Here is a 115,343-nt window from a genome sequence, read left to right as displayed (position 1 = left end):
GCAAGGCGACCGTCGTTGCAGTGACTATGGGCGCAGGTTTTCGTGGAAAAAATGCCAAACATCAGATACTCATATCGGCATTACCGATGCATCCACACGCGGGAGGTTCCAGGTGATTCAGCTGCACGATGTCGATTTGAAGTTGCTCAGGGTGTTTGCCACGATTGTTCGTTGCGGCGGTTTCTCCGCAGCGCAGGCGGCGTTGAATGCCGGCCAGTCGACCATCAGCGAACAGATGTCGCACCTGGAAACCCGCCTCGGCGTAAAGCTCTGTCAGCGCGGGCGCGGCGGTTTTCGCCTGACCGAGCAAGGCGTGGCCATTCATGAAGCGACCCAGCGCCTGTTGTCGGCAGTGGAGAATTTCTGCATGGACGCTGACGTGCTCAAGCAGCACATCAGCGGCAAGCTCAACCTCGGCATCATCGACACCACCATCACCGACCCCGACTCGCCGCTGCCACGTACGACTCAGCGTTTCGTTTCTCGCGGCCATGACGTGCATCTCAATGTGTACGTCGGCACCCCCGCCGAACTCGAAGAACGCGTGCTCGACGGCAGACTGCATTTGGCCATCGGCCATTTCCCGATCCATGTGCCGGGCCTGCTGCACACGCCGCTGTATCAGGAAGCGCTGGGCTTGTATTGCGGGCGCCGCCATCCGCTGTATGGCAGCCAGGCCGAAGGTGCTGAACTGCTCGAGGCGATTACCGAGAGTCGCATTGTCGTGCGCGGTTACATGCAGCAATACGATCTTGAGCATCTCGGCGTGAGCAAAGCGGCGGCCACGGTGGATAACATCGAGGCGCTGGCGATCCTGCTGATCTCCGGTGCCTACCTGGGCTTCCTGCCGGCACATTTCGCCCGACAATGGGTCAAGACCGGCGAGATGCACCAATTGGCCCCGGACAGCCTGCAACTGGTCTCGCCGTTCGACGTGATCACCCGGCGCGGCATCGCGCCGCCGCCCATTCTCGAAGCGTTTCTGGAAGACCTGGCGGCCTGTTCGCACCACGCCGTCGGCGCTTTGCAATGAGTGTCAGGCGCAGGCATGGCCCCGTGCCTGCGCCCTCGCCCGGCACTATTGAGGTATCATCGACCCGCGTCACACCATGCACCCGGTTCTGTTGGAATTCATGCGCAAACTTCTGTACCTGACATTTTCCATGGCCCTCGTGGCCGTCCTTGCTTCCTACGCCATGTGGGCGGCAGACCGCCCGGCGGGACATTACCTGTCGGATCTGCGAATCAAACTCGCGGTCGATCAAGGCACACCCGCCGACCGTGGCAATCTCTTGGGCATCCAGCCCGAACTCTACCCCACCGACTATCAAAGCCCCGAGCGCCTGCACCGCAAGCTCGCGGCGTATCTGCAGCAAGCGCAGGATCAAGGCTTGTTGAATGACAAGACAATCGTCGTATTGCCCGAGCACGTCGGCACCTGGCTGATGATCAGCGGCGAAAAAGACGAGCTGTATCAGGCGCCCACGCTCACCGAAGCGATGAACTGGCTGGCGGCGAGCAATCCGTTGTTGTTTGCTCGTGCGTGGCTGACGGCCAAGGGCAGCAACCGACTGAATGACGCGCATCTGCGCATGAAGTCCAAGTCGATGGCCAAGGATTACCAGGCGCTGTTCGGCGGTCTGGCCAAGGAATTTCATGTGACGCTGGTGGCCGGTTCCATCGTGCTGCCCGAGCCGAGTATTCGTGACGGTCAACTCAAACCCGGTAGCGGCGCGCTGTTCAACAGCAGCGTGGTGTTTGGTCGTGACGGCGTGCCGCTCGGCCAGCCACAACGGCAGATGCACCCGATCTTCGATCAACGTGATGTGCTTGAAGGCGAAGATCAACACGCCATCAACGTCGTCGACACCCCGGCCGGGCGCCTCGGCATCCTGATCGGCAGCGACAGCTGGTATCCGGACAACTACCGCAAGCTCGACGCCCAAGGTGCGCAACTGGTGGCGGTGCCGGCGTTTGTCGTCGGGCACAACGTGTGGGATCAACCGTGGGGCGGCTACAAGGGTTCGAGTACACCGAGTTCGGTCAGCCTCAAACCCGGTGAAGTCAGCGAAGGTCAGGCCTGGCATCGCCTGACCCTAACCGCGCAACCGCCCGCCAACAACGCGCTGGCCGGCATGAGCGTGTTCCTGCGCGGGCAGTTCTGGGACAAGTTGAGTTCGGGGCAGAGCTTCCTCAGCAGCAACGGCCAACAGTTCGCCGATGGCGAGGCCCGTGGCGCACGTTTGCTGAACGTCTGGTTGTAAGCCATGAAACCGCAGCCGATGCGTCTGGGCGATTTATCGGTGGGTTTCGTGCACAGCCTCGCCGATGCCGTGCGCAGTCATGGCGCCGATCCGCTGCCGCTGCTGGAGCAATACGGTCTGGATGCCGCGCGACTGGCCGAAGCTGGCGCGCGGTTATCGATTCCGCGCTACATGCGTTTGGGCCATGCGGCGATTCAACTGACCGGTGATGCGGCGTTGGGTTTGCGTATGGGCCAGCTCAGTCGCTTGAGTCAGGCCGGATTGGCTGGCGTCACCGCCGCACAAGCGCCGACCGTGCGTGAAGCGGCGCGTTGCCTGATTCGTTTCGAACCGCTGTACGGCTCCAACTACCGTGGCCAATCGAGTTTTCACGAAGACGCGAATGGCGCGTGGCTGCGTTTCTATTCGATCAGCCCGTACAACGCCTACAACCGTTTTGTGGTGGATTCGATTATCGCTGGATGGCTACATCAGCTCGCCAGTGTCAGCCGTGAACCGCTGCGCGCCGAGCGTATCGAGATCGAGTTCGACGCGCCGGATTACCGCGACGCTTACAGCGTGCTGGGTGAATGCCCGATCCAGTTCGGTGCCGAGCGCAATCAATTGCGCCTGAGCCTGACCAGCCTCGCCCAACGTAACCCCGAACACTGCCCGAGCACCTGGCGGCACTTGTTGCAATTGTGTGAGCGAGAACTGGAACAACTGACCCGCACCCGCAGCCTGCGTGAACGCATCACGCAGTTATTGGGGCCGTTGTTGAATGGTGGCCGGGAACCCGACCTGGAAGAAGTGGCGGCGCGCTTGAAGCTGCCGACCTGGACGTTGCGGCGCAAACTGACCGAGGAAGGCACACAGTTTCGCGCGATCCTCAATGACACTCGCCGTGATCTGGCAATGACCTACATCCGCGACACGGAACTGGCGTTCGGTGAAATCGCCTACCTGCTGGGGTTTGCCTCAGCCGAGGCTTTTCAGCGTGCATTCAAACGCTGGAGCGGCCAGACCCCGGGCGAATTTCGGCGTAGTCACCGTAAAACCGCGTGACGCTTACAGCTCGGTAGCGTCTTCAGCAGGTTCAGGCTGATCCAGTTCGTAGGCGTGAAATTCGAGCAGCTCTTCTTGATAGTCATCCATTGCGTAATCCCCCTACTGCTCTCTGAAAAATGGCCTGATCAATCGACCCATGCCCCGAGCATAAAGTGCCCGTGTGAAGGAAAAATGAAACGCGCCCTTCATGGATAAAACGTAGCAGCAGGTCAGGAATTTATCGCGGGATTATTGTCAGCGGAATGTAACGAAATCTTATGCCTACAGCAAAAACCACTGTGGGAGCGGGCTTGCTCGCGAAGGGGCCGTGTCAGCTAATAAATATATCGACTGATACGCCGCTTTCGCGAGCAAGCCCGCTCCCACAGAGGATATGGCTCGGCTTTGGATTACTGGCCGGAGGCGGCGTCGCCGGGATTGGTTCGGATGCCGGCAGTTAGCAGGATGTCACGAATTCTTTGGCCACACCAAAAACCCCTGTGGGAGCGGGCTTGCTCGCGAAGGGGCCGTGTCAGTTGATAAAGACATCGAATGATACGCCGCCTTCGCGAGCAAGCCCGCTCCCACAGGGGGAGTAATTCGGTTCTGGATTACTGGCCGGAGGCTGGCATCGCCGGGATTGGTTCGGACGGTGGCGGGATGTCTGTTGGATTGGCCGGGGGGGCGATCACTTCCGGTGTCGGTGCAGGTTCTGCGACGGGTGCCGGGGTGATCGGAGCGGACTCCGCAGGTGGGGCAACAGGTTCAGAGCTGACCGGGGCAACTTCGGCTGGTGCTGGTGCTGGCTCGGTGGCAGGTGCTGGCGTCGGCTTCGGCGTCGGCGCAGGCGCGGTTTCTGCCGCCGGCACTGGCGCCAATGGCGCAGCAACTGGCTTGGGCTCAGGTACGCCCAGATCAGCCTTCGGCTTCTCTTCGATGTGCGCCGCTTTCTTCGCATCCGCCGGCAGGAACTGCTCGACCAACGTGAAGAAGCGCTCATAGAACTTCTGCGAAATCACTGTCTCGCTGGCGACTTTCACCATCGAGTCGTCCGACGAGCCGATCGGCATCGACACCGAGCCCAACACGCCAACACCGAGGCTGGCCGAGTTGTTGGTCTTCTTCAGCGCATAGCGATCCTGCAGGGCGTTGGCGAACATTGTCGCGTGATGCTTGCCGCTGCTGTCTTCGGCGCAGACCACGTTGAAGCTGATTTCCAGGTGCGTATCGCCGGTCTGCTGGAAGCTCTTGTGGCCACTGACCAGTTTCGGGTCGCTGCTGGTGATGATGTAACCCTGGCTGAGCAACGCACGCCGCGCGGCTTCGCAACTGGCGGTGTCGGCGACCGGGTAATTACGCGAAAACATGCCGGAATCGTCGAAATTCTCATGCTCATACATCGGCTTGTCTTTCGAACAGCCGGCGACAGCAGCCACCAACAACGCCAAACCGACAACACGCAAGGGAGTGGAAATCAACATTAAACATCCTGGGGGAAAACAGTCCGGGGCGTATTGTGCAACAGATCGCTGACCCGCGCCGTATGGATTAGTGTCTTGAAACAGTTACAACTCTATCCGACCTTCATTTACCGGAAAAAGTCGCAACGCCAAATGATCGATGAAAACCCGCAACTTCGCGGTGGCGTGGCGACTCGACGGCCACAACACCCAGAACTGCCCGACATGTTGCAGATGCGTATCCAGCACCCGATGCAGCAATCCTTGTGATTCCGCGTCGCGGGTCATGAAATCCGGCAGGCAGGCAATGCCCATCCCCGCCAGCGCCGCGTGGCTCACCGCCTCAATGGACGTACTCACCAGCCGGGTCGGCAATTTCGGCTCATCCGCACCCTCCTCACGCCGTAGCGGCCACGGCTCGAGTTTGCCAGTGGCGTGAAAGATGTGACGCAAACAGGCGTGATCGGCCAGATCGGCAGGCCGTTGCGGCGTACCCCGCTGCTGCAGATAAGCGGGACTGGCAACTAGTACCATCCGAAATTCGCCCAACGGCCGCGCCATCAACCGCGAATCGCGCGGTTTGCCGGTTCGAATCACCGCGTCGAAACCCTCTTCAACCACGTCGACCATGCGATCGGTCAAATCCAGATCCAGTTCAATCTGCGGGTACAGCGTCATGAACTCAGTCATCACCGGCATCACCAGACCCAACACCTGCGGCACGCTGATGCGCAATTTTCCCTGCGGTTGTGCGGCGGCATCACACAGTTCGAACTCTGCGGCCTCAACCTCCGCGAGAATTTTACGGCAACGCTGTAGGAACAATGCTCCCTCGCTGGTCAGCGTGATACTGCGCGTGGTGCGATGAAACAAGCGCACCCCCAGCCGCGCCTCCAGACGCGCAATGCTTTTACCAACCGCCGACGAAGACACACCCGTCAACCGCCCCGCCTCAGTAAAACTGCGCGTCTCCGCGACCTGAATAAACACCGCAATATTGCCAAGGCGATCCATACACCCTCCCGATTCAAGACATCCGTGTCCGATATGTTCGGAACCTTAACCTGTTTTTCACCAGGGCGCAGCGCCCTACCCTGTGCACTCGTTGACCTTTGCCCACGGATGAATGCTCATGAACGACGCACAACTCACCTGCCGCACACTTGAGGCTTCGCTCCAACAACGCGAACGCTTACCCCTCGGCGCCCTGCTGGCCCTGGCCACCGCCGGGTTCATCACCGTTATGACCGAAGCCCTGCCCGCCGGCCTGCTGCCACAAATGAGCAGCGGCTTGAACGTCTCCCAGGCACTGATCGGACAACTGGTGACGATGTACGCCATCGGCTCAATACTCGCCGCCATTCCACTAACCCTCGCCACCCGCAGCTGGCGCCGACGCCCCCTGCTGCTCTCCGCCATCGGCGGCTTCGCCATCGCCAACAGCATCACCGCCCTTTCGGAGTTGTACTGGCTAACCCTGATCGCACGCCTGATCGCCGGTATATTCGCCGGCCTGCTCTGGGCACTACTCGCCGGCTACGCCAGCCGCATGGTCGCCCCCCATCTGCAAGGCCGCGCCATCACCGTCGCCATGCTCGGCGCCCCCATTGCGCTTTCACTGGGCATCCCGGCCGGCACCCTGCTCGGCACCTTGATCGGCTGGCGCCTGAGCTTCGCCATCATGACCGCCCTGACCGTGCTGCTAGTGATCTGGGTACGCTGGCAAGTCCCCGACTTCGCCGGAGAACCCGAAGGAAAACGTCTGCCACTGCGTAAGGTATTTACCCTCCCAGGCGTACGACCAGTGCTGTTCGTGACCTTGACCTACGTCGTCGCACACAACCTGCTCTACACCTACATCGCCCCGTTCCTACAACCGTCCGGACTCGATACCTCAGTTGACCGCGTGCTGCTGGTGTTCGGCCTGGCGTCGGTGCTGAGCTTGTGGATCGTCGGTAGCCTGATTGATCGCTGGCTACGCGAATTGGTACTGATCAGCGCAGCACTGTTCATGCTGTCGGCGATTGCGTTGGGTTTGTGGCGCGAGTCTGCTGGCGTGATCTACATCGCTACGGCAGTTTGGGGCCTCGCATTTGGTGCGATGCCTTCGCTGCTGCAAACAGCCTCGGCGAAAACGGCGAAGGATGCTGCGGATACTGCGCAATCGATGTTGGTGACATTGTGGAATGTCGGGATTGCGGGGGGTGGATTGGCGGGAGGGTTGTTGCTGGATAATTTGGGGGTTGGGGCGTTTCCATGGATTGTGATCGCGTTGTTGCTGATGAGTCTGTGTGCGACGGTGACAGCGAGAACCCATGGGTTTCCGCGAACCAGATAAGAGTGAACACAGGCATTTAGACTTTGGCTGACAGGTTGCCTTCGCTAGCAGGCCAGCTCCCCACAGGGATTGAGTACAAGGCCGCCTTCGCGAGCAAGCTCTGCTCCTACACAAGCAAGATCAAAAGATCGCAGCCTTCGGCAGCTCCTACATGAAATCGCGGCGAACCCAAGCCAACCATTAGGCCGAGTGTCAGCTCGCCTGCTTTTGATCTTAGAGCCCGTCGGGAGGCTGAGTGGAGGGATTCATACGGGGAAAGCATCGAGAGGAGGTGCAGCGAAGCAAACCGTAGGCGATGCCCCCGGATGAACCCGGAGCGAAGGAACCCGAGCCTTAGCGAGGGCCGGACGTCAGGGCACAGCGTTTTGGTTACTTTTGGGCGTCTGCAAAAGTGACCCGCCGTAAGGGCGGAACCAATAGCAGCCATCACCCAAAAAACGGATATCCCCCAAAACCCCAAGTCCAAAAAAAAGCCCCGACGTACGCCGGGGCTTTCTCCACTACTCAGTCAACGATCAAAACCGCTTGATTTCAGCCTGAGCTTCCAACTGCTTACGATACGCCGCAAAGTCCTGCTGACCTTCACGCGACGCCAGGAAGCGACGGTACTGCGCCTTCTCTTCATCCGTCGGTGCAGCCGCTTCATTCACGCCATTCAGACGCACAATCATCAAACTACCGTCCGGCAACGTCACGCTGCTAAACGTAGGCTTGTCCTTGGCAGCCGGCTTCGGCATACGGAACAACGCCTGCAGAACCGCCGGATCAACACCTTCCTGCGCACGAGTAGCCGCTTCGGTGACTTTCCAGTTCTGCGCATCAACCGCTTTGCCTTCACGCAGATCAGCAATCAGCTTCTCGGCCTGAGTCTTGGCAGCCGCGCTGGCGTGCTCTTTGGTCAACTGAGCGCGGATAGCCACGTTCACGCTTTCCAGAGGCAATTGCGCAGGCTTCAGGTGTTCCTTGGCACGCAACACAACCACGGTATCCGGATCCAGCTCGATGGCGGTGCTGTTGGCGCCTTCATCAATCACTTCGGTGCTGAACGCGGCGGTGACGACGGCACGGTTGGCCGCCAGACCTTCGCCACCTTCACGGCCAAACGGCTTGGAGGTGTGCACGGTCAGTTTCAGATCCGCCGCTGGCTGGGCCAGGTCGGAAGCTTCGAACGCGGAGTCTTCCAGTTGCTTGGTCGCCTCGACGAAACGCTGCTCAACCTGCGCAGCTTTCAGATCGCGGGTCAGCTTGTCTTTCAGGCTGGCCAGGGTTGGCACTTCTGGCGCTTCAACACCCAGCAGCTTGATCAGGTGGTAACCGAAATCGGTACGAACCGGCTCGGACACTTGATCCTTGTTCAGCGAGTACAGGGCTTTTTCGAAGGCCGGGTCGTAGACGCCAGGGCCTGCGAAACCGAGGTCACCGCCATTGTTGGCCGAACCCGGATCCTGCGAGAACTCCTTGGCCAGCGCTTCGAATTTCTCGCCCTTGGCCAAACGCGCCTGGACGTCTTCGATCTTCGCTTTAGCCTGAGCTTCAGTAGTCTTGTCGTTCACTTCGATCAGGATGTGCGCGGCACGACGCTGTTCCGACAGGTTGGCGATATCTTTCTGATACGCCGCCTGCAGGTCTTCATCTTTCACGGTGACCTGGTCGAAGAACGAAGCCTTCTTCAGCTCAACGTAATCGACAATCACCTGATCCGGAGTCATGAACTCTTTGGCGTGTTCGTCGTAGTAAGCCTTGACCTCATCGTCGGTCAGCTTGACCGAGGCTGGGTCGGCTTTAACGCTCAGGGTGGCGAAATCGCGGGTCTGTTTTTCCAGACGGGCAAAGGCCAACACCTCAGCGTCGGTGACGAAACCGCTGCCGCCGATACCGGCACGCAGTTGGCCGATCAGCATTTCCTGAGCCAGCATCTGGCGGAATTGCATACGGCTATAGCCCAGTTGACGGATCACCTGGTCGAAACGATCGGAGCTGAACTTGCCGTCCACCTGGAATTCAGGGGTTAGCAGGATCACCTGATCCAGAGCGCCTTCGGAGAAAGCGAACTTCGATTGTTCTGCGCCTTGCAGCAGCAGCTTGCGATCGATCAAACCCTTGAGGGCCGATTCGCGCAGCATTTTTTCATCGAGCAGCGAAGCGTCGAAATCTTTGCCCAGCTGTTGCATCAGCTGACGGCGTTGCATATCAACCGCCTGGCTTAGCTCGTTCTGGCTGATCTCTTCACCATTGACCTGGGCCGCCTCGTTCTTGTGAGTCGTGGCCTGGAAAATGGCGTCGAAACCGGTCAAAGCCATCAGCAAAATGATGGCCCCGATAATGGTCTTGGCAATCCAGCCCTGTGAATTGTCCCTGATATTCTGCAGCATGCGTCCCCCAGAAACGGTTGAACTTCAAATTAGGCAACCGTGGAGCGTGGGTAGAATCCGGATAGAAGAAAGGCGCATCCGAGGATGCGCCTTCTCGTAACTGGCGGAGCGGACAGGGCTCGAACCCTCGATCCCGGCGTTACAGGCGCCTGTTTCAGCGACCTGCTCTACCGCTCCGCTGCCAAGTCAGGGATGACCCCGACCCGGATGGGTAAAAACTTGTAACGAACTTAGTTAACCGCTTCTTTCAGTGCTTTACCGGCTTTGAAGCCTGGTTTTTTAGCAGCAGCGATTTGCAGCGTCTTGCCGGTCTGTGGGTTACGACCAACGCGAGCTGGACGATCAGTCACGGAGAACGTACCGAAACCAACCAGAACAACGGAGTCGCCAGCCTTGAGAGCGCCAGTGACGGATTCGATTACAGCGTCCAGCGCACGGCCAGCAGCAGCTTTCGGGATATCAGCGGATGCAGCGATAGCATCAATCAGTTCCGACTTGTTCACTCTAAGTCCCCTTATATCTATTTTGAGATGATTCTAAGTTTTTTGGTGAAAGCAAAAACGAGTGCTGAATGGCCTACAGACACTTAAGAGCCGCTTTATAACAAGGGCTCTAAAAAGCTGTCAAGGAAGCCACCCAGGCAAAAGCATACTAATGCGTGCTAATTCTTTCCTTAGCATCAGACTCACGTTTTTCATCCTTGGCAACTATCTCCGGAGCCACATCCGGCAAGGGCTCCGGCGCGTATTGCAGCGCAATTTGCAGGACCTCGTCAATCCATTTAACCGGTTTAATCTGCAGATCCTGCTTGATGTTGTCCGGAATCTCCTTGAGATCACGTACGTTTTCTTCAGGAATAATCACAACCTTGATTCCACCGCGGTGTGCCGCGAGCAGTTTTTCCTTCAGACCACCAATTGCCAGCACTTGACCGCGCAAGGTGATTTCACCGGTCATGGCGACATCAGCGCGTACCGGAATGCCGGTCAATGCCGACACCAGGGCCGTGCACATGCCTACACCGGCGCTAGGACCGTCTTTCGGGGTCGCGCCTTCCGGCATGTGGATATGCGTGTCGCGCTTCTCGTGGAAGTCCACAGGAATGCCCAGGCTCTTGGCACGGCTGCGCACGACGGTCAGGGCTGCGGTGATCGATTCGACCATCACATCACCCAGCGAACCGGTCTTGATCAGTTGACCTTTACCCGGCACGACAGCGGCTTCGATGGTCAGCAATTCGCCGCCAACCTGAGTCCAGGCAAGGCCGGTCACTTGACCGATCTGATCCTGTTGCTCAGCCAGACCGTAACGGAATTTACGTACGCCGAGGAAGTGTTCCAGCAAATCAGCTGTCACTTTTACCGAGAAGCGTTTTTCCAGCGCGTGCTCTTTGACAGCCTTGCGGCAGACCTTGGCGATCTGGCGTTCGAGGCCACGCACACCGGCTTCGCGGGTGTAGTAACGGATGATGTCGCGGATCGCTTCTTCATCAAATTCAATCTCGCCCTTCTTCAGACCGTTAGCGGTGATCTGTTTTGGCGAGAGATATTTGACGGCAATGTTTATCTTCTCGTCTTCGGTGTAGCCCGGCAGACGGATGACTTCCATGCGGTCGAGCAGCGCCGGCGGGATGTTCATCGAGTTCGAGGTGCACAAGAACATCACATCGGACAGGTCGTAATCGACTTCCAGATAGTGATCGTTGAAGTTGTGGTTTTGCTCTGGATCGAGCACTTCCAGCAACGCCGACGCCGGATCGCCACGCATGTCGCTGCCCATTTTGTCGATTTCATCGAGCAGGAACAGCGGGTTGCGAACGCCCACTTTTGTCATCTTTTGAATCAATCTTCCCGGCATCGAACCGATGTAAGTCCGGCGGTGACCACGAATTTCCGCTTCATCCCGCACACCACCGAGGGCCATACGCACGAATTTACGGTTGGTGGCATGAGCGATCGACTCGGCCAGCGAGGTTTTACCCACGCCCGGACGAACCGACCAGGCACAACACCGGGCCACGAATTTTTTTCACACGTTTTTGCACGGCGAGGTATTCAAGGATGCGTTCCTTGACCTCTTCGAGGCCGTAGTGGTCGGCGTCGAGAATATCTTCAGCGCGCGCCAGATCAAGGCGTACCTTGCTCTGTGCCTTCCACGGCACCTGCACCAGCCAGTCGATGTAGGAGCGCACCACGGTGGCCTCAGCGGACATCGGCGACATTTGCTTGAGCTTGTTCAGCTCGGCCGTGGCTTTGGCCAACGCGTCTTTCGGCAGACCGGCAGCGTCGATACGCTTTTTCAGGTCTTCTATTTCGTTGTGGCCTTCGTCGCTGTCGCCGAGTTCTTTCTGAATGGCCTTCATCTGCTCATTCAGGTAGTACTCGCGCTGACTGCGCTCCATTTGCTTTTTGACGCGGCCACGAATGCGTTTTTCGACTTGCAGCAGATCGATCTCGGCATCCAGCAGCGCCAAAACGTGCTCGACCCGGGCCGACAAATCGATGATTTCGAGGATTTCCTGCTTCTGCTCGATTTTCAGCGCCATGTGCGCGGCCATGGTGTCGACCAGACGACCCGGCTCATCGATGCTGTTGAGCGACGACAGGACTTCAGCCGGGACTTTTTTGCCCAACTGCACATATTGTTCGAACTGCGACAGCAGTGTGCGCACGAACACTTCGGATTCGCGCTCGGCGGCGTCGACTTCTTCGATCAGCGAGACTTCAGCGCGGCAGTGGCCGTCAACTTCGCTGAAACGCTCGACAGTACCGCGCTGCTCACCCTCGACCAGCACTTTGACAGTGCCATCAGGCAGCTTGAGCAGTTGCAGAACGGTAGCGATGGTACCTACGCGATAGAGAGCGTCTTCACCGGGATCGTCGTCGGCCGGGTTTCTCTGGGCCAGCAGCAGGATCTGCTTGTCGCCCGTCATCGCGGCCTCGAGGGCTTCGATGGATTTCTCGCGCCCCACGAACAGTGGGATAACCATGTGCGGATAAACCACGACATCACGCAATGGCAGGAGAGGCAATTCGATGGTTGTCTTCATGATTTCGCCTCTACGGCGGCCATATGGCCGTAATCAGATGGAATTGAGCTTGAAACCAAGATGGGGGCTGCCTTGAAAAAAAACAAGCGCAAAGCGGATGTAAAAAATGCCATAAAAAAAAAGAGGCCCGAAGGCCCCTTCTTTGTTGCGGCAGGGTGGACGCTTACGCGTCCGGTGCTGCCTTGGCTGCCGGCTCACTGTTTTCGTAGATATACAGTGGCTTGGACTTGCCTTCGATCACGCTTTCATCGATCACGACTTTGCTCACCTCAGACTGCGAGGGGATTTCATACATCGTGTCGAGCAATACACCTTCGAGAATCGAGCGCAGGCCACGAGCACCGGTCTTGCGTTCCAGGGCACGTTTGGCGACGGATTTCAGCGCGTCAGCACGGAATTCCAGATCGACGCCTTCCATCTCGAACAGCTTGGCATACTGTTTGGTCAGAGCATTTTTCGGCTCGGTGAGGATCTGCATCAGCGCAGCCTCGTCGAGCTCGTCCAGCGTCGCAAGTACCGGCAGACGACCGACGAATTCCGGGATCAGACCGAACTTGACCAGATCGTCAGGCTCGACTTCACGCAGGGATTCACCGACTTTCTTGCCTTCTTCCTTGCTGCGCACTTCTGCGTTGAAACCGATGCCGCCTTTGGTGGAACGGTTTTGAATAACCTTTTCCAGACCCGAGAACGCACCACCGCAGATGAACAGGATGTTACGGGTGTCGACCTGCAGGAATTCCTGCTGCGGATGCTTGCGGCCACCTTGCGGCGGTACGGAAGCGACCGTGCCTTCGATCAACTTGAGCAAGGCCTGCTGCACGCCTTCACCGGAAACGTCCCGGGTGATCGACGGGTTGTCGGACTTGCGCGAAATCTTGTCGATTTCATCGATATAGACAATACCCATCTGGGCTTTCTCTACGTCGTAATCGCACTTCTGCAACAGCTTCTGAATGATGTTCTCGACGTCTTCACCTACATAACCCGCCTCGGTGAGGGTGGTTGCGTCGGCGATGGTGAACGGAACGTTCAGCAAGCGGGCCAGTGTTTCGGCCAGCAGGGTTTTACCGGAGCCTGTCGGGCCGATCAGCAGGATGTTGCTCTTGCCGAGCTCGACGTCGTCAGCCTTTTTGTCACGCTGGTTAAGGCGCTTGTAGTGGTTGTACACCGCTACGGCCAGAACCTTTTTCGCACGCTCCTGACCAATGACGTATTGATCAAGGATGCCGCTGATTTCTTTAGGCGAAGGCAATTTATGCGCGCTGCTCTCGGCCTGTGCTTCCTGCACCTCCTCGCGGATGATGTCATTGCACAGGTCGACGCACTCGTCGCAGATAAAGACCGAGGGGCCGGCAATCAATTTGCGCACTTCATGCTGGCTTTTGCCACAGAAGGAGCAATAGAGCAGCTTGCCGTTGTCCTCGCCGTTGCGGGTGTCAGTCATTCGTTCGATCCAAATCCGATAGGCTTGCAACACAAGATGAAGGCTATTGCGGGCTTTTTCAAGCCCGCTGGCGAACAGACTCGCCGACCAAGCCTATTTTGAGTTGCTTATTTTAAGCTGGGCGCTGGTTGATCACTTCATCGATCAAGCCGTATTCCTTCGCAGCTTCTGCACTCATGAAGTTATCGCGGTTGGTATCACGCTCGATTTCTTCAAGGGTACGCCCACTGTGCTTGGCCATCAGCGTGTTCAGGCGCTCGCGAATGAAGAGGATTTCCTTGGCATGGATTTCGATATCCGACGCCTGGCCCTGGAAACCGCCCAGTGGCTGGTGAATCATCACACGCGAGTTCGGCAGGCAGAAACGCTTGCCAGGTGCACCGGCGGTCAACAAGAACGCGCCCATGCTGCAGGCCTGACCGATGCAGGTGGTCGACACATTGGGTTTGATGAACTGCATGGTGTCGTAGATCGACATGCCAGCCGTTACCGAACCGCCCGGGGAGTTGATATAGAGATGGATGTCCTTGTCCGGGTTTTCCGCTTCAAGGAACAGCAGTTGCGCACAGATCAGGTTGGCCATGTAGTCCTCTACCGGCCCAACCAGAAAGATCACTCGCTCCTTGAGAAGGCGCGAATAGATGTCGTAGGCGCGTTCGCCACGAGCGGACTGCTCGACAACCATCGGAACCAGGCCGCCTGCGGCCTGGATATCAGAGTTCTGCTGAATATACGAATTACGGAACATGCTCTGCAGTCACTCCCAAATAGTTATGTCTTGAATACGCATAAGCCAGCTCGAAAGCTGGCTTATGTGTGTATTTCTTAACGCAAAAACAATCAGTCGGCTTGTGGAGCTTCTACCGGCTTGACTGCTTCTTCGTAAGAGACCGACTTGTCGGTCACACTAGCTTTCTGCAGAACAGTATCCACAACTTGTTCTTCCAGCACAACCGAACGCACTTCGTTCAGTTGCTGCTCGTTCTTGTAGTACCACGACACAACCTGCTCAGGCTCCTGGTAAGCGGAAGCCATTTCCTGAATCATTTCGCGAACGCGAGCTTCGTCAGGCTTCAGGTCGAATTGCTTGACCACTTCAGCAACGATCAGACCCAGCACAACGCGGCGCTTGGCTTGCTCTTCGAACAGCTCGGCCGGCAGTTGATCAGGCTTGATGTTGCCGCCGAACTGCTGAACAGCCTGCACGCGCAGACGGTCAACTTCGTTGGCCAGCAGAGCCTTAGGCACTTCGATCGGGTTGGTGGCCAGCAGACCGTCCATTACCTGATTCTTGACCTTGGATTTGATCGCCTGACGCAGTTCACGCTCCATGTTCTTGCGAACTTCGGTGCGGAAACCGTCGATGCCGCTTTCCTTGATGCCGAATTGAGCGAAGAACTCTTCGTTCAGCTCAGGCAGCTTAGGCTCGGACACAGTGTTGACGGTCACGGTGAACTCGGCGGTTTTGCCAGCCAGGTCCAGGTTCTGATAGTCCTCTGGGAAGGTCAGGTTCAGAACGCGTTCTTCGCCAGCCTTAGCGCCTACCAGACCTTCTTCGAAGCCCGGGATCATGCGGCCGGAACCCAGCACCAGTTGGGTGCCTTTGGCGGAGCCGCCAGCGAATACTTCGCCGTCAACCTTGCCAACGAAATCGATGTTCAGCTGGTCTTCGTTCTGGGCAGCGCGATCGGCCACTTCAAAACGGGTGTTCTGCTTGCGCAGGATGTCGAGCATTTTGTCCAGATCAGCGTCAGCCACGTCAGCGCTCAGGCGCTCAACGGTGATGCCGTCGAAGCCGGCAACGGTGAACTCCGGGAACACTTCGAACACTGCAACGTATTCCAGATCCTTGCCCGCTTCGAGCGACTTAGGCTCGATCGACGGCGAACCGGCCGGGTTCAGCTTCTGCTCAACCACAGCTTCGTAGAAGGAGGACTGGATCACGTCGCCGACAGCTTCCTGACGAGCATCAGCACCGAAACGGCGCTTGATTTCGCTCATTGGCACTTTGCCTGGACGGAAGCCAGCAATCTTGGCCTTTTGGGCAGTCTGCTGCAGACGCTTGTTGACCTGGCTCTCAATGCGCTCAGCCGGCACGGTGACGCTCATGCGGCGCTCAAGAGCAGTAGTATTTTCAACAGAAACTTGCATGGATATTCCTCGTTGCACAGACGTTAGCCGGCCGTTTCCGACCCCAGAATCAAGGGCATGCATTCTAGTGGGTCAAACTCAAGAAGTCACCCTACTGAAAACGGGTAAAAAAACAGCAGGCAATTTATCGGTGCGAATACACGAATGCATCGCGCACCACAGGCGAATACAACCAATCACGCCAAGGCTCTGCGGCAACCTCTTCTATATATAGAAGGGATGCCGATCATTCCCTGACGGCCGACCCTGCAAGCAAGACCGGCGGGCAGCGCGGCATCATCCAGAAACATCAATACGACGAAACGCCCTGCCCTGCGACCCGGAAACCGCGGTCGCCGATTTCTCAAACCGCTAAAACAAAAAAGGCGCCAGACTGTTAAATCTGGCGCCTTTCGAAATATGGGGTGGACGATGGGGATCGAACCCACGACAACGGGAGTCACAATCCCGTGCTCTACCAACTGAGCTACGCCCACCATATTGCGTAACAAAAAAGCCGTTTAACTTCTTTGTTGAACCTCATCAAGCCAACGGCATGAATGAAGCTTGTTTGGTGCGGATGAAGAGACTCGAACTCTTACGCCTCGCGGCGCTGGAACCTAAATCCAGTGTGTCTACCAATTCCACCACATCCGCGGATGAAGCTTTTAAAGCAAAGGCGCCAGACTGTTACATCTGGCGCCTTTCGAAATATGGGGTGGACGATGGGGATCGAACCCACGACAACGGGAGTCACAATCCCGTGCTCTACCAACTGAGCTACGCCCACCATATCGCGTTACTTGTGCCAAAGCTGCCTAATGGCGCACCCGGCAGGACTCGAACCTGCGACCATCCGCTTAGAAGGCGGATGCTCTATCCAGCTGAGCTACGGGCGCCTTATTAATCTGTACTCTAAAAGAACTACAAACTAAGTGCTTTCCAGTCTTCGCAAAACCGTAATCCTGCTCGACCCTCTTAACCAGTGCTAGGCTGTGCCCGACAAGTGCGACGAATAGTATAGAGCGCTCCGAAGGTCGTCAAATCCTTTTTGAAAAAAATTCATTTAATTAAAGGAGTTAGGGGAATTTGCTGACCAAGCGCCTTTGCCCTCACCGCCCGACATGCGAGAATGCGTTCTCTTTTTTTCCCCTCTCGATGGTTAATCACGCGCAATGACTGCACAACTAATCGACGGCAAATCGATCGCCGCCAGCCTGCGCCAGCAGATCGCCAAACGAGTTGCCGAGCGTCGCCAGCAAGGCCTGCGCACTCCCGGCCTCGCGGTGATCCTGGTCGGCAGCGATCCTGCCTCTCAGGTTTATGTCTCGCACAAGCGTAAAGACTGTGAAGAGGTCGGCTTCCTCTCTCAAGCCTACGACCTGCCCTCTGAAACCACGCAACAAGCGTTGACCGATCTGATCGATCGCCTCAACGACGACCCTGCGATCGACGGCATCCTCCTGCAACTGCCGCTGCCTGAGCACCTGGACGCCTCCAAATTGCTGGAGCGCATCCGCCCGGACAAAGACGTCGACGGTTTCCATCCTTATAACGTCGGCCGTCTGGCCCAGCGCATCCCGCTGCTGCGTCCGTGCACGCCTAAAGGCATCATGACCCTGCTGGAAAGCACCGGTGTTGATCTTTATGGTCTGGACGCCGTGGTCGTTGGCGCTTCCAACATCGTCGGCCGCCCGATGGCAATGGAACTGTTGCTGGCCGGTTGCACCGTGACCGTGACCCACCGCTTCACCAAGGATCTGGCCGGCCACGTCGGTCGTGCTGATCTGGTGGTCGTGGCCGCCGGCAAGCCGGGCCTGGTCAAGGGCGAATGGATCAAGGAAGGCGCGATCGTCGTTGACGTCGGCATCAACCGTCAGGACGACGGCAAACTGGTCGGCGATGTTGTTTACGAAACCGCCCTGCCCCGCGCTGGCTGGATCACGCCAGTCCCGGGCGGTGTTGGCCCGATGACCCGTGCCTGCCTGCTGGAAAACACCCTCTACGCAGCAGAAACCCTGCACGCTTAAGTCGGTTATTTCGCAGCATCAAAACCCCGCCCCGTGCGGGGTTTTTCGTATTCGAGAAAAAACTATAACCGTTCGCCGGAAACCCCTCTTTTTACAGGCCTTTTCACGAGATTTTCAGGTCGATCAAACAACCATCGACAGTTCTTCAGCCATACTCCTAAAATGCGACGCTTTTAAGAAATAACCCGTTACAAACTAACGGAATATCCAACCTTTATGAGTTCGCCCGCGTGAAAATTCGTCTTTCGATTCTGAGCCTGTTTTTTGCTTTTACAGGCACATTCATCACGCCAACGATCAACGCTGCGGAAACCACCGCTGCCCCGCGTGACGCTTCGACACTGAAGATCGCTTCCGGCAGCGCCCTGCTCATGGATATGCAGACCAACAAAGTCATTTATTCCAGCAACCCTGACGTGATCGTGCCGATCGCTTCCGTCAGCAAGCTGATGACTGGCCTGGTGGTGGTTGAAGCCAAACAGAACATGGACGAATGGATCGATGTCGACATCAAAAACACGCCAGAGATGAAGGGCGTGTTCTCCCGAGTCAAACTGAAAAGTGAACTGCCGCGCCGCGAGATGCTGCTGATCGCTTTGATGTCCTCGGAAAACCGCGCCGCCGCCAGCCTCGCGCATCATTATCCGGGCGGTTATGCAGCCTTTATCGCGGCGATGAACGCCAAGGCCAAGGCGCTGGGCATGACCAACACTCACTACGTCGAGCCGACCGGTTTGTCCGAGCGCAACGTTTCCACGGCGCGCGATTTGAGCAAGTTGTTGGTCGCAGCGAGCAAGCACCCAATCCTCACTGAGTTGACGACCACCAAGGAAAAGACCGTGTCGTTCCGTAAACCTAATTACACGTTGGGTTTCCGTAACACCGATCATTTGGTGAACAAGGCTGACTGGGACATCAAGATCACTAAAACCGGCTTCACCAATCCTGCTGGTCACTGCCTGGTATTGGTGACGCGCATGGGCAATCGCCCGGTGGCGCTGGTGATTTTGGATGCGTTCGGCAAGTACACGCATTTTGCCGATGCCAGCCGGATTCGTAGTTGGGTTGAGACTGGGCGCAGCGCTAACGTTCCGGCGGTGGCTCAGCAGTACAAGGCCGACAAGAACCTGAAAAATCGCCAGAGTGGCGTGGTTGAGGCTTCGAAGTAGGACACTGGATTTACGCTACGTGTGGTGAGGGGATTTATCTGTGGCGAGGGGATTTATCCCCGATGGACTGCGCAGCAGGCCCTTCTTTTAAATCAAAAGCGGGGGCCGCTTCGCGACCCATCGGGGATAAATCCCCTCGCCACAGATAAACCTCTCACCACAGATAAATCCCCTCGCCACATTTAGATCTCACTAAATCTGAGAGAGCTGATAGATCTCACTAATCTGCGAGACCTCAATCATTCGGCAACGGCATCTGATTATCATCAGGTATGCCATCCCCCTTGCTCGGATCCCGCTCCAGATCCGGCGTCAGCACATTCGGCCGGGCCAGCGGATCGCGCAGCGGGCTGTCCGGATCCAGCACCGGATCAACTTCAGGCTCAGGCGTCGTCGGTACGCTGTCAGGTTTTTGATCATCGAAGCTTGAATCGGTACTCATACGCACCTCGCATCAAGGTTTCAGATTGGCTAACGGGTCGTAGGGTTTGGCCGGTTTTTTGTCGTCGTCGCCGGGCTTCACGTCTTTCGGCGCTTTGGCCGGGCCGACGGGATCGACTTGCGGGTCGTCGAGATCCGGCGAATCGGGATCGAAACCCAGGTCATTACCCGAGGAATGCTCGGATGAATGCGGGCCTTTTGGGGATGTGGACTCTGCCATGCTTGCCTCCTGATTCACCCGCGAAATCGGGTTATAGAGGTAAGAGGCTTGCCGGACACAGACGTGCCCGGCAGATGACGAACGGAGAACTAGTGCGCCGCCAAGGCCTTTTTCGCCTGCGCCGCTTCGTTTTCCTGACCGGCCTGCGCCAGTTCATCGGCCGCTTTGAGCCAACGCGCACGATCCACCGCAGCGGGAATCTGCGTCGGTTTTTGAATCAGAATCGCCCAGCCGCCGGATTTTTCGAAAGCTGATTCAAAGGAGGCAAAGTCCATCAACTCGCGACGGTTCATGCCGGCACGCAGCAGGACTTTCTGTTTATTGCGGTCGTAGCCGGAAAGGATCGCGTAACGCGGTTCCGCCCAGAACGCCGAGCCTTCGCTGAAACGCACCATCACCGGGTAACCGGCCGCCACCTGAGTCAGCAGCGCGGGCAGATTGCTGTCCAGCGGATAGACCACCATGCCGTATTCACGAGCAAGGTTCTGAATGTTCTGCTGCAACTTGTCTTCAGCGCCCGGAACATGCAGCGGTTTTTCCAGCAAACCCGGGGTGATCACCACGCCCTGCTGCGACAGCAGACTAGCCAATACCTGCGGCCCGCTCTGGAAGGCCTGCCCCCGATAGAACCTGCCACTGAGTTCGACACGCTCCGGCAAACGCTTGACCTCCGGCGCCACACTGCCCGCACACCCCGTCAATGCAGCCACGCAGCCAGCCACCAACAGCGCCGCACACACTCGAGAAAATACCTGCACCATCGTCGCTCTCTGTTCAGACGCCGGTCATCGTGTTCCGGCAAGGTCACCGATCATAGGGCGGCAAACCGCTGCGGTATAGCCTTAAACCGCAGGGGCTGCGATTGCATAGAGCAAACTGATTGGTCATCACCGACCTTTGGTCAATAGCGTGTAACACCCGGGCAACTAGACTGTCAGTGAAACAGAGCGAATTGAAAAAGAGTGAGCCCGACGCAGGGCAAAGAGGAGGCACTGATGAGCCTGACCATGACCATTGTGATGTTGATTGCCGGTTGGCTGGCCGTGGCGGCGGCCATGCTGTGGGGGGTGTTGCGGATTTCGCGGCGGCACCATCATCCGGTTGAGCCTGCGAAGGTTGAGAAAGCCGAGAAACAACCCACCCGTCACGCGACCGCGCACTGACCCAAGGGATTTTTCGGAAAGAAAACGCAATTGGACTTTGTAGGAGCTGCCGAAGGCTGCGATCCTTTGACGTTGAAGATCAAAGATCGCAGCCTTCGGCAGCTCCTACAGGATGCAAAAGGCCGCCTGAACTTATGCAGTTCAGGCGGCCTTTTGCATGGTCAGCGGTTAAGCCTGCGCAGCAAGTTTCTTCTGCTTGGCACGACGCGACAACATGTTCAGCACCTCGATACCCGCCGAGAACGCCATGGCCGCGTACACATAACCTTTCGGTACGTGGGCGCCGAAGCCTTCGGCGATCAGGGTCATACCGATCATGATCAGGAAGCCCAAGGCCAACATCACCACAGTCGGGTTGTCGTTGATGAACTTGGCCAGCGGATCAGCCGCCAGCAACATCACCAGCACCGACACCACCACCGCGATAATCATGATCGGCAAGTGCTCGGTCATGCCGACCGCAGTAATGATGCTGTCGATCGAGAACACCATGTCGAGCAACAGGATCTGACCAATCGCAGCCGCGAAGCCCAGCGTCACGGTCGACGTGGCCGACTTTGGATCTTCCGGTGCCGGATCCATGCTGTGGTGGATCTCGGTTGTGGCTTTCCAGACCAGGAACAGACCACCGGCGATCAGGATCATGTCCTTCCAGGAGAAGGCCTGGCCGAGGATGTCGATCACCGGTTCCGTCAACTGCACGATAAACGCGATGGTGCTCAACAGCGCCAGACGCAGGATCAACGCCATGCCGATACCGATACGGCGGGCCTTCTGCTGGTACTGCTTAGGCAACTTGTTGGTCAGGATCGAAATAAAGATCAGGTTATCGATGCCGAGCACGATTTCCATCACCACCAGTGTGGCCAAAGCAACCCAGGCGGTAGGGCTGGCGGCGAGTTCTAACAAATATTCCATGGGTCAGTCCTGACTCTTTGTGTGACTAAATTAGATGGTCTTGGAGGAAGATTCGGATTCGTCCGAGTCTTTTTCCGGGGTTGGTTTTTTCTCGATCAGCCCGCCGGTGGCGTCGCTGAGCGCTTGCTCGGCAGCCTTATGGGTGTCGTCGATCGCCTGTTTGGCGCTTTCGGCGGCTTTGCCCATCAGTTGCTGAGCGCTTTTTTCGGCTTGATCGCAACCGGCCAGAACCAGTAAAGACGCAATCAACAGTGCAGTGCTTTTGAATTTCATGAGGCTTCCTTCGAATGAACAGACAGGCTCACAGACCGGCCGTCGATGGCTGGGCATTCTAGGGAGGTGAACACTTCAGGAAAATTCGTATTTTTAGCGGCTATACTTCGGTTTTTACGAACTCACACACTATTCAATGTAGGAGCTGCCGCAGGCTGCGATCTTTTGATGTTGTTTTTAAAAGCAAGATCAGAAGATCGCAGCCTTCGGCAGCTCCTACACAGGGGCGCGGCGGATGCTCAATTACCGACAACTGCATTACTTCTGGGTCGTGGCCAAGACCGGCAGCATCGTGCGTGCGTGCGAGCAGCTGAACCTGACGCCGCAGACCATCAGCGGGCAGATTTCCCTGCTCGAACAAACCTACGGCATAGAGTTGTTTCGGCGCGTAGGTCGTCAACTGGAGTTGACCGAAGCCGGGCGCCAGGCCCTGCCCTACGCCGAGCAGATGTTTCAACTCGGCGGCGAACTGGAGCTGATGCTGCGCGCGCAGCCCAACGAACAGCAGATTCTGTTCCGCGTCGGCGTCGCAGACGTGGTGCCGAAATCCATCGTTTATCGCCTGATCGCGCCGACCATGGAGCTCAGCGAACCGCTGCGCATCACCTGCCGCGAAGACAAACTCGAACGTTTGCTCGCCGATCTGGCGATCCAGCGTCTGGATCTGGTGATTTCCGACAGCCCGATGCCCTCGCACCTCGACATCAAAGGCTACAGCCAAAAGCTTGGGGAATGCGGGATCAGTTTCTTCGCCACCGCCGAACTGGCGGCGAAGTACGGTCAGGATTTCCCACGCAGCCTGCACGGTGCGCCGCTATTGATTCCCGGCGCCGAAACCGTGGTGCGCAGCCGTTTGCAGCGCTGGTTTGCCGAGCAGCAGATTCAGCCGCAAATCGTTGGGGAGTTTGATGACAGTGCCCTGATGCAGGCCTTCGGCCAATCCGGCAGCGGGATTTTTATTGGCCCGAGCGTGATTGCCGATGAAGTGAAGCGCCAATACGGCGTCGAGTTGATTGGCCAGACCGACGCGGTGACCGAGTCGTTCTACGCCATTTCGGTGGAGCGCAAGGTCAAGCACCCCGGCATCGTTGCGATTACCGAAGGTGCCCGACGCGAGCTGTTTACCGCGTTATGACGCTTCGGCGCAGACTTCGCGCGGCTTCAGCGTCATCAACACCATGGCCAGAAACACCGACAACAAAATGAAACCGGCGGCGGCAAAACCGAGAAAGCCCAGACCTGCACCGTCGATAACCCGGCCACCGACCATGGCGCCCAGGCCAATCCCCAGATTAGCCCCGGCAATGTTCAACGAGGCAGCAAAGGCCGGTGCTTCTGGTGCGGCTTTCATCAGGCGCACATGGCTGACCAGAAACAACGCTGCCTGGGTAATCCCCCAAATACCCATCGCCACCGCCAGGCCCACTGGCGAATGAATGTTCGGCACCAGCGAGACCATGCCGGCAATCATGAATGCGCAGAACAACACCGAGGCGCCCAGCGGATGCTTATCCACTGCGCGACCGCCCAGCGAGTTGCCGATCAGCCCGACCGCGCCGAAGCCCATCAAGCACCAACCGACCACAGTGCCGTTGAAACCGGCGAGGCGCTCAAGGATGTCGGCCAGATAGGTGTAGGCGGTAAACATGCCGCTGAACACCAGAATCGACAGGACGATATGGCCGATCATCAGCGGGCTGCGCAGGATCTTGAATTGCGACGCGAAGCTGACCTGATGCTGGTGCAGGCTGGTTTTCGGCAGGTACACAAACAGCAGCAAGGCCTTGGCAAAGGCGATCACCGCCAGAATGCCGAAGGCACTGCGCCAGCCGAACGCATCGGAAATCAGCGTGCCGACCGGAATGCCGAATACCGTGGCGCAGACGATGCCGAAACCGATCTTGGCAATCGCGCGACCGGCGAAATCCGGGCCGACGATGTCCACCGCAGTCTCACTGGCCAAAGCCCAGAACACCGGCAAACCAAGGGCCGGGATCAATCGTGCAAACGCCATCACCCAGATATTCGGCGCCAATGCTGCCACGGTGTTGGCGATGCCGAACATGATCAGGATGCTGATGAACAACTTGCGCCGTTCAAATCGGGCGAAATACGCGGTGAGGAATGGCCCGAACAGCGCCACCGTGAAGGCGAACAACGTCACCAGCAGCCCGGCCTGCGGGATGCTGACCTCAAGGTCGCGAGCGATCGCCGGCAGCAAACCGACGATGACGAATTCCGTGGTCAGCACCGTAAAACCGGCGGCAGACAACAGAAGGATGGGTAACAGCATGGGTAACTCCAGCAAAACGACGACACCAGCGTTGACCCGGAGGCCCGCTGGCAGAACTTTAAAATTAGGATGCGCAATCTTAACAGAGTGTGTCCGCAGTAACTTGCACAAACCTGCCGACTTTGCCCGCCAATCGGGCGGCAGATCGTCACACGCCTGAAGGATAAAGCCTACGCTGTGATAAAGTCCGCGCCCTGAAAAACGTACACCCCTGATCAACCGCCCGTTTAACGGCGTTGATATCGCCTCACCCTTTCGGTTCGTGACGCTGGTCTGCCCCCGAATTTGCCAGCGCGTTCACTCAACCTTGCGCCTATAAAAAATCAGAGATGCCGTTATGACTGCTTCCTCCCCTTCTCTATTGCAACGCCTGAAGAACCTGAGCCTCGTCGCGCAGATCCTCATCGGCCTGATCGCCGGTATCGCTTTGGCGCTGTTCGCCCCGGAAGTCGCGAAAGACACAGCGTTCATCGGCAAAGTGTTTGTCTCGGCGTTGAAAGCCGTCGCACCGATTCTGGTGTTCGTGCTGGTGATGGCCTCGATTGCCAACCACAAACACGGTCAGGAAACCCATATTCGCCCGATTCTGTTCCTGTACTTGCTGGGCACCTTCGCCGCTGCCGTAGTGGCCGTGGTCGCGAGCATGGCGTTTCCGTCGCATCTGGTGCTGTCCACCGAAAACGTTGCGGTGACGGCGCCGGGCGGCATCGGTGAAGTGTTGCAGAGCCTGCTGCTGAGCGTGGTCGATAACCCGGTCAATGCGCTGATCAACGCCAACTTCATCGGCATCCTGGCCTGGGCGATCGGCATGGGCGTAGCGATTCGTCATGCCGGCGACACCACTCGTGAAGTGCTCGGTGACTTGTCCAACGGCGTGACCTTGATCGTGCGCGTGGTGATTCGCTTCGCACCGCTGGGTATTTTCGGTCTGGTGGCGTCGACGCTGGCGACCTCGGGTTTCGGCGCGCTGATCGGTTATGCGCACCTGCTGGCCGTGCTACTCGGTTGCATGCTGTTTGTGGCGCTGGTGATGAACCCGCTGATCGTGTTCTGGAAATTGCGTCGCAACCCGTACCCGCTGACCCTGATGTGCCTGCGCGAAAGCGGTATTACCGCATTCTTCACCCGCAGCTCGGCGGCGAACATTCCGGTCAACCTGGAATTGAGCAAGCGTCTGGGCCTGCATGAAGACACGTATTCGGTGTCGATCCCGCTCGGCGCGACCATCAACATGGCCGGCGCGGCGATCACCATTACCGTGCTGACGCTGGCGGCGGTGCACACACTGGGCATTGCCGTGGACATTCCGACGGCGATTCTGCTGAGCGTGGTCGCGGCGATTTGTGCGTGCGGCGCTTCGGGTGTGGCGGGTGGTTCGCTGCTGTTGATTCCGCTGGCGTGCAGCCTGTTTGGCATTCCGAGCGAGATTGCCATGCAGGTGGTGGCGGTCGGTTTCATTATTGGCGTGTTGCAGGATTCGGCGGAGACGGCGTTGAATTCGTCGACGGACGTGCTGTTTACCGCAGCGGCTTGCCTGGGTGAAGAAGAGAAAGCCCAACGCACCGCATGACCCCTGTAGGAGTGAGCCTGCTCGCGATGGCGTTGTGTCAGTAACATCATCGTTAAATGACACACTGCTATCGCGAGCAGGCTCACTCCTACAAAAAACAAAAGCTCGCCATGGTGTGAACCTTGGCGGGCTTTTTTGTGGCGGAGATCTTTTCCCCCTCAACCCCAACCCTCTCCCCCAAGGGGGCGAGGGGAAAGGGAGCTGATCTGTGTGCTGTTCAAAACGAGTGTTCGACTTGATATTTCAGGTCGGTGCAGCTCGAACACACAACTCCGTCAGTCCCCTCTCCCTCCAGCAGCGGGTTAGGGTGAGGGGCTTCTGGCCGCTTAGAACGCGCCCATGTAATCGCGCTTGCCCACTTCCACACCGTTATGACGCAGCAGCGCATACGTGGTGGTGACGTGGAAGAAGAACTGCGGCAGGCCGTAAGTCAGCAAGTACGACTGACCGCTGAAGCGCTTCTCTTTCGGCGTGCCCGGACGGGTGACGATTTCGATGCCTTCCTTGCCATCGATCTGCTCTGGCTTGATCTCGCCGATGAAGGCCAAGACCTTGGCGATCAAGGCTTGCAGCTCGGCGAAGGAGGTTTCAGTGTCGTCATATTTCGGCAGTTCAACTTCAGCCAGACGCGCGGAAACGCCTTTGGCGAAATCGACGGCGATCTGTACCTGGCGGGTCAGCGGGAACATGTCCGGGAACAGACGCGCTTGCAGGAACGCGTTCGGGTCGATGTTTTTCTCGGTGGCGTGGGCTTCAGCCTTTTTCAGCACATCGCTCAGGGCGTTGAGCATTTGTTGAAAAACCGGGACGGATGCGGCGTACAGGGAAATGGTCATGGCAGTCTCGTGTGGTGGCTGGGTGGAACAAGGAGGCGATTATAGCCATGCTTTGATGACCACACGGCTTGCCTTTTGTTTGGCAAGGATTAGGCTAGGCGGCTTCGACTGCAGAGGGAACGCGCGATGACCACAGAACCAGAATCCACCTTCGACGAGCCACGGCTCAACGCCACGGAAATCCGCATCCTTGGCTCGTTGATCGAGAAACAGGCGACCAGCCCGGAAACCTATCCGCTGACCCTCAACGCGCTGGTCACGGCGTGTAATCAGAAAACCAGCCGCGAACCGGTGATGAACCTGACCCAGGGCCAGGTCGGCCAAAGCCTGCGCGCACTCGAAGGTCGCGGTTTTGCCAAACTGGTCATGGGCAGCCGCGCTGACCGCTGGGAGCACAAGGTCGACAAGGCGCTGGAACTGGTGCCGGCGCAGTTGATTCTCAGTGGTTTGATGTTTCTGCGCGGCCCGCAAACCGTCAACGAACTGCTGACCCGCAGCGGCCGCATGCACGATTTCGAAGATGCCGAGCAGGTGGTGCATCAACTTGAGCGCCTGATCGCGCGTGGGTTGGCGGTGTTGATTCCACGTCAGGCCGGGCAGCGCGAGGATCGCTATACCCATGCGCTGGGCGATCCGGCGGATATCGAGGCGATTCTGGCGGCGCGCAGTAATCCGCAGGAACGTGGTGCGAGTGGCGGTGTTTCGCTTGAGCGTATCGAAGAGCTGGAAGCACGCATTGCCGCGCTGGAAGAGCGCCTGGCGCGCCTCGAATAACCAACGCAGATCAAACTGTGGGAGCGGGCTTGCTCGCGAATGCGGTGTGTCATTCAAGGGTGATTTGACTGATCCACCGCATTCGCGAGCAAGCCCGCTCCCACAGGGGGTAATTCGTCCAATTCAGGATCTGTGGGCTATTCGCCGTCCCAGTAATCCACGCCATCCGCCTGCCGCGCCACGGCGACGAAACCTGAGGCATTGCCCTCGGCATCGACCGTGAAGTTATCCATCACCGCGTATTTATTCGAATCCGGATACTCACAGATCTCCGGCTGCTGCTGGGTGCTCACCGCCAGATAGCGCAATTCAGCCTGGCTGGTGTTGATGATCTGGTGCGCCTTCTCCGGCCCACCCGGTGGACAGGCAATCACATCACCCTCGCGAATCGGAAAGCGTTCGGCACCAAGACGCACCTCGCCCTCCCCGGCCACCACGTAGAACATTTCCTCATTGACCCGATGGCTGTGAAACGGACTGCCGCGCATGCCGGGTGGCAAGGCGTAGAGGCGATAGCCGAGTTTCTGTGAGCCAAGCTGCTGACCGATTCGCGCCATGCGTTGCTGATAGCGGCCTGCGGTTTCGCCTTCAGGGGCGAGGGCTTCGGGCAAGGGTTCGAGTTCGACCTGATGCAGGTTGAGGATGGGCGGATGCATGGGGGCCTCGGTCATGGTTTTTATCTGTATTTGCTGAGGAGGGAGTATAGGCAAACAGGAGCTGACACCGCGTCGCGGCATTCGCGAGCAAGCCCGCTCCCACAGGGGATCTTCAGTGAACACAGGATCCCGGCATGACGAGAATCAAATGTGGGAGCGGGCTTGCTCGCGAAGAGGCCAGCCCTGGCTCCCCATCAATCAGCTACGCGCAAACGCCACCGCTGCCGCAAACTGCTCCTCATTCGGCCGCACCCCGGTGTACAGCACAAACTGCTCCAGCGCCTGAATCGCGATCACTTCCAACCCGGTAATCACCCGCTTGCCCTCAGCCCGGCCATGCACGATCAACGGCGTCTCCGACGGAATCGCCACCACATCAAACACCGTCTCTGCGGCTTTGATCACCTCAGGCTCAAACGCCAGTTGCCCCGCCTCCGGCCCGCCGTCCATGCCCACCGGCGTCACGTTGATCAGCATCTGTGGCCGTTCATCACCCAATTCTGCCTGCCAGCGATAACCGAGCGAGTCCGCCAGCGCACGTCCGGCACGTTCATTGCGGGCCACGATCAGACCGTTTTTGTATCCACCATCGCGCAAGGCACTGGCCACCGCTTTGGCCATGCCGCCGCTGCCGCGCAGGGCGAATGTCGATTCTTTCGGCACGGCGTGGGTTTCCAGCAACTGCGCCACGGCGATGTAATCGGTGTTGTAAGCCTTGAGATGCCCGGCGGTGTTGACGATGGTGTTGATCGACTGAATCGCCGCCGCCGACGCATCCAGCTCATCGACCAGTGCAATGCAGGCTTCCTTGAACGGCATCGACACGCCGCAACCACGGATGCCCAAGGCACGAATGCCACCGACAGCGCCGGTCAGATCCTGGCTGCTGAACGCCTTGTAATAGAAATTCAGGCCCAACTGCTCATACAAGTGGTTGTGAAACCGCAGACCGAAGTTGCCGGGGCGCCCGGACAGGGACATGCACAGTTGGGTGTCTTTGTTCGGGTTCATCTGCATGAAACTTCTCCTTCTAAACGCACTTTCGGATGGACGGGATTAGCCATTCCATCGGGTCTGTTCGATCATATCGACGTGTCTGCACAGGCTTCGCCACAAGGGTCGAATGCCCGGTAAAGAAACCGGTACAGACCTTACACAAAATTTACCTGGCGGCTGTGCTGAATTTCAGAATTTCGCTGTCTTAGAAGTATCCCCGTGACGTTCATGAGCCTATTGCAGGCCTGGACGACGGGTTGAAGAACCGAGGAATTATCATGATTCGTAAACTCCCCATAGTGGCCCTGTTGATCGGTGCTTTTGCTGTTACGGGGCAAGCGCAAGCCCACGGTGGCAATTACTGGCAAGGCCCTGCGGTGTTTGGCGCAATCGTTGGCTCGGCCATCATTGGCTCGGCGCTTATCAACCAGAACCGCCCGGTGTACGTGCAGCAAGCGCCGGTGTATGCCGCACCGCCTCCGGTGTATGTGCAACAACCGCCACCACCGGTTTACTACCAACCCGCGCCGGTTTATGTGCAACAACCGGTTTACGTGCCGGCCCCGGTGTATTACGGGCCACCACGCGGCTATTACGGTCGTCCGTATCCTCCGCATTACGGTCGCTGGTAAACCAGAGCCCCGCTATTCAAGCGGGGCTTTTTTTGACCGTTTGTCGGCCATCGTCTGAAAAAATCTCGTCAAGGTCGCTGTGAGGACAGTTTCAAAGGCTAAAGTCGTCATGATCAATCAGCAATCGTTGAGGCTGAACACACAACGGTCATCTTTTTGTCATGACGGAACCGCAAGCTGAATCCGTCCGTAAACAACAGGTTGATAAAAACAAGGACGAGCCATGCCAACACAGAACCCCCACCGCATTGTCGGTTTATGCACCTCGGGCAAGGTGTACAACACCCTCACCGAACTCAAGCACCTGGAAGGTCACCGCTGCGCCAAGTTTCTCTCGTTACTGGCAGAGAATCTGGTGCACAAGGGCCTGCTCAATGAGCGCGAAGTCATGCACATGCTCGATCAAGTGGTGGACTGACGCCAAACCTCATTGGCGTCAATGACCACTATCGAAAACGTTGATTGTCCGTTAAACCGTCGAGTCCCTAAGGTAGCTCCATAGATCACTGGAGGTACTTGTCATGGCTCAGGTTCAAATCATGTCCGTTATCGGCAGCGCCGTTCCCGCCTCCCTCAGAGCGTCGGGTTTGCTCGCCTGCTGGTACCTGATGCGCAACGGCGAACCGATCAGCGGCCCGCTCGCTTCATTGCCAGCCGCTCAGGCGCAGGCAGAGAAAATCGCCAGCGCGCCGTTCCACGCTTAAGGCAGCTGAACTTTCGGCTTGGTCTCAATGAACAGCGCCCAGCTCGACATAAACAGCGCAGCGATCAACGGACCGATCACGAAACCATTGAGGCCAAACACGGCCAGACCGCCAAGGGTCGAGATCAGAATCATGTAATCGGGCATGCGTGTGTCCTTGCCGACCAGAATCGGTCGTAACACGTTATCCACCAGACCGATCACAAACACCCCGAACAACCCCAGCACCACGCCTTGCCAGATCATCCCGCTGAGCAGGAAATACACCGCCACTGGCGCCCAGACAATCCCCGCGCCCACCGCCGGCAACAGCGACAGAAACGCCATCAACACCGCCCACAGCAACGCGCTGGGGATATCGAGAAACCAGAAAATCGCCCCGCCCAACGCGCCCTGCGTGATCGCCACGACCAGGTTGCCCTTCACCGTCGCCCGCACCACGCGGTTGAATTTCAGCTGCAAGCGACGTTTGTGGTTTTCCTCCAGCGGCACGGCGATGCGCACTTTGCGCACCAGTTCGGCACCGTCACGCAGGAAGAAGAACAGCAGATACAGCATGATGAAAAAACTCACCACAAACTCGAACGTGCCCTGACCAAAACTGAAGGCCTGACTCGCCAGTACCTGGCTGCCCTGCATCGCCGCTTTGACGATTTTCTCGCGCAAACCGTTGAGCTCGCCCATGCCGAAGCGATCAAGCAAATGTTGAAAGTACGGCGGCAAACTGTGCTTGAACTGCGCCAGATACGCGGCGATATCCAACTCGCCACTTTCGATGTTTTTGTAGACCGTCGCGCCTTCCTGCACCAGCAACACGCTGAGAATGATCACCGGCAAAATTGCGATCACCAGACAGATACTCAGCGTACACAGCGACGTGAAGTTGCGCTGCCAGCCGAATTTTGCCTGTATGCGGCGCTGCATCGGCGCAAACAGAATCCCGAGAATCACCGCCCAGAACACCGCGCCGTAGAACGGCAACAGAATCCAGATAAAGGCCACGGTGACCAACAGCAGCAGCACTGTCAGCGATTTGAATTGAAGACTTTTTGCGTTCATGTCCGATCCATGTCAGTCAGGCGCCATGCACGCCCCGATGCTTAGTCAGCCGGCGCGCGCGCGAGTGCCATCTTTATTTATTGAGCATAGTTGGGGATTGGCCGGAGCCGTCGGCCGCGCAAATGTAGACGCAGATCAATAACCCGCACCGACGTCTGCACTACCCTGCCGGGCTTTTGCGACCGACCTTGCCATGACGCCTACCCTGCCCCTCGCCGCGCCCGAGTTGCTGGCTCCCGCCGGCACCCTGAAAAACATGCGTTACGCCTTCGCCTACGGCGCCGATGCGGTGTATGCCGGCCAGCCGCGTTACAGCCTTCGCGTGCGCAACAACGAGTTCGATCACGCCAATCTGGCGCTGGGCATTCAAGAGGCGCAGGCGCAGGGCAAGCGCTTCTATGTGGTGGTCAACATCGCGCCGCACAACGCCAAACTGAAAACCTTCCTCAAGGATCTGGCGCCGGTGATCGAGATGGCGCCGGATGCGCTGATCATGTCCGACCCGGGGCTGATCATGCTGGTGCGTCGGCACTTCCCGCAGATGCCGATTCACCTGTCGGTGCAGGCCAACACGGTGAACTGGGCGAGTGTGGAGTTCTGGCAGCAACAGGGGCTAAGCCGGATCATTCTGTCGCGGGAATTGTCGCTGGAAGAGATCGGCGAGATTCGCGAGCAGGTGCCGGGCATGGAGCTGGAAGTGTTTGTCCACGGTGCGTTGTGCATGGCTTATTCCGGGCGCTGTCTGTTGTCGGGCTATATGAATAAGCGCGACGCCAATCAGGGTTCCTGCACCAACGCCTGCCGCTGGAAATACTCGGCGCAGCAAGCCACGGAAAATCAGCTCGGCGAGATCGTGCAGACCTTTGAGCCCGAGCCCACCCTTGGTATTGGCGCGCCCACCGATCAGGTATTTCTGTTGCAGGAGGCCAATCGCCCGGATGAACTGATGCCGGCGTTCGAGGATGAGCACGGCACGTACATCATGAACGCCAAGGATCTGCGCGCGGTGCAGCATGTCGAGCGGTTGACGCGCATGGGCGTGCATTCGCTGAAAATCGAAGGTCGGACGAAATCGCACTTCTATTGCGCGCGCACCACGCAGGTGTACCGACGGGCAATTGATGATGCGGTGGCCGGGCGCGAGTTTGATCGCAGCTTGATGACGGATCTGGAGTCACTGGCCCAACGCGGGTACACCGAGGGTTTTCTGCGCCGGCATGTGCATGACGAGTATCAGAATTATCTGCACGGCAGCTCGGTGTCGGAGCGTCAGCAGTTTGTCGGTGAACTGACCGGGGAGCGGCGCGATCGGCTGGCTGAGGTCAAGGTAAAGAACCGCTTTGCGGTCGGCGATCATCTGGAATTGATGACGCCAAAGGGCAACTTTCACTTTGATCTGCATGAATTGCACAACGCTCAGGGCGGCGCGATCGAGGTGGCGCCGGGGGATGGGCACACGGTGTATTTACCGATTCCGGATGCGGTGGATTTGCGTTTTGGCTTGTTGATGCGGGATGTCGGGGTGGCCTGAAAGCCCTGCGAACGCCCCCCCTTGTAGGAGCTGCCGAAGGCTGCGATCTTTTGATCTTTTTTACGGGCAACGTCAAAAGATCGCAGCCTTCGGCAGCTCCTACGGAGATCAAAAGCCTAAGTGAACTCCTCCCGTAACATCGCCACAAACGCCTCGCGCGCCGTGTGTACCGCTCACGTATCTGGCGTGGGTGGGGTTAGGTGAGCGGCAGGAGTGATGGTGCGGACTGCTGGGTTTGATCGTTGATGGATGTTGGGGCTGATGCCGCCTTCGCGAGCAAGCCCGCTCCCACATTTGGAATGCATTCTCCTGTGGGAGCGGGCTTGCTCGCGAAGAGGCCCGGACAAACAGCCCGTCAACTAACGGCGATCATCCGACAACGGCGTTGGCTCATCCGCTGGCGGCACATCGTCGTCGGCAGCCGGATCCTTCCAGTCGTCAGGCCGGTCGCCATCGCTCAGCGGATCGCGCCCTGGTGGCATGCCCATCGGTGAATCATGATCTCCCAGTGTCGGCTCATCAGTACCGGGCACCGGTTGGGTTGGATCGGTTGGAAGTACACCACCCTGAAACAGCAGATCGTTAGCCATGACACACCTCACCAAGGAGGCCCGGAAAGCCCGGGTCGTACACGTTGGAAACGGTGGCGCACGACGGGTGCTATCCAACAGACAAACGGCGCGAGGAGCTGACTTGTGGTGACCCCGTGTGGGAGCGGGCTTGCTCGCGAAAGCGGTGGGTCAGTCACCAACGACCTGAATGACACACCGCTTTCGCGAGCAAGCCCGCTCACACAGGGGGGATTTGTGTCAGGCCGCCGCGTGTTGCAGCCATGATTTGAACGCCAGCATCGCCGCCGTTTCCGGGCGTGACTGCAAACGTGTCAGCCAATAACTGCCGGTGGTGATTTCAATCGCGAACGGCTGACAAATCGCCTCCGCCGCCAGTTGCCGGGCGAACATCAGCGGTGGCGCCAATGCCACTCCACTGCCCTGCAACGCCGCTTCCATCATCGCCAGCGACGAGTCGAACACGATGCTCTGCGGCGGTGCAGCATGTGTCGCCATGCCCGCCGCGTGAAACCATTCTGGCCATTCATCCGTGCGATAGGAACGCAACAATGTCTGCTGCAACAAATCCGCAGGCGCGTGCAATTGCCGGGCGATTTCCGGCACGCACAACACCGACAATGGCGCGTCGAGCAAGCGTGTCGCCTCAATGCCATGCCACGCTCCCGCGCCAAACCGGATCGCGTAATCCAGCCCTTCCGCCGCGACATCGACACGGTTGTTGTTAGTCGACAGCCGTAAATCTATAAGCGGATGTTTCGCCCGGAAGTCCGCCAGCCTCGGCAACAACCAGCCCACGGCAAACGTGCCGACCGCGCCCACGGTCAACATTTCGCGGTACTGGCCGTCGGCGAGGCGTTCGAGAATTTGCGCGATGTGATCAAACGACGTGCTCAAGACCGGCAACAGCGTTTCGCCCTCGCCGGTCAGCATCAGCCCACGGGGCAGGCGTTTGAACAGGGTTACGTTGAGTTGCGCCTCAAGGCTTTTGACCTGATGGCTGACGGCAGCCTGGGTCACACACAACTCCACCGCCGCGCGGGTAAAGCTCAGATGGCGCGCCGAAGCTTCGAATGCGCGCAGTGCGTTCAGCGGCAATTGCGGTCGAATCATGCCCAGTCCCAAATTTTTCTAATGACTCATGCGAGATTTCATCGTTTGTCGATTGGCGCCGGACTGCCTAAATTGGCCGCGCTGATCAGCCGACCGACCGGGAAATCATCCGCAGTGTAGCGGGATAGAATAATCAACACTCATGGAGAGTGGTTCACTTATGCGTTCAATCATGCCGAGCAAACTCTTTTCCTACAGCGCTTTTGGACTTTGCTTCGGCGCGGCTGCCTGTTCGGCTGCTGCGCCAACCGATGCGCAACTGCAAGCCTTGGTCAGCGCTGCCGTTACGCCGGTGATGCAGCAGCAAAACATTCCCGGCCTGGCCATCGCCCTGACTGTTAATGGCCAACCGCATTACTTTAACTACGGCGTCGCCAACAAGGACAGCGGGCTGAAGGTCAGCGAAAACACCCTGTTTGAAATCGGTTCGGTGAGCAAAACCTTCACTGCGACGCTGGCTGGTTATGCGCAGGCGACGGGCAAACTGGATCTGTCGAGCAAGGCCAGCTCGCTGTGGCCTGAGCTGCACGGCAGCGCATTCGACAACATCAGCGTGCTGCAACTGGGCACTTACAGCGCGGGTGGTCTGCCGCTGCAATTTCCCGCTGAAGCCGATTCGGCGGACAAAATGCTCAGCTATTACCAGCAGTGGAAACCAGTGTATCCGCCGGGCAGCCATCGCCTGTATTCCAATCCAAGTCTGGGACTGTTTGGTTATCTGACGGCGAAGAGCCTCGGTCAGCCGTTTGATCAGGCGATGACCCAAACCCTGCTGCCAGCACTGGGTTTGCAGCACACGTTCCTCAGCGTGCCCGAGTCCGAAGCTAACCTCTATGCCCAAGGCTACAACAGCGCCAACCAACCGGTACGTGTAGGCCCCGGCGCCTTGGACGCTGAAGCCTACGGCATCAAAACCAGCGCCGCCGACCTGCTGCGGTACGTCGAAGCGAACCTGAAACCGGCCAGCCTGAAACAGCCGCTGCAACAAGCCGTCGCCGCCACGCACACCGGTTACTACACCGTCGGTGACATGACCCAGAGTCTGGGTTGGGAGCGTTACGCCTATCCGATCAGTCTGGAAAAACTGCAAAACGGCAATTCGAACCCGATGGCGTTGCAAGCGCGCAAAGTGCAATGGCTGACCCCGGCGCAACCCGAGCCGCAGAACGTGCTGTACAACAAAACCGGCGCAACCGGAGGCTTCGGCGCGTACGTGGCGTTCGTGCCATCGAAGGATGTCGGCATTGTGATCCTCGCGAACAAGAACTACCCGAATGCGGAACGGGTGAAGATTGCGCACACGATCCTGAGTGCAATTACTCGATAAAGGCAGGCACCAAACCTGTGGCACTCCCTTTAGTGACACTAATCCCTAGTGACACTGATCCCTGGTGACACTAGCCCCTTGTGACACTGATCCCCTAGTGACACTAATCCCCTGTGGCGAGGGGATTTATCCCCGTTGGGCTGCGCAGCGGCCCCATCCATACCCTGCATTTCTACTGACACACCGCATGCAATGGTTTTGCGACTGCTGCGCAGCCGAACGGGGATGAATCCCCTCGCCACAGGAGGTTGGGGTAGCCCGTGACTACCCTCTTTTCTTGCATCCCCCCTCAAACCAAGTAGCATCGCGCTCTTTTTTCGCGGTCGCGCCCGCGCCGTGCTCTTCCCGGCGTGCGGGCTATGCTGAAACCGGGCTTGAGGACTGATCGATGAAAGTGCTGCTGGTCGATGATCACGCTGTGGTGCGCATGGCAATCGCGATGATTCTCGCGCGCGAGGGCCATGTCGTGGTGGCTGAGTGCGACAACGGCGTCGATGCCTTGAGCAAGGCATTCGAGCTGCAGCCCGATGCGATTGTGCTAGATCTGGACATTCCGCAACTCGACGGCATGGCGGTGATCGACCGTTTGCGCATCGGCGGCAGTACGGCGCACGTGCTGGTACACACCGGTTTGAAAAGTATGGCCTACGCCACGCAATGCCTGCGCGCCGGGGCGGCGGGTTATCTGTCGAAGGGCGATGATCCGAGGGAGATTCTCACCGCACTGAAAGCCTTGGCCAATGGCGAACGCTGGTTTCCGCCGGGGACGCTCGACTCGGTTAATCACAGTGAATACACCCAGGACGACGCCAAGCGCATCGACACCATCACCCGCCGCGAACTCAAAGTCTTGCACGGTCTGGCGCAGGGCAAGACCAACATGCAGATCGCCAACGACATGCTGCTGAGCAACAAAACCATCAGCACCTACAAGACCCGCCTGATGCAAAAACTCGACACCCACACGCTGCTTGATCTGGTCGAGTTCGCCAAACGCAATCATCTGGTCTGAGCGATGAACCGGTTCAGACAACTGCTCGCTGTTTTCTGCCTCGGCTGGCTGGCACTCAACGCTCAGGCCGACACGCTGAGCCTGCTCAGCCGCGCGACCAGCAATCAACAAACCCTGCCCCTGAGCAGCACGCAACGGCATTTTTTGACGCAAAAAGCCGTGTTGCGCGCCGGGGTCTATCTGCCGGATCGGCCGCCGCTCGACATCACCGCCGATGGTGGTGAATACCAAGGCCTGTCCGCCGATTACCTCGACATCATCGCTCGCACCTTGGGCCTGCGGGTGCAGATCGAACGGTTCGCCAATCAGGCCGAAGCGCTTGCCGCCCTGCAACGTGGCGACATCGATGTGGTGCCACGCATCAATCATCTGGAAAACCAGTACAGCGAACTGCGCATGAGTGCGGCCTATGCGTACGATCAAGCGGTGCTGGTCAGTCGTTTCGGCACCCACTGGGCGAACAATCAGCTGCCCAAGGACACCACCGTTCTCTTCGACTCAGACTGGATGATTCCGGGTCGCGTTGCCGCGCTGTTTCCCGATCATCCCCGTGAGGCGGTCGAGTCGACACCCTACGGCCTCGGCCTGGTGGCCTACGGCGAAAACAAGGTGCTGCTGACCGACGCGATTTCCGCGCAATACCTGCTCGAACGCAGTTACCAGCAGAGCCTCAAACAGACCATTCAGCGCGACTCCGAAGGCCTGGGTTTCAGCTTCGCCATGCAGCGCGAAGACGCGCAGTTGCTCAACCTGTTCAACAACGTTCTGGCAAAAATCTCTCCGGCGGAACGCGCGCAAATCGCCCGGCGCTGGGGCATCGGTTCCAACCCGAAACTCGGTTACGGCCGTCTGCAACTGACGCCGGTCGAACAGCAGTGGATCAAGGATCATCCGCTTGTCGAGGTGCTGGCCAACGACATGTATTCGCCGTTCAGCTTCTTCGATACCGAAGGCGAAATGCGCGGCATGTCCGCCGATTTGCTCGAGCTGATCAACGACCGCACGGGCCTCGCGTTTCAGCCAAAGAAAATCACTTCGATGGACGCCATGACCCGTCGTGCGCAACGCGATCCACCCAGCCTGATCGCGGCGCTGACTTACAGCGAGCGCCGGCACGAGGATCTGAAGTTCTCCCGCGCCTACGTGGTCAATCCGTTTGTACTGGTTACACGGGTCAAGCCCAACCGCGAGGGCATGAGCGGGCTGAAAGGCCGGGCCGTGGCGATCATCAAGGGCTCGGAAGCCGCGCATTGGCTGGCGCGGGAATGGCCGGAGTTGCGCGCAGTCGAAGTCGATACGTCGATCGAGACTTACGAACTGCTCGCCGAAGGACAGGTCGAGGGCGTGATTCAGCCGCAGATGGGCGCGGCTTATCTGATTGATCGCTACTTTCGTGGACGCCTGCAAATCGACTCGGTGCTCGGCACCCAACCCGCGTTGATCACCTTCGCCACCGGTAAACACAACGCCACGCTGATTTCGATCCTCGATAAAGCCATGCTCGACATCGCTCCCGGCGAGTTCAGCGACTTGGCCAATCGCTGGCAAAACCCACAGAACGGTGAAGACGGCTGGAGCACTTACAAGCGCTGGATTCTGCGTGCGGCGATGGTTTTGGTGGCCGTTTTGCTCGGTTTTATCGCGTGGAACCTCGGCCTGCGCCGGCAAATCGCCGAGCGTCGCAAAGCGCAAAAAGCCTTGAGCGATCAGTTGCTGTTCATGAAGGCGTTGGTCGATGGCACGCCGCACCCGATTTACGTGCGCGACCGCAAAGGCCTGCTGCTCACTTGCAACCGCGCCTATTTGCAGGTGATGGGCGTGGAGCTTGAGCAGGTGCTGCACAAAGGCCTGATCGAGGCCAACGTGCTGCCGCTGGATAACGCCCACAACTACAAACGCATCCACCGCGCCACCCTGGAAAGCGGCGAGCCGTCGTTCGACAATTTCCCGCTCTCGGTCAAGGGCCACACCTTCCACATCTACCACTGGGCCCTGCCCTACCGCGACTCCGACGGCAAAATGACCGGCGTGATTGGCGGCTGGATCGACCTGACCGAACAACAGCATCTGCAACACGCCTTGCTCGCCGCCAAACATCAAGCCGAGGCGGCGAACCGTGGCAAAAGCCATTTTCTGGCGGTGATGAGCCACGAGATCCGCACGCCGATGAGCGCGTTGATCGGCGTGCTCGAACTGCTGCGCAATCGTCATCCCGAGCGCACCGGCGATGGCGAGTTGATCGACATCGCGCAGAAGTCTGCCGGCGGCATGATGGAACTGATCGGCGAGATTCTCGACCTGACCAAACTTGAAGCCGGCCAGTTCGAATTGCGCAGCAGCCGCTGCTATCCCGAGCGTCTGGCGCGCACCGTGGTGCAGGCGTTCGCCAGCCTCGCGCAGCAGAAAAACATCGACCTGACCTTGATCACCGACGATGCCGATCAAGCGGTGGAACTGGATTCGCTGCGCTTTCGGCAGATTCTTTCCAACCTGCTGAGCAACGCGATCAAGTTCACCGCCCAAGGCACGGTCAGCGTCGAGTTGAGCCTGCTGACTCACGGCGATCTGGTGCAATTGCGCCTGGCGGTGCGCGACAGTGGCATCGGCATGGACGAGCCACAGCGCCAGCGCCTGTTTCAGCCGTACACCCAATTCGCTGACGGCCAGAGCGAAGCACAGATTGGCACGGGGCTGGGATTGTCGATCTGTCAGCAATTGACCGAGCTGATGGGTGGGCAACTGACTTGCGAAAGCGAGCCGGGGCTCGGCTCGTGCTTTACCCTCAACCTGAGCACCCGCTTGCACACCGAGACACAAACTCTGCCGACGATGGCGGCTGAAGATCTGCCACCGCTGCCGTCGCGGCATGTGCTGATTGTCGAAGATCACGAATTCAATCGCGTGGTGCTGCAGCGGCAACTGGAATCGCTGGGGATGCGCGTGGCCTGCGCCGAAAACGGTCTCGAAGGGTTGCGCCTGTGGAGCGAAGAATCCTTCGACTACTTGATCACTGACTGCAATATGCCGCTGCTCAATGGCGACAAAATGACCCGCCAGTTGCGCGCCATCGAAGCCGCCGAGGGGCGCACGCCGACTCATGTGCTGGGGCTGACCGCCAATGCGCAGCCTGAGGAAACCCGCCGCTGTCTCGACGCGGGCATGAACGCCTGCCTGTTCAAACCGCTGACACGCAGTGCCCTGGAGCGTTATCTGCGTGAATCCGAACGTGAACGTCAGGCCAGTGCGGCGTGTTTTGATCCGTCCAAGGTCAGCGACATTACCGCTGGCGATCCGGGGCTGACCCGGCAGTTGCTGGAGACGGTGTTACGCACCAATCAGCAGGATTTCGAGGCGATGGAAACGCTGTTTGCAACGGGGGATTTTGAAGGCATGGCGCGGCGTTGCCACAAGATTCTCGGGAGTGCGCGGATTATTCATGCGACGCCGTTGATTGCGGCGTGTGAGCTATTGGAAACGCTGTGCAAATCCGACCCTACGCAGCAGGAGGCGCATCGATTGTATGAGAGGTTTGTGCAAGAGATGAAGCGCTTGCAGACAGCATTACAAGAACACGCAGCTTAAAACTGTAGGAGTGAGCCTGCTCGCGATAGCGGTGTATCAGTAGATGCATGTGTTGACTGATACAACGCTATCGCGAGCAGGCTCACTCCTACAGGGGGATTTGCGTTAACTTCAGTTAGTCATCCGGCATTTCCGGTGGTTTGGTTGGTTTTGCTGGCTTGGTTGGTTTGGTGCCTTTTGCGCCTTTTGCGGCCGGTTCTGCGGCTGCCGGTGTGGTTGCCACGGACGGTGGCGCGATGTCTTTCTCGGTCGCCGGCAAGGCATCCACGGTGTCAAAAATCTTCTTCAAGTCCACCGACTTCGCTTCATCCCCAGACGCCGACAGTTTGGTCTCGCCGTCCTTGCCCACCAGGAACACTTTCGGATACGCCCCGGCGCCCAGCTTCAGCGAGCGCAACAGCGCCATGGTGTCTTGCTGGCCGAGGTCTTTGCCGTCGAGTTGGCCGGACATGTTGAGGATCGTGTAAACCTTGATGTTGCGATCGGCAACGCCTTTTTTGTTGGCGGGATCTTCCAGCGACTTTTTCAGGCCGACCCACACGGGGTCAACGGTGCTTTGTGCGATCACGATCAGCGGTCGGGCGCGGCCCATGTCGCCGGCAATCGGCGAATCGTTGTCAGCGGCGAACAGAGGGCCGGCAATCGCCAGCAAGAGTGTCAGGGTCAGTGACCTGATGAGCATGCGCATCTCCTTTTAATATCCACGCTCTAATGATTGCGCATCGTGGCGATTGTTCCGGGGCTATCTGGCAAATAGGTGTCGCCTTGTCAGAAGCTTAGGTCAGGGCCGACATTGCGCAACATCACAGACACGATCGCAAGGCAGATTTGATTACCTTTTATGACCGCATTAGGGTGGTGGATCAACCACCGAAATGGAGTTCACCCGCATGCACATTGATTACCTGTGCGATCACGCCGAATTGATTGAAGAACTGGCCACGCTCAACTTCCAGGAGTGGGGCGAGTTTCGCCCGGGCCAGACTGTCCAGGACCGTATCGAGCATATGCGCGAATCCTGCGGCAAAGGCGCGATCCCCAGCGTTGTGGTGGCGCTCGAAGGTTCGCGCTTGCTCGGCGGCGCACTGCTGATTGAAAACGATCTTAAACTGCGCCCGAACCTGACGCCTTGGCTGGCCGGGGTTTATGTGAAAGCTGAAGAACGCGGGCGCGGGGTTGCTTCGCAACTGGTTAACCGTGTGGTTGCAGAAGCGGCGGCGCTGGGGGTGAAGGAGTTGTATCTGTACACCGATGCCGCGCAATCGCTGTATGCGCGGTTGGGATGGGAGGTGATTGAGGAAATGGTGTACGAGGAGTTGCCGGTGACGGTGATGAAATACACCATTCAGAACCCGTCATAAAAACCTGTAGGAGCTGCCGAAGGCTGCGATCTTTTGATCTTTTTTTTTAGGATCAAGATCAAAAGATCGCAGCCTTCGGCAGCTCCTACAAGGGATATTCAGCAGCGCAAAACTTGTGGTTAGCGGGGTTTCTGTGGCGAGGGGATTTATCCCCGTTCGGCTGCGAAGCAGTCGTAAAACCAGCACATGCGGTGTATCAGCAAAAATGCGGGAGACCGAATGGGGCCGCTTCGCAGCCCAACGGGGATAAATCCCCTCGCCACAGGTAAGTGACTTTCACCACAATTTTGTCCCATTCCAAAAATCGGTTGATCAGAACGCCAGCTTGTAGCCGATCAACACCAGCATCGTCGCCAGGCACGGGCGCAGGACTTCGTCGGAAATGCGCCCCGTCAGGTGGCTGCCAAGCCAGATGCCCGGCAACGAGCCGATCAGCAGAAAGCCCAACACACCCCAATCCATATTGCCCATGCTCGCGTGACCGAGACCTGCAACCAGTGTCAGCGGAACGGCGTGGGCGATTTCGGTGCCGACCAGACGACGGGTTGGCAGCAATGGATAAAGAATGAACAGCGCCACCGTACCGAGCGCACCCGCGCCAATCGAGGTCAGCGCAACCATGGTGCCGAGGATCAGACCGGTGATCACCGTCAACACGTTCAGGCGCGAACCGCTCGGGTTGTAGTTGCCGCCGGCGCGTTTGTGGGCGAATGCGAGCAGGCGTTTTTTGAAGAAGATCGCCAGCGCAGTGGCGAACAACACAAAGCCCAGGGCTTGTTTGATGATGGCGTTCATCGCATCCGGCGCGGTGTGCAGGGTGCTGAGGAACCACAAGGTCATCGCCACCGCCGGCACGCTGCCGAGGGTCAGCCAGCCGGTGATGGCCCAATCGATGTTCTTGTTCTTTTTGTGCACCAGCACGCCACTGGATTTGGTAATGGCGGCGTACAACAGGTCAGTGCCCACCGCTGTTGCCGGGTTGATGCCGAACCACAGCAGGATCGGCGTCATCAACGAACCGCCGCCGACACCGGTCATGCCGACGATAAACCCCACCACCAGCCCGGCGATCACCAGGCCGAAATTTGCCAATTCCATTAAACCGTCCACAAAAACGACAGGAAAAATCTGGCCCGCAGCATAGCGATTTTTCTTATAACCACATATATCAATGCGGTCTATCGTTATACCCCAACCCACCATTCTCCCTGTAGGAGCTGCCGCAGGCTGCGATCTTTTGATCTTGTTTTTCAATACCGCACATCAAAAGATCGCAGCCTGCGGCAGCTCCTACAGAGAGACTGCGTTGTCAGTGCTGGCGGCGGCCCGGTTTGAAGCTGTGGTTGCTGTTGATCCAAACGGTGGCGAGCGCAATCAGCGAGAGGATCAGCAGCGCCCACGGAAACGACATCGCCCCCGCTCGATCCAGCAACAAGCCACCAAACAAGCCGCCGCCGGCAATCGCTACGTTCCACGACGTGGTGAGCATCGCCTGCACCACGTCGACGTGATCGCCCGCCGAGTCCGCCGCGGCGGTCAGCAGCAACGTCGCCGAGCCGCCAAAGGACAAGCCCCACACCGCCATGCACGTGTAAATCAGCCACGGTGACGGCGCCAGCAGCGCCAACACCAGTGCGGTCACGGCAAACACCGCAAGGCTGATCAACGTCAGCCAACGCAACCAGCGATCGACCAGCATGCCGATGATCCAGATGCCCACCAGCGAGCACAGGCCAAACACCAGCAACACCAGATCAACCCGTTCGGCCAGCCCGGCCTGCATCAGAAACGGCGCTATGTAGGTGTAGAGAATGTTGTGCCCGAGCATCCACGTCAGCACCACGAACAGCACCGGTCGCACACCCGGTAGACGCAACGATTCGAGCAGCGGCAGGCGTTCTTCGCTGGTTTGCCCCGGACGATCCGGCACCGCGATCACAATCCACGCCGCCAGCACCAGGGCCAGCGCCGACATGATGCCGAACGAAGCACGCCAGCCAATCAGATTACCCAGCCATGTTCCCGCTGGCGTACCCAGCGACAGCGCCACCGGCGTACCGAGCATGGCAATCGCCAGCGCTCGGCCCTGTTGATGCACCGGCACGATGCCGCGCGCATAGCCGGCCATGATCCCCCACGACAGCCCCGCCGCCATGCCGGCGAGAAACCGCGACGCGAGGGTCAGGCCGTAATGACTGGAAAACGTGGTGACGGTGTTAAACACCAGAAAACCGCCGACGGTCATCAACAGCACCCGCCGCCGAGGCCAGCCGCGCGTGGCGACGGTCAGCGGAATCGCCGCGACAATCGAGCCCAGCGCGTACAGCGTCACCAGTTGCCCGGCGAGCACCTCGCTGACATTGAGCCCGGCGCCGATTTGCGGCAGCAGGCCGGCTGGCAGAGTTTCGGTGAGGATGGCGATGAAACCGGTCATGGCGAACGCCAGCAACGCGGCATAAGGCAATTTGTCCGAGCGGACGGCGCGGTCAACGCGAGTGAAATCGGCGCTTGCGGGGTCGGTCATGACGGGTGCAGCTCCCTTTGAGTCAAAGTTGACGATGGATTGTATACAAACAATCCGACCGCCACTCTACGCTGTAGGAGCTGCCGAAGGCTGCGATCTTTTGACGTTGACCTTCAAAAACAGATCAAAAGATCGCAGCCTTCGGCAGCTCCTACAGGGGTGAGAGCGCTTATTGAACGGGGAGGAAATTCAGGAATAGAAGGCTCTGCGCGTAATTCAAACCAATCCGCCGGTAGCGCTCATCGAGCATCTGCGTGATCAGATCCAGCCGCGCGACGATTTTGCCGAACTCGGTGGCAAAGCTGAGGTTGCTGCCCTCCTCCGAAATCTCATTGGAAAACAGCAATGGCTGACCGTCCTTGTTCTGCCGTTGCGACAGAATCCACGTGGCTTTTTCGATGTTGCGCGCGGCGTTGTGAACGAAGGTCGGGTTGATCGCATCGGTCATGTAGAACTCGGTGCGATTGCCGTGGGCGGTGACGAGCATGCTGCCGATCGCATAGATGAACGCGCCGACGCGGTCACCGCGAAACTCCGGGCTCATCGCGTAGCTCAGCGCCGCGAGATCCTTTCTTCCGCCGAGCACCGGTAATGGCTGCTGCTGTTCAACGGCCAGACGCACCTGTTTCACCGCCACGCTGATACTGAGGAAACCCGATTTTTTCAGTTCTTCTGGATTACGCAGGTACAGCTTGCCCATCAGGCGGTAGAGGCTGTTGAGGTTGTCGCGCATTGCCAGCGTGGCCATACGGTCGACGCTGGTCTGCATGAATTCCTGCGGCTGGCCGTCACGCATCTGCGCGAAAAAGCCGTTGCCGTCCTGATGACTGCAACCGCTGAACAACAGCAATGACAGACAGGCGAGCGGCAGGCACGGTCGGCGAAAAAGGTCGGCAATCAGCTGAAAAACTCTCGGCATGTAGTCTCGAACAGGCACATTCCTGTGCGGCGGGGGTCACCGCATCCTGGCCATGGATAGAGCCGGGAAATTCGAAAAAGTGCAGTGTGCGAGCGTTGATCCGACCTTTGGCGCTGATTGCCGCACACACTAGTCTGACTTTTTCTTTTGCAATAAACGATTAATCCACTATAAATATTCTGCAAAACCACAAATAGCATGACTATTGAACACCTGTAGGAGCTGCCGAAGGCTGCGATCTTTTGCTTTTATAAAGATCAAAAGATCGCAGCCTTCGGCAGCTCCTACACGGGGATGTGTGCTGCTTTGAAAACAACAACAAAAAGGAAGGTCAACCATGCTTCAATCCCGACACCTGCTCTCCGGCCTCGGACTGTCCCTGATGATCGCCACCCTTTCCGCCAATGCCGCCGGCCTCAGCGCCGAGCACAAAGCCTTCGGCAAAACCAATGACGGCACGCCCGTCGAGCAATACATCCTGCGCAACAGCCACGGCATGCAAGCCACCGTCATCACCTACGGCGCGACCCTGCAATCGCTCTTGGTGGCGGACAAACACGGCAAGTTCGACGACGTCGTGCTCGGCTTCGACGATGTGCAGGGTTATCAGAAAGGCACCGCGTATTTCGGCGCGACCATTGGCCGTTTCGGCAATCGCCTCGCCGAAGGTGCGTTCGAACTCGATGGCAAACGCTATCAAGTGCCGCAGAACGACAAGAGCAACGCGTTGCACGGCGGCACCTTGGGTTTCGACAAGAAAGTCTGGAAAGCCCAGGAAACCAAGGACAAGGATTCGGTCGGCGTAACCCTGACGTATCTGTCGGCGGACGGCGAAATGGGCTTTCCCGGCAACCTCACCACCGAGGTCACCTATCGCCTCACCGACAACAACGAGCTGCGCATCGACTACAAGGCCAACACCGACAAACCGACGGTGCTCAACCTGACCAACCACAGTTACTTCAACCTCGCCGGCGCCGGTAATGGCGACATTCTCAAGCAGGTCGCGACCCTGTACGCCAGCCATTACACGCCGGTGACGGCCAAACTGATCCCGACCGGGGAACTCGCGCCCGTCGCCGGTACGCCGATGGATTTCACCAAACCGACGGCGATTGGCACGCACATCAAGGCGGATCATGAGCAACTGAAATTTGCTGAGCCGAAACAGGGTGGATTTGATTTCAACTGGGCGCTGGATACCAAGGGCGATGTGAGCAAAGTCGCCACTGAAGTCAGCGATCCACAGTCGGGGCGGCATTTGCAGTTGTTCACTACCGAGCCGGGTGTGCAGTTTTATACCAGCAACTTCCTGGATGGCACGGTCAAGGGTAAGGGCGGCAAGGTGTATCCGCACTGGGGCGCGTTTACGTTGGAAACGCAGCACTATCCGGATTCGCCTAATCAGCCGAACTTCCCGAGCACGCGGCTGGATCCGGGGCAGACTTACAACCACAGCGTGGTGTTGAAGTTCTCCGCGAAATAACTGTCAACACAACATCTGTGATGAGTTGAGTCCCCTGTGGCGAGGGGATTTATCCCCGTTGGGTTGCGCAGCAGCCCCAAAACCAGACAACCGGGTTTGCCTGATACTCCGCGCTGAATGGTTTTGGGGCTGCTTCGCAACCCAGCGGGGATAAATCCCCTCGCCACAATTTATTTCAGCCACTTCATAAAGACTCCTGATCTGCAAGCTTTCGGAACCCCTGGGCTATCCTGCTGCCCACTTAAAGGTATCGACTCTTTCAGATAGGAGGTTTGAATGCGTACCCTCGAATTGGCCGGTGTGCAGGTTCCCGTCATTGGTCAGGGCACCTGGCGCATGGGCGAAGACCGTTCGGCGCACAAGCGTGAAGTGGCGGCGTTGCGCATGGGGATCGAGCTGGGCATGACCCTGATCGACAGCGCCGAAATGTACGCCGAGGGCGGTGCTGAATCGGTGGTCGGCGAAGCGATTGCCGGTCTGCGCGATCAAGTGTTTCTGGTGAGCAAGGTCTACCCGCATAACGCCGGCCGCAAAGGCGTCCCGCAAGCCTGCGAGCGCAGTCTGCGCCGCCTCGACACTGATTACATCGACCTCTATCTGCTGCACTGGCGCGGCCAGTATCCGCTGGAAGAAACCGTCGAAGCCTTCGAACGTCTGCGCGAAGAAGGCAAGATCGGCCGTTGGGGCGTCTCCAATTTCGACGTCGATGACCTCGAAGAACTCTCCAGTTCCGCCTGCGCCACCAATCAAGTGCTCTACAACCTCGAAGAGCGCGGCATCGAATTCGATCTGCTGCCGTGGTGCCAGCACCAGCGGATGCCGCTGATGGCTTACTGCCCGATCGGCCAGGGCGGCGCGATGCTGGCTGAGCCGGTGCTGAAACAGACTGCCGCTCGTCACGGCGTCACCCCCGCGCAGGTTTCGCTGGCGTGGATTCTGCGTCAGGATGGTGTGATTGCGATTCCCAAGGCTGTGCGACCCGAACACGTGCAACTCAATGCACAAGCGGCGCAGCTGCAACTGGAGGCCGGGGATCTGGCGGCGCTGGATCAGGTGTTTCAAGCGCCACAACGCAAGCAGCGGCTGGCCATGGTCTGAGCCGCCGACTGGCGAGGGCTTCGCGATGAGAAGCACGGATCAGAACGACCCGTTCAACCTGCAACGTTTTGTGCTGGCCCAAGACTCGGTGTTCGAGCGGGTGCAGCGCGAACTCGAAGACGGCCGCAAACGCAGCCACTGGATGTGGTTCGTCTTCCCGCAGTTCGCCGGTTTGGGCGGCAGTGAAATGTCCCGACGCTACGCCATCGGTACCGCCGAAGAAGCGCAGGCCTACCTCGACCATGAACTGCTCGGCGCCCGCTTGCGCACCTGCACGCAGCTGGTGCTGAACGTGCGCCAGCGTTCAATCGCGGAGATCTTCGGTCATCCCGATGACCTGAAATTTCATTCATCGATGACACTGTTCGCGCAGTTCAGCGCCGACGACAGCCTGTTCGCGCAGGCGCTGGAGCGCTACTTCCACGGCATTCTCGATGAATGGACGCTGCAACTGCTCGACTCAAAACAGGCCCAGTTGCCCACCGATCAGGGTTGAGAAATCGTCGTCGACAAACGGCAGAATCGCATCCGCCACCGGTTGCAGCTGCCGGGTGATGTAGTGGTCGTAGTCGATGGCCGCGCGGCGCACTTCCAGCGGCTCGGGGCCGGCCAAGGTGATGACGTAACTGATCCAGCCACCGTTCTGGTATTGCCGTGGCCGACCGTGCTGCGTATTGAATTCGTCGGCCAGACGCGCCGCGCGCACGTGGGGCGGCACGTTGCGTTCGTAGTCGTCGAGGGTGCGGCGCAGGCGCTTGCGGTAGATCAGCCGATCATCGAATTCACCGGCGAGGGTTTTGCGCACGTAGTCGCGCACGTAATCCTGATACGGCTTGCGCTGGAAAATCCGCTCGTACAGTTCTTGCTGAAATTGCCGGGCCAGCAGCGACCAGTCGGTGCGCACGGTTTCCAGGCCTTTGTAGACCATTTCATCGCTGCCGTCGGCGCGGGTGACGAGGCCGGCGTAGCGCTTCTTGCTGCCCTCCTCCGCGCCACGGATGGTCGGCATCAGGAAGCGTTTGTAGTGAATTTCGAACTGCAATTCGAGGGCGCTTTCCAGGCCGTATTCATCGCGCACATGCTCGCGCCACCAGTCATTGACGTGCTGGACCAGCGCCTGGCCGATCTTCGCCGCCTCTTCCTGACCATGCTGGCGACGCAGCCAGACGAAGGTGGAATCGGTGTCACCATAGATCACCGCGTGGCCCTGTTCTTCGATCAACTTGCGCGTGCGCAGCATGATTTCGTGACCGCGCAGGGTGATCGACGAAGCCAGCCGCGTATCGAAAAACCGGCAACCGCTGGAACCGAGCACGCCGTAAAAGGCGTTCATGATGATTTTCAGCGCTTGCGACAGCGGCGCGTTGTGCTCGCGTTTGGCGGTCTCGCGGCCCTCGGCCACGCGCGAGACGATCGACGGCAGGCAATGGCGCGTGCGTGAGAAGCGCGCGCCACGGAAACCCGGTACAGAGTCAGCGTCGTCCGGGTGTTGCAAGCCTTCGATCAGGCCCACCGGATCGATCAGAAAAGTGCGGATGATCGACGGGTACAGACTCTTGTAATCGAGCACCAATACCGACTCGTAGAGACCCGGTTGCGAGTCCATGACAAAACCGCCGGGGCTGGCCTGCGGCGGGTTGGTACCGAGATTCGGCGCGACAAAACCCTGTCGGTGCATCAATGGCATGTACAAATGCGTGAACGCGGCCACCGAACCGCCGCTGCGATCCGCCGGCAATCCGGTGACGCTGGCGCGCTCCAGCAGAAAAGTCAGCAACTCGGTTTTGGCAAAGATCCGCGTGACCAGTTCGCAGTCCTTGAGGTTGTACTTGGCCAGCGCCGGTTTGTCTTCGGCGAACATGCGGTTGATTTCGTCCATGCGCTGGTACGGGTTGTCGATGGCCTTGCCCTCGCCGAGCAGGGTTTGCGCAACGTTTTCCAGACTGAACGAGGGGAAACTCCAGGTCGCCGAACGCAGGGATTCGATACCGTCGATGATCAACCGCCCCGCTGCCGAAGCGAAATAGTGATTGCGGCTGCCGTGCTCACGCCATTGCATTTCTTCGCCGCCACGGCCGATTTTCAGCGGCACACCGAGTCGCCGCGCGTGCTCGTGAAGGATGCGCAGGTCGAACTGCACGACGTTCCAGCCGATGATCGCGTCGGGATCGTGCAGTGCAAACCAGTCGTTGAGTTTTTTCAGGATGACGGTGCGCGAGTCGCAGTATTCGAGATCAAAGTCGACGATGCTGGCGTCGCCATTCGGGGTGCCGAGCATGTACACCTGACGCTCGCCACAGCCTTCGAGGGCGATGGAATACAACTCGCCATTTTCGGTGGTTTCGATGTCGAGGGAGGCCAGGCGCAGTTTCGGTCGGTAATCCGGTGCGGGTTTGAGGTGGGCGTTGAGCAAGGTGCCGTCGGCGTCCGCTGTGCCGCTGAAGAATACCGGCGCGGTGATGAAGCGCTCCATCAGGTAGCGTTCCGGTGGGCGCACGTCGGCTTCGTAAACGTCGACGCCGGCGCGGGTGAGCGCGGTTTCGAGGCGCATCAACTGGCCGTGTTGCTGGCAATACAGGCCGAGCACCGGACGATGTTCGAAGTCCTGCAGGGCCAAGGGGCGCAGTTCGACGTTCTTTTCGTCGTGCAGCAAGCGTTCGGCCGCCTCGCGCTGTTCAGCGGGGATAAACGCCACCGACGGTTGATGCGGCAAACGCACACGACGCGGCCCGGCGTCGGTCGCCAACCAGAACTCGACTTCGGTGCCGGCCGGCGTATCACGCCAATGCCGGGTCAGGACGAAGCCCTGCGGTAAATCCACCACTGCAACCTCGGGTATTGAAACAGAGGGGCATTCTACGCTGCCGCGTCCACCCCTGGGTCTATGGTTTAGAAGCTCTCAGGCTGAACATGTTCTCTGTGGCGAGGGGATTTATCCCCGTTGGCCTGCGAAGCAGCCCCGCTTTTGACCTACAAGCGGGCCTGCTGCGCAGGCCAACGGGGATAAATCCCCTCGCCACAGATAAATCCCCTCGCCACAGAGGTTCCCTCCAAGAATGGTTGTGTGTTCGGGCTTTTTTTCGGGAAATGACGTTTTTTGCGTGCTATCTGCCGCTTTGTCACCTTGCCCTGCGCCTCAGGGTCTACGATGCTTGGATAACAACGACAACACCTGAGTAACCGCCATGAAGACCGTCGCCCAACTGCTCAAGCTCAAAGATCAGAAAAATCAGGAAGTGCACCAGATCAAGCCTGATCACATGGTGCTCGAAGCGCTGATGAAGATGGCCGAGAAAAACGTCGGCGCCTTGCTGGTGGTGGAGAACGATGAAGTGCTGGGCATCATCAGTGAGCGCGATTACGCCCGTAAGCTGGTGCTGCATGGCCGTTCGTCGGTGGGTACGCCGGTGCGCGACATCATGGTCTCGCCGGTGATCACCGTCGATACGCACCAGACCGTCGACACGTGCCTGGGCATCATGTCCGACAAGCGTCTGCGCCATTTGCCGGTGGTGCAGGATGGCAAGTTGATCGGGCTGCTGTCGATTGGTGACCTGGTCAAGGAAGCCATTGCCGAGCAGGCTGAGCTGATCAAACAGCTGGAGCAGTACATTCGCGGGGAGTAATCCACTTTCGGCCAGTTGCCAAAAATCCCTTGTGGGAGCGGGCTTGCTCGCGAATGCGGTGGGTCAGTCAATTTATCTGTCTACTGACCCACCGCATTCGCGAGCAAGCCCGCTCCCACATTGTTCAAGCAGGCCAATGCCGGGCAAACACCGGGGCCAGCACCGGATGCCGGTCAATGCGTTGCAGCCACGCGTAAAACCCCGGCCGCGTCTGGCGCAAATGCTCGCGGCTCCCCGCCCAACGGGTTACCACCGCCGCCAGCACATCCAGCGCGCCCGGCGTTTCGTCGTCCAGGTACAGTTCGGCGGAGAACTGGTCGGCAAACACTTCCCAACTCCAGTGCAATCGCTCACGGGCACCGGCCATCAGGTTCTGTCGCGACGCTTCGTCGGGCATCAATAGCCAGCGTTCGGGGTAGTCGATCACGCCAATTGCTGCGTAACAATTGCTGACGATATAAACCATGCCGCGAATCGCCTGGTCACGCTCGGCGGCCTCGACTGGCAGCAAACCGGACTTGGGAAAGGTCAGGCCGAGGTGAATCAGAATCGCCGCGCTTTCGGTCAGCGCACTGCCGTCGGGCAATTGCAGGGTCGGGATCTGTTTCAGCGGATTGAGTTTGGCCAGCGCCTCGGCGGCCTCGCTGCTGGCTTCGATATCGATGAAGCGATAGGCGATCTGGCACAGCTCCAGCGCCGCTTCGATGGCGGCTGCGCCGGAATTTCGATGTCCGTAGAGTTGATACATAGCTCCCCCCTTTCGATTGGTTATCCGCCCACTTCAGTTGTAGTGCATTTGCAGCCTTTGGGTCTACCTCCCTGCCCAGTGGGGCTTCAGGGTGTTTGAAATTTATTTTTCAGGCCCTGCATCCAAACCGCTCCGCCACGGGTAGTCCCTGTAACAGCCCTCCTCGGCTGCCAGCGGTTTACCCTTTTCGGAGAACACCTGATGAACATCACCCAACTGATTGGCTTCACCGGTTTGCTCGCCGTCACCTCGACGACCTTCGCCCAAAGCAGTTATCCCGATGCGATCAAAGTCCCGGACGGCCACAAGATCGCCATGGAAACCACCGGGGTTGGCGAGATTACTTATGAATGCCGTGACAAACCCAACGCCGCCGGGCAGACCGAGTGGACGTTCGTTGGCCCGAAAGCGGTGCTCAATGATCGCAGCGGCAAGCAGGTCGGCACTTATTTCGGCCCGCCGGCTACGTGGCAGGCCAAGGACGGTTCAAAAGTCACCGGCACGCAACTGGCCGTAGCGCCGTCGACACCGGGGAATCTGCCTTATCAACTAGTCAAGGCCAATCCGGCTGAAGGTAAAGGCGCGATGAGTGGTGTGAGTTACATCCAGCGCGTTGCGCTCAAGGGCGGCGTGGCGCCGGGCAGCGAATGCACGACAGCAAACAAGGGCAAGCAGGAAGTGGTGAAGTATCAGGCCGATTACATCTTCTGGGCCGCCAACTGATCACATGCTTTTGTGGGAGCGGGCTTGCTCGCGAAGGCGTTGTATCAGTGAAGGGTGAGTTGACTGACACGACGCCTTCGCGAGCAAGCCCGCTCCCACAGGGATCTGTGGTGTTTTGGGGAATGTGAGCTAGATTGCACGACATGTCTTTAGCCGAATCCGCATTCGATTACCAAGCCCGCCTCGCCGCCTGTGCCCGGGGCGAGCGTGCGGCCCTGCGCGATTTGTATGTGCAGGAAGGCCCGCGTCTGCTCGGTGTGGCCAAGCGGCTGGTGCGTGATACGGCGCTGGCGGAGGACATCGTCCATGAGGCCTTTATCAAAATCTGGAACGGTGCGGCGGGTTTTGATCCGGCGCGCGGTTCGGCGCGCGGCTGGATGTTCAGCGTGACCCGCCATCTGGCGCTGAATCAGTTGCGCAATCAGGCGCGGGAAACGCCGTTCAACGACGACCATGAAATACCTGCGTACGACGAGGATGCGTTCGACGCCCACGCGCATTCGGCGCGCATTCACCGTTGCCTCGAACAACTGGAGCCGCAGCGCCGCCACTGCATCCTTCACGCCTACGTCGACGGCTACAGCCACGCGCAAATTGCCGCGCGCCTCGACACGCCGCTGGGCACCGTCAAAGCCTGGATCAAACGCAGCCTCACTGCGCTGCGGGAGTGCATGGGATGACCACTGAATCGGCGCAGGATCGCGATGAACTGGCCGGCGAATATGTGCTCGGCACCCTGTCGGCCGAGCAGCGCATCGAGGTGCAACAACGCCTGCAGCATGACGCCGATTTGCGCGCCGCCGTGGACGCCTGGGAGCGGCGTTTGCTGGAGTTGACGGATCTTGCTGAGCCGCAGCAACCCTCGGCGCAGTTGTGGCGGCGGATCGAACGCAGTGTGGATCGGCTGACGCAGACAGCGCCGGCGACGTCCTGGTGGAATCTGTTGCCGTTGTGGCGCGGGTTGAGTGCTGCCGGTCTGGCGGCGACGTTGGTGTTGGGCGCGATGCTGTTGACCCAGACCACGCCGAAGCCGAGTTATCTGGTGGTGCTGGTGGCGCCGCAGGACAAAGCGCCGGGCTGGGTGATTCAGGCGAGCGACTCGCGGGAGATTCAGTTGATTCCGCTGGGCGTGGTCGAAGTGCCGGCGGACAAGGCGCTGGAGTTCTGGACCAAGGCTGATGGTTGGCAGGGGCCGGTGTCGCTGGGCTTGGTCAAACCGGGCGAGGCGTTGCGGGTACCGCTGGATAAACTGCCGCCGCTGCAGCCGAATCAGTTGTTCGAGTTGACGCTGGAAGGCGCCAATGGTTCGCCGATCGGCAAACCGACCGGGCCGATTCAGGCGATTGGCCGCGCAGTAAAAGTCCTCTGAAGTCCCACGTAGGAGCTGCCGAAGGCTGCGATCTTTTGATTTTGCCCTTTCAAATCAAGATCAAAAGATCGCAGCCTTCGGCAGCTCCTACACGGGTGCGTTTCAACCATCATTGCTGTCGATGTTCACCATCACGTCAATGAAGTTCTCATAAAAAATCCGCGGCGTAACATCAGCTCCATACCAACCAACAACACCCCGGAGCACACCATCATGAAACGCCAAACTCTTCTCAGCATCGCTTTCTCGGTCTTCGCCGTTAACGCTTTCGCCGCTACCCCGGCCCACACGATGATCGCCGCCGACGGCTCGGATCGTCTGTACCAGAACGCTGTTGCGGCAGATGGTTCTGATCGCTTGCAAGGCAACACCGTCGCCGCTGATGGTTCGGATCGCCTGCAAGGCAACACCGTCGCCGCTGATGGCTCGGATCGTCTGCAAGGCAACACCGTTGCTGCCGATGGCTCGGATCGTCTGCAAGGCAACACCGTTGCCGCCGATGGTTCGGATCGTCTGCAAGGCAACACTGTCGCCGCTGATGGTTCCGATCGTCTGCAAGGCAACACCGTCGCCGCTGATGGCTCGGATCGTCTGCAGGGCAACACTGTCGCTGAAGGTGGTTCTGATCGTCTGCTTGAACGCCGCGCGGTCTGAATGACTCGCGTCATCGCAACAACCCAGAGAAACCCGGCTCCCGCAGCCGGGTTTTTTATGTCTGCTTGATTTAGCCGGCCTTGGCCATGCAGCGCTTGTAACGCTCGTCCACGCGTTTGGCGAACCACGCGGTGGTGAGTTTGCGGGTGATTTTCGGGCTCTGCAGGACGATCCCCGGCAACACCGCACGCGGCAGGGTTTTGCCTTCGGCTTTTTCCGCCAGTTCAAACACCCGTTGATAGAGTTTGGTCTCTTCGAACTCCAGTGTTTTGCCCTTCTCCAGTTGATCGCGAATGGTTGGGTTACGCATACCCAGCGATTTGCCGAGGGTGCGCACCGCCAGTTCGGTGCTGCCGGGCATGATCGAGTCGTAACGAATCAGGTCGCCGTCCAGCGCCAGCGGAATGCCCGAAGCGCGGCTCACCGCATTTTGAAACGCGGCGTTGCGACTCGCGTACCAACCGGCATTGAAATCGGCGAAGCGATACAGCGGCTCGCGGTAACTCACCGGGTAACCGAGTAAATGCGCGATGCCGAAATACATGCCGCCGCGACGGCTGAACACCTCGCGGCGAATCGTGCCGTCCACCGGGTACGGATAATCCTTGGCGTGTTGCTCGGCAAATTCGATGCTGACCTGCATCGGCCCGCCGGTGTGCACCGGGTTGAAGCCGCCGAACAGCGTGCGGCCCATGGGCACCCTGCCGATGAAGTCGTCGAAGATTGCGCTCAACTCCTTCTCGCTACGTGCGGCGTTGAGGCGTTCGCTGTAGGTCTTGCCATTGGTTGAATTCACCTGCAACGCGCCACTTACCAGCAGGCTGGGGATGTGCACTTTGCCGGCGCGACGATCGATTTCGTCGCGGGCGATTTTGCCCAGACCGGGTACGGTGGGGTCGGCCTGAAAGGTTGATTCCTGCTCGGCCACAGCCAGCACTGAACAGAGATTCTGCGTGGTCGGGCTGATGTTCTGCGCGGCGAAAGCGGCATAGATATCGGTGGCCCAGCCTTGGCGATCGGCGATTTTAGCGGGCATCAGCCGAACGATTTCGGCCTTCACTTCATTCGGCGCACGCGGTGCAGGTTCGTCGCTGCGCTGACTGGCGCAACCGGCCAGCACGAGCATGGCGGCGAGGGTGATCAGTAATCGAGGGGTGTGCATGGCGCTCCTTCCAGTCCGTTGAGCCGCGATCACCATACACAATCCGTGTAGGAGCTGCCGCAGGCTGCGATCTTTTGATTTTGATTTTAAAAAACCAGATCAAAAGATCGCAGCCTTCGGCAGCTCCTACGGGTGTTATGGGGAGTACTGACAAACTGATTGCAAAACGTTACTGAGAAAACCTATCATTTGCACCTGGAGTCGCATTTGCGCAAGGAGTTCCCGCGCCGCCCTAACTTTTCTCACCGGCCGTGCGCCTCCAGGTACAACAATGCCCGCTCCAGCCCGACTCGCCGTCCCGTTCCGCCCGACGTTGCTCGCCCTGCTGTGCTCCCTGACCGTTACCGCTCACGCCGCCGAAGCTGACAATAAAGAGCTGGTGCTCGACAACGTCAACATCAACGCCCAAGCCCCGACCCCCAACGCCCTGCCCCCGGTTTACAGCGGTGGTCAGGTCGCGCGTGGCGGTCAGCTCGGTGTGTTGGGCAATCAGGACATGATGGACGTGCCGTTCAGCGCTGCGTCCTACACCGAACAACTGATTCAGGATCAGCAAGCCGAAGACGTCGCCGACGTGCTGCTCAACGATTCGTCGGTACGTCAGGCGTCGGGTTTTTCCAACCAGTCGCAGGTGTTCATGATTCGTGGCCTGCCGCTGAATGGCGACGACATTTCCTATAACGGCCTCTACGGCGTGCTGCCGCGGCAGATCATTTCCACCGACGCCCTGGAGCGTGTGGAAGTGTTCAAAGGCCCGAACGCCTTTATCAACGGCGTGACCCCGACCGGTTCTGGCATCGGCGGTGGCGTAAACCTGCAACCAAAACGCGCCGGCGACGAGCCGCTGCGTCGCTTCACCACCGACATCAACAGCGAAGGTCGCGTCGGTCAGCACTTCGACATCGGCCAGCGTTTCGGTGAAGACAACCGCTTCGGCGCGCGGATCAACCTGTCGCAGCGTGAAGGCGATACCGGCATTGATCACGAAAACCAGCGCTCGAAACTGTTCGCCATCGGCCTCGATTATCGCGGCGATGCCCTGCGCCTGTCCGGCGACTTCGCCTACCAGAAAGAGCGCGTCAACGGTGGCCGCAACTCGGTCAACCTCGGCACTGCCACACACATTCCGGATGCGCCATCGGCTGACACCAACTATGCGCCGAAGTGGGGCTACACCGACATCGAAGACACCTTCGGCATGCTCCGCGCCGAATACGATCTGAACGATAACTGGACTGCCTACGCTGCCGGCGGCGCCAAGCACACCCGCGAAGTCGGGCGCTACAACTCGACCACGCTGGTTGGCAACAACGGTGCTTCGTTCACCACCGGCTCGTTCATCCCCCACGACGAAGACAACACCAGCGTCATGGCTGGCCTCAACGGCAAATTCGACACTGGCGCGGTCAGCCACAAGCTCAACTTCGGCCTGACCGGCATTTGGACAGAACAACGCAGCGCCTACGATTTCGACCTGACCAAATACGCCAACAACATCTATCACCCGGTGCAAACACCATCGCCGGTCGGCAACTTCTCTGGTGGCGACAACAGCGATCCGGGCATCACCGGCAAGACCTTCAACCGCAGTATCGCGCTGTCCGACACCCTCGGTTTCTTCGATGATCGCCTGCTGATCACCGCTGGCCTGCGTCGTCAGCAATTGGTCGTGCAGGGTTACAGTTACGCCAGCTACGGCAGCGGCCCGCGCTCTTCGAGCTACGACGAATCGATCACCACGCCGGTTTACGGCATCGTGTTCAAACCGTGGGATCACGTGTCGTTCTACGCCAACCACATCGAAGGTCTCGCCCAGGGCCCGACTTCGCCGACCAGCAGCGGCGGCTTCCGCGTGACCAACGGCAACGAGGTTTACGCACCGGCTCGCTCCAAGCAGACCGAGGCTGGGGTGAAAGTCGACATGGGCACGTATGGCGCGAGCCTGGGTGTTTACCGTATCGAGCAACCGAGCGACGGTTACTGCGAGATCGACAGTGCGACCACTTGCACCTACGTGCGTGAGGGCGAGCAGGTCAACAAAGGCGTGGAAATGAACGTCTTCGGCGAACCGATCAGCGGTCTGCGTTTGATCAGCGGCCTGACCTTGATGGACACCGAACTGAAAAACACCCAGAACGGCGCCAACGACGGCAACCGTGCGATTGGCGTGCCGACGTTCCAGTTCAACGCCGGCGCGGATTGGGATGTGCCGGGCCTGCAAGGTGTCGCGCTGAATGCGCGGATGCTGCGTACCGGTGGGCAGTATGCGGATGCGGCGAACAACCTGAGCCTGCCGACGTGGAACCGTTTCGATGCGGGCGCGCGGTATGCGTTCAAGGTGTCGGAGAAGGACGTGACGTTGCGTCTGGGTGTAGAGAACCTGGCGAACAAGAAGTACTGGGAATCGGCTCAGGGCGGTTACCTGACGCAGGGTGAACCGCGTGTGGCGAAGTTGTCGGGGACGATTGATTTCTAAGTCTGAAAAGCCCCTCACCCTAGCCCTCTCCCGGAGGGAGAGGGGACTGACCGCGGTGTTTGTGCGAGGTACGGCGACCTGAAATATTGAGTCGAACTCAGGTTTTGAGTAACACACAAATCGGCTCCCTCTCCCTCAGGAGAGGGCTGGGGTGAGGGGCCCGGATCTACGCCACGCAACAGCCCCCAAGCCGAACACCGACCATCTGACTAATCCACTGGCCACCCTCTCCTTCTGATCCATACTTGCTGCACCCCATGCAGAGGACTCTCTCATGCACCGCAGCGACGTATTGATCACCGGCGCCGGCCCCACCGGTCTGGTGCTGGCCCTGTGGCTGAGCAAACTCGGCGTACGCGTGCGCATCATCGACAAGACCTCCGCCCCCGGCACCACATCGCGGGCGCTGGCAGTGCAGGCGCGAACACTTGAGTTGTACCGGCAACTGGATCTCTCCGACACCATCGTGCGCAACGGCCATCGGGTCGCGGCGGCGAATTTCTGGGTCAGTGGCAAACCGGTCGCGAAGCTGCCGCTGAACCGTATCGGCGAGGGCCTGACGCCCTACGCATTCGTCGAAATCTTCCCGCAGGATCAACACGAAAAACTGCTGATCGAACGCCTCGAAGACTACGGCGTCACCGTCGAGCGCAACACCACGCTGGAGAGTTTCACTGAGAACGGCGATGGTCTCACTGCGCATTTACGCCTGTCCGATGGCGAGCAGGAGATCTGTCAGGCCTGTTATCTGGCCGGTTGCGATGGCGCCCGTTCGGTGGTGCGCAAAGCCCTCGACGCCGGTTTCCCCGGCGGTACTTATCAGCAGATTTTCTACGTCGCGGATGTGCAGGCCAGCGGCCCGGCGATGAATGGCGAGTTGCATATCGATCTCGACGAGGCGGATTTTCTCGCGGTCTTCCCACTGGCCGGCGAAGGCCGCGCGCGGTTGATCGGCACCGTGCGCGATGAGCGGGCGCAACGGGCGGAGACGCTGGAGTTTTCCGACGTCAGCAGCCGCGCCATCGAACACCTGAACGTCCATGTTGAAGATGTCCACTGGTTCTCCACGTATCGCGTGCATCACCGGGTCGCCGAGCACTTTCGCGGTGGTCGGGCGTTTCTGCTCGGCGATGCCGCGCACGTGCACAGCCCCGCTGGCGGGCAAGGCATGAACACCGGCATCGGCGATGCGATCAATCTGGCGTGGAAACTGGCGGCGGTGCTCAGCGGCGCGGCCACGCAGGAGTTGCTCGACACTTACGAAACCGAACGCATCGCCTTCGCCCGCAAACTGGTGTCGACGACCGATAAAGTTTTCAGTTTCGTCACCGCCGAGGGACGTCTCGCCGACCTGCTGCGCACGCGGCTGGCACCGTTTGTGATTCCGAAAATGGCCTCATTCGAGGCCAGTCGCGAATTCCTCTTTCGCACGGTTTCACAAGTCACTCTCAACTATCGCGCCATGCCGCTGAGCCAAGGCGTGGCCGGCCACGTGCACGGCGGCGATCGCTTGCCGTGGGCGCATGATGGTGAGGGGGATAATTACGACCCGTTGCGCCAGCCGTGCTGGCAGGTGCATGTGTACGGCGACACCAGCGACGAGATGATCGCCTGGTGCAATGAACATCATCTGCCGCTGCATGTATTCGACTGGCGACCGGCGTTTGAAACGGCGGGACTGGGGCGCAACGGCTTTTACCTGCTGCGCCCGGATACCTATGTGGCGATTGCCGATAACAGCGCGGATCCGAAAGTGATTGAGCGCTACTTCCGCGATCACGGCATCCGGCCCTACTTCAACTGCCCCTGACCCAGCACAAATCAAATGTGGGAGCGGGCTTGCTCGCGAAAGCGCTGTCTCAGCACTCGATGTGCTGACTGACACGACGCCTTCGCGAGCAAGCCCGCTCCTACAGTTTTGATTAGCGCTGTTGCTTAGATCCCGGCCAGGGCCAGGTCCATCGCGAAGTAGGTGAAGATCAGATCCGCACCGGCACGCTTGATCGCGCCCAGGCTTTCGCGCACCACACGATCCTCATCAATCGCCCCTGCCTGCGCGCCAAACTTGATCATCGCGTACTCGCCGCTGACCTGATACGCCGACAACGGCAGGTTCGAGGCTTCGCGGATGTCGCGGATGATGTCCAGGTACGCACCGGCCGGTTTGACCATCAGTGCGTCGGCACCTTCCTGCTCATCGAGCAACGACTCACGCAGTGCTTCGCGGCGGTTCATCGGGTTCATCTGATAGCTTTTGCGGTCGCCCTTCAGCGCGCTGCCACCGGCCTCGCGGAACGGGCCGTACAGCGCCGAAGCGAATTTGGTCGAATAGGCCATGATCGGAATCTGGGTGAAGCCGGCCGCGTCCAGCGCCTGACGAATCGCCCGCACCTGACCGTCCATCGCCGCCGATGGCGCGATCACATCAGCGCCAGCGCTGGCCGCGGCCACGGCTTGCTTGCCGAGGTTGATCAGGGTCTGGTCGTTGTCGACTTCATGGTTGTGCATCACGCCGCAGTGGCCGTGATCGGTGTATTCGCAGAAGCAAGTGTCGGACATCACGATCATGTCCGGCACAGCGTCTTTGGCGATGCGCGACATGCGCGAAACCAGACCGTCTTCACGCCAGGTGTCGCTGCCGTTGCCGTCCAGATGATGCGACACACCAAAGGTCATCACCGATTTGATGCCGGCGCGCGCATAGCGCTCGATCTCGCTGGCCAGTTTGCGCTCGGGAATGCGCATGACGCCGGGCATGCTTTTGATCGGCACGAAGTCGTCGATTTCTTCCTCGACGAAGATCGGCAGCACCAGGTCGTTCAGGCTGAATTCGGTTTCCTGGAACAGACTGCGCAGGCTCGCATTGCGGCGCAGACGGCGGGGACGTGCTTCGGGGAACTGACTGGACATGGGGCCTTTCCTGAAAAAACGGCAGATGAGACGAAAGTCGTAGGGGGCGAAGCTTATGCCTTGCGGAGGGTGAGGTACAAACCTGGATCAATCAAGAGAGCGTTACCGGGTACGCAATAATCCTCGAGGACACAGCAAATCCCCTGTAGGAGTGAGCCTGCTCGCGATAGCGGTGTATCAGTCAATAGTAATGTCGACTGATACACCGCTATCGCGAGCAGGCTCACTCCTACAAGGGGGTAGTGTCAGGAGGGGATGGTCAGGCCGCGGACGACGGCCGGGCGGGCGAGGAATTTCTCCAGCACGCGCGTGACGTTCGGGAAGTTCTGAATGCCCACCAGATCTCCGGCTTCATAAAACCCGATCAAGTTACGCACCCACGGGAACGTGGCGATGTCAGCGATGGTGTAGCGCTCGCCCATGATCCAGTCGCGGCCTTCGAGCCGGCCGTTGAGCACGTTAAGCAGACGCTTGCTCTCTTCGACATAACGATCGCGCGGACGCTTGTCCTCGTAATCCTTGCCGGCGAATTTATTGAAGAAACCAAGCTGACCGAACATCGGCCCGATACCGCCCATCTGGAACATCAGCCACTGGATGGTCTCGTAGCGCAGCGCGCCTTCCTGGGCCAACAGCTGGCCACTCTTGTCGGCGAGATAGATCAGGATCGCGCCGGATTCGAACAATGGCAGTGGCTCGCCTTGCGGGCCGTGAGGGTCGAGGATCGCCGGGATTTTGTTGTTCGGGCTCAGCGACAGGAACTCGGGGGACATCTGATCCTGCGTGTCGAAACCCACGCGGTGCGGCTCGTAAGGCAGGCCGATCTCTTCGAGCATGATCGAGACTTTTACGCCGTTGGGGGTCGGAAGGGAGTAGAGCTGAATCCAGTCAGGGTACTGCGCCGGCCATTTCTGGGTGATCGGGAACGCGGACAGATCGGTCATGGGAAGCATCCAGTCACAAATTGAAACCCGATATTAATGTAGGAGCTGCCGAAGGCTGCGATCTTTTGATCTTGAGCCTTCAAACAGGATCTAAAGATCGCAGCCTGCGGCAGCTCCTACATCAACCGTAACATTCTGTCGTTAACCTTCCACCTAGCCATTCGTGGTTGCCGTTAGAGTGCTGCGCACTCGAGAAAATCGAACCAAATCGGGTTCAGAGGACTCTGAGCTAAGCCTTTCGCAATGGAAGCGCACCATGACATGGAACACACCCGGCGCTGGAAGCCCGCGGTGTAAAGGTTTGTCAGCCTCAATCGCACACGCTGAAGAACCCTTTACTCATGACGAACCTTATGCGTTTCGCCAAACATTTCAAACATCGCGCCTACATGATCCTGCCGTCCCTGATGGCGGTCAGTGCGCTGTTCCTGTCGCTTGAATCCAGTGAAAGTCGCGCGCAACCGGCGGACGGTACGCAGACCCTGGTGTTCCTGCGCCACGCGGAAAAACCCGAGGGTGGTCTCGGCCAGCTTAATTGCCAGGGCCTGAACCGCGCCATCGATCTGTCGACCCTGCTCCCGGAAAAATTCGGCAAGGCCGATTACGTATTCGCCGCCAATCCGACGCGCAATGTCGAAGAAGGCGAGCTGGACAACTCTTACAGCTACATTCGCCCGCTGATGACCATCAGCCCGGCGGCGATCAAACTCGGTCTGCCGGTGAACATCGAGTTTTCCGCCAATGACACCAGCGATCTGGCCCGCGAATTGACTGCCGACAAGTATCACAACTCGACGATCTACACGGCTTGGTCACACGGTTATTTGCCGGAACTGATCAATAAAGTCGCGGGCAACGCGGTGGGCGGTAAGCAAAGCATCACCGATGACTGGTCGGGCGACGATTTCGATTCGTTGTATGTACTGACGTTGACCTGGCACAACGGTAAGGCCAGTTTGCAGAGCCATAGCTACAAGCAGGGGCTGGATCATGGCAAGGAAACCTGTCCGACCTGAGTCATTTGTTGTCTGACCCGGCCTCATCGCGAGCAGGCTCACTCCTACAGTTGAAATGCGTTCCCCCTGTAGGAGTGAGCCTGCTCGCGATGAGGCCAGTCAATTCAACATCAATCCTTTCTGACTCACCCGCCCCCGCAAATACTCAATCACCGCCCCGCTCTCACCGGCAAACTCGATCCGCCCGCCCTTCTTCTCGCGCTGAAACACATACATCGGGTCGTAATATTCGCGCAGCATCCCCTCGATCCAGGCGCGATGCAGATCCACCGACCCGCTACGCCCCTGCTCGATCAGCGCCTCCTCCATCAACACCAGCAAGCGCCGATGCCGCTCGCCACCGAGACGCTTCTGCACGTTGTTCAGGCTTTCCAGCAGCCGCTCCGAGAACAAGGTAAAACCCTCCTCCCCGTGCACCGCCACAAATTCCGCCGACAGATCCACCACGTAATCGCGCAGGATCCGCTCGACACGATCTTCAAAACTGTCTTCCAGCCAGACCATCGGGTACTGCTGCATGCCCTGATACAGCGGCAGCGGCAAAGCACAACTGCCGACCACCCGGCTCTCATCCTCGAGCACGAACTGCTCGATCCCGGCAGCACGCTTCTTGAGGATGTCGATGGCCAGACGGTTTTCAAAATCGATGTTCGATGGCTGCCCGGTGGCGCGTTTGCCGAAACTCGAACCGCGATGATTGGCGTGGCCCTCCAGATCGAGACCATTGCGCAACTGCAGCAACACTTCGGTTTTACCGGTGCCGGTCATGCCGCCCAGCAAGACGAAATCGCACTGCGCGATAGCTTGCTCAGTGGTGTCGATGAGGAAGTTGCGCATTGCCTTGTAGCCACCGCCGACGCGCGGATAGTCGATGCCCGCCTCATCATGCAGCCACTGCTGAGTGATCTGCGAACGCAGGCCACCGCGAAAACAATAGATATACCCTTCAGGATGGGCCCGGGCGAAATCGGCCCAGGCCTGGATGCGCTCGGCCTTCACCGCACCGGACACCAATTGATGGCCCAACTCGATGGCCGCCTGCTGGCCGTGTTGCTTGTAGCAGGTGCCGATCTTCTGCCGTTCGAGGTCGTTCATCAGCGGCAAATTGATCACGCCGGGAAACGCGCCTTTGTGAAACTCGACCGGCGCGCGGGCATCCATCAGCGGCCGGTCGTTGAGGAAAATATCGTGATAGTCGGTGCAGTCGCGGAGCATCAAATCACCTCGACTGCGTTCGTCTGTCGCTCAACCAGTTCGCCGATCGGCGCCAGGTTCAGACCCAATTCGGCGGCGACGGCGAGGAACTCGTCATTGCCTTCAGGCGTCACGGCAATCAATAGACCGCCGCTGGTTTGCGGATCGCACAGTACGCGTTTGTGGAGCTCCTGCACGCGGCCAACCTTGCTTGAATAGCTGTCGAAATTGCGCAACGTGCCACCGGGTACGCAGCCCTGATCGAGGTAGTACTCGACGCTGTCCAGACGCGGCACCTTGTCGTAGGCGATGCGCGCCGTGAGCTGGCTGCCGTCAGCCATTTCAACCAGGTGGCCGAGCAGGCCGAAACCGGTGACGTCGGTCATCGCCGTGACGCCGGCGAGTTTGCCGAAGCGGCTGCCGGGTTTGTTCAAGGTGCACATCCAGTCACGGGCCACGCCGACATCAGCAGCGCGCAATTTGCCCTTCTTTTCGGCGGTGGTGAGGATGCCGATGCCCAGCGGTTTGGTCAGGTACAACAGGCAACCGGCGGTGGCGGTGTCGTTGCGCTTCATGTGGCGTTTTTCCACCAGACCGGTGACGGCGAGGCCGAAGATCGGCTCTGGCGCATCGATCGAATGCCCGCCCGCCAACGGAATCCCCGCCGCGTCGCACACCGAGCGGCCGCCACGAATCACTTCGCGCGCGACTTCCGGCGCCAGCACATTGACCGGCCAGCCGAGGATCGCAATCGCCATCAATGGATCGCCGCCCATCGCGTAGATGTCGCTGATCGCGTTGGTCGCGGCAATGCGGCCGAAATCGAACGGGTCGTCGACGATCGGCATGAAAAAGTCGGTGGTCGACACCACACCGCGCTCGGCATCGATCTCATACACCGCCGCGTCATCACGCGAGGCATTGCCGACCCACAGTTTCGGATCAAGGTTCTGCGCACCGCTGCCGGCGAGAATCACCTCCAGCACCTGCGGGGAAATCTTGCAGCCGCAACCGGCACCGTGGCTGTATTGGGTCAGACGAATCGGCTCGCTCATGTGGGAATCTCTGGCAGTGAATGGGGCGGATTCTAGCAGAGCGCGGGGCCGCAGATTTTTGCGGTGTCTGTGAGGGCCTCTGTGGCGAGGGGATTTATCCCCGCTGGCCTGCGCAGCAGGCCCAAATCCAGACAACCAAATTTTTCTGACACACCGATGTGAATGGTTTTGGGGCTGCTTCGCAACCCAACGGGGATAAATCCCCTCGCCACAGGGGTACGACCTGACCCTTGTGGCGAACCAAAAAAAACCGCCCTTTCGGGCGGTTAAATAGGTGCTTCAACCCTAATCAGAAACCCAGACTAAAGCTCACCGTCATCGCATGGTCATTGTTGTCATTCGACAGTTGCCCCGAATAACCAATGCCCAGTTTGCCGGTCGGGCTGATCTGGAAGTCGACGCCCGCTTCGACGATCGCGCTGTCCTTGGCGATCGGCACGCCTTGGGTGCTGAACGAGGCGCCGCCGTCGATGAAGGTCAGGTCGGCGTCGGGTTTGGTGTCGCCGAAGGCATGGCGCCAGCCGATGGCCGCGCGCGGGGTGAATTGTCCGCCGTTGGCCAGGGTGATGACTTTGCCGGCGCGCAGGCCGAGGGTGGAGAAGGTGATGTCCTGATCGGCTTCCGCCTTCAGACGCCCTACCCCGCCTTTTTCCTTGGCCTTGTCGCTGTCGTAGTTGACGTACGCCAGACCGGCGAACGGCTCCAGCGCGATGCCGGCCGCTTCGACGGTGTAACCGACTTCACCGAACACCTGCGCAGTGCGTGCGTCGTAATTGGCTTCCAGACGATCGTTGTAGCTGCCGACGCTGACGTCGCGTTTGGTCTCGATGTCGTGCCAGCTGTACGCCGCGCCGAGGCGCACCGCCAGTGCATCGAACTGCGAGTTGAGGTACGCCGCCAGGTGGTAGCTTTCGACGGTGGCATCCGAGCGACGATCATGCGCATCGAGGTCGCTGCGGGTGTAACCGGCCGCCATGCCCACGCGCCACGCATCGTCGAGTTGCTTGTCGGTGCCGAGCATGAAGCCGCTGAGGTTGCGATCGAGGCTGGCGCTGTTGCTGTCGCCATCCGATTCACCCCAGGCGCCGAGTGCGCGCGCCCAGCCGACCATTTCGCCGTGGCAACCGTTGCTGCTCAGTTGGTTGTCACTTGGCGCCAGCGCGCGGCGTGGATCATCCGCAGCGCTGCACGACGGTTGGCGCATGCGGTCGTTGACCGCCTCGCGCACGTAACGTGAATCCTCAAGCATCGCGCTGGCGGTGCTGGCATGAATCTCCCCGGACAGACTGTCGAAGGCATTGCGCGCACCGGCCACGCTGAGGTTGATGATCTGGTTCTGCAACTCGGCGCCGGCCGGGCCATTGTTGTCCAGCGCGGTGGCGGTACGACTCTGGTTGCCGGTGGCAGCGACATCGGCAAACGAGTTGCCGTTGCGGCTGACCGCCAGGTTCACCGCATTGGCGTCATACACCAGCGCGGTGCTGAGGAAGGCGTATTGCGGCAGATCCGCTGCGCTGAAGGTGCCAGTGACACCGCCGCCCGCCGTGATCAGCGTGTAAGTGGTGGCGCCCGTGAACGGCGCCAATGCTGTCACTTGCAGACCACCGTCCAGTGCCGCCGTGCCGCCGACAGCCAACGGCGTGGCGGTTGGCGAGTTGACCGTCAGGGCCAGCACACCGTCTGCGGCGTTGGTCAGGTTGCCGGCAACACTCAGATTGCCCGCCTCGCCGCCCGACGCCACCACACCGTGGTTGACGACCGAGCCGACACTGCCGTTGCCGCTCAACCCTGCACCATTGGCCACCGTCACCTGCCCGCCCAGCGAACCGCGAGAAGAACGGGTACCGACTTGCAGGACGCCTTGATCCACAGACACCGTGCCGCTGAAGGGTTGATCACCGGTCAACAACAGCGTGCCGTCACCACGCTTGGCAATCGATCCGGTGCCGCTGAGCGTACCGTTGAAAGCGCCATTAACATTCTGTTGGAACACCAGGGCAGCGTTGTCGAGGATGTTGCCTTGCAGGCTGGTGGTGTTACCGATCAGCGTACCGCCGCTGACGGTGGTGCCACCGCTGTAAGTATTCGCGCCACTGAGAATCAACGTGCCGGAATCCAGTTTCTCGATACCTCCGGTGCCCACCAGTGGCACGGCGATTTCGGTACTCGCCCCGGCATTCACCCGCACCGGTGCGAGGCTGCCGTCAGCACCGTTGACCGGGGTCAGCGTGCCGCCCGCACCCGGTGTCAGGTTGTAGCCGTTGGCAAGGAACTGAATGCCGGTGAATTGCTGATTGCCGACCACGGTGACCGTGCCACCCGTGCCGCCAAACACCGCGAATTGACCGGTCGAACCTTGCGCCTCAGTACCGGTCGGGTCAGTCCAGTTGGTGTCCGGGCCCCACACGCCGCTGCCGCCACCGATGGTGCCGTCCGGATTGGTTTTGCCGCCGTTCCAGAACTGCACTTCACCCGGGGCGTTTTGCACCAGCAGGTTAATCTGGTTGGCAATCGCGGTTTGCAGCGTCAGGTTATCCAGTGGAACCGGCAAGCTGCCATAGACCAGACCGTTGTCGGTCAGGCTGCCGCCGTAGCTGAACAGTTGATAGACGCCAGTGCCGAAGCCACCGGCGTTGCTGATGTTCAGCGTACCGTCGAGGGTCAGGTTGCCGGCGACGTTGACCACGGTGGTGGAACTCGCCGCCGAACCCAGGCTGAAGTCCAGGTTAGTGCCCGAGGACAAGGTCAGCGCGCCGACCGACAATGGCGCCGCTGCGCCGCCACCGAGCAATGTTGCGCCGTCGGCCAGTTGCACGTTGCCAGCGAGCGTGCCGCTGCCGCCAACACTGGCACCGCTGGCCACCGCGACGTTGGCGCTGTTGAGCACGCCGTTGACGCTCAGGTTGCCCGCCTGCACCGAGGTGTTGCCGGTGAAGCCGTTGTTGCCGGTCAGGAGCAATTGGCCGGTGCCGGTTTTGTTCAGAGTGCCGGTGCCGGTGAGGTTGCCGGTGTAGCTGCCATCGGCGTTTTGTTGGAAGGTCAGCGTCGCGTTGTTGACGATCGCGCCTTGCAGGCTGCTGGTGTCGCCGAAGGTGTTGCCGCCGTTCAACGTGGTGCCGCCGCTGTAAGTGTTGGCGCCGCTGAGCGTCAGATCAGCCGTGCCGTTTTTCAGCAGACTGCCGGTGCCGGTGATCGCGCCGAGCAGCGTGGTGTCCTGGTTACCGGCCAGGGTCAGTTGCGCACCGAGGTTGATCGCGTTGGCCAGTTGCAGCGCCGAGGTGCTGTCGAGATTGCCGTTGCCGGTCACACTCAAGGCACCGCTGCTGATGGCGCTGTTATTGCCCAGCACCAGCGAACCGTCGGCGAGTTGCGTGCCACCGCTGTAAGTGTTGTTGCCGTTGAGGGTCAGGCTCGAAGTGCCAGACTTGATCAGACTGCCGCTGCCGCTGACATCACCGTCGAGGGTCAAGGCGTTAGAGCCAGCGATGTTCAAGCCACCGTTGAGCAGCACATCGTTGGCGAGGCTGATGTCCGCGTTGCTGTCCAGCGCGGTGCCGTCGGCGGTGGTCAATACGCCCGTGCCGAGCGCTGCGTCGTTGCCCACGACGATCTTGCCGCCGTTAAGCGCCGTGCCGCCGGTGTAACCGTTGGCCGCGTTGAGCACCAATGTCCCGGTGTCGTATTTACCCAACGTGCCGGCGCCGTTAAGCGCCACGCCGATGGTCGCGGTGGCGTTCGGGTCAACACGCACAGTGGCGTTGCCCAAGGAGCCGTTGACCAGGTTCAGCGAACCGGCCGTGCCGTTCTGCAGGCTGTAGCCGTCGGTGACAAATTGCAGCCCGGTGACGGTTTGCGCGCCGTTGACCGTGACCGTGCCCGCCGCGCCCTGGAATACTGCGAAGTTGCTGGCTCAGGCCTGATTGGTCGTGCCGTTGACGTCCGTCCAGTTGGTGGTGCCAGTGCCCCAAGTACCGCTGCCTCCTTCGACCGAACCGTTGGCAATCAATTGATTACCGTCCCAGAACTGCACGGTGACGCCCGGCGCGGTCACCAGCAGATTGATCTGATTGGCCAGCGCAGTTTGCAGGGTCAAATCGCCGGGAGTGACGCTGCCCGGCACGGTGCCGATCAGCATGCCGTTGTCGGTCAGGCCGCCGGTGTAGTCGATCAGGCGATACACGCCGCTGCCAAAACCACCGATGTCGCTGACGTTGAGGGTGCCGTCGAGGGTCAGGTTGCCGCCGACATTGACCAGCGCATTGCCGCCGCCGGAGACCGGTGTGCCGAGGCCAACGTCGAAGTTGGAGTTGTCGTTGAGCACCAGCGAGTCGACCGACAAGGTGCTGCCGGTAACGCCTGCCAGATGACCGCCATCCGCCACGGTCACGGCACCGATCAAGGTGCCGCTGCCCCCGAGGGTGCCGCCGTTGCTGACCAGCACATTGCCGCTGGCCAGCGAACCGTCGACCTGCAAGGTACCGGCGTTGACGTTGGTGTCGCCGGTCAGGTCGCTGATGCCGCTGAGGGTCAACGTGCCGGTGCCGAGTTTGCTCAGCCCGCCATCACCGCTGAGAATGCCGGCGAAGGTGCTGCTGACGTTGTTGCCGCCGAGGCTCAGCGTATTGCCGGTGCCGATCAGCGCAGTACCGCTGCCGGTGAGGCTGGCGAGGCTGCCCGAGGCGCCAAGATTCAGCGCCGCGCCACCCGCGAGATTGACCGTGGCGTTGTTGCCCAGCGCCGCACCACTCAGCGTGGTCAGGCTGCCGGATGCCACATCGAAGGTGCCGCTGAAGGTGTTGTTGCCGCTCAAAGTCACGTCGGCCAGACCGTTTTTGGTCAGCGTGCCGGCGCCGGCAATCACGCCGCCGAGGGTCAGGTTGTTGTTACCGGCCAGCGCCAGATTCGCGTTGACGTTGAGGTTGTTGGCCAGTACCAGTGGCGCCGAGTTGTCGAGCGTCGAGGCACCGGCCACGGTCAGCGCGCCGCTGCCCAGAGATCCGCCGGTACCAAGGGTCAGCGTACCGGCGTTCAGCGTGGTGCCGCCGCTGAAGGTGTTGATGCCGTTGAGGGTCAGGTTCGACGCGCCGTCCTTGATCAGTCCGCCCGCGCCGCTGACCACACCCGCCAGCGTCAGGTTGTTGCTGCCGGTATTACTCAGGTTGGCGTTGAGCACAACGTTATTGCCCAGGCTCAGCGCGCTGTTGCTGTCCAGCGCCGAGGCACCGGCGACGGTGAGGTTGCCCAGACCCAGCGCCGAGTTGCTGCCGGCGGTCAGGGTACCGGCGTTGAGGGTGGTGCCGCCGAGGAAGTTGTTGTTGCCGCTGAGGGTCAGGTTCGACGCGCCGTTTTTACTCAGGCTGCCCGCGCCGTTGACCGTGCCGGCCAAGGTCAGATCCGCCGTGCCGACGATGCCGAGATTGCCGGCCAGGTTGACCGCGTTGTTCAGCGACACTGCCGTGCTCGCATCCAGCGTGGTACCGCCCGCCGCATTCAAAGTGCCCGAACCGAGCGCCGAGTTCGACGCCAGAATCAGCCCGCCAGCGTTAAGCGCTACCGGCCCGAGAAAGGCGTTATTGCCGCCAAGGGTCAGGTTCGCTGTGCCGGTTTTGATCAGGCCGCCAGTGCCGCCAATCACGCCATTGAGGGTCAACGCATTGCTGCCAACCACGGTGAGGTTGCCATTCAGTGTCGCAGCGTTGGCCAGCGTCACGGCTGCGTTGCTGTCCAGTTGCGTGCCGGCATTCGCCGTCAATGTACCGGTGCCCAGCGCGGTGTTGCTGCCGACGATAATTTTGCCGCCATCGAGTTGAGTGCCACCGGTATAAGTGTTGGCACCGCCCAGCACCAGCGTGCCGGCGTCGAGTTTATTGAGGATGCCGCTGCCGTCGATATTGGCATTGATGGTCGCCGTCACACCCGGATCAACGCGCAACGAAGTGGTGCCACCGGTGCCGTTGACCGCTGTGAGTTGCCCCGCCGCACCATTGACCACGTTGTAGCCATCGGTGAGGAATTGCATGCCGGTGAACGCTTGCGTGCCGTTGACCGTAACGGTGCCAGCGGTGCCCTGGAACACCGCGAAGTCGCCGGCCCACGGCTGGTTGACCAAGCCATTGGCGTCGGTCCAGTTGGTGCCGACCGCATTCCACGTGCCGCTGCCACCGTCGACCACACCGTTGGCGATGGTCTGACTGCCGTCCCAGTAGCGGATATTGGAATTCGGCGCCGACACCTGAATATTGATCTGATTGGCCACGCCAGTCTGCACCAGCAGATCACCGAGGCCGTAACCGACCGGCACGCTGGCGATATCCAGACCGAGGTTGGTCAGGGCACCGGTGTAGTTGAACAGGCGATACACACCAACGCCAAAACCGCCGGCATCGGTGACGTTGAGATTGCCGTCGAGGGTGAGGTTGCCGCCGACGTTCATCAGTGAAGTGGTCGACGGCGTGCCCAACGCCACATCGACATTGCTGCCGGCAGCGAGGGTCAGCGCACCGGCGGACAGTTGATTGCCCGACGACAACGCGAGATGGCCGCCGCTATTGACGTTGACGCTACCAAGCGCCGAACCGGTGCCGGTGAGGGTACCGCCGGTGTTGACGTTGACCTGTGCACTGCCCAGCGAACCGCTGAGATCGACGATGCCGCCATCGATCGCGGTGTTACCGGTGATGCCGTTGATGCCGGTGAGGTTCAAGGTGCCGGTGCCGACTTTGACCAGGCCGCCGCTGCCGCTGAGATCGCCGTCAAAGGTGCTGGTGACGTTGCCGCCGCCGACGGTCAGGGTGTTGCTGCCGGTCAGTTGCACACTGCCGCTGCCGGTCAGCGCACCGAGGCTGGCGTTGCTGCCCAGATTCAGCCCGGCGCCGGCGCTGATGTTGACGCCGGAGGCGTTGCCCAGCGCGTTGGCATTGAGCGTGGTGACGCTGCCGGAGACGATATTCAGCGCACCAGTAAAGGTGTTGCTTCCAGCGAGGGTCAGATCCGACAGACCGTTTTTGGTCAGACTGCCGGCGCCGTCGATGATGCCGTTCAAGCTCAAATCATTGTTGCCGGCGACTGTCAGCCCGGCGTTCAACGTGATCGCGTTACCGATGCCGAACGAGGCGCTGTTATCCAACGTCGCCGCGCCACCGACAATCAACGCGCCACTGCCCAGACCGTTGGCATTGCCCAGGGTCAGCGTGCCGCCATTCAGAGTGGTGCCGCCGCTGAAGGTGTTGTTGCCGTTGACGGTCAGATTGGCCGTACCGTTCTTGATCAGTTGGCCGGTGCCACTGGTGACGCCGCCGAGGGTCAGGTTCTGCGTGCCGCCAATCGTCAGCGCAGCATTCAAAGCAACCGCGTTGTTGAGGCTGACCAGCGGGGAGTTGCTGTCCAGCGTTGCCGCGCCAGCGACAGTCAATGCTCCGGAACCGAGCGCCAAACTGTTGCCGACGGTCAGGGTGCCGGCGTTCAGCGTGGTGCCGCCGAGGTAGTTGTTGGCGGCGTTGAGAATCAGATTGGCCGCGCCGTCTTTCACCAGACTGCCGGCGCCGCTGACCAGACCGGTCAGGGTCATATTCGCCGTGCCGCCGATGTTCAAGGCACCGGCGAGTCCCACGGCATTGTTCAGGCTGACCGCCGTGTTGGCGTCCAGCATGGTGTTGGCCGCCGCGTTCAACGTGCCGGAGCCCAGCGCGGTGTTGCTGCCGACGGTCAGTTTGCCGGTGTTCAACGCCGTGTTGCCAAAATAAGTGTTGGCGCCGTTGAGGGTCAGGTCGGCAGCGCCGTTCTTGGTCAGTCCACCGATACCGGCGACTACGCCGCCGAGGGTCAGCGCATTGCTGCCACCCAAGGTCAGAGTGCCGCCGAGGTTGACGTTATTGGTCAGCGTTGCTGCAGTGCTGGCATCCAGGGTGGTGCCGTTCGAGGCGTTGAGTGTGCCGGTGCCGAGGGCGGTACTGGAACCGACAATCAGTGAACCGGCATTCAGCGCGGTGGTGCCGGTGTAGGTATTGTTGCCGGTGAGGGTCAGGCTCGATGCGCCGGTTTTGATCAGCCCGTTGCCGCCACTGATCACCCCGCCGAGGGTCAGCGCATTGGCGCCGCCAGCGGTGAGGTTGGCGTTGAGAATCACGTTGTTGTTCAGGGTCACGGCGGAGCTGCTGTTGAGCGTGCCCGCACCTTCCACCGACAACGCGCCGGTACCCAGTGCTGCGCCGTTGCCGACCGTCAGGCTGCCGGCATTCAGCGTGGTGCCGCCGCTGTAGGTGTTGACGCCGCTGAGCGTGAGATTGGCCGCGCCGTTTTTCACCAGTTGACTGGCGCCGCTGATTACCCCGCCGAGGGTCAGCGCGTTGCTGCCGCCAATGCCCAGGCTGTTGTTGAGAATGACCGCGTTGTTGAGTGTCACAGCGGCATTGCTGTCGAGGGTGGCCACGCCACCGACGGTGATGTTGCCGCTGCCGAGCGCCGCGTTGGCGCCCGCGGTGATCGTGCCCGCGTTCAACGCGATCGCGCCGAGGAAGGTGTTGGTGCCGTTGAGAATCAGGTTGGCCGCGCCGTTTTTGGTCAGCCCGCCACTGCCGCTGACGATGCCGCCGAGGGTCAGGTTGGCGCTGCCGCCGACGTTCAGATTGCCGCCGAGGGAAACTGCGTTGGTCAGTGCGACCGCCGTGCTGGCATCCAGCGTAGTGCCCGCTGCGGTGGTCAATGCGCCGGTGCCCAGCGCGGTGTTGGAGCCGACAATCAATGTGCCGGCGTTGAGCGCAGTGCCGCCGGAGAAGGTGTTGTTGCCGCTGAGGCTGAGGTTGGCGGTGCCGTTCTTGATCAGGTTGCCGGCGCCACTGACGATGCCGCTCAAGCCTAATGCCTGGGTGCCGCCGATGGTCACGCCGCCTGCCAGGGCGACGGCATTGGCCAGTGTCACCGCCGCGGTCGCATCCAGCACAGTGCCCGCCGCCGCGTTCAGGGCGCCGGTGCCCAGCGCGGTGTTGCTGCCAACGAACAGGCTGCCGGCATTGAGCAGCGTGTTGCCGCTGTTGGTGTTGTTGCCGCTCAGGGTCAGGCTGGCGCTGCCGGATTTGGTGATGCCGCCGGTTCCGCTCAACACGCCGCCGAGGGTCAAGGCATTGCTGCCGAGCACGTTGAGCGCGCCGGTCATGCCGATGTTATTGGCCAGCGTGACGTTGGCGGTGCTGTCGAGACTGGTGCCGGCGGCAGTGTTCAGCGCGCCGCTGCCCAGCGAGTTGTTGTTGGTCACCAGCAGGCTGCCGGCGCTGAGGGTGGTGGTGCCGGTGAAACCAGCGTTGGCGCCGCTGAGGGTCAGGCTGCCGGTGCCGGTTTTGGACAAGCCGCTGCTGCCGCTGATCAAACCGCCGAGGGTCAGTGCGCCGGTACCGCCAGCGGTCAAGGTGCCGCCGAGGCTGATGGCGTTGGCCAGGCTGATAGTGCCCGGAGCGCTCAGGGTCGTCGCACCGGTCACATTGAGGGTGCCGGTGCTGAATGCCTGATTGTTGGTGACCTGTACCGTGCCGCCATTGAGCGTGGTGTTGCCCAGATAGGTGTTGGCAGCGCCGAGATTCAACTGGCTGGCGTCGATTTTGGTCAGGCCACCACTACCGGAAATCACCCCGCTCAACGTGGTCGCGTTAGTGCCTTGCACCGTCACGCCGCCGGCGCCGAGGGAGATCAGATTGCTGATGTTCAACCCGGCATTGCTGGCCTGCAGAATCCCGCCATTGGAGGTGATCACACCGCTGCCGAAGGTGGCGTTGTTGTTGAAATTCGCGACACCGCCATTGAGCGTGGTCGCGCCGCTGACCAGAGGCCCCTGCAAGGTTCCAGGTGCCGCTGTTGAGGGTCAGGTTGTTGAAGTTGACGTAGGTCGCGCTGGACGCCGTGCCAGTCTCGGCGATACCGCCGCCGACGCCGCCAGTATTTTGCAGGATCAGGCTGTTAGTACCGCCCGCGCCGCCATCGACCGTGCCGGTCGGGGCGAAGGTCAGGTTGATGCCGATCAAACCGCCGAGGCCGACGCTGATCTGCACGCCGTCACCGACGTTGACGCTGGAGCCGGTCACCGCCGTGAAGGTGTTGGTGCTCGCCGCGCCCATCGACACGCCGCCGGAAATCGCACCGGCGTTGGTGAAGGTGTTGCCCGCCGCCGAGGTCTCGAACGCGATCCGGCCGTTGATGACGCCGATGCTGCTGTTGGTCATGTTGACTTGCGAACCACCATAGACGCCGATCACCGGGGTATCCGCCAACGTGATGCCGCCGATCGAGAGTCCGGTCGAGGTGATGGTGCCGTTGTTGGTGATGCTGGTGGTGCCCGCTGCTGCGTTATTAACCGAAAGGGCCAAGCCGTCGATGCTCGTCAGGTTCAGCCCCAGCACCATCCCCGTGCCACGCATGATCGCGCCAGCATTGTTGAGCACGCTGACCGTGCTGGTAGCGCCGCTGCCGATGAATGCCCCGCCACTCAAAACCGACACCAGACCGAGCACTGCCGGATCCATGATGCCGGCGTTGTTCAGAGTGATGTCGACCCCCGTCAGATCCATGACATGCCCGCCAAGGGTCGCATTCATCTGCGCGCCGCTGTTGACGTTGACCGTCAGATTGTTAGTGGCACTGGCGAAGTCGTTGGGAACCAGTGGCAATGGCGGCACACCCGTACACGTCACGATTGAACCGGCCGTGGAGCACGTGGCCAGCGCGGGTGCGCTGACGCCGCCGAACAACAGTCCGGCGACGCTCAAATGCACAGCAAGGGAAAGAGGGGAAAAACGCGAGACGAGGGCGACACCAAACCTTGCTTCCACGGGCAACTCCTTGTATGGCCAGATTCTTCCTTGACGGCGTGGACAAGCAGCGGCTTATTCGACACGCGAATCAAGACTGCGACGGTCATTACAAAACCGTTCTATTCCTGACACACGCTAGTTGATGCCCTGCAATGGGGCCTTGGTTAAATGGCATTAATACTTTGGTGCTAGAGCAGTCTGGAATAAGCCTTTCCACCTTTCCGAATCAGTAGAAGAACCCCTGTGGCGAGGGGATTTATCCCCGTTGGGTCGCGCAGCGGCCCCAAAAAAAGAGGGCCCGCTGCGCAGGCCAACGGGGATAAATCCCCTCGCCACAAGACATATTCCAAGCATGAATTTGTGGCCCGCCCCTCAGTTGACCGATCCATCAGAAAAACCCGCAAAACCCCCAACATTTCAGCCCGTTGAAATAATTGGTACGCCTTGTGCAAACGTTTGCGCAGCGTCAATCACGGCATTTTCGTAACAAAACCCTACAGACCCGCAGAACGCCGGGCCTTGATCTGCAAAAAAGGACTTTGAATGCACGCCGCACTCCCCCCTCGCGCTCCGTTTGCGCGCACGCTGACTGTTTCCTTGCTACTGACCGGCGTTACCGGACTTCTCAGCCACAGCGTTTTCGCGCAACCCGCTCAGCCCGTTCTGCCGGAAGAATCCGCCCAAGGCGAAGCACTCAGCCCGGAAGCGAGCCCGCCGAAAAAAGGCGCGTACCTGTCGGATTGGTACAACCAGGACTTGATGCTGATTGGCAGCAAAGACATCAGCTTCGGCCCGCAACCGGCTGACGACATTTATCTGGAATACGAGTACTTCGGTCGCAAAGGCCCGTTTGAACTGTACGGCTACGTCGACATCCCGAAGATCTTCAACATCGGCAACAGCCACGACAAAGGCGTGTGGGATCACGGCTCGCCGCTGTTCATGGAACACGAACCGCGCATCTCCATCGACTACCTTGCCGGCCGCAGCCTGGCCATCGGCCCGTTCAAGGAATGGTACGTCGCGTTCGACTGGATCTACGACCACGGCAGCCGCAAGGAAAACCGCGCCAACACCCTCTACAGCGGTTTCGGCACCGACATCCACACGCACTCGCGGGTCAACCTGTCGGCCAACCTCTACGGCCGTTATCAGTGGGAAAACTACGGCGCGAGCAACGAATACTCGTGGGACGGCTACCGCGCCCAACTCAAATACATCGTGCCCATCGACAAATTCAGCAACGGCGCCTCACTGACCTACATCGGCTTCACCAACTTCGACTTCGGCTCCGAGATCCACAAAGACAACCCGGCGCGAACAGCCAATGCGACGGTAGCGACCAACGTGTTGCTGTACTCGTTCACGCATTTGCGCTTCACGCTGGTGGGCCGCTATTTCCACAATGGCGGCAATTGGGAAGACGGCAGCGAGCTGAATTTCGGCGACGGCAACTTCCGCGCACGCTCGAATGGCTGGGGGTATTACGCGGGCGTGGGCTACCAGTTTTAAGGGACACCGATCAAAAGATCGCAGCCTTCGGCAGCTCCTACACAGAATTCACGTTCGCCCTGTAGGAGCTGCCGAAGGCTGCGATCTTTTGATGTTAAACATGGATGTTTAACAGACACCTGCAGAAACTCTCCGAGGCTACACAACCTTGCGCCATTGCCTACAGCTACGCCAGAATCCGCCGGCTTGTGCGCCTTGAGGGCGGGCCTTATCGTTTGTAGGTCGCTGACGAATCAGCGATCGGATTTGACCGTCCGCCCAAAATCAAGGCGCGCCAGCGTCCAGGACAGATTTCAGAGTTTCTGAAACTTCATGTCGCGGTAGCTGTGCGTGGGACACCTTCGGGTGTGCCGGATTCCTTGATGTCCGGTCGGTCAACCCGCGTACAGCTGCCACCCTGTTTCGATTGACCGCGAACGGTGGCGGCTCCATGCATCAAGGAGCTTCACCATGTTCAAACCAACACCCAACCCACCCGACATCGACGCTACCTCCCCCTACGAATCCCCCCATTCACGCAAACTCCACGACGCCGCTGAACGCGCGCTCGATCACTACCTTTGCCCCGGTGCGACTCACGATGATCCGCGTCTGCCGAGCCTGATGTTCGTCATCGCGCCCAATATCAAAACCGAAGATCTGCTGGCCCACGCGTGTGAGTCGATGGCTTCGGCGAGTGTGATGCTCAGTGATTTTGCCGGGGCGCTCGACACGCCGTATCGCCACACGTTGCTGGGGATTCAGCAGGTGGTGATGCTCGGGGAACTGGCGGTGAATCGGGCGCTGGATAATCTGGAAGTGCCCGCGTAATTCCAGACACTGCAACCCTTGTGGGAGCGGGCTTGCTCGCGAATGCGGTCTGTCAGTCAACATCGCTATTGACTGACACGGCCTCTTCGCGAGCAAGCCCGCTCCCACAGGGGGGTATTGCGATGTTTGAGAGATATTTTTACGGATCAGGGAATCAGGATGATTTTGTCGCCGCCGCCCTGATTCACTTCGCTGTAGCGCGCCAGGCCGTCGGCCAGTGGTGATTCGACCAGGCCTTGCGGCAACGGCAGCGAGCCTTCGTCGAAGAGTTGGCCGAACTGGTTCAACATCGCTGCGCAGGCTTCGACGCCGTAGAGCAATGTGTTGACGCCGACCACCGAACCGCCCTTGCGATATAACGCCAGTGCCGGCAACTGCACTTGGCCGTCCACCGGTGCGGCGATGATTGCGATTCGGCCGAAGATTGCCAGCGCTGCCACCGAGGCGGGCAGCCAGAAACCGGTGGTGTCGAAGATCACTTCGGCGCCGCCCTGATACACCGCGTTGACCTGCGCGCCGAGGTCTTCGGGTTTATCCAGTTGAATCGTCTGATAGCCCTGCGCGTGCAACTCGGCCACCTGCTCCGGACGCCGCGCCGCTGCCAGAATTTTTGCACCGCGCACTTTGGCCAAGGCCAATGCCGCTGTGGCGACCGCACCGCCGCCAATCACCAGCAAACGCGTGTCGGCTTTGACGAGGCTGCGCTCCAACGCATCCCACGCCGTGGTGTACGGCACGCCGAGGCTGGCGGCCTGGGTGAAGCTCAGACGCGACGGCTTGAGGGCGACTCCGTTGGCCGGCAGTTTGACGAATTGCGCGTGGGAACCGTCGGCGAAAAAGCCCAGCTCACGGCCCGTGCCCCAGACTTCCTGACCGATCAACGCTTGCGGGCCTTCGACCACAACACCGGCGAAATCGCGCCCGGGAATCCGTGGCAACGTGGTGTAAGGGAAACGTCCGAGCACATTTTTCACGTCGCTGGGGTTAAGGCCGGCCGCTTTGATCTGCACCAGGACTTCATCGGCGCCAGCAACCGGGGTCGGCACCTCGACGAAGCGCAGGGAGGACAGGTCGCCGGTTTTATCGAATTGCAGTGCTTTCATGGAGTGATCCACCGAAGGAGAAAGGAAGATTCAGGACAACCAAGCGGCCACCCATTGCCGGCCCATTGGCCACAGCTGCTCACCCGCAAGCATGCCGAGCAGACCGACCAGCGCGATGGCCGGCGGCGCGGGAGAACGGAAGTCGAGCGCGCCGTACAACAGGCCAACGCCGAGACCGATGGCCAGCGAAATCAGGTAGTTCATGTGGAGAACTCTGCCGTTTGAAAGGAATGGGCAGAGTGTAGGGAGGCGGGCTGGATGGCGTCGGTCAAGGACTTCTGAATTTCGGACAGAATGACTGACACACCACAAAACCCTGTGGGAGCGGGCTTGCTCGCGAAGGCGGAGTGTCAGTTGGTGATGCATGGGCTGACACACCGCTTTCGCGAGCAAGCCCGCTCCCACATTGGATCTGTGTGGGTTTGAGGGTTGGCGTTACAACGTGAACTGTGACGGGGCGACGCCCAGTTCGCGGCGGAACATGTCGCTGAAGCTGCTCGGGGAATAGCCGAGTTCGCGGGCAATCACACTCACCGCTACGCCTTGAATCAACTCCGCCACCGCCGTCGCCAGTTGCACCTGCCGCCGCCACTCGGCGAAGCCCATGCCCAGACTGTCCTTGAACAGCCGCGCCAACGTGCGCACGCTGGCCCCGGCGTTTTCCGCGTGCTGTTCGAACGGGATCTCCAGCGACGGCGCGGCCATCACCGCCTGGCAAAGATTCATCAGGCGCCGATCGGAATCATCCGGCATCGGGATTTTCAGCTGCGAACGCCTTGCGCGCTGCAACTCCAGCAGCGCCAAGCCAACCAGCGCCTCGTAATACGCTGGCTCACCGCTGTCGCCCTGCTCCACCAGTCCGACGATCAACTCGCGCAGCAAACCACCGACCTCGATCACCTGCACCGTCTGATCCAGCGTCGCCGCCAGCGCCGGGCGCAGGTAGATATTGCGCATCTGCAAATCCGACACAACGCGAATCCCGTGCGGCACCCCGGGCGGCAACCACACCGCGCGCTGCGGCGGCACCACCAGCGCTTCATGCGGCGTCTCGACCCACATCACCCCGCTCATCGCGTACAGCAACTGGCCCCAGTCATGCTCATGCGGCTCGATAAACAACCCGCGCGGATACGTGCGCGCCAGCGGTTGCACGGGCACATCGATGTCAGTGAAATCGGGGGGCGTGGCGAGGGCCATGGTGAGCATTCATTGGGGTTGACGGAGCCGCCATGGTAACCAGTCGCCCGAAACCTCGCCAACGATAGATACCGTCGGACAATCCGAATGAATTTTCCCGGTGCTCAACGATCCCTCTATTACCACAGGGAGGAATACTGGCTTTATGAACAACGCAAAACTCTACGTCATCGAGTACACCCTTCACGGCACAGCCAAGTCGTTCATTATCCGCTCGGACAAAATGGACAACACTGAGGCGTGGCATTGGGCGAGTTGCGATGCCGGCGTGGGTCGCATTCCGCGCTTTGGTCGTGAAAAAGTACAGAAGACCAGCAAACCGATGGCGGAAAAATTCGGCGTGGAAAACGTCGTCTGGCGACCGACCAGCTAAGCTCAGCCTGCACGCGAACATTCGGGGGAATGCAACCATGATCGATTTCAGCAGCAGCCCGGCGCATCTGGACTACGGCCTCGACACATTGTTTGGGCGTATCACCAAAAGCGTGGATTGCCGCGTGGGTCTGGAAGCGGTCGACGATGATCCGTATTGCTTCGCCCTGAGAGTGCCAGCGCCGTTACCGGAAGACCTCGACCAGGCGAAAACCGTGGTGGTTCGGGTTGAGGGGCGGCGATTGCAAGGCACGGTGCGGCATACCGAGCGGCTGGATGATGAAAGTCTGAAACTGGAAGTGGAGCCTGATTAGGCTCCACTTTTTTTTGCCTGTGTTTATTTGGGATGTGCGCAGTGGCAGCCTTTGCTTGAGCATTCTTCGCCACCTTTGTGGTGGTGGGCGCAGGCTTCGCAGCAGTAGTGTTTGCCGTGTATGGCGTAGGCATGATCGCCTTCTTTGATGGTGCATTTGCAGTTTGGGCAATCGCATTTTCTATCGGGCATGGGGGCAGACTCCTTTGGGTGGTGGTTGTCTGGGGCTTTTAGGTAAGCCGTGATATCCAGTGTAGGAGCTGCCGAAGGCTGCGATCTTTTGATTTTGCTTGTTTGGGTTTTTGGGGGTTTTGGGGGTTTTGGGCTTTGGGGTTTTGGGGGCATATCCGTTGCTGCGGGTGGGGCTTCTGGCGGTTTCGCTCTTACAGCGACTCACTTTTCCAGACGCCGAAAAGTAAGCAAAAGGCTTGGCCCCCGGCGTACGGCACTTCGCCTAGGCTCAGTGTTCCCTCGCTACGGTGCCCATCCGGGGACATCGCCTACGGTTTGCTTCGCTGCACCTCCTCTCGATGTATGCGGCTACGCCGCACGGCGCTGCGCGCCTACCCCGGATGAACACCTACGCTCGGCCTGCCGATGGGGGCCAAAATCAAGAGCCAGAGCAAAAGCCAGATCAAGAGCCAGATCAAGAGCCACAGCAAAAGCCAGATCAAGAGCCCCTCACCCTAGCCCTCTCCCGGAGGGAGAGGGGACTGATCGGGGTGTTTGGGCGAAATACGCCGACTTGAGATACCGAGTTGAACGCACATTTTGAAAGGCCCACCATCGGCTCCCTCTCCCTCGGGAGAGGGCTGGGGTGAGGGGCGAATCCAACGCAAATCAAAAAGCCGTGTGCGCCCCGCTCTTCACCACTCAATAGGCCGAGTGTCAGCTCGCCTGCTCTTGATCTTAGAGCCCGTCGGCAGGCTGAGTGGAGGGATCGATCCGGGGGTGGGAGCGCAGCGACCGTTTGGCGCAGCCAAACACAGCGAGAGGAGGTGCAGCGAAGCAAACCGTAGGCGCTGCCCCCCGGATCGATCCCGCAGCGAAGGAACCCCGAGCCCCAGCGAGCGGGCCGAACGTCAGGGCACAGACCTTTTGGTTACTTTTTGGGGCGTTTGCCAAAAGTGACCCGCCGTAAGGGCGGAACCATAATCAGCCATCACCGCAGCAACGGATATGCCCCCCCCCAAAAAACAAAATCAATCAGAGCTACGCACACTACTCCGATACATAAACACCAAAGCCCCCGCCAAAAGCACCATCGCCAACACCCGACTCCCCGACAACTCAATCGCCGGATTCCCGAACCAGCCAAAATTATCAATCAACATCCCCATCCCCAACTGCCCGACAATCACCGCCACCGTCGCCACCGCCGTCCCCACCCGCGGCACCGCGCCCACCATGACAATCATATAAACCACCCCAAACAGCGCCCCACACAACTGCCACTTCGGCACATCCATCAACCCCACCGCATGCGCCGGCTCAAAAAACAAAATCAACAACCCGGTCACCAACGCACCCACAGCAAACGTCAACAAACTACTGCGCAACACACCAACGGTTTCCCCCAAGCGCCCATTGATCGCCGCCTGAACACTCAACACCGCACCCGCCGCAACAACCACGGCCAACAAAATAATCAGATTCATCATCAACCCCGCGCAATCAAAACAAGTGCCGCGACAATCAACAGCAACGCCAACCAACGCTCACCGTTGACCTTCTTGCGCGTTGCCCCGAACCAGCCGAAATGATCGATCAACACACTCTTGCCGACCTGCCCGGAAAGAATCGCGATCATCGTCATGGCGATACCAATGTGCGGCGTGGCCAGGGTCAGCACCACCACATAAATCGGCCCGAGCAAACCACCGATCAACTGCCAGCGCGGCAGTGTGTTCAGCGCTGGCCCTTTCTGTGGCCCCGCAAACAACAGCAGCAAAAACAGAATCGCCGAGCCCACCCCAAAGATGCTCAACGTCGCCCACAAATGCCCGACCTGCGCACCCAACGGCCCGAGCAAACCCGCCTCCACCGACAAACCCATCCCCGCCAGAATCACCAGCGGCAGCAACAATAAGCGCAACCCCGGTTTGGCCACCGGCGGCGCAACACTCACTTCATCCAACGTTTGCATAAATACAATCCAGTCCAGTCAACAATGGCGCGGATTATCGGCTGGCGTCGCTGTGCGATAAATGGGAGCATCCAGACAACACTTTTGCGCAACACGCACAGCAGGAGAGACCATGCACGGCCTCAACGAACTCGGATTCAAAGCGCTGCGACTATTCGTGGCCGTACTCGACCACGGCAGTTTTTCCGAAGTCGCCCGTCGTGAAGGCGTCGCGCCCTCCTCAATCTCGCGACAAATCCAGTTGATGGAGCAAGCACTGAACCAGCAATTGCTCTACCGCCACACCCGCGCAGTCACGCCAACCGAAGCCGGGCGCATGCTCGGCCATCACGCGCGGCTGGTGTTGGTGCAATTGGAAGAAGCCGAACAAGCGTTGCAGGAACAGCAAAGCGAACCCACCGGCCTGGTGCGCATCAACGCCCCGGTGGTGTTCGGCCAGCGCCATCTGACGCCGTGGCTGGGCAAGTTGTGCGCGCGCTATCCGAAGCTGCAACTGGATATTCAGCAGACCGACCATTACGTCGACCCGCTGCAAGAAGGCGCGGATCTGCTGTTCCGCATCGGCCCGCTGCATGACTCCAGCATGCAGGCGCGGATTCTGGCACCGCACCGCTTTCAGGTCGCGGCCAGCCCGGCGTATCTGCAAAAACATGGTATCCCGCGACACCCAGACGATCTCGCCCAACACCAGTGCCTCGCGTACAAAGGCGCGGCCGGACTGCAGCGCTGGTTCTTCCGTCGCGATGGGCAGGACTGGACGCCGTACTCGGTCAAAGGCCCGATCACCGGCAACCACGCCGACACCCTCACCCAAGCCGCCGAACAGGGCTTGGGGCTGGTGATGTTTCCGTCGTGGCTGATTGGCGAAGCGGTGCGCGAAGGCACGTTGGTGCCGGTGTTGGGCGAGTATCAGGTGTCGAACAGTCTGGAGCCGCAGCAGATTGCGGTGCTGTGGCCGGGGAGTCGGCGCTTGTCGGTGAAGGTGCGCACCGTTATCGACTTCTTCATCGAGTGCTTCGGCGAAGTGCCTTATTGGGACAGACCGTAACCCCTGTAGGAGCTGCCGAAGGCTGCGATCTTTTGATCTTGTCTTTTAAAAACACAATCAAAAGATCGCAGCCTTCGGCAGCTCCTACAGTGGGCTGCGTAAAACGTCAGATACGAAACTGGCCAACGAGCTTGCCAAGCCGCTGACCAAGATCCGCCAAACTACGCGAAGTCTGCGCCCCCAATTGCGTCTCATCCGCCACGCTGTCCACCGCTACCGCAATCTGATGCACGCTGCGATTGATCTCTTCCGCCACCGCCGTCTGCTCTTCCGCCGCGCTGGCAATCTGCGCGTTCATCGAGTTGATCGTCGCAATCAACGACGCCATCGTGTCCAGCGAAGCCCCGGCCTGATTGGCCTGCGCCGACGTACCGTCGCCCGCTTCACTGGATCGGCGCATCGCTTCCACCGCCGACTGCGTCCCCGCCTGCAGGCGATCAATCATCCCCTGAATTTCCTGGGTGCTGATTTGCGTGCGACTGGCCAGCGCGCGCACTTCATCCGCCACCACCGCAAACCCACGCCCGGCCTCGCCAGCCCGCGCCGCTTCGATCGCCGCGTTCAGTGCGAGCAGGTTGGTCTGCTCGGCAATCGAACGAATCACCCCGAGCACGCCGACAATCGAGCTCACGTCCTGCTGCAAGCTGTCCAGCGACACGCCGCTGCTGCGGATGTCATCGACCAACGCATGAATCTGTTTGATGCTGCCCGCCACCACGCGTTTGGCGCTCTGGCCTTCTTCGTCAGTCTGCTGGGCAGCGACGGCGGCGTTCTGCGCGCTCTTCGCCACTTCCTGCGCGGCGGCGGACATTTCGTTGATCGCCGTTGCCACCTGATCGGTCTCGTGACGCTGGCGCTCCATCGCCTGATCCGAGCGCTGCGCCTGATCCGAGACTTGCGTCACCAGCCCGGTGAGTTGCGTGGTCATCTCGGTGATCTGCCGCACCAGTCCGTGAATCTTGTCGACGAAGCGGTTGAACGAGCCGGCCAGTTCGCCGAGTTCGTCCTGACTGGTGATGTTCAGACGACGGGTCAGATCGCCCTCGCCCGCCGCGATGTCATCGAGATTCGCCTTCATCAGCGTCAGCGGACGCAAAATGGTATTGGCCAGCAACATGCCCGCCGCCGCGATCACCAACAGCACCACCACCGCAACGCCGACGATGCTCAGCACCACGCCTTGCATGCGTTCCTGCACTTGCGTTTGCACCAGCGCCACTTGCGCTTCGATGCCGTCGAGGTTGACCGAGGTACCGACCGCCATGTCCCACTTCGCCAGGTATTCGGTGTACCCGAGTTTCGGCACCAGCACTTGCGCGTTGCCTGGCAGCGGCGAGCTGTATTGCAGATAGTGCGTGCCGTCCTTCGCCACTTTCACCAGGCCCTGGTTGACGTAAACGCCGTTCGGGTCGCGGTTGTCCTTGAAGCTTTTGCCCACGCCTTCCGGATCGTTGGCCTTGAACAGGCGCACGGTCTCGGAGTCGTACCCGAAGAAGTAGCCGTCCTTGCCGTAGCGAATGCCCGAGAGCAGTTTGATCGCCTGCGCGCGCGCCGCGTCATCGCCGGGGGCGGCAGCGTCGTACAGCGGTTTGATCGTGGTCATGGCCACGGCGACGTAACTTTGCAGAGTGGCTTTGGCGTCGCCGAGCAAGCGCTCGCGGGTCTGCTCGACCTCGTTGTGCGCCTGTTGCTGAAGGATGAACAGCGTGGTCAGGCTGATGACCAGCGCAAAGAGCAACACCGGCAGGACGGCGAGGGACAGGACTTTGGCCTTGAGGCTCAGGCGCATTGGGGGGCTCACTCTTTTGGTTTTATTGGCGTGGTTAAAGGCTTTAACGGCACGCAAAAGCAAAAGTTGAATCGTGAGGCTCACCCCATTCCCCCTGTGGGGCGGGCTTGCTCGCGAATGCGCTGTGTCAGTTAACAATGACGGTGACTGACAGGACGCCTTCGCGAGCAAGCCCGCTCCCACAGTTGGGATTTATGGTGCTTAGAGAACCATCGCGGCCACCCAGCCGAACGCCAGCAGCGGCAGGTTGTAGTGCAGGAACGTCGGCACCACCGTGTCCCAGATGTGGTGATGCTGGCCGTCGATGTTCAAACCGGAGGTCGGGCCCAAGGTCGAATCCGACGCCGGCGAACCAGCATCGCCCAATGCGCCCGCCGTGCCGACAATGCACACGATCGCCAGCGGGCTGAAGCCCAGTTGCACGCACAGCGGCACAAAAATCGCCGCCAGAATCGGCACGGTAGAAAACGACGAACCGATGCCCATGGTCACCAGCAAGCCCACCAGCAACATCAGCAGCGCGCCAACGCCTTTGCTGTGGTTGATCCACGACGCCGACGACTCGACCAGCGTCTGCACTTCGCCGGTGGCCTTCATCACTTCGGCAAAGCCGGACGCGGCGATCATGATGAAGCCGATCATCGCCATCATCTTCATGCCTTCGGTGAACAGGTCGTCGGTCTCGCGCCACTTCACAATGCCCGACACCGAGAAGATCAGGAAGCCAACCAGCGCACCGATAATCATCGAGTCCAACAGCAGTTGCACGATGAACGCTGCGGCAATCGCCACGCCGGCAATCATCAGGCTCAGCGGGTTGTACTGCACCGCCACTTGCTCGACTTGCTCGATTTTCTTCAGGTCATACACGCGCTTCTTGCGGTAGCTGAAAAACGCCATCGCCAGACCGAAGACCATGCCCAACGCCGGAATGCCCATGGCGTGGGTGACATTGATGCCGCTGATGTCGACGCCGCTGCGCGCGACGTTGGCCAGCAGGATTTCATTGAGGAAGATGTTGCCGAAACCGACAGGCAGGAACATGTACGGGGTGATCAGACCAAAGGTCATGACGCAGGCGATCAAGCGGCGGTCGAGTTGCAGCTTGGTCAGTACATATAAAAGCGGTGGCACCAGCAGCGGAATAAACGCGATGTGGATCGGCAGAATGTTCTGCGAGGCAATCGCAACCACCCACAACAGGCCGATCAGCAGCCATTTGACGCTGCCCCCGCCAGTCGCATGTTGGCGATCAACCATCGCCAGTGCCTTGTCGGCCAGCGCGTGGGCCAGGCCCGACTTGGCAATCGCCACGGCGAAAGCGCCGAGCAATGCGTAGGACAACGCCACGGTCGCGCCGCCGCCCAAGCCGCTGTTGAACGCCTTGAGCGTGGCGTCGATACCCAAACCACCGGTCAGGCCGCCGACCAGCGCGCCGACGATCAAAGCGATCACCACGTGCACGCGCGACAGGCTGAGAATCAGCATGACGCCGACCGCCGCTATGACTGCATTCATTTCACTACCTCAAAAAACACTGCGGTGGACAATCGACCGCCAGACAGAATGAGTCCGCCAACGCTAAACCGGCGGATTTGCAAAGAGGGTCTTATTAGAAGGGCGCGCACTGTGCCGCAGAGTGGCGGCGGTGTCAAAACATCGAAGGCTACTCACAACCCTCTGATCGTCCCCACGCTCTGCGTGGGAACGCATCAATGGACGCTCTGCGTCCGCTTTGGGACGCGGAGCGTCCCGGGCTGCATTCCCACGCGGAGCGTGGGAACGATCAATATCCGGGGCCAGGCACAACTTTGTGGTGAGGGGATTTATCCCCGATGGGTGGCGAAGCCGCCCCCTGCATTCTTACAGACACAGCGCATTTGCAGGTTTTGCGACTGCTTCGCAGCCGAACGGGGATAAATCCCCTCACCACAGGTTTTGTGTTTGCCCCAAAAAGGTGTTTCAGCCATGGCCTGTGGCAATTAGTCATATTGTGTTTCAGGGATAAAGAAAGCCGATTTGCGGCCGTTACAGTGCAAAGTCGCAGATATTTATCGAATAAGGACGTCTCCATGTCGCTCAGACAACTTTCCATCCAATGGAAAATCACCCTGCTCGCCGGCCTGTGCCTGGCCGGTATCGTGACCCTGTTGGTGGGTCTTTCGCTGTATCGCATGGAGCACAGTTCCGCACTGGTGAAAGCTTCGAGCATGGAAATGCTCACCGAGTCGGCGCAGGCGCGCATCGAGTCCCAGGGCGAAGTGCAATCGGCGGGCATTCGCCAACAATTCATGGACGCCTATCAATACGGCCACGGGTTCTCGCGTCAGGTGTTGTTCTTGCGTGAACAGGCCGAAAAACGCTTCCTCGACGCCTTCGACTTGCGCGAAGACATGACCCGTCAGGTCAAATCCGCGCTACAAGCCAACCCGGATCTGCTGGGTCTGTCGCTGGTGTTCGAAGCCAATGCACTGGACGGCAAGGACGAACTATTCGCCAACCAGGCCGAACTGGGCAGCAACGACAAGGGCCGCTTCGCCCTGTACTGGTCGCAACCAACGCCTGGCAAGGTGACCTCGATGGCGCTGCCGGAAAGCGACATGGCCGACACCAGCACCGGCCCCTCCGGCCAAGCGGCGAACGCCTGGTTCACCTGCCCGCGCACCACGCTGAAACCTTGCGTGATCGAACCGTACTTCTACGTGATCGACGGCCACAACGTGCTGATGACCAGCATCGTGTTCCCGCTGACAGTCGACGGCAAAGTCATCGCCTCCCTGTCGGTCGACATCAACCTCAACAGCCTGCAAGCGACCAGCCAGATCGCGAGCAAGAAGCTCTATGACGGCCAGACCGCCGTGAGCATCATCAGCCCCGCCGGCCTGCTCGCCGGTTACAGCCCGGATGCCGGCAAACTCAGCCAGCGTCTGGATGCGGTGGACAAAACCAGCGGAACTGAGCTGCTGCGTCTGTTGGCCTCGAACAGCAACGTCACCAGCCTGCACAGCAACGGCCAGTTGAAAGTGCTCTCGCCATTCCAACCGATTCCCGGTGGCCCGTCGTGGGGCGTGCTGCTTGATGTGCCGGAAAAAGTTCTGGTCAGCCGCGCCGAAGCGCTCAAGCAACAACTGGACGCGAGCAACACCTCAGGCACGTTGATTGAGCTGAGTCTCGGCGTGCTCGCCGCGCTGATCGGCCTGCTGCTGGTGTGGCTGATGGCGCGCAGCGTGACCAAACCGATCCTCGGTGTGGCGCACATGCTCGAGGACATCGCCAGCGGTGAAGGCGATCTGACCCGCCGTCTGGCCTACGACAAGAAGGACGAACTCGGTCAATTGGCCGGTTGGTTCAACCGCTTCCTCGACAAGCTGCAGCCGATCATTGCCGACGTCAAACGCTCGGTGCAGGACGCTCGCGACACGGCCGATCAGTCCTCGGCCATCGCCACGCAAACCAGCGCCGGCATGGAGCAGCAATACCGTCAGGTCGATCAGGTCGCCACCGCGTCCCACGAAATGAGCGCCACCGCACAAGACGTCGCGCGCAGTGCTGCGCAAGCCGCCGAAGCCGCCAAGGACGCTGACCGCGCCACCCGTCAGGGCCTCACCGTGATCGACCGCACCACCGCGAGCATCGACACCCTCGCCGCCGACATGAGCGCGGCGATGGTGCAGGTCGAGGGCCTTGCCGCGAACAGCGAGAAAATCGGCGCCGTGCTGGAAACCATCCGCGCCATCGCCGAGCAGACCAACCTGCTGGCCCTCAACGCCGCGATTGAAGCGGCGCGTGCCGGTGAAGCCGGACGTGGTTTTGCCGTGGTCGCCGATGAAGTGCGCAACCTCGCACGCCGCACACAGGAGTCGGTGGAAGAAACCCGTCAGGTGATTGAACAACTGCAGACCGGGACGCAGGAAGTGGTCGGTTCGATGGGCAACAGCCATCGTCAGGCGCAGGGCAGTGTTGAACAGGTTGGCCAAGCGGTGACTGCGCTGCGCCAGATCGGCGACGCGGTGACGGTGATCAGCGACATGAACCTGCAAATCGCCAGCGCCGCTGAAGAACAGAGCGCTGTGGCGGAAGAGATCAACAACAACGTGGCGACGATTCGCGATGTGACGGAGTCGTTGTCGGGCCAGGCGAATGAGTCGGCGCGAGTGAGTCAGTCGCTGAACAGCCTGGCGAATCAGCAACAGAGTTTGATGGATCAGTTTCGGGTGTGACCCGGAATTTTGGGGGTGTCAGGTAAATCCTTTCCCCCTCACCCCAGCCCTCTCCCCCAAGGGGTAGAGGGGAAAGGGAGCCGATCTATGTGCTTTTCAAAACCTGAGTTCAACTCGATATCCCAAGTCGGCGTATCTCGGCCATCCAACTCGGTCAGTCCCCTCTCCCTCCGGGAGAGGGTTAGGGTGAGGGGCTTCTGAAAGCCTCACCGCCGAGGCAGTTCAATCAACACTTTCAGCCCGCCCCACTCGCTTTCCATCAACATCAGCGTCCCGCCCCACGTATCAACAATATCGCGCACAATCCCCAGTCCCAACCCATGCCCATGCGTCTGCTCATCCAGCCGCGTCCCCCGACTGAACACCTGCGCGCGCTGTTCTTCTGGGATCCCCGGCCCGTCATCTTCCACGCTCAGGGCAAATCCCTCAGCCGTTTCGACCACGCTCAAACGCACCTCGGCATCCGCCCACTTGCAGGCGTTGTCGAGCAGATTGCCCAGCAGCTCCAGCAAATCCTCACGATCCCACGGCAACTGCAATCCCGTCGGCGCGACATAACTCAACGCCAGATGCTCGCCATGAATCATGTTCAGCGTCGCCAGCAACCCCGGCAGTTCGGCATCGCAATCAAACAACGCACCCGGCAACGCATCGCCAGACAATCGTGCACGATTCAGTTCACGGTTGAGCCGTTGCTGCACCTGTTCCAGTTGTTCGAGAAGAATCTTGCGCAGCTCGGGATGGGCATCGAGTTTCTCGCTCGACGCCAGGCTCAACAGCACCGCCAACGGCGTTTTCAACGCATGCCCGAGATTGCCCAGCGCATTACGCGAACGCTTGAGACTGTCCTCGGTGTGCGCAAGCAAATGGTTGATCTGCGCCACCAGCGGTTCCAGTTCCACCGGCACTTGATCATCCAGTTGTGAACGCTGGCCCTGCTGCAATTGCGCGATCTGCTCGCGAGCCTTTTCCAGCGGCTTCAGTGCGCGGCGCACCGTGAGTCGCTGCAAAAACAGAATCAGCAGCAACGCCGCCAACCCCAGACCGAGGCCAATCTGGCGCATGCGCTGAAAGCTGTCGCTGACCGGCGTGTAATCCTGCGCAACGCTGATCGAAATCGATTGACCCAGACGCCGATAGTCCGAACGCAGCACCAACAAGCGTTGACCGTCCGGGCCCAGTTGCAAGTTGCTGTGCAGACCGGGCTGATCCAGCAGCGGCAGATCCTGATCCCACAGCGAGCGCGAACGCCAGTGGCTGTCGGCAAAATCGATGCGGAAGTAATGCCCGGAAAACGGTCGCTGATACGCCGGCGACAAGTGCCGCTCATCCAGCTGCAACCCCATGGGGCCGCGCACCAGCGCCACCAGCAGAGTTTCACTGTCGTCGCGCAGGCCGGCTTCGAGGTAGCGCTGCAAACCCACTTCGAACAACCACAAACTGGTTTGCGCCAGCACCAGACCGACGATCACCATCACGCTGATCAAACCCAGGCTCAAGCGGCGCTGGATTGACCTCATGAAGCCTGCCCGCCGAACAGGTAACCCTGGCCGCGACGGGTTTCGATCACGCTTTTGCCGAGCTTGCGGCGCAGGTGATTGACGTGGACTTCGAGGACGTTGGAATCGCGCTCGGTTTCACCGTCGTAGAGGTGTTCGGCGAGGTGGCTTTTGGAAAGGATTTGCTCGGGGTGCAGCATGAAATAGCGCAGCAGACGAAACTCGGCGGCGGTCAGTTGAATGTCGGTGCCGTCGCGCACCACGCACTGACGGCCCTCGTCCAGATGCAGGCCGGCGGCTTGCAACGTCGCCTGATTGGACTGGCCCTTGGAGCGGCGCAGCAGCGACTGTATGCGCAGAAACAGCTCTTCGGGGTGAAACGGTTTGGTCAGGTAATCGTCGGCGCCGGCCTTCAGGCCTTCAATGCGTTCGGCCCAGGAATCACGCGCGGTGAGGATCAGCACCGGAATCGCCAGACCGCCCGCGCGCCACTGCGCCAGCACCTCAAGCCCCGGCACACCGGGCAGACCGAGGTCGAGGATGATCAGGTCGTACGGCTCGCTGCTGCCCTGATACAGCGCATCACGGCCGTCCGCCAGCCAATCGACTGCGTAGCCTTGGCGTTGCAGACCGGCGAGCAATTCGTCGGCCAGCGGTACGTGGTCTTCCACCAAAAGCAAACGCATCGATCAATCTTCCTTGTCTTTCACTAATTCACCGGTTTCGGCCTTAAGGTGCAGCTCACGGGCGACACCCTCGACGGTAAGCAACTCGACCTCATAAATGTAGACGTCGTGTTTCTCTTCCAGCTCGACTTCCAGCAGTTTGGCGCCCGGATAACGATCCATTGCCTGCTGCAGCACTTGCTCCAGCGGCAGGATGACGCCCTGGCGACGCAGGTTCAGCGCTTCGTCCTGATCGAGGTCGCGGGCCATCGCCGCCGAGCAAAAAACTACCAGCGCCAGCGCCGTGCGGCTGGTGGCGCGAACATTAAGCTTCATTACGTATCCTGATGATCCTTGAGAACCTGCCCGGTCACCGCGTCTAATTCCAGATCCCAATCGAGACCCTGCGGATCACGCATTTCGACCTGGTAGATGTACTTGCCGTACTCTTCTTCCAGCTCGGTTTCGGTGATCGTCGAGCCCGGATGTTTGGCCAGCGCGGTTGCGTTGAGCTTCTCGAAGGAAACGATAGTACCAGCGTCGCGCAGGCGCAGGGCTTCATCCGGGCCCAGATCGCGGGCGTGGGCGATGCTGGCAGTGAAGCCGATGATCGCGCAAATGGACAGGGCAGTCAGGGTTTTCAAAAGGGTGTCTCCGTATTTTTTATGTATTGCTCACGGTCGGCACCTTAACCAGATGAACTTAACTGAAACTGAATTGCCATCATTCCTCATGCCCAAAAATTTCCTGTAGGAGCTGCCGCAGGCTGCGATCTGTTGATCTTGTTTTTAAAAGACAGGATCAAAAGATCGCAGCCTTCGGCAGCTCCTACAGGATTCTGTAACATGTGCTTATAATTGTTCGCTTGCTAACGATCGAGACCGGTATGACCGCCATCCACATCAAGTTCCCCGCCCTCACCCTCAAGGCCGGCCCACGGGCCATGGCGCGGATTCGCGCGCAGGGTCTGAACGCCGCTGACGTCGGCACCCTGCCCGGTGCGGCCGGTGGGCCGAAGGCGTTGGGGATTCAGGGGCTGGATCTGGCGCTGTTCGGTGAATGGCTGCCGAGTGCGCCGCGTGAGCGTTCGCTGATTGGCGCCTCGGTCGGTTCCTGGCGCTTCGCCAGCGCTTGCCTGCCGGACGCCGCCGCAGGCATCCGCCGCCTCGGCGAGCTCTACGCCGAGCAGAATTTCAACAAAGGCGTGACCATGGCCGAGATCAGTCAGAGCTCGCAGCGCATGCTCAATGACCTGCTTGATGGCCGCGACGCGAGCATCCTCGACAACGCGCATTACCGCTTGAACATCATGGTGGTGAAAAGCCAGGGCCGTCTCGCTGATGACCATCGCGGTCGCCTCGGTCTGGCGCTGGGTTCGGTGATCGCCGACAACCTGCGCGGTCGTGCGCGACTGTCGCGGCACTTCGAACGGCTGATCATCCACGATCCGCGCCTCGCCCCGCCGGTGAATGCGCTCGACGATTTCCCGTCGCGCTTCGTCGCCCTGAATGCCGGTAACTTACGTCAGGCGCTGCTGGCCTCGGGGTCGATCCCGATGGTCATGGAAGGCGTGCGCGACCTGCCGGGCGCCGGGGCTGGCACCTTCCGCGACGGCGGTCTGCTCGACTATCACCTCGACCTGCCCTATAGCGGTGACGGCATCGTGCTTTATCCGCACTTCACCGACCGGGTGATTCCGGGCTGGTTCGACAAGACCCTGCCGTGGCGCAAAGCCTCGGTGCAGCGCTTGCAGGACGTGCTGCTGCTCGCGCCGTCGAAGGAATATCTGGCGCGTCTGCCCTACGGCAAACTGCCCGATCGTAACGACTTCAAACGCTTCATGGGTGACGCACCGAGCCGGCAGAAATACTGGCACGCGGCGATGGACGAGAGCCGCCGTCTGGGCGATGAGTTCCTCGAACTGACTGCCAACGGTCGCCTCGCCGAGCGCTTGCTGACCCTTTAGTCAGCACGGCCAAACACAAGCTGGTAAACTCGCCGCCTGCCCGAATCGCTGCGGCGAACGCCATCTGAACAGAGCCAAAAATACCGTGGAAATCTTCAAAGAGTTTACCTTCGAATCCGCCCACCGCCTGCCGCACGTCCCGGACGGCCACAAGTGCGGACGTCTGCACGGTCACTCGTTCAAAGTGGCGCTTCACCTGAGCGGCGACCTCGATCCGCACACTGGCTGGATCCGTGATTTCTCGGAAATCAAAGCGATCTTCAAGCCGTTGTACGAGCGTCTGGATCACAACTACCTGAATGACATTCCTGGCCTGGAAAACCCGACCAGCGAAGTACTGGCCAAATTCATCTGGAATGAAATGAAGCCGTTGCTGCCAGAACTCAGCGCAATCCGTATTCACGAGACGTGCACCAGCGGCTGCATCTATCGCGTCGAATAAACGTAAAAAAGGGTCGTGAGCATTACTGCTCACGACCCTTTTTATTCGCTCAGCGGACTTAGTCGCTGAGTGAGTCGATCAGCGTCTTCAACTCGATCACCTCCCCCGCTCTCTGCACTTGCTGCAAAGTCCTCAGCAGTTGCTCGACATTCAGCCGGTGATCGCGCCCCTCAATGGCGACGCTCAGGTAGATCGGCACCCGCAATTGTCCATCCTGTGGCTCGACGTCGCGGATAATCAACGTTTGCGCAGTGTCCGGATCGACCAGCAACAGGCTGCCCCGCGCCTCCGACACCAGCCAGTGCGCGCTGCCGAACCGTTCCAGTAGCAGCGTATGCTCGCCCGGCGCAGCGTCTTCGGAGACATGCCGGCGATCGATAACAATACAGTCCAGCCGTCGCCAGGCCTCGTCCGATACCCGGAACGTCTGCGCATTCAAACCGAATGCCAGAACCAACGTCTCGACCCCATCAAGCAACAACGGTTGCAAGTCGTCGACATCGATTGTGCTTTCCAGCGTGAGCACCTCACCGTCCCGCGCCGCGTGACTGGCCGCAAGATTGAAACGGTTATCCGAATCGCGGCGGTAAAACACTTTGTCCAGCACATCGAACAACAGCGTTTGCCACACGTTTTTCACCCCCAGGAACTGCGCCCACTGACCGTCGGGACGCCCCTTGAGGACAAACAGTTGCTCTTGCTCCACCAGGTAGTAAGCATACTGATCGCCACTGTGCTCAACCGCGAGCACCGGTGCGTGGGCGTGTCCCGCCAGCAAATTGTGCAGACGCGCCTGAAGTGACAAGCCGCTCTGATCGGCACGAGCCCATGCATTTTCCACGCTGACTATCCGCGCTGGCTGCTCATCCACCAGTTCAAGATTGACGCCTTCGCGGGTGCGGCCGCGCAACCGCTGTCCTTCGCTGACGACGTCGGCAAAACACCACTCGGCCCAGACTTTTTGCGCCGGTGGTAACCGCTCCGGATGCAGCAGCCGCGAACCCCCGGCAAATGCCTGGCGAAGCGTTTCGGCGCTGCTGAATTCCTGACGATAGAGCTGACCGGCTTCGGTATCGAAAAACCATACGGCCTGGCCATCCGGGGTCAGACTGAGCAACGCCAGTTCTTTGCCAGGATTGACCTGACTCACACACAGCTTGCCGTCGACACACCACGCGGCCAGCAGGGTATGTTCGCTGAACTGCGACAGGCCAATCACCGGGAAAGGTCGTTTGCCGTGCTCAATGACCAGCGCAGGCAGCGCGGAAATCCAGTCGGGGTGATGGTCGAGCCAACGCTTGCCGACACCGATGAACGTCGGCGCAGCGTCCTTATCGATCTCGAACATCTGCCCATCGGCCCTGGTCAAGATGTAGCGACCATGCGATTGCGTCACTTCAGCCACATCGCTTATCAAGGTTTGATCAAGCGCGCTATCCGGACCTGCGGGATTGGAAAAACCACGTATCAGCGCGCTTTTCGCCACGTCGTAAAAAAGCATTGACTCATTGTCCGACTGATCCCACATCAGCATGATTTTTTGCACCGGCGCCTTATCATCCGCACCGTCATTGGCGTAAAAACGGTCATCACTCAGACGTATCCAGCCCGACATCACGGGATCGCCCAACAAGGATCCACGCACGCCCACGAATGGAGCGGATGTCCAAATGCTCAGCGGCACCTCGACCCCGGCCAACGCTGCGGACTGCTGGTCAGACTCCCTCAACCGACTGAGCCGCTCCGCCCACGTCCCGCCTAACCACGCAGTATCGCTCCTGAATGCGTAGTCAGCGCTGATGTGGACGAAGGTGACGGTGTTGTCGGCGATCAAGTACTCCAGCGTGCAGCGCGCGTCTTCATCGTGGATCATTTCCTGAAGAACACGCAGCTTGCCGTCAGCGGTTTGCTCACAGCCAATGATCTTCGAGCCTTCGCGCGGACTCAGCAGGCGATAAGCATGATTGACGCGGCCCATGGCGGCATCGACGTGCCATACCGTCGCGTAATCCGGGTGGTAGAACCACGCCTGTTGCCCGGAAACGCCGCCCAATGCCATTCCTTCGCGTAATGCGGCCGGCATGTCGCGCACATACAGCACTCGATCCAGTGCCACGTCGTAGTAAGCGGTGGTGTATTGCACATCGGCGTCGTGATTGAACGGCACGATGAAGTGATACAGGGGTACATAGCGGCCAGCCAGTCGATTGGCTTTGGCCAGCGTGCGCAGGCGCGCCAACACCGTGGGCATGTCAGCAGGCTTGGCATCTGGGAACTCGGGGGTACTTTTGCTCAGCGTGATCGACACCAACATCCACGTGTCTTTCTCGCGATCAAACTGAAACAGCTCGCCATCCCTGAGCAGCAGAAAACCGTTGAAGCCGGCGACCCGTACGCCGCCGACGATCAGATCCCCACCGCCAAAACCGACCTGTTTCTCGCTCGCCCAGGGGGCTCTGATCAACCAATTGACTTCATGCAAGCCGCCGGGTTTGCTCAATCGAACCGTGATGACACCGGGCGTCAGTGTCAGTTGATAAAGCCCGGATTGACCGGTGATCTCATAACTCAGCAGGTTGTGCCATGCCTTCGGCAATTCAGGGACGACCAGGTAACGCGCCTGATCATCCAGCGTCACAGTGATGGTCGTCGGTTTGTTGACGGGCAGGAGCTTGTAAAGAATGTGTGCAAACGGTGCGGTGGAGAAAAACTGGAAGCGCTGCTCGTCATTGTCACTGGCAAATTCCAGGCGTTTTTTCCAACTGTCCAGAATGTTCGGATACAGGGTCATTGAAGAGCTTTCGAAATAGCCTTCGAGGTCGCCATCGTAAGCCTCATGCAAAGCCTTTACGCGCGGGTAAAGATCATCGTCCGGCTTGAATCCCGAAGAACCCAACTGGTACTCATACCCGTAGTAACACTGGGGCGTACAGGGCAGAACGACGATTTCTATACCCCGATCATCCGTCTTGCCGAATTTGAGCGTGCCTGCGCGAGACATCGCCTCGCGAATATTGATGGCCCGATGCAGATGCTCAGGGGACGAGTTGTAGCCAGGCAAACCCAAGGTGTGCGGCTCCAACGGGAAAAACCGCTGGCTATCGAACCTGACCAGACGTGCCTGCAGATCAAGTTCGGTGATCACCGCTTCCACGGCGAACTTCAGCACACCGTCCTTACGTTCTACCCCTTCAAGCCCGTAGGCATCGTGAATCATCAACAGATGTCTGCCGACGTTTCGCGCCTTGTCACTGATTTGTCCAAGGTTGCTGGCGATGGCCGTGAAACCGATGCCCAGCCCCAACAGCGGCACCGCCAAAAACGAAGCTGCCGCACCCACGGTTCCGCCCACGGCCAACGCGGTCACATCAAGGCCCAGCGCTGCCAGATTGAACGCCAGTTGCGTGGTCAGCCGCGAACGTTCTTCATCATTGCTTGCCACCGTCAGGCCATGGATGTCGAAGCCGATATTGATCAGTGAAAAACCGATACCGATACCCGCCGAAACACGCCCCAACAGCCGACCCGACACCGAGGTTTGCTGCTTGATAAACGCCTGTTCGCTGAGTGCCACCTGACGCACCAGATTGATCATCTGCACCGTGTCTGTCACCACGCCGTAGGCCAGTTGCGCATAGCTCACATAGACCTGAACCTGCAGGGCGATGGACAGCGTTGGCAGCGAACCGGCATCGAGCTGACGTTCGCGGTCGCGCATTTGCGTCACCAGGGTCTGGATGGCAAAAGCGAAACTCAGCCGACTGCCACCCTCCTCCGCGCCAGGGCCGCCAGTATTGCCGGAGACCGCATCGACCAACTGCTGAACGCCTTTCTTTACTTTCAAGAAGCGCGCATCGGCGGTGTTGATGTGGACGCTGTTGGCCGGATGTCGCGCGTCGATCATGGTGAGCGAAAAGCGCCCGTCGGCGCTGCTTTTCACGCTTTCCAAAAGCGGCATGTATTCGCTGCGCAGCCCATGTTCGTTGCGCAATTGGCGCGTCGCCAGATCGAACTCTTGCGTCAGATAGCGTGCATCCACTTGCGCGAGGCTTTCGCCCAGTCGGGCATTTTCCGACAGCGAGCGTGCCCTCAGCGCTGATTGCTTCTCCCACACACTGATCGACTCAACCCCCGGGAGCGCAGTGTTCTCCAGCAAGCTGCCAACCTGCAGACTCGAGGGCAACACGGTCTCGGCAATGGCGGCAGTGTTCAGCTCAACCACGTTGAAGCGCAGATCGCCGGCATCCGCCAAACCATACAACCTTGCCAACTCACCACCATCGCGAAGCAGGTGTTCTTTGATGCCTTGTTGCATCGCCGATCCATGCTCGAAACCATACACCGCGAAATTCGGCTCAAAGAAGCGATAGGCCGTGCTGTCAGCGTTCACCACTCGGGCCGCCAGCAACACATGATTGCCGGTGTCGAGCAGCAGCACACTGGACGCCGCTTTCGCCTCCAGCGCCGCCATCACTCCCTGCAAATCGTGACTACCCAGTGACGTGCCGACGTGGCTCATGCGCACCTCACGCAGCTCATCGAGCGACAACAGTAACGCCCGGGAGTCAGCGTCCGCTGGCGCCAGACTGGCGTTGGCGACCCTGCCGATCAGCGCGCGTTCGGCGCTCTCACCACGGCTGAATGCCGCCGCCATCAGCAACGCCAGCGGATAACAACGGCGGCCGGGATCACCCGCCGCGTGCACCAGAAAGGCCTGGGGCATTTGCCGCGCAGAGACCGCGCCCGCCTTGAAAAACTGCTCGCGCACGAGCGCTGCCTGCTTGAGGATCCGGGTGCGATATTCCCACTGCGCGGTGGCATTGATTTGCGCAATGGATTGGCCCCAATGACTTAGCGTCAACGACCGCGACAGCGCCAGTACCTTGAGTTCACGGGCCGACTGCTCGCCCCGTTTGACGTTACGCGCCAGCGCCGCTACGAAGGCCGGGGCCTGACGTTCAGACAAGGTTTTCTCGATGGCAGCAAAACGCGCGAATAACCCGCTATCAGCGCTGTGTCTGGCGAGTGCTTGCGCGGCTTGCCACGCGGGTTCAAACCCTGCGCTATCAAGACTTTCAGCAGCAAACAGCCCGCCGAGTACCACGCGATGCAACGGGCTCAGTTGCTCAAGGGGTAGCGAACCACGCCCGAGATGCACCAGCAGTTCATTGAGATTTTCCGGGTGCTGTGCGCCGACGGACGCCGGGATGTCGTCGATCCGTTGGCTTCGTATTTGACGACGCTCATCGAAACTCAGGCTGGCGTTGCCCGCAAACACCACATCGCCACTGAGCTTGTCGCTCATGGCGCGAATAAAGGGTTCGCCCAGCTCATTGATCAGCCGTTGCACGATAGCGGTGATCATTACCGGTTTGCCCTCAACCACCGGCCAGCCACGCTTGAAGGTCAGGGTATTCGCCGGATTGAGCAGCTCCTGCAGATTGGCGGTGTAGCGTGCCTTGAATTTGCCGTCGCGCCAGGCTTGTTGTTCGTTCGCCACAAAAGAAGAACCGGGATCCTCGCGCTCCAGCCATCCGCTGATCGAATCCTCCTCGGTTGCTGCGTTGTAGCCCTTGGGCAGATATTGCATCGCTTCGGCTTTCGAGGCCCCAACGACGGTGTATTGCTCAGCGGCGTAAAAACCCGCTCCTGCATTCAAGACCCCAGGCCCGGTCAACTTGATTGTTCCGCCCGCGCCTGGCACCACACCGTCACGATGGTAATCAACGATGGCACCGATGATGCCTGCCTCATGACTGTGCCAGATACGGCTTTGCGCCTCGCCGCCAGTAAAGGGAAATTCAACTTCACGTATCTTCTTCTGAGTAATAGCCAATACTTGGTCATCTCCCCACTTCATGCCACCTTCGTCCAGTTCGCGTTCCACTGCTTCAATGACATCGTAGTAATAGCGAATCAGCTTCATCGTCGCGTGGGTCATTTGCGCTTGCGGATGCGCAGCAATATAGGCATTCATCAAATGCGGTTTTTTATTATCAACATCGAAGGGCGAGCCCATACCAAACATGTCCAAGGAGGTCGCTTGCCCTGTCACCGGCAAAAAAACCTGATCAAGGCTTGGCGAACTTTTTGCAAATAACTGCAACGCCTCCAGATGCTCGGCCGGTATATATTTTATGTAGTCCACATAGCGACTTTCATCTCGCCCCGGCATCAGCCGGTCGTTATGGTTAAGTAACAGTTGCAAGACACCGGTTCGTGCTTCCTTGGCCAACTTCGCAACAGAGACCCCCGCCATTTCTCCGACCAGCGGCGGCAAGTAATCAAGGTCACTGTAAACACCCCCCTCCCCATGCACAGCTTGCAGCCGCACCACATCGGAAGCCGCCGCAAAGTTGCCACGCAAGGATATTTCACGGTCATAGGCAGACCACAGAAAGTGTTCCCTGAACGCCTGCCGGGCATTGCGTACCTGCACACGTTCGTCGGCCATGTCCAAGTGACTTTGCAAGTAGCGCTCTCGCGCCGCCCGCAGTTGCGACTTGTCCTGAGCAAATGCTTCGACCAGAAATTCGATGCGCGCTTCATCGGGGCTCAGCCCGCGTACTTGTGCCTGCTGGATGAAATCGAAGGCCTGTCGCCGCAAGACCGCCAACCGCGCTTCGTACAACTGACTCAAGGCAAAACTGGAAATCGGCTGATCGCCCCCTGAAAGCATGGCGTCTGCCTTGGCGGCTTGCACCAGGGTGCGATTGACATCAAACGCCATCAACGCCTCGGGGTCGTACCAGAGACTGAAAGTAAAGTCTGCCGGGGCCCGGGCTTTCCAGATGTTGAAATAGTCGCGCTGATTGACGCCAAACATTGCGCCGCCCACCCAGACAAAATGCAGGTGTTTCGGCACCTCCTGGGCAGTGAGCAAGACGGTGTTTTGCAGACGTTGACGATAACTTTCCACTGTACGCACAAGATCAGACAGCCCCGCAACTTCCTCCTGACTCTGCAACGCCAGCAACGTTTCCTGGAACAGGCTGATGGTCTGGAGCATGCCCTCCGATGTCTCTTGCAACAGTGCCGCCGCCTGATACCTGAGCGCGGCCTCGTAGTGTTCGGCGCCTTTAAAGGCGTTCAAGATGCTCTCAACCTCCGAAGGGGCAGCGATCTTTTGCCATTCCTGATATTCACTGATTACAAAACTTTCTGAAGCCATTCTTAAACATCCTTTTTAGCGATAACTTCGAAAATAAAAGCGACACGCAGCCGTTCACCCAACTTCACAAACACTGAAGTTGAAAATTCGATCTGGAATTAAATACGAGAACAAAACTACGCCATGCCCACAAAAAAACCAAAAACAACGCACTACAAGCCATTACGGAAACATGCAACAAACAATCGAAACTTTGAGAAAGACACTTAATAGATGCGGCACAACCTATTGGCCGATTATTGATTATGCTATTGGCTTGAACACGCGAAGAGGACAGCCCCATGACAGACTGGCTGCTGGATCAGGTCTTTGACTTCAACGGTCACTCAGTGCGCCATGCCGTACGTGGCGATGGCCCGCCATTGGTGTTCGTGCATGGCACACCTTTCTCGTCTTACGTGTGGCATCGGATCGCGCCGCACTTCTTTGCCACGCACCGCGTGTATTACTTCGATTTGCTCGGTTATGGACGCTCCGCGAAACCTGACGCCGATGTCTCCCTCGGTGTGCAAAACCAGTTGTTGGCGCAGTTGCTCGATCACTGGAACATCCAAAATCCCGACGTGGTCGCCCATGACTTTGGCGGTGCCACCGCGCTGCGCACTCATCTGCTCAATGGCAAGGATTACCGCAGCCTGACGCTGATCGATCCGGTGGCCCTGACGCCATGGGGCTCGCCGTTCGTACAACACGTGCGCCAGCATGAGGCAGCGTTCAGCGGTCTGCCCGATTACATCCAGCGCGCCGTCGTGCCGACCTACATTCGCGGGGCGATTCACCGGGCGATTCCCGACGACGAACTCGCGCCTTACGTAGAGCCGTGGCTCGGCGATCCCGGGCAAGCGGCGTTCTATCGGCAGATTGCGCAGATGGATGAGCGCTATACCCGTGATGCCGAAAGTTTGTACCCGACGATCCGTTGTCCGGTACAGATTCTCTGGGGCGAAGACGATCAGTGGATTCCCATCGAGCGTGGCCGAGCGTTACATCAAATGATCCCGGGATCACAATTCCACGCCATTCCCAACGCCGGCCACCTCGTCCAGGAAGACGCCCCCGAAGCCATCGTCGCCGCCCTATTACGCTTCCTCTGACCCACCACAAATCCCTGTGGGAGCGGGCTTGCTCGCGAAGGCATTCTGTCAGTCAGTGCATTCGTTGACTGACACACCGCTTTCGCGAGCAAGCCCGCTCCCACATTGGGCTTCGGTGAAGTCAGGTGCACCGATTTCGCGCTAATCCACGCGACTCGTCTATACATAACCCGCGCCAACCGGAACATGGCACGACCACTGCAACCCTCCCCCGCGTCTCCCTCTCTCCAGCAAGGACCGCCCCATGACGCAGAACGATCCCGGCAACGATTACCCCCTCAGCGAAGTCCCGATGCACGCGCGCAAAGGCCTGGCCTCTACGGCGATGGTGTTACTGGGCTTCACGTTTTTCACCGCGACCATGTTTGCCGGCGGCAAACTCGGCGTGGCGTTCAGCTTTGGCGAGATGATGGCGGTGATCATCGTCGGCAACCTGTTGCTCGGTTTGTACGCCGCAGGTCTGGGTTACATCGCCTTCAAGAGTGGCCTCAATTCGGTGTTGATGGGGCGTTTTTGCTTCGGCGAAGTCGGCAGCAAACTCAGCGACCTGATCCTCGGTTTCACTCAAATCGGCTGGTACGCCTGGGGCACTGCCACGGCTGCGGTGGTGCTCGGCAAATACTTCGATCTGGATCAAGGCACGGTGCTTGGCTTGATGGTGCTGTTCGGTCTGGTGTTCTGTGCCACGGCTTACGTCGGTTATCGCGGACTGGAGATTCTGTCGTACATCGCGGTGCCGGCGATGATGTTGCTGCTGATGCTGTCGATGTGGGTCGCCACGGTGAAAGTTGGCGGTTTCGAAGGATTGCTCAGCGTCGTGCCAAGTGGTTCGCTGGACTGGTCGACGGCGATTACTTTGGTGTTCGGCACCTTCGTCAGCGGCGCGACGCAAGCGACCAACTGGACGCGTTTCTCGCGCTCGGCGCGTGTCGCGGTGCTGGCCAGTCTGATCGGTTTCTTCATCGGCAACGGCTTGATGGTGTTGATCGGCGCGTATGGCGCCATCGTCTATCAACAGCCGGACGTGGTTGAAGTGCTGCTGTTGCAAGGCTTCGCCATGGCCGCGATGGCCATGCTGCTGCTGAACATCTGGAGCACCCAGGACAACACCATCTACAACTTCGCCGTCGCCGGTTGCAACCTGCTGCGCACCGGACGGCGCAAGACCGTGACCTTGGCCGGCGCGGTGATCGGCACCTTGCTCGCCCTGCTCGGTATGTACGACATGCTCGTGCCCTACCTGATTCTGCTCGGCACGGTGATTCCACCGATTGGCGGGGTGATCATGGCCGACTTTTTCTACCGCTGGCGCGGGCACTATCCACGCCTGGCCGACGCACGGTTGCCGGCGTTCAACTGGCCGGGCCTCGGGGCTTACGCGGTCGGCACCGTCGCCGCGTTCAGCTCGCCATGGGTTGCGCCGCTGGTAGGCATCGCCGCTGCCGCGTTAACGTATGTCATCGTCACCGGCGCGCTCGGCGCTCGCAGCGCGGCCGCGCCACTACAAGACTTATAAAAAAGGATTCGCCTGATGCACATCATCAACGCCCGTTTGCGCAACCAAGAAGGTTTGCACGAATTGCACCTTGAAGACGGCCTGATCCGCAGCATCGCCCGGCAGACCGAAGCGCCGACGCTGGGCCCCGACGATCTCGACGCCGGCGGCAATCTGGTGGTGCCGCCCTTCGTCGAACCGCACATTCACCTCGACGCCACCCTGACCGCTGGCGAGCCGCGCTGGAACATGAGCGGCACGCTGTTCGAAGGCATCGAATGCTGGGGCGAGCGCAAGGTCACCATCACCGAAGAGGACACCAAGACCCGCGCCAAGAAAACCATCCAGACCCTCGCCGCGCACGGTATTCAGCACGTGCGCACCCACGTCGACGTCACCGATCCACAACTCACCGCACTGAAAGCCATGCTCGAAGTGCGCGAAGAAAGCCGTCACCTGATCGACCTGCAAATCGTCGCGTTCCCACAGGAAGGCATCGAGTCGTTCCGCAATGGCCGCGAGTTGATGGAAGAGTCGATTCGCATGGGCGCAGACGTGGTTGGCGGCATTCCGCATTTCGAGTACACCCGCGATCAAGGCGTCAGTTCAGTGAAGTTTCTGATGGATCTGGCCGAGCGCACCGGTTGCCTGGTCGACGTGCATTGCGACGAAACCGACGACCCACACTCACGCTTCCTCGAAGTACTCGCCGAAGAAGCACGCAGCCGCGACATGGGCGCTCTCGTCACCGCCAGCCACACCACGGCGATGGGTTCTTATGACAACGCTTACTGCGCGAAACTGTTCCGTCTGCTCGGGCATTCCGGGATCAGTTTTGTCTCCTGCCCGACCGAAAGCATCCACCTGCAAGGACGCTTCGACAACTTCCCGAAACGCCGTGGCGTGACCCGGGTGAACGAGTTGCTTGAAGCCGGGATGAACGTGTGTTTCGGTCAGGATTCCATCGTCGATCCGTGGTATCCGCTGGGCAACGGCAACATCCTGCGGGTGCTTGAGGCGGGTCTGCACATTTGCCACATGCTCGGTTATCGCAACCTGCAAAGTGCGCTGGATCTGGTCACCGACAACAGCGCCAAAGCGATGCATCTGGGCGAGCGTTATGGGCTGGAACAGGGGCGTCCGGCGAACCTGCTGATTCTGTCGGCGGACAGTGATTACGAGGTGATCCGCAGTCAGGGTTTGCCGCTGTATTCGATTCGCGCCGGCAAAGTGCTGATGAAACGGCAGATGCCGGTGGTGGAGTTCGTCTAAGGTGAAGAAACCGGCGTCGCAATGACGCCGGCAACCCCTGCGATGGATGCTCCTTCATGCTGAAGTTCGTGCGTAGTTGATCAGCCGCCATCCTCATGTTCTTGAGGATTTTCCAATGAACCACACCCCCTCACCCATGGCCTCGCTGTACCACGAAGGCCGACAGACGTTTACCGAACTTGTACCCGACGGCGGCGCTCGGCTCGATGCGCTGTTTCACACCGTGCCCGCGCTGGGTGAATTGGCGGTTGGCGTGGTCTATGGGCATTTGCACGCCCGGCCTGGCCTCGATCCGCGCCTGCGCGAAGCGGTGTCTTTTGCAGCCATTGTGGCGTCGGGCATGGTCGGCCCGCCATTGAGTGTGCATCTGAAGACAGGGCTGGCCTCGGGTTTGGCCCCCGGTGAAATGACTGAGGTGCTGTTGCAGGCCTCGGCATTCGCGGGGTTTCCGCGGGCGGTGAGTGCGGCGGAACAACTCAATCGGCTGTTCGACGAGTCTGGGTTGGCATCACCGCCGGCACCGACACCCCGTGAAATCGCGTTGGAATTCTGTGAGCAAGTGCGCGGCGGGCACGCGCCGATGCCGGTCAGTGCAGCGGTGAAACGCCTGTTGAAACATGCGCGGCAGCTGGCATTGCAGGCCAGTTCGGCGCATGCGGTGATTGTTGAATGTTTCGAGGATGAGCCATCGCCCCGCTCATTGCTGCGGTTGGAGGTGCAGGGTGAGCAGGTGGTGTCGGTGACGTTGTTCAAGGCGCACTGACGAGGTGTCCTGGCGGGCCCCATCGCTGGCAAGCCAGGCTCCCACAGGGTTTTGGGGTGAACACATTATTTGTGTGCCCCTGAATTCACTGTGGGAGCGAGCCTGCTCGCGAAGAGGCCCGCACATTCAACATCAACGTGACTGACATAACGCCTTCGCGAGCAGGCTCGCTCCCACAGGGTTATGTATTTGGACTGGTGTTTGTGTTCACATCTGAGCCACTGTAGGAGTGAGCCTGCTCGCGATTGCGGTGTGTCAGGCAACATATGATTTGAAGGGTAGTCCGCTATCGCGAGCAGGCTCACTCCTACAGTGGATTTTTGGTGGACATGATGTTTGTGTTCAGCACAAAACCCTGTGGGAGCCTGGCTTGCCAGCGATGGCGGTTTCGAGTTCAGCCGATCAACCGCGCCGTACCAAACAATCTGACGCGCACCTGCTCGCCGTCGATTGCTTCCAGCAAAATGGGTGCCGTGCCGCCGGGCATGACCACCTGCACTTCACCCGCTTCAACCCAACCCACCCGCCATGCCGCACACGCCACCGCACTGGCGCTGGTGCCTGATGACGCCGTCGGCCCTTCGCCACGTTCGAAGACGCGCGCGACGATGCGTTGCTCGGAATCGCGTGCCGCCCATTGCAGATTGACGCCCGCCGGGCACGGGTCGCCAGCGCCGGTCGGCATGGCGTAGGCGATCTGGGTCAGGCCTTCATTCAGTGGCGACTCACGCATCTGTTCGTTACTCGGCAACGCCGACTTGTCGCCAAGCAGCGTCACGCAATGTGGATTGCCGATGCGCACAAATTGGCTGTGCTCCCAGGTCGGATCAAGTGCCGCCAATGGCTGAATTCTGCTGACCTCCCGGCTATTGAAATCAACACTTTCAACGCCCTGCGCACCCACCGCGCACGGCCCGAAATCCGCTTGACCGAGATCGAGCCAGAAGCCTTGCACACCTTCGACTTCGGCAGGTTTCACCGACGTTTCCACCGCGTCACCCTTGTCGTGATGAACGCGCAACAACGCACCCTCCTCCCGCAGCAATCCTTGCTCGGTCAGCGCTTTGGAGAAAATCGTCAAACCGTTGCCACTGCGCTCGGCGAGGGTGCCGTCGGTGTTGACGATCAGCACATCGAACGGCGGCGAGGTCTGGAACGGGCCGATCAGCAGGCCGTCGCTGCGGTGGGATTTGCTGTTGGCTGGGCGCTGGCCATCGGGCCAGTCGCAGCAGCGTTTGATAGCGGCCTCAGTCCAGGACTGGCGCAAGGATGCGCATTCGGCAGCGCTGGCAGGCAGATCAATGCCCGCCTCGCGCAAGGCTTGCGGCGAAACCACACCGTAGATATTGCCCCGCGCATCATAAAACTGCGTCATCACTCGCCTCTATGCTCACCGTGTTGAAGCACTCACTCTAACGGCTAACACAATTCCTGTGGGAGCGGGCTTGCTCGCGAAGGCGGTGTGTCAGGTGACATTTTTTTTGCCTGACAGACCGCCTTCGCGAGCAAGCCCGCTCCCACAGGGTAGGATGTCGTCTGCATGTACCCGAACACTGGCGATCGAACCTCGACGCCGTATCACTGTCCTTCGGGGACGCGAAGTTTTTTGCCAAGGATCGATATGACCAGCCTCAACGCCCAAGCCACCTTCGTCCCCGGACGCCTGCAACAGATGTCCACGCGCATCGCCTTTTTCATCGCCGGGCTCGGCATCGCGGCGTGGGCGCCGTTGGTGCCGTACGCCAAGGCGCGCGCCGGGCTCGATGAGGGTACGCTGGGTTTGCTGCTGTTGTGCCTAGGTGTCGGCTCGATTCTGGCAATGCCACTGGCGGGGATTCTCGCCACACGCTTCGGCTGTCGGCGCGTGGCCACGGGCGGCACGTTGTTGATCTGTGCAGCGTTGCCGTTGCTGGCGACGGTGTCGTCGATCCCTGCGCTGGTCGCCACGTTGTTCATGTTCGGCGCCGGCCTCGGCACGGTGGATTCGACGGTCAATCTGCAAGCGGTGATCGTCGAGCGCGCCAGCGGCAAGAACATGATGTCGGGCTTTCACGGCTTGTTCAGCCTCGGCGGGATCGTCGGTGCGGCGGGCGTCAGCGCCCTGCTCGGCCTCGGCCTGACGCCGCTCGCCGCGATGCTGGTGGTGGTCGTGGTGCTGATCGCGGCGCTGTGCAAATGCGTGCCGCACATGTTGCCTTACGGTAGTGAAAGCTCGGGCCCGGCATTCGCCATCCCCCACGGCATCGTGCTGTTTATCGGCGGGATGTGCTTCATCGTCTTCCTCACCGAAGGCGCGGCGCTGGACTGGAGCGCGGTGTTCCTGGCGCAGGAACGCGGGATCGACACGGCCTATGCCGGATTGGGTTACGCGGCATTCGCGTTGACCATGACGGCGGGACGCTTGATGGGTGACCGGATTGTGCGGATTGTCGGCGCCACGCGGATCATTCTATTTGGCGGTTTGTTGGCGGCGGGCGGTTTGTTTCTGGCGACGTTCGCGCCGAGTTGGGAAGCGGCATTGGTCGGGTATGCGCTGGTCGGCGCCGGTTGCTCGAACATCGTGCCGGTGCTGTACACGGCGGTGGGCAAACAGACGGTGATGCCGGAAAGCATCGCGGTGCCGGCGATTACCACGTTGGGCTATGCGGGGATTTTGGCGGGGCCGGCGGTGATTGGCTTTGTCGCGCACGCCAGCAGTTTGAGCTTCGCCTTTGGGCTGATGGCGGTGCTGTTGGTGGCTGTGGCCATTGGTGGGAAAGTCTTGAAAGTCTGAAGCAAAAGATCGCAGCCTGTGGCAGCTCCTACATGAGATCGTTCCCACGCTCTGCGTGGGAATGCCTCAATGGACGCTCCGCGTCCGCTTTTGGACGCAGAGCGTCCCGGGCTGCATTCCCACGCGGAGCGTGGGAACGATCAGTTATCTTATGCTTTAAAACCCAACGCTGGCCTGCACAAAGAACGTCCTTGGCGCGCCCACATACATCCCCGAATTGTTATCGCTGGAGCGGGTGAAATACTGCTTGTCGAAGATATTCTTCACCCCCGCGCCCAACTTCAAATTCGACACCTGCGGCCCGAAGTCATAGCCGCCACGCACGTTCCAGGTCACGTAACCCGGAATGTCGCCGTACTGCCCGTCCGCCGTGCCTTCGGTGATGTAGTTGCCGTTGAAGCTGCCATCGGCGTTGACACCGGTACCCGGCGAACGCTGTTTCGACTGGGCAAAGCCGTCGATGTTGTACGTCCAGCGGTTGATGTCGTAACGCAAACCGACGGTCGCCACCTGACGCGAATAGAACGGCAGATCACGGCCCTTGAAGCCCGGAATCTCGCCTTCATACGTAGCGCGGGTGTAGGTGAAACCGGCGTTGGCGGTCAGGCCATCAAGGCGCGGATCCAGCGCCGCCATGTCGTAATGCACCGACGCTTCAAGGCCCTGGTGTTTTGTCGCACCGAGATTCGTCCAGCCGACATCGTTGCTGATGTATTGCAGTTCGTCATCGAAGTCGATGTAGAACAGCGTCACTTCACCGCCCCACACGTCATCGTTGTAGCGTGTGCCGATTTCGTAGGTCTTGGCCTTTTCCGGCTCCAGACCGTTGGCGGTCTGATCACCCGAACCGCCCTGCCCCAGCTGAAAATACTGCAGGCTGCCAAACGACGTTTCGTAGTTGGCGAACAGTTTCCACGCGTCCGACAGGTGATACATCACGCTCAGCGCCGGCAGCGGTTCGTTGCTTTCGATGCTGCGGTTTTTCTCCGGTACGCGTTTGCCAGCGGTGTCGAGCACGGCGCGATCATGCCAGTCAGTGCTGATGTGTTCGAAGCGAATACCCGGCGTGATCGTCCAGTTGCCGACGTCGATTTTGTTATCGACGTAGACCGAGTTGGCCTCGGTGCCGCCGGTGCGATCCTGGAAGACGTGGCCATCAGACGTCGGCGTTACGACAGGCTGATTGTTGACCAGCGCCAGACGACTCGATTGCTCGTGCATCGCCTCTTTCAAATAGCGATAACCGACGCTGACTTCCTGGCTGGTCGGGCCGACATCGAAGACCCGCGATACCCGTGGTTCGATGCCCAGCGTGTAGTAGGAACGCGGGTACGAGCTGAGGGTTTTCTGGTCGCGGGCGGCGATGGTGCTGCCGCGAAAACTGTCGGTGTAATAGGTCAGCACTTCGGCCTGGGTGCGCTCGTCGATCTGGCGAATCCACTTGAACGACATGTCTTTGCGACGGCCGCTGAATTGGTCGTAGTCGCGTACCGAGTCGTACGGCTTGTCGTCGTATTGTTTCTGCGTCAGGCCGCCGGGCATGTCGGCGCTGGCGTCGTAGTAGTGAAAGTTGAGGCTGAAGTCGTCCTGATCGGTCGGCGCCCAGTGAGTCTTGAGCAGCACGTCGTCGATGTCGTTGCCGTTGTTGCGCTCGCGGTAACCATTGCCATTGACGCCGGAATACAACAACGCCACGCCCATGCCGTTGTCGGCCGTGCCGCCAAGGAACGCGGTGTCGATGTGTTTCCAGCCGCCGTACTGGGTGGTTTCCAGGGTGGTGCCGATTTCACCGGTGGCTTTTTCCGGGATCGCGCGGGTAACGAAGTTGATCACGCCGCCGACGTTTTGCGGCCCATAACGCACGGAACCGGCACCACGAACCACGTCGATGCTGTCGAGGTTACCGGATGAAATCGGTGCCATCGACAGTTGTGGTTGACCGTACGGCGCGAACGCTGCCGGCACGCCGTCGATCAACACCGTGGAGCGCGGCGACAGGCGCGACGTCAGACCACGCACGCCAACGTTCAACGAAATATCGCTGCCGCCGGTGCCGTTGGAATCCTGCACCTGCACGCCCGGCACACGCTTGAGCACGTCGCTGACGTTCATCGCACCTTGCTCGACCATGGCTTCGCGGCGAATCACCGTGCGTGCGCCGGGGTGGTTTTGCACCACGGCGGCGTCGGCATCACCGAGCCAGTCGCCGACTACTTTGATGTCGGTCACGCCCAGTTCCAGCGGGCCGTTGGTCGCAGCGGAAGTCGCAGCGGGCGACAGCGTTACCGAGCCTTCGTTGATCTGATAATCCAGACCGCTGCCTTGCAGCAACTGACGCAGCGCCTGCTCCGGGGAGATGTCGCCATCGACGGCCGGGGCTTGTTTGCCGGCGACCAGATCAGGGCTGAAAAACACCTGCAGCGAGGTTTGCTGGCCCAGTTCGCTCAGCGCCTGACCCAATGGCTGGGCGCGGATATGAATCGCTTCGCCAGCAAAAGCCAGCGGCATCGCAGCGTTGACCGCGAGCGCGAGGGCCAGCGGCAACCAAGGGGATTTTTTATTGTGGGCAGTGGTGGTCTTCACGTCGAACGTAGTCCTGTGGATCGCAAGAGTGTGCGGCTGTTAATGCAAACCAGTTGCAGTTGAACAGGAAGACGATGAACTCGAAAAAAACCTGAATTTTATTTTGAAATTATTTCCTGACTGCCATCCGCATGGGTGCGAACGGCCACTGGCAGGATGCTCGGCAAGGCTTTGAGCAAGGCTTCGGTGTTGTCGGATTTGAACACGCTGGTCAGGCGCAGACTGGCCACCGCAGGGTTGCTGACGGTCAGCGGCTTCTCGCGATAACGCGATACTTCCGCGGCCACTTCGCTGAGGCTGGCGTTGTTGAACACCAGTTTGCCGCTGCGCCACGCTGTGAGTTCTGCGGGGTTGACCGCGTAGGCGACAGCGACTTTGCCTTGGGCATCGACGTAGGTACCGAGGCCTGCGGTCAGGCTGATGAAGTCGTTGTCCGGCGCATTGTGGCCCTGCACTTTCACCGTGCCCTGCTCCACCGCAACGCGGGTTTGCGTGACGTCGCGGCGCACATCGAAACGGGTGCCGGTGACCGTGACCTTGCCGCTGCCGGCCTCGACCACGAACGGTCGCGAGGTGTCGTGCTCAACGCTGAACATCGCCTCGCCTTCGCTCAATTCGATCAATCGGCGATCTTTTTCGAAGCGCACCTGCAAGCGGCTACGGCTGTTCAGATCGATCACCGAACCGTCCGGCAGCGCTACGTGTTTGCGCTCGCCCAACGCGGTGCTGAATTCGGCGCGGTAACCGCCCGAATGATTCAAACCGCTGAACAGACCGAGGCCGAGCGCCACTGCCACCACACTCGCGGCCACGGCATAACGTAACAACGGACGTCGTTCGCGGCGCGCCGGTGGAGTTTCAACCAAGGCTTTGAGGCGTGGCGCCGGCAGTAAATCAGCGGCCGTCCACAGGCCTTGAAGCAACTGGAATTCGTCACGGTGCTGCGGATGCTCATTCAGCCAGTCGTCAAAGCGCTGCTGCTCGTCGGCACTGACCACTGGCTCCTGCAAACGCACAAACCAGCGAGCTGCATCATCGCGCACCGTTGTTTGCCCGCACGCGCAATCACGAGTATCCATCATGGAATGTCCTGTCCGGCCGGGAATATAAAGACACACAGCCCCCTGTAGGAGCTGCCGAAGGCTGCGATCTTTTCAACGACACACACCATCACGACTGCAACCCGTCCAGGCGATCACGCAAATGCCGCAGGGTGCGGATCATATACTTTTCGACCATGTTCTTGGACAGGCCCAGGCGTTCGGCGATTTCCGCCTGGGTCAGGCCTTCGATCTTCTGCCAGACGAAAATTTTCCGGCAATTGACCGGCAGCTCACTGAGCGCCCGCTCGATGGAGTCGGCCAGCTGGATCGCATGCATGTAATGCTCCGGGTCGCCGGACGACGACGCACTGTGATCGATCGCCTCCGACTCCATGGCACCCCGCCGATCCTCACGCCGATAACCGTCGACCGCGATATTGCGTGCGGTCTGATGCAAATACGCCCGAGGCTGCTGCACCGTCGCCGAATCCGATTCGAGCACCCGCACAAAGGTGTCGTGCGCCAGATCCTCGGCCTGCGCGCGGTTACGCAGGCGACGAGTCCAGGTGCCGATCAACTCTTCGTAATGCTCGAAAAAGCCGGGTCTGCGGGGACGCATGGGGGTATGGGCGGCGTGCTGAGGAAAGGAGCGTGAATAGTAATGCTTCCTATTAACCTCGGCAATTCATTCCTCTGCGTGCCGACGATGGACTGTTGTGCTGTGAACACACAACAAATGTGGGAGCGGGCTTGCTCGCGAAGGCGTCGGCACACATTGCATCGATGTGCCTGACACTCCGCTTTCGCGAGCAAGCCCGCTCCCACAGGAGATGTACTTGTCAAAGTGACGCTGCGCAAACTAACGGTGAATATTAGTGCCCAGGGCAATAGGCACCGTCACTATTGATCAGAACGACTCGAATACTCCCTAGCACAGGATTACCTTCGTCACGATTAATCACAACGCGCACGTTAGCAACACCGTCCATGATAGGTTTAATGCAGGTTGGGTAATCACCCACCGTTTCCTCCAAGTAGCCTTTGTTCATA

The 115,343-nt window shown here is 59.6% G+C and carries 90 protein-coding genes, 4 tRNA genes and 4 pseudogenes (1 of these 98 only partly in view); 43 read left to right on the top strand and 55 right to left on the bottom strand.

Features of this window, described 5'->3' with window-relative positions:
• The first annotated feature begins 112 nt into the window (after positions 1 to 112).
• The 3 genes from ACZZ0D_RS06725 to ACZZ0D_RS06715 all read left to right on the top strand — a co-directional run bounded on the left by ACZZ0D_RS06725 (position 113) and on the right by ACZZ0D_RS06715 (position 3,308).
• Positions 113 to 1,033 carry a LysR family transcriptional regulator gene (locus ACZZ0D_RS06725; protein ID WP_053121776.1) on the top strand — a complete coding sequence of 307 codons (921 nt, stop codon included), beginning with the start codon at positions 113 to 115 and terminating at the stop codon, positions 1,031 to 1,033.
• A 100-nt stretch (positions 1,034 to 1,133) separates the two neighbouring features.
• Positions 1,134 to 2,264: a carbon-nitrogen hydrolase family protein gene (locus ACZZ0D_RS06720; protein WP_159815340.1), complete on the top strand. Its 1,131-nt coding sequence runs from the start codon at positions 1,134 to 1,136 to the stop codon at positions 2,262 to 2,264.
• Between the two features lie 3 nt (positions 2,265 to 2,267).
• Positions 2,268 to 3,308 (top strand): AraC family transcriptional regulator, encoded by a 1,041-nt coding sequence (locus tag ACZZ0D_RS06715; protein WP_463552738.1) that lies wholly within the window; start codon positions 2,268 to 2,270, stop codon positions 3,306 to 3,308.
• 593 nt (positions 3,309 to 3,901) lie between these two features.
• Here ACZZ0D_RS06715 and ACZZ0D_RS06710 read toward each other — a convergent pair.
• Complete coding sequence (locus ACZZ0D_RS06710) at positions 3,902 to 4,771, bottom strand: DUF2242 domain-containing protein (protein ID WP_463552737.1); 870 nt, start codon at positions 4,769 to 4,771, stop codon at positions 3,902 to 3,904.
• A gap of 84 nt (positions 4,772 to 4,855) precedes the next feature.
• Complete coding sequence (locus tag ACZZ0D_RS06705; RefSeq protein ID WP_463552736.1) at positions 4,856 to 5,764, bottom strand: LysR family transcriptional regulator; 909 nt, start codon at positions 5,762 to 5,764, stop codon at positions 4,856 to 4,858.
• A 118-nt stretch (positions 5,765 to 5,882) separates the two neighbouring features.
• Here ACZZ0D_RS06705 and ACZZ0D_RS06700 point away from each other — a divergent pair, with 118 nt between their 5' ends.
• Positions 5,883 to 7,088, top strand: coding sequence for an MFS transporter (locus ACZZ0D_RS06700; protein ID WP_463552735.1), 1,206 nt, complete (start codon positions 5,883 to 5,885; stop codon positions 7,086 to 7,088).
• Positions 7,089 to 7,603: 515 nt separating this feature from the next.
• Here ACZZ0D_RS06700 and ACZZ0D_RS06695 read toward each other — a convergent pair.
• The 10 genes and pseudogenes from ACZZ0D_RS06695 to ACZZ0D_RS06650 all read right to left on the bottom strand — a co-directional run bounded on the left by ACZZ0D_RS06695 (position 7,604) and on the right by ACZZ0D_RS06650 (position 16,985).
• A complete protein-coding gene (locus tag ACZZ0D_RS06695) occupies positions 7,604 to 9,460 on the bottom strand; it encodes a SurA N-terminal domain-containing protein (protein ID WP_463552734.1) in 1,857 nt (618 codons plus the stop codon).
• Between the two features lie 230 nt (positions 9,461 to 9,690).
• On the bottom strand, positions 9,691 to 9,963 hold the full coding sequence (locus ACZZ0D_RS06690) for an HU family DNA-binding protein (RefSeq protein WP_008077714.1): 273 nt from the start codon (positions 9,961 to 9,963) through the stop codon (positions 9,691 to 9,693).
• Positions 9,964 to 10,111: 148 nt separating this feature from the next.
• Positions 10,112 to 12,509 (bottom strand): annotated as a pseudogene (gene lon / locus ACZZ0D_RS06685) (endopeptidase La).
• Positions 12,510 to 12,672: 163 nt separating this feature from the next.
• A complete protein-coding gene (gene clpX / locus ACZZ0D_RS06680) occupies positions 12,673 to 13,956 on the bottom strand; it encodes an ATP-dependent Clp protease ATP-binding subunit ClpX (protein ID WP_053121794.1) in 1,284 nt (427 codons plus the stop codon).
• A 112-nt stretch (positions 13,957 to 14,068) separates the two neighbouring features.
• A complete protein-coding gene (gene clpP / locus ACZZ0D_RS06675; RefSeq protein ID WP_007951559.1) occupies positions 14,069 to 14,704 on the bottom strand; it encodes an ATP-dependent Clp endopeptidase proteolytic subunit ClpP in 636 nt (211 codons plus the stop codon).
• A gap of 92 nt (positions 14,705 to 14,796) precedes the next feature.
• Complete coding sequence (gene tig / locus ACZZ0D_RS06670; RefSeq protein WP_053121796.1) at positions 14,797 to 16,107, bottom strand: trigger factor; 1,311 nt, start codon at positions 16,105 to 16,107, stop codon at positions 14,797 to 14,799.
• A 400-nt stretch (positions 16,108 to 16,507) separates the two neighbouring features.
• A tRNA-His gene (locus tag ACZZ0D_RS06665) sits at positions 16,508 to 16,583 on the bottom strand.
• A 75-nt stretch (positions 16,584 to 16,658) separates the two neighbouring features.
• Positions 16,659 to 16,743, bottom strand: a tRNA-Leu gene (locus tag ACZZ0D_RS06660).
• A 57-nt stretch (positions 16,744 to 16,800) separates the two neighbouring features.
• Positions 16,801 to 16,876, bottom strand: a tRNA-His gene (locus ACZZ0D_RS06655).
• Positions 16,877 to 16,908: 32 nt separating this feature from the next.
• A tRNA-Arg gene (locus ACZZ0D_RS06650) sits at positions 16,909 to 16,985 on the bottom strand.
• A 276-nt stretch (positions 16,986 to 17,261) separates the two neighbouring features.
• On the opposite strand from ACZZ0D_RS06650, the gene folD reads away from it, so the two are divergent.
• Together folD and pbpG are read left to right on the top strand one after the other, a co-directional pair.
• Positions 17,262 to 18,116, top strand: coding sequence for a bifunctional methylenetetrahydrofolate dehydrogenase/methenyltetrahydrofolate cyclohydrolase FolD (gene folD, locus ACZZ0D_RS06645; protein ID WP_053121798.1), 855 nt, complete (start codon positions 17,262 to 17,264; stop codon positions 18,114 to 18,116).
• A 230-nt stretch (positions 18,117 to 18,346) separates the two neighbouring features.
• Positions 18,347 to 19,285: a D-alanyl-D-alanine endopeptidase gene (pbpG, locus tag ACZZ0D_RS06640; protein ID WP_159815552.1), complete on the top strand. Its 939-nt coding sequence runs from the start codon at positions 18,347 to 18,349 to the stop codon at positions 19,283 to 19,285.
• 235 nt (positions 19,286 to 19,520) lie between these two features.
• On the opposite strand, the gene ACZZ0D_RS06635 is transcribed toward pbpG, so the two are convergent.
• The 3 genes from ACZZ0D_RS06635 to ACZZ0D_RS06625 all read right to left on the bottom strand — a co-directional run bounded on the left by ACZZ0D_RS06635 (position 19,521) and on the right by ACZZ0D_RS06625 (position 20,707).
• Entirely contained in the window at positions 19,521 to 19,727 is a 207-nt protein-coding gene (locus ACZZ0D_RS06635) for a hypothetical protein (protein WP_426619666.1), read from the bottom strand.
• A 12-nt stretch (positions 19,728 to 19,739) separates the two neighbouring features.
• Positions 19,740 to 19,946, bottom strand: coding sequence for a DUF6021 family protein (locus ACZZ0D_RS06630; RefSeq protein WP_463552733.1), 207 nt, complete (start codon positions 19,944 to 19,946; stop codon positions 19,740 to 19,742).
• Between the two features lie 89 nt (positions 19,947 to 20,035).
• Positions 20,036 to 20,707 carry a peptidase C39 family protein gene (locus ACZZ0D_RS06625; RefSeq protein ID WP_282357044.1) on the bottom strand — a complete coding sequence of 224 codons (672 nt, stop codon included), beginning with the start codon at positions 20,705 to 20,707 and terminating at the stop codon, positions 20,036 to 20,038.
• A gap of 234 nt (positions 20,708 to 20,941) precedes the next feature.
• On the opposite strand from ACZZ0D_RS06625, the gene ACZZ0D_RS06620 reads away from it, so the two are divergent.
• On the top strand, positions 20,942 to 21,109 hold the full coding sequence (locus tag ACZZ0D_RS06620; protein ID WP_463552732.1) for a hypothetical protein: 168 nt from the start codon (positions 20,942 to 20,944) through the stop codon (positions 21,107 to 21,109).
• Between the two features lie 168 nt (positions 21,110 to 21,277).
• Here ACZZ0D_RS06620 and ACZZ0D_RS06615 read toward each other — a convergent pair whose 3' ends face one another.
• Both ACZZ0D_RS06615 and ACZZ0D_RS06610 read right to left on the bottom strand, forming a co-directional pair.
• Complete coding sequence (locus tag ACZZ0D_RS06615; RefSeq protein WP_053121808.1) at positions 21,278 to 22,027, bottom strand: TerC family protein; 750 nt, start codon at positions 22,025 to 22,027, stop codon at positions 21,278 to 21,280.
• Positions 22,028 to 22,057: 30 nt separating this feature from the next.
• A complete protein-coding gene (locus ACZZ0D_RS06610) occupies positions 22,058 to 22,300 on the bottom strand; it encodes a hypothetical protein (RefSeq protein ID WP_053121810.1) in 243 nt (80 codons plus the stop codon).
• A 235-nt stretch (positions 22,301 to 22,535) separates the two neighbouring features.
• On the opposite strand from ACZZ0D_RS06610, the gene nhaR reads away from it, so the two are divergent.
• On the top strand, positions 22,536 to 23,435 hold the full coding sequence (gene nhaR, locus ACZZ0D_RS06605) for a transcriptional activator NhaR (RefSeq protein ID WP_212545707.1): 900 nt from the start codon (positions 22,536 to 22,538) through the stop codon (positions 23,433 to 23,435).
• Here nhaR and ACZZ0D_RS06600 read toward each other — a convergent pair.
• A complete protein-coding gene (locus tag ACZZ0D_RS06600; protein WP_159815550.1) occupies positions 23,430 to 24,593 on the bottom strand; it encodes an MFS transporter in 1,164 nt (387 codons plus the stop codon). The two genes, nhaR and ACZZ0D_RS06600, sit on opposite strands and share 6 nt — an antisense overlap.
• 337 nt (positions 24,594 to 24,930) lie before the next feature.
• Here ACZZ0D_RS06600 and sstT point away from each other — a divergent pair, with 337 nt between their 5' ends.
• Positions 24,931 to 26,163 carry a serine/threonine transporter SstT gene (sstT, locus tag ACZZ0D_RS06595; protein ID WP_463552731.1) on the top strand — a complete coding sequence of 411 codons (1,233 nt, stop codon included), beginning with the start codon at positions 24,931 to 24,933 and terminating at the stop codon, positions 26,161 to 26,163.
• 326 nt (positions 26,164 to 26,489) lie between these two features.
• Here the strand turns inward: sstT and ACZZ0D_RS06590 are convergent, their stop codons facing one another.
• Entirely contained in the window at positions 26,490 to 26,999 is a 510-nt protein-coding gene (locus ACZZ0D_RS06590; protein WP_053121818.1) for a DUF1993 domain-containing protein, read from the bottom strand.
• A gap of 126 nt (positions 27,000 to 27,125) precedes the next feature.
• Here ACZZ0D_RS06590 and ACZZ0D_RS06585 point away from each other — a divergent pair, with 126 nt between their 5' ends.
• On the top strand, positions 27,126 to 27,773 hold the full coding sequence (locus ACZZ0D_RS06585) for a YceH family protein (RefSeq protein ID WP_463552730.1): 648 nt from the start codon (positions 27,126 to 27,128) through the stop codon (positions 27,771 to 27,773).
• Positions 27,774 to 27,910: 137 nt separating this feature from the next.
• Here ACZZ0D_RS06585 and ACZZ0D_RS06580 read toward each other — a convergent pair whose 3' ends face one another.
• Both ACZZ0D_RS06580 and ACZZ0D_RS06575 read right to left on the bottom strand, forming a co-directional pair.
• The gene (locus ACZZ0D_RS06580; protein ID WP_463552729.1) at positions 27,911 to 28,429 is read right to left on the bottom strand and encodes a cupin domain-containing protein; all 519 of its coding nucleotides are present in this window, start codon (positions 28,427 to 28,429) and stop codon (positions 27,911 to 27,913) included.
• A gap of 198 nt (positions 28,430 to 28,627) precedes the next feature.
• Positions 28,628 to 29,446 carry a shikimate 5-dehydrogenase gene (locus ACZZ0D_RS06575; RefSeq protein WP_463552728.1) on the bottom strand — a complete coding sequence of 273 codons (819 nt, stop codon included), beginning with the start codon at positions 29,444 to 29,446 and terminating at the stop codon, positions 28,628 to 28,630.
• 257 nt (positions 29,447 to 29,703) lie between these two features.
• On the opposite strand from ACZZ0D_RS06575, the gene ACZZ0D_RS06570 reads away from it, so the two are divergent.
• From ACZZ0D_RS06570 to ACZZ0D_RS06560, 3 genes are all read left to right on the top strand, one after another.
• Positions 29,704 to 30,057 (top strand): hypothetical protein, encoded by a 354-nt coding sequence (locus ACZZ0D_RS06570; RefSeq protein WP_053121826.1) that lies wholly within the window; start codon positions 29,704 to 29,706, stop codon positions 30,055 to 30,057.
• A gap of 223 nt (positions 30,058 to 30,280) precedes the next feature.
• Positions 30,281 to 30,475 (top strand): hypothetical protein, encoded by a 195-nt coding sequence (locus ACZZ0D_RS06565; protein ID WP_053121828.1) that lies wholly within the window; start codon positions 30,281 to 30,283, stop codon positions 30,473 to 30,475.
• 103 nt (positions 30,476 to 30,578) lie between these two features.
• Positions 30,579 to 30,761, top strand: coding sequence for a hypothetical protein (locus ACZZ0D_RS06560; RefSeq protein ID WP_159815806.1), 183 nt, complete (start codon positions 30,579 to 30,581; stop codon positions 30,759 to 30,761).
• Here ACZZ0D_RS06560 and ACZZ0D_RS06555 read toward each other — a convergent pair.
• Positions 30,758 to 31,819 carry an AI-2E family transporter gene (locus ACZZ0D_RS06555; protein WP_159815807.1) on the bottom strand — a complete coding sequence of 354 codons (1,062 nt, stop codon included), beginning with the start codon at positions 31,817 to 31,819 and terminating at the stop codon, positions 30,758 to 30,760. The genes ACZZ0D_RS06560 and ACZZ0D_RS06555 overlap by 4 nt on opposite strands.
• Before the next feature lie 193 nt (positions 31,820 to 32,012).
• On the opposite strand from ACZZ0D_RS06555, the gene trhP reads away from it, so the two are divergent.
• Positions 32,013 to 33,350, top strand: a complete 1,338-nt coding sequence (gene trhP / locus ACZZ0D_RS06550) for a prephenate-dependent tRNA uridine(34) hydroxylase TrhP (RefSeq protein ID WP_463552727.1) — start codon at positions 32,013 to 32,015, stop codon at positions 33,348 to 33,350.
• A gap of 359 nt (positions 33,351 to 33,709) precedes the next feature.
• On the opposite strand, the gene ACZZ0D_RS06545 is transcribed toward trhP, so the two are convergent.
• Entirely contained in the window at positions 33,710 to 33,940 is a 231-nt protein-coding gene (locus tag ACZZ0D_RS06545) for a hypothetical protein (RefSeq protein ID WP_053121836.1), read from the bottom strand.
• A 219-nt stretch (positions 33,941 to 34,159) separates the two neighbouring features.
• Positions 34,160 to 35,032 carry a LysR family transcriptional regulator gene (locus tag ACZZ0D_RS06540; RefSeq protein ID WP_282358996.1) on the bottom strand — a complete coding sequence of 291 codons (873 nt, stop codon included), beginning with the start codon at positions 35,030 to 35,032 and terminating at the stop codon, positions 34,160 to 34,162.
• A gap of 172 nt (positions 35,033 to 35,204) precedes the next feature.
• On the opposite strand from ACZZ0D_RS06540, the gene ampC reads away from it, so the two are divergent.
• From ampC to ACZZ0D_RS06525, 3 genes are all read left to right on the top strand, one after another.
• Entirely contained in the window at positions 35,205 to 36,359 is a 1,155-nt protein-coding gene (ampC, locus tag ACZZ0D_RS06535; RefSeq protein ID WP_463554766.1) for a class C beta-lactamase, read from the top strand.
• A gap of 388 nt (positions 36,360 to 36,747) precedes the next feature.
• Positions 36,748 to 37,371: a response regulator gene (locus ACZZ0D_RS06530; RefSeq protein ID WP_400646424.1), complete on the top strand. Its 624-nt coding sequence runs from the start codon at positions 36,748 to 36,750 to the stop codon at positions 37,369 to 37,371.
• 3 nt (positions 37,372 to 37,374) lie between these two features.
• Positions 37,375 to 40,953: an ATP-binding protein gene (locus ACZZ0D_RS06525; protein WP_463552726.1), complete on the top strand. Its 3,579-nt coding sequence runs from the start codon at positions 37,375 to 37,377 to the stop codon at positions 40,951 to 40,953.
• A gap of 115 nt (positions 40,954 to 41,068) precedes the next feature.
• On the opposite strand, the gene ACZZ0D_RS06520 is transcribed toward ACZZ0D_RS06525, so the two are convergent.
• Complete coding sequence (locus ACZZ0D_RS06520) at positions 41,069 to 41,635, bottom strand: DUF4174 domain-containing protein (RefSeq protein ID WP_463552725.1); 567 nt, start codon at positions 41,633 to 41,635, stop codon at positions 41,069 to 41,071.
• A gap of 208 nt (positions 41,636 to 41,843) precedes the next feature.
• Between ACZZ0D_RS06520 and ACZZ0D_RS06515 the strand changes: the two genes are divergently transcribed.
• Positions 41,844 to 42,314, top strand: a complete 471-nt coding sequence (locus ACZZ0D_RS06515) for a GNAT family N-acetyltransferase (protein WP_463552724.1) — start codon at positions 41,844 to 41,846, stop codon at positions 42,312 to 42,314.
• A gap of 312 nt (positions 42,315 to 42,626) precedes the next feature.
• On the opposite strand, the gene ACZZ0D_RS06510 is transcribed toward ACZZ0D_RS06515, so the two are convergent.
• The 3 genes from ACZZ0D_RS06510 to ACZZ0D_RS06500 all read right to left on the bottom strand — a co-directional run bounded on the left by ACZZ0D_RS06510 (position 42,627) and on the right by ACZZ0D_RS06500 (position 45,757).
• On the bottom strand, positions 42,627 to 43,412 hold the full coding sequence (locus ACZZ0D_RS06510) for a sulfite exporter TauE/SafE family protein (protein ID WP_053121848.1): 786 nt from the start codon (positions 43,410 to 43,412) through the stop codon (positions 42,627 to 42,629).
• Between the two features lie 211 nt (positions 43,413 to 43,623).
• On the bottom strand, positions 43,624 to 44,838 hold the full coding sequence (locus tag ACZZ0D_RS06505) for an MFS transporter (RefSeq protein ID WP_053121850.1): 1,215 nt from the start codon (positions 44,836 to 44,838) through the stop codon (positions 43,624 to 43,626).
• Positions 44,839 to 45,007: 169 nt separating this feature from the next.
• Positions 45,008 to 45,757: a hypothetical protein gene (locus ACZZ0D_RS06500; protein ID WP_053121852.1), complete on the bottom strand. Its 750-nt coding sequence runs from the start codon at positions 45,755 to 45,757 to the stop codon at positions 45,008 to 45,010.
• 337 nt (positions 45,758 to 46,094) lie between these two features.
• Here ACZZ0D_RS06500 and ACZZ0D_RS06495 point away from each other — a divergent pair, with 337 nt between their 5' ends.
• The 3 genes from ACZZ0D_RS06495 (at position 46,095) to ACZZ0D_RS06485 (ending at position 48,837) form a co-directional block, all read left to right on the top strand.
• Positions 46,095 to 47,243, top strand: coding sequence for an aldose epimerase family protein (locus ACZZ0D_RS06495; RefSeq protein WP_053121854.1), 1,149 nt, complete (start codon positions 46,095 to 46,097; stop codon positions 47,241 to 47,243).
• A 276-nt stretch (positions 47,244 to 47,519) separates the two neighbouring features.
• The gene (locus ACZZ0D_RS06490) at positions 47,520 to 48,341 is read left to right on the top strand and encodes an aldo/keto reductase (protein ID WP_463552723.1); all 822 of its coding nucleotides are present in this window, start codon (positions 47,520 to 47,522) and stop codon (positions 48,339 to 48,341) included.
• A gap of 25 nt (positions 48,342 to 48,366) precedes the next feature.
• Positions 48,367 to 48,837: a DUF1810 domain-containing protein gene (locus tag ACZZ0D_RS06485; protein ID WP_463552722.1), complete on the top strand. Its 471-nt coding sequence runs from the start codon at positions 48,367 to 48,369 to the stop codon at positions 48,835 to 48,837.
• Here ACZZ0D_RS06485 and ACZZ0D_RS06480 read toward each other — a convergent pair.
• Positions 48,802 to 51,162 (bottom strand): DNA polymerase II, encoded by a 2,361-nt coding sequence (locus ACZZ0D_RS06480; protein ID WP_463552721.1) that lies wholly within the window; start codon positions 51,160 to 51,162, stop codon positions 48,802 to 48,804. The two genes, ACZZ0D_RS06485 and ACZZ0D_RS06480, sit on opposite strands and share 36 nt — an antisense overlap.
• 364 nt (positions 51,163 to 51,526) lie before the next feature.
• On the opposite strand from ACZZ0D_RS06480, the gene ACZZ0D_RS06475 reads away from it, so the two are divergent.
• The gene (locus ACZZ0D_RS06475) at positions 51,527 to 51,967 is read left to right on the top strand and encodes a CBS domain-containing protein (protein ID WP_053121863.1); all 441 of its coding nucleotides are present in this window, start codon (positions 51,527 to 51,529) and stop codon (positions 51,965 to 51,967) included.
• 124 nt (positions 51,968 to 52,091) lie between these two features.
• Here ACZZ0D_RS06475 and ACZZ0D_RS06470 read toward each other — a convergent pair whose 3' ends face one another.
• On the bottom strand, positions 52,092 to 52,715 hold the full coding sequence (locus ACZZ0D_RS06470) for a glutathione S-transferase N-terminal domain-containing protein (RefSeq protein ID WP_212545692.1): 624 nt from the start codon (positions 52,713 to 52,715) through the stop codon (positions 52,092 to 52,094).
• A gap of 201 nt (positions 52,716 to 52,916) precedes the next feature.
• Here ACZZ0D_RS06470 and ACZZ0D_RS06465 point away from each other — a divergent pair, with 201 nt between their 5' ends.
• The 4 genes from ACZZ0D_RS06465 (at position 52,917) to ACZZ0D_RS06450 (ending at position 55,461) form a co-directional block, all read left to right on the top strand.
• Positions 52,917 to 53,438: a DUF3455 domain-containing protein gene (locus tag ACZZ0D_RS06465; protein WP_463552720.1), complete on the top strand. Its 522-nt coding sequence runs from the start codon at positions 52,917 to 52,919 to the stop codon at positions 53,436 to 53,438.
• A 143-nt stretch (positions 53,439 to 53,581) separates the two neighbouring features.
• Positions 53,582 to 54,118, top strand: coding sequence for a sigma-70 family RNA polymerase sigma factor (locus tag ACZZ0D_RS06460; RefSeq protein WP_463552719.1), 537 nt, complete (start codon positions 53,582 to 53,584; stop codon positions 54,116 to 54,118).
• On the top strand, positions 54,115 to 54,807 hold the full coding sequence (locus tag ACZZ0D_RS06455; RefSeq protein ID WP_401239755.1) for an anti-sigma factor: 693 nt from the start codon (positions 54,115 to 54,117) through the stop codon (positions 54,805 to 54,807). Before ACZZ0D_RS06460 ends, ACZZ0D_RS06455 begins: the two co-directional genes overlap by 4 nt.
• Positions 54,808 to 55,020: 213 nt before the next feature.
• A complete protein-coding gene (locus ACZZ0D_RS06450) occupies positions 55,021 to 55,461 on the top strand; it encodes a hypothetical protein (RefSeq protein WP_463552718.1) in 441 nt (146 codons plus the stop codon).
• Positions 55,462 to 55,531: 70 nt separating this feature from the next.
• On the opposite strand, the gene ACZZ0D_RS06445 is transcribed toward ACZZ0D_RS06450, so the two are convergent.
• Positions 55,532 to 56,623, bottom strand: a complete 1,092-nt coding sequence (locus ACZZ0D_RS06445; protein ID WP_282358975.1) for a DUF1615 domain-containing protein — start codon at positions 56,621 to 56,623, stop codon at positions 55,532 to 55,534.
• Positions 56,624 to 56,894: 271 nt separating this feature from the next.
• On the opposite strand from ACZZ0D_RS06445, the gene ACZZ0D_RS06440 reads away from it, so the two are divergent.
• Together ACZZ0D_RS06440 and ACZZ0D_RS06435 are read left to right on the top strand one after the other, a co-directional pair.
• On the top strand, positions 56,895 to 59,099 hold the full coding sequence (locus tag ACZZ0D_RS06440) for a TonB-dependent receptor (protein WP_053121876.1): 2,205 nt from the start codon (positions 56,895 to 56,897) through the stop codon (positions 59,097 to 59,099).
• Between the two features lie 274 nt (positions 59,100 to 59,373).
• Positions 59,374 to 60,909 carry an FAD-dependent monooxygenase gene (locus tag ACZZ0D_RS06435; protein WP_463552717.1) on the top strand — a complete coding sequence of 512 codons (1,536 nt, stop codon included), beginning with the start codon at positions 59,374 to 59,376 and terminating at the stop codon, positions 60,907 to 60,909.
• A gap of 125 nt (positions 60,910 to 61,034) precedes the next feature.
• On the opposite strand, the gene hemB is transcribed toward ACZZ0D_RS06435, so the two are convergent.
• Together hemB and ACZZ0D_RS06425 are read right to left on the bottom strand one after the other, a co-directional pair.
• The gene (gene hemB, locus ACZZ0D_RS06430; protein ID WP_053121880.1) at positions 61,035 to 62,009 is read right to left on the bottom strand and encodes a porphobilinogen synthase; all 975 of its coding nucleotides are present in this window, start codon (positions 62,007 to 62,009) and stop codon (positions 61,035 to 61,037) included.
• Between the two features lie 245 nt (positions 62,010 to 62,254).
• Entirely contained in the window at positions 62,255 to 62,953 is a 699-nt protein-coding gene (locus tag ACZZ0D_RS06425) for a glutathione binding-like protein (RefSeq protein ID WP_212545685.1), read from the bottom strand.
• A 341-nt stretch (positions 62,954 to 63,294) separates the two neighbouring features.
• Between ACZZ0D_RS06425 and ACZZ0D_RS06420 the strand changes: the two genes are divergently transcribed.
• On the top strand, positions 63,295 to 63,969 hold the full coding sequence (locus ACZZ0D_RS06420) for a hypothetical protein (RefSeq protein WP_053121884.1): 675 nt from the start codon (positions 63,295 to 63,297) through the stop codon (positions 63,967 to 63,969).
• Positions 63,970 to 64,068: 99 nt separating this feature from the next.
• Here ACZZ0D_RS06420 and mnmH read toward each other — a convergent pair whose 3' ends face one another.
• From mnmH to ACZZ0D_RS06405, 3 genes and pseudogenes are all read right to left on the bottom strand, one after another.
• Complete coding sequence (gene mnmH, locus ACZZ0D_RS06415) at positions 64,069 to 65,184, bottom strand: tRNA 2-selenouridine(34) synthase MnmH (protein WP_463552716.1); 1,116 nt, start codon at positions 65,182 to 65,184, stop codon at positions 64,069 to 64,071.
• Positions 65,184 to 66,218 (bottom strand): selenide, water dikinase SelD, encoded by a 1,035-nt coding sequence (selD, locus tag ACZZ0D_RS06410; protein WP_159815627.1) that lies wholly within the window; start codon positions 66,216 to 66,218, stop codon positions 65,184 to 65,186. The genes mnmH and selD overlap by 1 nt, the downstream gene beginning before the upstream one ends.
• A 289-nt stretch (positions 66,219 to 66,507) precedes the next feature.
• Positions 66,508 to 77,032: pseudogene (locus tag ACZZ0D_RS06405) on the bottom strand (autotransporter-associated beta strand repeat-containing protein).
• Between the two features lie 525 nt (positions 77,033 to 77,557).
• Between ACZZ0D_RS06405 and ACZZ0D_RS06400 the strand changes: the two are divergent.
• Positions 77,558 to 78,526, top strand: a complete 969-nt coding sequence (locus ACZZ0D_RS06400) for a nucleoside-specific channel-forming protein Tsx (RefSeq protein ID WP_463552715.1) — start codon at positions 77,558 to 77,560, stop codon at positions 78,524 to 78,526.
• A 450-nt stretch (positions 78,527 to 78,976) separates the two neighbouring features.
• Positions 78,977 to 79,336 carry a DUF6124 family protein gene (locus ACZZ0D_RS06395; RefSeq protein ID WP_212551626.1) on the top strand — a complete coding sequence of 120 codons (360 nt, stop codon included), beginning with the start codon at positions 78,977 to 78,979 and terminating at the stop codon, positions 79,334 to 79,336.
• A 146-nt stretch (positions 79,337 to 79,482) separates the two neighbouring features.
• Here ACZZ0D_RS06395 and ACZZ0D_RS06390 read toward each other — a convergent pair whose 3' ends face one another.
• From ACZZ0D_RS06390 to ACZZ0D_RS06380, 3 genes are all read right to left on the bottom strand, one after another.
• Positions 79,483 to 80,439 (bottom strand): quinone oxidoreductase family protein, encoded by a 957-nt coding sequence (locus tag ACZZ0D_RS06390; protein WP_463552714.1) that lies wholly within the window; start codon positions 80,437 to 80,439, stop codon positions 79,483 to 79,485.
• 30 nt (positions 80,440 to 80,469) lie between these two features.
• Positions 80,470 to 80,643, bottom strand: a complete 174-nt coding sequence (locus ACZZ0D_RS06385) for a DUF1427 family protein (protein WP_082341460.1) — start codon at positions 80,641 to 80,643, stop codon at positions 80,470 to 80,472.
• 231 nt (positions 80,644 to 80,874) lie between these two features.
• Positions 80,875 to 81,648 (bottom strand): AraC family transcriptional regulator, encoded by a 774-nt coding sequence (locus ACZZ0D_RS06380; protein WP_212545678.1) that lies wholly within the window; start codon positions 81,646 to 81,648, stop codon positions 80,875 to 80,877.
• Between the two features lie 136 nt (positions 81,649 to 81,784).
• Between ACZZ0D_RS06380 and ACZZ0D_RS06375 the strand changes: the two genes are divergently transcribed.
• A complete protein-coding gene (locus tag ACZZ0D_RS06375) occupies positions 81,785 to 82,012 on the top strand; it encodes a DUF6555 family protein (protein ID WP_053121910.1) in 228 nt (75 codons plus the stop codon).
• Between the two features lie 37 nt (positions 82,013 to 82,049).
• A complete protein-coding gene (locus ACZZ0D_RS06370) occupies positions 82,050 to 82,325 on the top strand; it encodes a hypothetical protein (protein ID WP_053121912.1) in 276 nt (91 codons plus the stop codon).
• A gap of 23 nt (positions 82,326 to 82,348) precedes the next feature.
• On the opposite strand, the gene ACZZ0D_RS06365 is transcribed toward ACZZ0D_RS06370, so the two are convergent.
• From ACZZ0D_RS06365 to ACZZ0D_RS06355, 3 genes are all read right to left on the bottom strand, one after another.
• The gene (locus ACZZ0D_RS06365; protein WP_463552713.1) at positions 82,349 to 82,516 is read right to left on the bottom strand and encodes a metallothionein; all 168 of its coding nucleotides are present in this window, start codon (positions 82,514 to 82,516) and stop codon (positions 82,349 to 82,351) included.
• A 1,010-nt stretch (positions 82,517 to 83,526) separates the two neighbouring features.
• Positions 83,527 to 83,985 (bottom strand): DMT family transporter, encoded by a 459-nt coding sequence (locus ACZZ0D_RS06360; RefSeq protein ID WP_463552712.1) that lies wholly within the window; start codon positions 83,983 to 83,985, stop codon positions 83,527 to 83,529.
• Positions 83,985 to 84,470 (bottom strand): DMT family transporter, encoded by a 486-nt coding sequence (locus ACZZ0D_RS06355; RefSeq protein ID WP_053121916.1) that lies wholly within the window; start codon positions 84,468 to 84,470, stop codon positions 83,985 to 83,987. Before ACZZ0D_RS06355 ends, ACZZ0D_RS06360 begins: the two co-directional genes overlap by 1 nt.
• A gap of 112 nt (positions 84,471 to 84,582) precedes the next feature.
• On the opposite strand from ACZZ0D_RS06355, the gene ACZZ0D_RS06350 reads away from it, so the two are divergent.
• A complete protein-coding gene (locus ACZZ0D_RS06350; protein WP_463552711.1) occupies positions 84,583 to 85,518 on the top strand; it encodes a LysR family transcriptional regulator in 936 nt (311 codons plus the stop codon).
• 106 nt (positions 85,519 to 85,624) lie between these two features.
• Here ACZZ0D_RS06350 and ACZZ0D_RS06345 read toward each other — a convergent pair whose 3' ends face one another.
• From ACZZ0D_RS06345 to ACZZ0D_RS06335, 3 genes and pseudogenes are all read right to left on the bottom strand, one after another.
• Entirely contained in the window at positions 85,625 to 86,380 is a 756-nt protein-coding gene (locus ACZZ0D_RS06345) for a methyl-accepting chemotaxis protein (protein WP_463554765.1), read from the bottom strand.
• Between the two features lie 102 nt (positions 86,381 to 86,482).
• Positions 86,483 to 87,307, bottom strand: a pseudogene (locus ACZZ0D_RS06340) (cache domain-containing protein); the annotation flags it as partial.
• A gap of 201 nt (positions 87,308 to 87,508) precedes the next feature.
• On the bottom strand, positions 87,509 to 88,825 hold the full coding sequence (locus ACZZ0D_RS06335; protein ID WP_463552710.1) for a Na+/H+ antiporter family protein: 1,317 nt from the start codon (positions 88,823 to 88,825) through the stop codon (positions 87,509 to 87,511).
• 317 nt (positions 88,826 to 89,142) lie between these two features.
• Here ACZZ0D_RS06335 and ACZZ0D_RS06330 point away from each other — a divergent pair.
• Positions 89,143 to 90,669 (top strand): annotated as a pseudogene (locus tag ACZZ0D_RS06330) (PDC sensor domain-containing protein); the annotation flags it as partial.
• A gap of 102 nt (positions 90,670 to 90,771) precedes the next feature.
• On the top strand, positions 90,772 to 91,527 hold the full coding sequence (locus tag ACZZ0D_RS06325) for a methyl-accepting chemotaxis protein (RefSeq protein ID WP_371926052.1): 756 nt from the start codon (positions 90,772 to 90,774) through the stop codon (positions 91,525 to 91,527).
• A 206-nt stretch (positions 91,528 to 91,733) separates the two neighbouring features.
• Here ACZZ0D_RS06325 and ACZZ0D_RS06320 read toward each other — a convergent pair whose 3' ends face one another.
• The 4 genes from ACZZ0D_RS06320 to ACZZ0D_RS06305 are packed head-to-tail and all read right to left on the bottom strand — an operon-like array spanning position 91,734 to position 94,335.
• Complete coding sequence (locus ACZZ0D_RS06320; protein WP_463552709.1) at positions 91,734 to 93,047, bottom strand: sensor histidine kinase; 1,314 nt, start codon at positions 93,045 to 93,047, stop codon at positions 91,734 to 91,736.
• Positions 93,044 to 93,712, bottom strand: coding sequence for a response regulator transcription factor (locus ACZZ0D_RS06315; RefSeq protein ID WP_053121928.1), 669 nt, complete (start codon positions 93,710 to 93,712; stop codon positions 93,044 to 93,046). The genes ACZZ0D_RS06320 and ACZZ0D_RS06315 overlap by 4 nt, the downstream gene beginning before the upstream one ends.
• 3 nt (positions 93,713 to 93,715) lie before the next feature.
• Positions 93,716 to 94,027 carry a PepSY domain-containing protein gene (locus ACZZ0D_RS06310; RefSeq protein WP_053121930.1) on the bottom strand — a complete coding sequence of 104 codons (312 nt, stop codon included), beginning with the start codon at positions 94,025 to 94,027 and terminating at the stop codon, positions 93,716 to 93,718.
• The gene (locus ACZZ0D_RS06305; RefSeq protein WP_463552708.1) at positions 94,027 to 94,335 is read right to left on the bottom strand and encodes a PepSY domain-containing protein; all 309 of its coding nucleotides are present in this window, start codon (positions 94,333 to 94,335) and stop codon (positions 94,027 to 94,029) included. Before ACZZ0D_RS06305 ends, ACZZ0D_RS06310 begins: the two co-directional genes overlap by 1 nt.
• Positions 94,336 to 94,577: 242 nt before the next feature.
• Between ACZZ0D_RS06305 and ACZZ0D_RS06300 the strand changes: the two genes are divergently transcribed.
• Together ACZZ0D_RS06300 and queD are read left to right on the top strand one after the other, a co-directional pair.
• Positions 94,578 to 95,657 carry a patatin-like phospholipase family protein gene (locus tag ACZZ0D_RS06300; protein WP_401239710.1) on the top strand — a complete coding sequence of 360 codons (1,080 nt, stop codon included), beginning with the start codon at positions 94,578 to 94,580 and terminating at the stop codon, positions 95,655 to 95,657.
• An 85-nt stretch (positions 95,658 to 95,742) separates the two neighbouring features.
• Positions 95,743 to 96,099, top strand: coding sequence for a 6-carboxytetrahydropterin synthase QueD (gene queD, locus ACZZ0D_RS06295; protein ID WP_463552707.1), 357 nt, complete (start codon positions 95,743 to 95,745; stop codon positions 96,097 to 96,099).
• A gap of 58 nt (positions 96,100 to 96,157) precedes the next feature.
• On the opposite strand, the gene ACZZ0D_RS06290 is transcribed toward queD, so the two are convergent.
• Positions 96,158 to 103,192, bottom strand: a complete 7,035-nt coding sequence (locus ACZZ0D_RS06290; protein WP_463552706.1) for a TcdA/TcdB pore-forming domain-containing protein — start codon at positions 103,190 to 103,192, stop codon at positions 96,158 to 96,160.
• Between the two features lie 359 nt (positions 103,193 to 103,551).
• Here ACZZ0D_RS06290 and ACZZ0D_RS06285 point away from each other — a divergent pair, with 359 nt between their 5' ends.
• The 4 genes from ACZZ0D_RS06285 to ACZZ0D_RS06270 all read left to right on the top strand — a co-directional run bounded on the left by ACZZ0D_RS06285 (position 103,552) and on the right by ACZZ0D_RS06270 (position 107,894).
• Complete coding sequence (locus ACZZ0D_RS06285) at positions 103,552 to 104,364, top strand: alpha/beta fold hydrolase (RefSeq protein WP_463552705.1); 813 nt, start codon at positions 103,552 to 103,554, stop codon at positions 104,362 to 104,364.
• A 244-nt stretch (positions 104,365 to 104,608) separates the two neighbouring features.
• On the top strand, positions 104,609 to 105,880 hold the full coding sequence (gene codB / locus ACZZ0D_RS06280; RefSeq protein ID WP_463552704.1) for a cytosine permease: 1,272 nt from the start codon (positions 104,609 to 104,611) through the stop codon (positions 105,878 to 105,880).
• A 15-nt stretch (positions 105,881 to 105,895) separates the two neighbouring features.
• Positions 105,896 to 107,131 (top strand): cytosine deaminase, encoded by a 1,236-nt coding sequence (gene codA / locus ACZZ0D_RS06275; protein WP_053121942.1) that lies wholly within the window; start codon positions 105,896 to 105,898, stop codon positions 107,129 to 107,131.
• Positions 107,132 to 107,246: 115 nt separating this feature from the next.
• Positions 107,247 to 107,894, top strand: coding sequence for a carboxymuconolactone decarboxylase family protein (locus tag ACZZ0D_RS06270; protein ID WP_463552703.1), 648 nt, complete (start codon positions 107,247 to 107,249; stop codon positions 107,892 to 107,894).
• A 394-nt stretch (positions 107,895 to 108,288) separates the two neighbouring features.
• On the opposite strand, the gene ACZZ0D_RS06265 is transcribed toward ACZZ0D_RS06270, so the two are convergent.
• The gene (locus tag ACZZ0D_RS06265) at positions 108,289 to 109,269 is read right to left on the bottom strand and encodes a diaminopimelate epimerase (RefSeq protein WP_463552702.1); all 981 of its coding nucleotides are present in this window, start codon (positions 109,267 to 109,269) and stop codon (positions 108,289 to 108,291) included.
• Positions 109,270 to 109,515: 246 nt separating this feature from the next.
• On the opposite strand from ACZZ0D_RS06265, the gene ACZZ0D_RS06260 reads away from it, so the two are divergent.
• Positions 109,516 to 110,667 carry an MFS transporter gene (locus ACZZ0D_RS06260; RefSeq protein ID WP_053121948.1) on the top strand — a complete coding sequence of 384 codons (1,152 nt, stop codon included), beginning with the start codon at positions 109,516 to 109,518 and terminating at the stop codon, positions 110,665 to 110,667.
• Between the two features lie 156 nt (positions 110,668 to 110,823).
• On the opposite strand, the gene ACZZ0D_RS06255 is transcribed toward ACZZ0D_RS06260, so the two are convergent.
• From ACZZ0D_RS06255 to ACZZ0D_RS06240, 4 genes are all read right to left on the bottom strand, one after another.
• A complete protein-coding gene (locus tag ACZZ0D_RS06255) occupies positions 110,824 to 113,250 on the bottom strand; it encodes a TonB-dependent siderophore receptor (RefSeq protein ID WP_463552701.1) in 2,427 nt (808 codons plus the stop codon).
• Positions 113,251 to 113,348: 98 nt separating this feature from the next.
• Positions 113,349 to 114,332: a FecR family protein gene (locus ACZZ0D_RS06250; protein ID WP_463552700.1), complete on the bottom strand. Its 984-nt coding sequence runs from the start codon at positions 114,330 to 114,332 to the stop codon at positions 113,349 to 113,351.
• An 88-nt stretch (positions 114,333 to 114,420) separates the two neighbouring features.
• Positions 114,421 to 114,912: a sigma-70 family RNA polymerase sigma factor gene (locus tag ACZZ0D_RS06245; protein WP_053121954.1), complete on the bottom strand. Its 492-nt coding sequence runs from the start codon at positions 114,910 to 114,912 to the stop codon at positions 114,421 to 114,423.
• Positions 114,913 to 115,165: 253 nt separating this feature from the next.
• Positions 115,166 to 115,343, bottom strand: the final stretch of a protein-coding gene (locus ACZZ0D_RS06240) for a hypothetical protein (RefSeq protein ID WP_463552699.1). The gene runs 221 nt beyond the window's last position; only the last 178 of its 399 coding nucleotides appear in the window; the start codon falls outside the window, past its right edge; the stop codon is at positions 115,166 to 115,168.

Source organism: Pseudomonas sp. AC193 (assembly GCF_979258075.1).
Note: the sequence above shows the minus strand (reverse complement) of the source record. Positions and strands in the feature narration are given on the sequence as shown.

What these genes read in the sequence shown, in the direction of transcription:
- ACZZ0D_RS06345 (WP_463554765.1), bottom strand. Translation starts at nt 86,380, where the DNA reads ATGGAGCGCCAGCGTCACGAGACCGATCAGGTGGCAACGGCGATCAAC.
- ACZZ0D_RS06300 (WP_401239710.1), top strand. Translation starts at nt 94,578, where the DNA reads ATGACCGCCATCCACATCAAGTTCCCCGCCCTCACCCTCAAGGCCGGC.
- ACZZ0D_RS06475 (WP_053121863.1), top strand. Translation starts at nt 51,527, where the DNA reads ATGAAGACCGTCGCCCAACTGCTCAAGCTCAAAGATCAGAAAAATCAG.
- ACZZ0D_RS06455 (WP_401239755.1), top strand. Translation starts at nt 54,115, where the DNA reads ATGACCACTGAATCGGCGCAGGATCGCGATGAACTGGCCGGCGAATAT.
- codB (WP_463552704.1), top strand. Translation starts at nt 104,609, where the DNA reads ATGACGCAGAACGATCCCGGCAACGATTACCCCCTCAGCGAAGTCCCG.
- clpP (WP_007951559.1), bottom strand. Translation starts at nt 14,704, where the DNA reads ATGTTCCGTAATTCGTATATTCAGCAGAACTCTGATATCCAGGCCGCA.
- ACZZ0D_RS06635 (WP_426619666.1), bottom strand. Translation starts at nt 19,727, where the DNA reads ATGAGTACCGATTCAAGCTTCGATGATCAAAAACCTGACAGCGTACCG.
- ACZZ0D_RS06360 (WP_463552712.1), bottom strand. Translation starts at nt 83,985, where the DNA reads ATGATGAATCTGATTATTTTGTTGGCCGTGGTTGTTGCGGCGGGTGCG.
- ACZZ0D_RS06435 (WP_463552717.1), top strand. Translation starts at nt 59,374, where the DNA reads ATGCACCGCAGCGACGTATTGATCACCGGCGCCGGCCCCACCGGTCTG.
- ACZZ0D_RS06615 (WP_053121808.1), bottom strand. Translation starts at nt 22,027, where the DNA reads ATGGAATATTTGTTAGAACTCGCCGCCAGCCCTACCGCCTGGGTTGCT.
- trhP (WP_463552727.1), top strand. Translation starts at nt 32,013, where the DNA reads ATGACGCCTACCCTGCCCCTCGCCGCGCCCGAGTTGCTGGCTCCCGCC.
- ACZZ0D_RS06630 (WP_463552733.1), bottom strand. Translation starts at nt 19,946, where the DNA reads ATGGCAGAGTCCACATCCCCAAAAGGCCCGCATTCATCCGAGCATTCC.
- selD (WP_159815627.1), bottom strand. Translation starts at nt 66,218, where the DNA reads ATGAGCGAGCCGATTCGTCTGACCCAATACAGCCACGGTGCCGGTTGC.
- ACZZ0D_RS06500 (WP_053121852.1), bottom strand. Translation starts at nt 45,757, where the DNA reads ATGCCGAGAGTTTTTCAGCTGATTGCCGACCTTTTTCGCCGACCGTGC.
- ACZZ0D_RS06620 (WP_463552732.1), top strand. Translation starts at nt 20,942, where the DNA reads ATGAGCCTGACCATGACCATTGTGATGTTGATTGCCGGTTGGCTGGCC.
- folD (WP_053121798.1), top strand. Translation starts at nt 17,262, where the DNA reads ATGACTGCACAACTAATCGACGGCAAATCGATCGCCGCCAGCCTGCGC.
- ACZZ0D_RS06530 (WP_400646424.1), top strand. Translation starts at nt 36,748, where the DNA reads ATGAAAGTGCTGCTGGTCGATGATCACGCTGTGGTGCGCATGGCAATC.
- ACZZ0D_RS06250 (WP_463552700.1), bottom strand. Translation starts at nt 114,332, where the DNA reads ATGATGGATACTCGTGATTGCGCGTGCGGGCAAACAACGGTGCGCGAT.
- ACZZ0D_RS06700 (WP_463552735.1), top strand. Translation starts at nt 5,883, where the DNA reads ATGAACGACGCACAACTCACCTGCCGCACACTTGAGGCTTCGCTCCAA.
- ACZZ0D_RS06470 (WP_212545692.1), bottom strand. Translation starts at nt 52,715, where the DNA reads ATGTATCAACTCTACGGACATCGAAATTCCGGCGCAGCCGCCATCGAA.
- ACZZ0D_RS06580 (WP_463552729.1), bottom strand. Translation starts at nt 28,429, where the DNA reads ATGCATCCGCCCATCCTCAACCTGCATCAGGTCGAACTCGAACCCTTG.
- ACZZ0D_RS06375 (WP_053121910.1), top strand. Translation starts at nt 81,785, where the DNA reads ATGAACAACGCAAAACTCTACGTCATCGAGTACACCCTTCACGGCACA.
- ACZZ0D_RS06540 (WP_282358996.1), bottom strand. Translation starts at nt 35,032, where the DNA reads ATGATTCGACCGCAATTGCCGCTGAACGCACTGCGCGCATTCGAAGCT.
- ACZZ0D_RS06310 (WP_053121930.1), bottom strand. Translation starts at nt 94,027, where the DNA reads ATGAAGCTTAATGTTCGCGCCACCAGCCGCACGGCGCTGGCGCTGGTA.
- ACZZ0D_RS06425 (WP_212545685.1), bottom strand. Translation starts at nt 62,953, where the DNA reads ATGACCGATCTGTCCGCGTTCCCGATCACCCAGAAATGGCCGGCGCAG.
- ACZZ0D_RS06285 (WP_463552705.1), top strand. Translation starts at nt 103,552, where the DNA reads ATGACAGACTGGCTGCTGGATCAGGTCTTTGACTTCAACGGTCACTCA.
- ACZZ0D_RS06320 (WP_463552709.1), bottom strand. Translation starts at nt 93,047, where the DNA reads ATGAGGTCAATCCAGCGCCGCTTGAGCCTGGGTTTGATCAGCGTGATG.
- clpX (WP_053121794.1), bottom strand. Translation starts at nt 13,956, where the DNA reads ATGACTGACACCCGCAACGGCGAGGACAACGGCAAGCTGCTCTATTGC.
- ACZZ0D_RS06245 (WP_053121954.1), bottom strand. Translation starts at nt 114,912, where the DNA reads ATGCGTCCCCGCAGACCCGGCTTTTTCGAGCATTACGAAGAGTTGATC.
- ACZZ0D_RS06315 (WP_053121928.1), bottom strand. Translation starts at nt 93,712, where the DNA reads ATGCGTTTGCTTTTGGTGGAAGACCACGTACCGCTGGCCGACGAATTG.
- ACZZ0D_RS06485 (WP_463552722.1), top strand. Translation starts at nt 48,367, where the DNA reads ATGAGAAGCACGGATCAGAACGACCCGTTCAACCTGCAACGTTTTGTG.
- ACZZ0D_RS06370 (WP_053121912.1), top strand. Translation starts at nt 82,050, where the DNA reads ATGATCGATTTCAGCAGCAGCCCGGCGCATCTGGACTACGGCCTCGAC.
- ACZZ0D_RS06355 (WP_053121916.1), bottom strand. Translation starts at nt 84,470, where the DNA reads ATGCAAACGTTGGATGAAGTGAGTGTTGCGCCGCCGGTGGCCAAACCG.
- ACZZ0D_RS06390 (WP_463552714.1), bottom strand. Translation starts at nt 80,439, where the DNA reads ATGAAAGCACTGCAATTCGATAAAACCGGCGACCTGTCCTCCCTGCGC.
- ACZZ0D_RS06600 (WP_159815550.1), bottom strand. Translation starts at nt 24,593, where the DNA reads ATGCTGTTACCCATCCTTCTGTTGTCTGCCGCCGGTTTTACGGTGCTG.
- codA (WP_053121942.1), top strand. Translation starts at nt 105,896, where the DNA reads ATGCACATCATCAACGCCCGTTTGCGCAACCAAGAAGGTTTGCACGAA.
- ACZZ0D_RS06380 (WP_212545678.1), bottom strand. Translation starts at nt 81,648, where the DNA reads ATGCTCACCATGGCCCTCGCCACGCCCCCCGATTTCACTGACATCGAT.
- nhaR (WP_212545707.1), top strand. Translation starts at nt 22,536, where the DNA reads ATGCTCAATTACCGACAACTGCATTACTTCTGGGTCGTGGCCAAGACC.
- sstT (WP_463552731.1), top strand. Translation starts at nt 24,931, where the DNA reads ATGACTGCTTCCTCCCCTTCTCTATTGCAACGCCTGAAGAACCTGAGC.
- ACZZ0D_RS06590 (WP_053121818.1), bottom strand. Translation starts at nt 26,999, where the DNA reads ATGACCATTTCCCTGTACGCCGCATCCGTCCCGGTTTTTCAACAAATG.
- ACZZ0D_RS06545 (WP_053121836.1), bottom strand. Translation starts at nt 33,940, where the DNA reads ATGGCTAACGATCTGCTGTTTCAGGGTGGTGTACTTCCAACCGATCCA.
- ACZZ0D_RS06395 (WP_212551626.1), top strand. Translation starts at nt 78,977, where the DNA reads ATGTTCAAACCAACACCCAACCCACCCGACATCGACGCTACCTCCCCC.
- ACZZ0D_RS06495 (WP_053121854.1), top strand. Translation starts at nt 46,095, where the DNA reads ATGCTTCAATCCCGACACCTGCTCTCCGGCCTCGGACTGTCCCTGATG.
- ACZZ0D_RS06505 (WP_053121850.1), bottom strand. Translation starts at nt 44,838, where the DNA reads ATGACCGACCCCGCAAGCGCCGATTTCACTCGCGTTGACCGCGCCGTC.
- ACZZ0D_RS06625 (WP_282357044.1), bottom strand. Translation starts at nt 20,707, where the DNA reads ATGGTGCAGGTATTTTCTCGAGTGTGTGCGGCGCTGTTGGTGGCTGGC.
- ACZZ0D_RS06460 (WP_463552719.1), top strand. Translation starts at nt 53,582, where the DNA reads ATGTCTTTAGCCGAATCCGCATTCGATTACCAAGCCCGCCTCGCCGCC.
- tig (WP_053121796.1), bottom strand. Translation starts at nt 16,107, where the DNA reads ATGCAAGTTTCTGTTGAAAATACTACTGCTCTTGAGCGCCGCATGAGC.
- ACZZ0D_RS06265 (WP_463552702.1), bottom strand. Translation starts at nt 109,269, where the DNA reads ATGACGCAGTTTTATGATGCGCGGGGCAATATCTACGGTGTGGTTTCG.
- ACZZ0D_RS06715 (WP_463552738.1), top strand. Translation starts at nt 2,268, where the DNA reads ATGAAACCGCAGCCGATGCGTCTGGGCGATTTATCGGTGGGTTTCGTG.
- ACZZ0D_RS06450 (WP_463552718.1), top strand. Translation starts at nt 55,021, where the DNA reads ATGAAACGCCAAACTCTTCTCAGCATCGCTTTCTCGGTCTTCGCCGTT.
- ACZZ0D_RS06400 (WP_463552715.1), top strand. Translation starts at nt 77,558, where the DNA reads ATGCACGCCGCACTCCCCCCTCGCGCTCCGTTTGCGCGCACGCTGACT.
- ACZZ0D_RS06440 (WP_053121876.1), top strand. Translation starts at nt 56,895, where the DNA reads ATGCCCGCTCCAGCCCGACTCGCCGTCCCGTTCCGCCCGACGTTGCTC.
- ACZZ0D_RS06490 (WP_463552723.1), top strand. Translation starts at nt 47,520, where the DNA reads ATGCGTACCCTCGAATTGGCCGGTGTGCAGGTTCCCGTCATTGGTCAG.
- hemB (WP_053121880.1), bottom strand. Translation starts at nt 62,009, where the DNA reads ATGTCCAGTCAGTTCCCCGAAGCACGTCCCCGCCGTCTGCGCCGCAAT.
- ACZZ0D_RS06385 (WP_082341460.1), bottom strand. Translation starts at nt 80,643, where the DNA reads ATGAACTACCTGATTTCGCTGGCCATCGGTCTCGGCGTTGGCCTGTTG.
- ACZZ0D_RS06445 (WP_282358975.1), bottom strand. Translation starts at nt 56,623, where the DNA reads ATGCACACCCCTCGATTACTGATCACCCTCGCCGCCATGCTCGTGCTG.
- ACZZ0D_RS06575 (WP_463552728.1), bottom strand. Translation starts at nt 29,446, where the DNA reads ATGCAGATGAACCCGAACAAAGACACCCAACTGTGCATGTCCCTGTCC.
- ACZZ0D_RS06720 (WP_159815340.1), top strand. Translation starts at nt 1,134, where the DNA reads ATGCGCAAACTTCTGTACCTGACATTTTCCATGGCCCTCGTGGCCGTC.
- ampC (WP_463554766.1), top strand. Translation starts at nt 35,205, where the DNA reads ATGCCGAGCAAACTCTTTTCCTACAGCGCTTTTGGACTTTGCTTCGGC.
- ACZZ0D_RS06420 (WP_053121884.1), top strand. Translation starts at nt 63,295, where the DNA reads ATGACGAACCTTATGCGTTTCGCCAAACATTTCAAACATCGCGCCTAC.
- ACZZ0D_RS06560 (WP_159815806.1), top strand. Translation starts at nt 30,579, where the DNA reads ATGGCTCAGGTTCAAATCATGTCCGTTATCGGCAGCGCCGTTCCCGCC.
- ACZZ0D_RS06260 (WP_053121948.1), top strand. Translation starts at nt 109,516, where the DNA reads ATGACCAGCCTCAACGCCCAAGCCACCTTCGTCCCCGGACGCCTGCAA.
- ACZZ0D_RS06525 (WP_463552726.1), top strand. Translation starts at nt 37,375, where the DNA reads ATGAACCGGTTCAGACAACTGCTCGCTGTTTTCTGCCTCGGCTGGCTG.
- ACZZ0D_RS06555 (WP_159815807.1), bottom strand. Translation starts at nt 31,819, where the DNA reads ATGAACGCAAAAAGTCTTCAATTCAAATCGCTGACAGTGCTGCTGCTG.
- ACZZ0D_RS06350 (WP_463552711.1), top strand. Translation starts at nt 84,583, where the DNA reads ATGCACGGCCTCAACGAACTCGGATTCAAAGCGCTGCGACTATTCGTG.
- ACZZ0D_RS06585 (WP_463552730.1), top strand. Translation starts at nt 27,126, where the DNA reads ATGACCACAGAACCAGAATCCACCTTCGACGAGCCACGGCTCAACGCC.
- ACZZ0D_RS06705 (WP_463552736.1), bottom strand. Translation starts at nt 5,764, where the DNA reads ATGGATCGCCTTGGCAATATTGCGGTGTTTATTCAGGTCGCGGAGACG.
- ACZZ0D_RS06465 (WP_463552720.1), top strand. Translation starts at nt 52,917, where the DNA reads ATGAACATCACCCAACTGATTGGCTTCACCGGTTTGCTCGCCGTCACC.
- ACZZ0D_RS06565 (WP_053121828.1), top strand. Translation starts at nt 30,281, where the DNA reads ATGCCAACACAGAACCCCCACCGCATTGTCGGTTTATGCACCTCGGGC.
- ACZZ0D_RS06335 (WP_463552710.1), bottom strand. Translation starts at nt 88,825, where the DNA reads ATGAATGCAGTCATAGCGGCGGTCGGCGTCATGCTGATTCTCAGCCTG.
- mnmH (WP_463552716.1), bottom strand. Translation starts at nt 65,184, where the DNA reads ATGCTCCGCGACTGCACCGACTATCACGATATTTTCCTCAACGACCGG.
- ACZZ0D_RS06570 (WP_053121826.1), top strand. Translation starts at nt 29,704, where the DNA reads ATGATTCGTAAACTCCCCATAGTGGCCCTGTTGATCGGTGCTTTTGCT.
- ACZZ0D_RS06520 (WP_463552725.1), bottom strand. Translation starts at nt 41,635, where the DNA reads ATGCTCATCAGGTCACTGACCCTGACACTCTTGCTGGCGATTGCCGGC.
- ACZZ0D_RS06270 (WP_463552703.1), top strand. Translation starts at nt 107,247, where the DNA reads ATGAACCACACCCCCTCACCCATGGCCTCGCTGTACCACGAAGGCCGA.
- ACZZ0D_RS06515 (WP_463552724.1), top strand. Translation starts at nt 41,844, where the DNA reads ATGCACATTGATTACCTGTGCGATCACGCCGAATTGATTGAAGAACTG.
- ACZZ0D_RS06610 (WP_053121810.1), bottom strand. Translation starts at nt 22,300, where the DNA reads ATGAAATTCAAAAGCACTGCACTGTTGATTGCGTCTTTACTGGTTCTG.
- ACZZ0D_RS06710 (WP_463552737.1), bottom strand. Translation starts at nt 4,771, where the DNA reads ATGTTGATTTCCACTCCCTTGCGTGTTGTCGGTTTGGCGTTGTTGGTG.
- ACZZ0D_RS06325 (WP_371926052.1), top strand. Translation starts at nt 90,772, where the DNA reads ATGGAGCAGCAATACCGTCAGGTCGATCAGGTCGCCACCGCGTCCCAC.
- ACZZ0D_RS06695 (WP_463552734.1), bottom strand. Translation starts at nt 9,460, where the DNA reads ATGCTGCAGAATATCAGGGACAATTCACAGGGCTGGATTGCCAAGACC.
- ACZZ0D_RS06510 (WP_053121848.1), bottom strand. Translation starts at nt 43,412, where the DNA reads ATGGAATTGGCAAATTTCGGCCTGGTGATCGCCGGGCTGGTGGTGGGG.
- ACZZ0D_RS06365 (WP_463552713.1), bottom strand. Translation starts at nt 82,516, where the DNA reads ATGCCCGATAGAAAATGCGATTGCCCAAACTGCAAATGCACCATCAAA.